Source organism: Streptococcus sanguinis SK355 (assembly GCF_000212855.1).
Lineage (GTDB): Bacteria > Bacillota > Bacilli > Lactobacillales > Streptococcaceae > Streptococcus > Streptococcus sanguinis_A.
Map to the genome: position 1 here is coordinate 1,716,805 of NZ_GL890993.1, position 92,092 is coordinate 1,808,896.

89 protein-coding genes and 2 pseudogenes are annotated in these 92,092 nt (G+C 42.0%); 49 read left to right on the forward strand and 42 right to left on the reverse strand.

Annotated elements, in window-relative coordinates; all coding sequences use genetic code 11:
- Positions 1-14: 14 nt before the first annotated feature.
- The 3 genes from HMPREF9389_RS03165 to HMPREF9389_RS03155 form a co-directional block, all read right to left on the reverse strand.
- The gene (locus HMPREF9389_RS03165; RefSeq protein ID WP_002930387.1) at positions 15-1,232 is read right to left on the reverse strand and encodes an NAD(P)H-dependent oxidoreductase; all 1,218 of its coding nucleotides are present in this window, start codon (positions 1,230-1,232) and stop codon (positions 15-17) included.
- Positions 1,233-1,249: 17 nt separating this feature from the next.
- Positions 1,250-1,855 (reverse strand): NADPH-dependent FMN reductase, encoded by a 606-nt coding sequence (locus tag HMPREF9389_RS03160; protein WP_002906610.1) that lies wholly within the window; start codon positions 1,853-1,855, stop codon positions 1,250-1,252.
- Positions 1,856-2,025: 170 nt separating this feature from the next.
- Complete coding sequence (locus tag HMPREF9389_RS03155) at positions 2,026-2,961, reverse strand: FAD:protein FMN transferase (protein WP_002930388.1); 936 nt, start codon at positions 2,959-2,961, stop codon at positions 2,026-2,028.
- A gap of 258 nt (positions 2,962-3,219) precedes the next feature.
- On the opposite strand from HMPREF9389_RS03155, the gene nox reads away from it, so the two are divergent.
- The 15 genes from nox to HMPREF9389_RS03080 all read left to right on the forward strand — a co-directional run bounded on the left by nox (position 3,220) and on the right by HMPREF9389_RS03080 (position 23,468).
- Positions 3,220-4,596, forward strand: a complete 1,377-nt coding sequence (nox, locus tag HMPREF9389_RS03150) for a H2O-forming NADH oxidase (protein WP_002909780.1) — start codon at positions 3,220-3,222, stop codon at positions 4,594-4,596.
- 153 nt (positions 4,597-4,749) lie between these two features.
- A complete protein-coding gene (locus HMPREF9389_RS03145; RefSeq protein ID WP_002930391.1) occupies positions 4,750-6,306 on the forward strand; it encodes a ClC family H(+)/Cl(-) exchange transporter in 1,557 nt (518 codons plus the stop codon).
- Between the two features lie 117 nt (positions 6,307-6,423).
- On the forward strand, positions 6,424-7,296 hold the full coding sequence (gene efeO / locus HMPREF9389_RS03140) for an iron uptake system protein EfeO (RefSeq protein WP_002930393.1): 873 nt from the start codon (positions 6,424-6,426) through the stop codon (positions 7,294-7,296).
- A 4-nt stretch (positions 7,297-7,300) separates the two neighbouring features.
- The gene (efeB, locus tag HMPREF9389_RS03135) at positions 7,301-8,509 is read left to right on the forward strand and encodes an iron uptake transporter deferrochelatase/peroxidase subunit (RefSeq protein ID WP_002930395.1); all 1,209 of its coding nucleotides are present in this window, start codon (positions 7,301-7,303) and stop codon (positions 8,507-8,509) included.
- Entirely contained in the window at positions 8,487-10,187 is a 1,701-nt protein-coding gene (locus tag HMPREF9389_RS03130; protein ID WP_002930397.1) for an FTR1 family protein, read from the forward strand. Before efeB ends, HMPREF9389_RS03130 begins: the two co-directional genes overlap by 23 nt.
- Positions 10,180-10,896: a twin-arginine translocase subunit TatC gene (gene tatC / locus HMPREF9389_RS03125; RefSeq protein ID WP_002930403.1), complete on the forward strand. Its 717-nt coding sequence runs from the start codon at positions 10,180-10,182 to the stop codon at positions 10,894-10,896. Before HMPREF9389_RS03130 ends, tatC begins: the two co-directional genes overlap by 8 nt.
- Positions 10,896-11,084: a twin-arginine translocase TatA/TatE family subunit gene (locus HMPREF9389_RS03120; protein WP_002897604.1), complete on the forward strand. Its 189-nt coding sequence runs from the start codon at positions 10,896-10,898 to the stop codon at positions 11,082-11,084. The genes tatC and HMPREF9389_RS03120 overlap by 1 nt, the downstream gene beginning before the upstream one ends.
- 64 nt (positions 11,085-11,148) lie before the next feature.
- Entirely contained in the window at positions 11,149-11,730 is a 582-nt protein-coding gene (locus tag HMPREF9389_RS03115) for a xanthine phosphoribosyltransferase (RefSeq protein WP_002930405.1), read from the forward strand.
- 115 nt (positions 11,731-11,845) lie between these two features.
- Positions 11,846-13,189, forward strand: a complete 1,344-nt coding sequence (locus tag HMPREF9389_RS03110) for an MATE family efflux transporter (protein WP_002930406.1) — start codon at positions 11,846-11,848, stop codon at positions 13,187-13,189.
- 225 nt (positions 13,190-13,414) lie between these two features.
- The gene (locus tag HMPREF9389_RS03105; protein WP_002930408.1) at positions 13,415-15,658 is read left to right on the forward strand and encodes an ATP-dependent Clp protease ATP-binding subunit; all 2,244 of its coding nucleotides are present in this window, start codon (positions 13,415-13,417) and stop codon (positions 15,656-15,658) included.
- 206 nt (positions 15,659-15,864) lie between these two features.
- The gene (lpdA, locus tag HMPREF9389_RS03100) at positions 15,865-17,205 is read left to right on the forward strand and encodes a dihydrolipoyl dehydrogenase (RefSeq protein ID WP_032906536.1); all 1,341 of its coding nucleotides are present in this window, start codon (positions 15,865-15,867) and stop codon (positions 17,203-17,205) included.
- 15 nt (positions 17,206-17,220) lie between these two features.
- Entirely contained in the window at positions 17,221-18,294 is a 1,074-nt protein-coding gene (locus HMPREF9389_RS03095; protein ID WP_002930419.1) for a thiamine pyrophosphate-dependent dehydrogenase E1 component subunit alpha, read from the forward strand.
- 18 nt (positions 18,295-18,312) lie between these two features.
- Positions 18,313-19,344 (forward strand): alpha-ketoacid dehydrogenase subunit beta, encoded by a 1,032-nt coding sequence (locus HMPREF9389_RS03090; RefSeq protein WP_002930420.1) that lies wholly within the window; start codon positions 18,313-18,315, stop codon positions 19,342-19,344.
- Positions 19,345-19,357: 13 nt separating this feature from the next.
- Complete coding sequence (locus HMPREF9389_RS03085; protein WP_002930421.1) at positions 19,358-20,617, forward strand: dihydrolipoamide acetyltransferase family protein; 1,260 nt, start codon at positions 19,358-19,360, stop codon at positions 20,615-20,617.
- A 250-nt stretch (positions 20,618-20,867) separates the two neighbouring features.
- Entirely contained in the window at positions 20,868-23,468 is a 2,601-nt protein-coding gene (locus HMPREF9389_RS03080) for a PRD domain-containing protein (RefSeq protein ID WP_002930422.1), read from the forward strand.
- A 111-nt stretch (positions 23,469-23,579) separates the two neighbouring features.
- On the opposite strand, the gene HMPREF9389_RS03075 is transcribed toward HMPREF9389_RS03080, so the two are convergent.
- The 3 genes from HMPREF9389_RS03075 to HMPREF9389_RS03065 form a co-directional block, all read right to left on the reverse strand.
- Positions 23,580-24,965, reverse strand: coding sequence for an MATE family efflux transporter (locus tag HMPREF9389_RS03075; RefSeq protein WP_002930423.1), 1,386 nt, complete (start codon positions 24,963-24,965; stop codon positions 23,580-23,582).
- A 115-nt stretch (positions 24,966-25,080) separates the two neighbouring features.
- Complete coding sequence (locus HMPREF9389_RS03070) at positions 25,081-27,042, reverse strand: family 20 glycosylhydrolase (RefSeq protein ID WP_002930424.1); 1,962 nt, start codon at positions 27,040-27,042, stop codon at positions 25,081-25,083.
- A gap of 83 nt (positions 27,043-27,125) precedes the next feature.
- Positions 27,126-27,566, reverse strand: coding sequence for a DUF3284 domain-containing protein (locus HMPREF9389_RS03065; protein WP_002930425.1), 441 nt, complete (start codon positions 27,564-27,566; stop codon positions 27,126-27,128).
- A 372-nt stretch (positions 27,567-27,938) separates the two neighbouring features.
- Here HMPREF9389_RS03065 and HMPREF9389_RS03060 point away from each other — a divergent pair, with 372 nt between their 5' ends.
- Genes HMPREF9389_RS03060 through HMPREF9389_RS03045 form a run of 4 tightly spaced genes read left to right on the forward strand, consistent with a single transcriptional unit; the run spans position 27,939 to position 31,282 of the window.
- Positions 27,939-28,271: a PTS lactose/cellobiose transporter subunit IIA gene (locus tag HMPREF9389_RS03060; RefSeq protein ID WP_002895529.1), complete on the forward strand. Its 333-nt coding sequence runs from the start codon at positions 27,939-27,941 to the stop codon at positions 28,269-28,271.
- Positions 28,268-28,558, forward strand: a complete 291-nt coding sequence (locus tag HMPREF9389_RS03055; RefSeq protein ID WP_002930426.1) for a PTS sugar transporter subunit IIB — start codon at positions 28,268-28,270, stop codon at positions 28,556-28,558. Before HMPREF9389_RS03060 ends, HMPREF9389_RS03055 begins: the two co-directional genes overlap by 4 nt.
- A gap of 13 nt (positions 28,559-28,571) precedes the next feature.
- The gene (locus HMPREF9389_RS03050; RefSeq protein ID WP_002930427.1) at positions 28,572-29,879 is read left to right on the forward strand and encodes a PTS sugar transporter subunit IIC; all 1,308 of its coding nucleotides are present in this window, start codon (positions 28,572-28,574) and stop codon (positions 29,877-29,879) included.
- Positions 29,876-31,282, forward strand: coding sequence for a glycoside hydrolase family 1 protein (locus HMPREF9389_RS03045; RefSeq protein ID WP_002930428.1), 1,407 nt, complete (start codon positions 29,876-29,878; stop codon positions 31,280-31,282). Before HMPREF9389_RS03050 ends, HMPREF9389_RS03045 begins: the two co-directional genes overlap by 4 nt.
- Positions 31,283-31,330: 48 nt before the next feature.
- On the opposite strand, the gene HMPREF9389_RS03040 is transcribed toward HMPREF9389_RS03045, so the two are convergent.
- Positions 31,331-31,531 carry a 4-oxalocrotonate tautomerase gene (locus HMPREF9389_RS03040; protein WP_223310287.1) on the reverse strand — a complete coding sequence of 67 codons (201 nt, stop codon included), beginning with the start codon at positions 31,529-31,531 and terminating at the stop codon, positions 31,331-31,333.
- A gap of 105 nt (positions 31,532-31,636) precedes the next feature.
- Between HMPREF9389_RS03040 and HMPREF9389_RS03035 the strand changes: the two genes are divergently transcribed.
- The 9 genes from HMPREF9389_RS03035 (at position 31,637) to HMPREF9389_RS02995 (ending at position 39,851) form a co-directional block, all read left to right on the forward strand.
- Positions 31,637-32,209, forward strand: coding sequence for a thymidine kinase (locus tag HMPREF9389_RS03035; RefSeq protein WP_002930429.1), 573 nt, complete (start codon positions 31,637-31,639; stop codon positions 32,207-32,209).
- 36 nt (positions 32,210-32,245) lie between these two features.
- A complete protein-coding gene (gene prfA, locus HMPREF9389_RS03030) occupies positions 32,246-33,325 on the forward strand; it encodes a peptide chain release factor 1 (RefSeq protein ID WP_002930430.1) in 1,080 nt (359 codons plus the stop codon).
- The gene (prmC, locus tag HMPREF9389_RS03025; protein WP_002930432.1) at positions 33,325-34,155 is read left to right on the forward strand and encodes a peptide chain release factor N(5)-glutamine methyltransferase; all 831 of its coding nucleotides are present in this window, start codon (positions 33,325-33,327) and stop codon (positions 34,153-34,155) included. The genes prfA and prmC overlap by 1 nt, the downstream gene beginning before the upstream one ends.
- Positions 34,148-34,738 carry an L-threonylcarbamoyladenylate synthase gene (locus HMPREF9389_RS03020; protein ID WP_002930433.1) on the forward strand — a complete coding sequence of 197 codons (591 nt, stop codon included), beginning with the start codon at positions 34,148-34,150 and terminating at the stop codon, positions 34,736-34,738. The genes prmC and HMPREF9389_RS03020 overlap by 8 nt, the downstream gene beginning before the upstream one ends.
- A 47-nt stretch (positions 34,739-34,785) precedes the next feature.
- Entirely contained in the window at positions 34,786-36,048 is a 1,263-nt protein-coding gene (gene glyA / locus HMPREF9389_RS03015; protein ID WP_002930434.1) for a serine hydroxymethyltransferase, read from the forward strand.
- 1 nt (position 36,049) lies between these two features.
- Positions 36,050-37,024: a nucleoid-associated protein gene (locus HMPREF9389_RS03010; protein ID WP_002915230.1), complete on the forward strand. Its 975-nt coding sequence runs from the start codon at positions 36,050-36,052 to the stop codon at positions 37,022-37,024.
- Entirely contained in the window at positions 37,024-37,626 is a 603-nt protein-coding gene (locus HMPREF9389_RS03005) for a lysozyme family protein (protein WP_002930435.1), read from the forward strand. The genes HMPREF9389_RS03010 and HMPREF9389_RS03005 overlap by 1 nt, the downstream gene beginning before the upstream one ends.
- A 114-nt stretch (positions 37,627-37,740) precedes the next feature.
- A complete protein-coding gene (locus tag HMPREF9389_RS03000; RefSeq protein ID WP_002930436.1) occupies positions 37,741-38,595 on the forward strand; it encodes an alpha/beta hydrolase in 855 nt (284 codons plus the stop codon).
- Between the two features lie 275 nt (positions 38,596-38,870).
- Positions 38,871-39,851, forward strand: a complete 981-nt coding sequence (locus HMPREF9389_RS02995) for a DUF1002 domain-containing protein (protein WP_002930437.1) — start codon at positions 38,871-38,873, stop codon at positions 39,849-39,851.
- A 75-nt stretch (positions 39,852-39,926) separates the two neighbouring features.
- Here HMPREF9389_RS02995 and HMPREF9389_RS02990 read toward each other — a convergent pair whose 3' ends face one another.
- From HMPREF9389_RS02990 to guaA, 3 genes and pseudogenes are all read right to left on the reverse strand, one after another.
- Positions 39,927-40,688 carry a TraX family protein gene (locus HMPREF9389_RS02990; protein WP_050540631.1) on the reverse strand — a complete coding sequence of 254 codons (762 nt, stop codon included), beginning with the start codon at positions 40,686-40,688 and terminating at the stop codon, positions 39,927-39,929.
- Positions 40,689-40,861: 173 nt separating this feature from the next.
- Positions 40,862-41,163 (reverse strand): annotated as a pseudogene (tnpA, locus tag HMPREF9389_RS0111355) (IS200/IS605 family transposase).
- Between the two features lie 202 nt (positions 41,164-41,365).
- On the reverse strand, positions 41,366-42,928 hold the full coding sequence (gene guaA / locus HMPREF9389_RS02985) for a glutamine-hydrolyzing GMP synthase (RefSeq protein ID WP_002930440.1): 1,563 nt from the start codon (positions 42,926-42,928) through the stop codon (positions 41,366-41,368).
- 324 nt (positions 42,929-43,252) lie between these two features.
- On the opposite strand from guaA, the gene HMPREF9389_RS02980 reads away from it, so the two are divergent.
- From HMPREF9389_RS02980 to xerS, 9 genes and pseudogenes are all read left to right on the forward strand, one after another.
- Positions 43,253-43,951, forward strand: coding sequence for a GntR family transcriptional regulator (locus HMPREF9389_RS02980; RefSeq protein ID WP_002909746.1), 699 nt, complete (start codon positions 43,253-43,255; stop codon positions 43,949-43,951).
- 152 nt (positions 43,952-44,103) lie between these two features.
- On the forward strand, positions 44,104-44,436 hold the full coding sequence (locus tag HMPREF9389_RS02975) for a putative DNA-binding protein (protein WP_032906723.1): 333 nt from the start codon (positions 44,104-44,106) through the stop codon (positions 44,434-44,436).
- Between the two features lie 2 nt (positions 44,437-44,438).
- On the forward strand, positions 44,439-44,654 hold the full coding sequence (locus HMPREF9389_RS02970) for a hypothetical protein (RefSeq protein ID WP_004191299.1): 216 nt from the start codon (positions 44,439-44,441) through the stop codon (positions 44,652-44,654).
- Positions 44,655-44,682: 28 nt separating this feature from the next.
- Entirely contained in the window at positions 44,683-46,257 is a 1,575-nt protein-coding gene (gene ffh, locus HMPREF9389_RS02965; RefSeq protein WP_002930442.1) for a signal recognition particle protein, read from the forward strand.
- 78 nt (positions 46,258-46,335) lie between these two features.
- Positions 46,336-47,136: an alpha/beta hydrolase gene (locus HMPREF9389_RS02960; protein ID WP_002930443.1), complete on the forward strand. Its 801-nt coding sequence runs from the start codon at positions 46,336-46,338 to the stop codon at positions 47,134-47,136.
- 53 nt (positions 47,137-47,189) lie between these two features.
- Positions 47,190-47,633: a MepB family protein gene (locus tag HMPREF9389_RS02955; protein ID WP_002930444.1), complete on the forward strand. Its 444-nt coding sequence runs from the start codon at positions 47,190-47,192 to the stop codon at positions 47,631-47,633.
- Positions 47,634-48,044: 411 nt separating this feature from the next.
- Complete coding sequence (locus HMPREF9389_RS02950; protein ID WP_002930449.1) at positions 48,045-48,698, forward strand: hypothetical protein; 654 nt, start codon at positions 48,045-48,047, stop codon at positions 48,696-48,698.
- Positions 48,699-49,832 carry a helix-turn-helix domain-containing protein gene (locus HMPREF9389_RS02945; protein ID WP_002930452.1) on the forward strand — a complete coding sequence of 378 codons (1,134 nt, stop codon included), beginning with the start codon at positions 48,699-48,701 and terminating at the stop codon, positions 49,830-49,832. It begins immediately after the preceding gene.
- A gap of 381 nt (positions 49,833-50,213) precedes the next feature.
- Positions 50,214-51,283 (forward strand): annotated as a pseudogene (gene xerS / locus HMPREF9389_RS02940) (tyrosine recombinase XerS).
- Between the two features lie 86 nt (positions 51,284-51,369).
- Here the strand turns inward: xerS and HMPREF9389_RS02935 are convergent.
- The 26 genes from HMPREF9389_RS02935 to HMPREF9389_RS02815 all read right to left on the reverse strand — a co-directional run bounded on the left by HMPREF9389_RS02935 (position 51,370) and on the right by HMPREF9389_RS02815 (position 77,169).
- Complete coding sequence (locus HMPREF9389_RS02935; RefSeq protein WP_002930456.1) at positions 51,370-52,008, reverse strand: hypothetical protein; 639 nt, start codon at positions 52,006-52,008, stop codon at positions 51,370-51,372.
- 165 nt (positions 52,009-52,173) lie between these two features.
- A complete protein-coding gene (locus tag HMPREF9389_RS02930) occupies positions 52,174-53,163 on the reverse strand; it encodes a lipoate--protein ligase (protein ID WP_002930458.1) in 990 nt (329 codons plus the stop codon).
- Positions 53,164-53,229: 66 nt separating this feature from the next.
- Positions 53,230-54,936: a dihydrolipoyl dehydrogenase gene (lpdA, locus tag HMPREF9389_RS02925; RefSeq protein WP_002930460.1), complete on the reverse strand. Its 1,707-nt coding sequence runs from the start codon at positions 54,934-54,936 to the stop codon at positions 53,230-53,232.
- A 72-nt stretch (positions 54,937-55,008) separates the two neighbouring features.
- Positions 55,009-56,052, reverse strand: coding sequence for a dihydrolipoamide acetyltransferase (locus HMPREF9389_RS02920; RefSeq protein ID WP_002930462.1), 1,044 nt, complete (start codon positions 56,050-56,052; stop codon positions 55,009-55,011).
- 697 nt (positions 56,053-56,749) lie between these two features.
- Positions 56,750-57,742 (reverse strand): alpha-ketoacid dehydrogenase subunit beta, encoded by a 993-nt coding sequence (locus tag HMPREF9389_RS02915; RefSeq protein WP_002900354.1) that lies wholly within the window; start codon positions 57,740-57,742, stop codon positions 56,750-56,752.
- Positions 57,743-57,760: 18 nt separating this feature from the next.
- Entirely contained in the window at positions 57,761-58,729 is a 969-nt protein-coding gene (locus HMPREF9389_RS02910; RefSeq protein WP_002906568.1) for a thiamine pyrophosphate-dependent dehydrogenase E1 component subunit alpha, read from the reverse strand.
- 222 nt (positions 58,730-58,951) lie between these two features.
- Positions 58,952-60,118, reverse strand: a complete 1,167-nt coding sequence (locus HMPREF9389_RS02905; RefSeq protein ID WP_002930463.1) for an ATP-grasp domain-containing protein — start codon at positions 60,116-60,118, stop codon at positions 58,952-58,954.
- A gap of 12 nt (positions 60,119-60,130) precedes the next feature.
- On the reverse strand, positions 60,131-60,871 hold the full coding sequence (locus tag HMPREF9389_RS02900) for an esterase family protein (RefSeq protein ID WP_002930469.1): 741 nt from the start codon (positions 60,869-60,871) through the stop codon (positions 60,131-60,133).
- A 32-nt stretch (positions 60,872-60,903) separates the two neighbouring features.
- Positions 60,904-61,728, reverse strand: a complete 825-nt coding sequence (locus HMPREF9389_RS02895) for an alpha/beta hydrolase (RefSeq protein WP_002930471.1) — start codon at positions 61,726-61,728, stop codon at positions 60,904-60,906.
- Between the two features lie 115 nt (positions 61,729-61,843).
- On the reverse strand, positions 61,844-63,178 hold the full coding sequence (trmFO, locus tag HMPREF9389_RS02890) for a methylenetetrahydrofolate--tRNA-(uracil(54)-C(5))-methyltransferase (FADH(2)-oxidizing) TrmFO (protein WP_002930472.1): 1,335 nt from the start codon (positions 63,176-63,178) through the stop codon (positions 61,844-61,846).
- Between the two features lie 93 nt (positions 63,179-63,271).
- The gene (locus tag HMPREF9389_RS02885) at positions 63,272-63,766 is read right to left on the reverse strand and encodes a hypothetical protein (RefSeq protein ID WP_002930473.1); all 495 of its coding nucleotides are present in this window, start codon (positions 63,764-63,766) and stop codon (positions 63,272-63,274) included.
- A gap of 56 nt (positions 63,767-63,822) precedes the next feature.
- Positions 63,823-65,916 (reverse strand): type I DNA topoisomerase, encoded by a 2,094-nt coding sequence (gene topA, locus HMPREF9389_RS02880; RefSeq protein WP_002930474.1) that lies wholly within the window; start codon positions 65,914-65,916, stop codon positions 63,823-63,825.
- A gap of 84 nt (positions 65,917-66,000) precedes the next feature.
- Entirely contained in the window at positions 66,001-66,843 is an 843-nt protein-coding gene (gene dprA, locus HMPREF9389_RS02875; protein WP_002930475.1) for a DNA-processing protein DprA, read from the reverse strand.
- A 129-nt stretch (positions 66,844-66,972) separates the two neighbouring features.
- Positions 66,973-67,536, reverse strand: a complete 564-nt coding sequence (locus HMPREF9389_RS02870; RefSeq protein ID WP_032906561.1) for a sugar O-acetyltransferase — start codon at positions 67,534-67,536, stop codon at positions 66,973-66,975.
- Positions 67,537-67,555: 19 nt separating this feature from the next.
- Positions 67,556-68,320: a ribonuclease HII gene (locus tag HMPREF9389_RS02865; RefSeq protein WP_002930479.1), complete on the reverse strand. Its 765-nt coding sequence runs from the start codon at positions 68,318-68,320 to the stop codon at positions 67,556-67,558.
- Complete coding sequence (ylqF, locus tag HMPREF9389_RS02860; protein WP_002930481.1) at positions 68,307-69,158, reverse strand: ribosome biogenesis GTPase YlqF; 852 nt, start codon at positions 69,156-69,158, stop codon at positions 68,307-68,309. Before ylqF ends, HMPREF9389_RS02865 begins: the two co-directional genes overlap by 14 nt.
- Before the next feature lie 144 nt (positions 69,159-69,302).
- Positions 69,303-69,641, reverse strand: coding sequence for an ATP cone domain-containing protein (locus tag HMPREF9389_RS02855; protein WP_002930483.1), 339 nt, complete (start codon positions 69,639-69,641; stop codon positions 69,303-69,305).
- Positions 69,642-69,920: 279 nt separating this feature from the next.
- Entirely contained in the window at positions 69,921-70,520 is a 600-nt protein-coding gene (locus tag HMPREF9389_RS02850) for a hypothetical protein (protein ID WP_002930489.1), read from the reverse strand.
- Between the two features lie 59 nt (positions 70,521-70,579).
- Positions 70,580-71,515, reverse strand: coding sequence for a 4-hydroxy-tetrahydrodipicolinate synthase (gene dapA / locus HMPREF9389_RS02845; protein WP_002930491.1), 936 nt, complete (start codon positions 71,513-71,515; stop codon positions 70,580-70,582).
- A gap of 79 nt (positions 71,516-71,594) precedes the next feature.
- Positions 71,595-72,671 carry an aspartate-semialdehyde dehydrogenase gene (locus HMPREF9389_RS02840; RefSeq protein WP_002930496.1) on the reverse strand — a complete coding sequence of 359 codons (1,077 nt, stop codon included), beginning with the start codon at positions 72,669-72,671 and terminating at the stop codon, positions 71,595-71,597.
- Positions 72,672-72,798: 127 nt separating this feature from the next.
- Positions 72,799-72,924, reverse strand: a complete 126-nt coding sequence (locus HMPREF9389_RS12315; protein WP_002930498.1) for a hypothetical protein — start codon at positions 72,922-72,924, stop codon at positions 72,799-72,801.
- A gap of 183 nt (positions 72,925-73,107) precedes the next feature.
- On the reverse strand, positions 73,108-73,632 hold the full coding sequence (locus HMPREF9389_RS02835; RefSeq protein ID WP_002930500.1) for a GNAT family N-acetyltransferase: 525 nt from the start codon (positions 73,630-73,632) through the stop codon (positions 73,108-73,110).
- Positions 73,629-74,282: a DNA alkylation repair protein gene (locus tag HMPREF9389_RS02830; protein ID WP_002930502.1), complete on the reverse strand. Its 654-nt coding sequence runs from the start codon at positions 74,280-74,282 to the stop codon at positions 73,629-73,631. Before HMPREF9389_RS02830 ends, HMPREF9389_RS02835 begins: the two co-directional genes overlap by 4 nt.
- A gap of 3 nt (positions 74,283-74,285) precedes the next feature.
- A complete protein-coding gene (locus HMPREF9389_RS02825) occupies positions 74,286-74,894 on the reverse strand; it encodes a DUF5052 family protein (RefSeq protein WP_002930503.1) in 609 nt (202 codons plus the stop codon).
- Between the two features lie 5 nt (positions 74,895-74,899).
- The gene (locus HMPREF9389_RS02820) at positions 74,900-75,427 is read right to left on the reverse strand and encodes a GNAT family N-acetyltransferase (protein ID WP_002930505.1); all 528 of its coding nucleotides are present in this window, start codon (positions 75,425-75,427) and stop codon (positions 74,900-74,902) included.
- 71 nt (positions 75,428-75,498) lie between these two features.
- Complete coding sequence (locus tag HMPREF9389_RS02815; protein WP_002930507.1) at positions 75,499-77,169, reverse strand: formate--tetrahydrofolate ligase; 1,671 nt, start codon at positions 77,167-77,169, stop codon at positions 75,499-75,501.
- Between the two features lie 213 nt (positions 77,170-77,382).
- Between HMPREF9389_RS02815 and HMPREF9389_RS02810 the strand changes: the two genes are divergently transcribed.
- The 5 genes from HMPREF9389_RS02810 (at position 77,383) to HMPREF9389_RS02790 (ending at position 81,603) form a co-directional block, all read left to right on the forward strand.
- Entirely contained in the window at positions 77,383-78,066 is a 684-nt protein-coding gene (locus HMPREF9389_RS02810) for a phosphopantothenate--cysteine ligase (RefSeq protein WP_002930510.1), read from the forward strand.
- Between the two features lie 11 nt (positions 78,067-78,077).
- Positions 78,078-78,629 (forward strand): phosphopantothenoylcysteine decarboxylase, encoded by a 552-nt coding sequence (coaC, locus tag HMPREF9389_RS02805; protein ID WP_032906563.1) that lies wholly within the window; start codon positions 78,078-78,080, stop codon positions 78,627-78,629.
- Positions 78,613-79,176 carry an ECF transporter S component gene (locus HMPREF9389_RS02800; RefSeq protein ID WP_002930513.1) on the forward strand — a complete coding sequence of 188 codons (564 nt, stop codon included), beginning with the start codon at positions 78,613-78,615 and terminating at the stop codon, positions 79,174-79,176. Before coaC ends, HMPREF9389_RS02800 begins: the two co-directional genes overlap by 17 nt.
- A 236-nt stretch (positions 79,177-79,412) precedes the next feature.
- Entirely contained in the window at positions 79,413-81,131 is a 1,719-nt protein-coding gene (locus HMPREF9389_RS02795; protein WP_002930515.1) for a phospho-sugar mutase, read from the forward strand.
- 124 nt (positions 81,132-81,255) lie between these two features.
- Positions 81,256-81,603: a thiol reductase thioredoxin gene (locus tag HMPREF9389_RS02790; RefSeq protein ID WP_002930517.1), complete on the forward strand. Its 348-nt coding sequence runs from the start codon at positions 81,256-81,258 to the stop codon at positions 81,601-81,603.
- 51 nt (positions 81,604-81,654) lie between these two features.
- Here the strand turns inward: HMPREF9389_RS02790 and mutY are convergent, their stop codons facing one another.
- The 5 genes from mutY to HMPREF9389_RS02765 all read right to left on the reverse strand — a co-directional run bounded on the left by mutY (position 81,655) and on the right by HMPREF9389_RS02765 (position 86,236).
- On the reverse strand, positions 81,655-82,812 hold the full coding sequence (mutY, locus tag HMPREF9389_RS02785; RefSeq protein WP_002930519.1) for an A/G-specific adenine glycosylase: 1,158 nt from the start codon (positions 82,810-82,812) through the stop codon (positions 81,655-81,657).
- A 65-nt stretch (positions 82,813-82,877) separates the two neighbouring features.
- Positions 82,878-83,855: a phosphate acetyltransferase gene (pta, locus tag HMPREF9389_RS02780; protein WP_002900314.1), complete on the reverse strand. Its 978-nt coding sequence runs from the start codon at positions 83,853-83,855 to the stop codon at positions 82,878-82,880.
- Between the two features lie 23 nt (positions 83,856-83,878).
- Positions 83,879-84,766, reverse strand: a complete 888-nt coding sequence (locus HMPREF9389_RS02775; RefSeq protein ID WP_002930521.1) for an RluA family pseudouridine synthase — start codon at positions 84,764-84,766, stop codon at positions 83,879-83,881.
- Positions 84,763-85,590, reverse strand: a complete 828-nt coding sequence (locus HMPREF9389_RS02770) for an NAD kinase (RefSeq protein WP_002930523.1) — start codon at positions 85,588-85,590, stop codon at positions 84,763-84,765. Before HMPREF9389_RS02770 ends, HMPREF9389_RS02775 begins: the two co-directional genes overlap by 4 nt.
- Positions 85,565-86,236 carry a GTP pyrophosphokinase gene (locus tag HMPREF9389_RS02765; RefSeq protein WP_002930530.1) on the reverse strand — a complete coding sequence of 224 codons (672 nt, stop codon included), beginning with the start codon at positions 86,234-86,236 and terminating at the stop codon, positions 85,565-85,567. Before HMPREF9389_RS02765 ends, HMPREF9389_RS02770 begins: the two co-directional genes overlap by 26 nt.
- A gap of 96 nt (positions 86,237-86,332) precedes the next feature.
- Between HMPREF9389_RS02765 and HMPREF9389_RS02760 the strand changes: the two genes are divergently transcribed.
- The 7 genes from HMPREF9389_RS02760 (at position 86,333) to HMPREF9389_RS02730 (ending at position 91,234) form a co-directional block, all read left to right on the forward strand.
- Entirely contained in the window at positions 86,333-86,896 is a 564-nt protein-coding gene (locus HMPREF9389_RS02760) for a CYTH domain-containing protein (protein WP_328261981.1), read from the forward strand.
- 134 nt (positions 86,897-87,030) lie between these two features.
- Positions 87,031-87,987 (forward strand): ribose-phosphate diphosphokinase, encoded by a 957-nt coding sequence (locus HMPREF9389_RS02755; RefSeq protein WP_032906565.1) that lies wholly within the window; start codon positions 87,031-87,033, stop codon positions 87,985-87,987.
- Positions 87,988-87,997: 10 nt separating this feature from the next.
- Positions 87,998-89,110, forward strand: coding sequence for a cysteine desulfurase family protein (locus HMPREF9389_RS02750; protein ID WP_032906568.1), 1,113 nt, complete (start codon positions 87,998-88,000; stop codon positions 89,108-89,110).
- A 1-nt stretch (position 89,111) separates the two neighbouring features.
- Positions 89,112-89,459 carry a DUF1831 domain-containing protein gene (locus HMPREF9389_RS02745; protein ID WP_002902952.1) on the forward strand — a complete coding sequence of 116 codons (348 nt, stop codon included), beginning with the start codon at positions 89,112-89,114 and terminating at the stop codon, positions 89,457-89,459.
- Positions 89,460-89,527: 68 nt separating this feature from the next.
- A complete protein-coding gene (locus tag HMPREF9389_RS02740) occupies positions 89,528-89,749 on the forward strand; it encodes a DUF4649 family protein (RefSeq protein ID WP_002930537.1) in 222 nt (73 codons plus the stop codon).
- 120 nt (positions 89,750-89,869) lie between these two features.
- Positions 89,870-90,517 carry a redox-sensing transcriptional repressor Rex gene (locus HMPREF9389_RS02735; RefSeq protein ID WP_002930539.1) on the forward strand — a complete coding sequence of 216 codons (648 nt, stop codon included), beginning with the start codon at positions 89,870-89,872 and terminating at the stop codon, positions 90,515-90,517.
- Between the two features lie 24 nt (positions 90,518-90,541).
- Positions 90,542-91,234 (forward strand): gamma-glutamyl-gamma-aminobutyrate hydrolase family protein, encoded by a 693-nt coding sequence (locus HMPREF9389_RS02730; protein WP_002930541.1) that lies wholly within the window; start codon positions 90,542-90,544, stop codon positions 91,232-91,234.
- A 68-nt stretch (positions 91,235-91,302) separates the two neighbouring features.
- Here the strand turns inward: HMPREF9389_RS02730 and radC are convergent, their stop codons facing one another.
- Positions 91,303-91,986: a RadC family protein gene (gene radC, locus HMPREF9389_RS02725; protein ID WP_002930545.1), complete on the reverse strand. Its 684-nt coding sequence runs from the start codon at positions 91,984-91,986 to the stop codon at positions 91,303-91,305.
- Positions 91,987-92,092 lie beyond the last annotated feature (106 nt).

The following is a 92,092-nucleotide window of genomic DNA, read 5'->3' on the forward strand; positions in this document are numbered from 1 at the left end:
AGTTTGTAATGTGATTAAACGCTAGCACCTGATGTCGCGTCAGCTCCTCCGCCTCCGTGACCGCCATCGCCTCCAGCATCAGAAGCACCAGAAGTAGCATCTGCGTCTCCATGGCCTCCAACCAAACGTTGACCAGTTTCTTTTAAGTACCAGTCGAGCCATGGTTGGAAATTAAAGACGATTTCATTGATACCTGCGTATGATCCGTCAGGATAGTACATAGCTTGGTAGTTGTGGGTATTGATAACGCCTGCAGGTGAACCTGGGACGATTGTACGTACGTATTCTTGGTTTCCGTTGCGAAGTGTTCCGATAACCCACTCTACATTTTTCATCCGAGCTGGTGGGAGAGAACCATGAACGGTTGACATGCGGCTACCTGATTGAGGTGGCACACGTTTGGCAAACATGGTGTCTGGGTCTTGGTGGGCGTTGTTGTAGTAGAGGAATTGGTTGTTATCGTCAGCGTATGTCAATTCAAATGGCATAGCTTTCAAGAACATATCAATTTGATTAACAGTCAAGATACCATGGTCAAGTTTGACATAAGTATCGCCTGAAACAGCGCCAGTGATTTCAGCGACTTTTTCCACCCATTCTGGATCATCTGGATCAACTTCTGTAATTGTCGTAGCGATTGGCTTTCCGCAGTCTAAGTCTTCAGGTTCAATTGGTTTTGGTTTTTTCAATTTTGAAACGACCTCTACATATTTGATAAAGTTATCTAAGCATGTTTCAAGGAAATTCACAGTTCCTTCGTTAGTGATATTGCCATCATTGTCAAAAGCTTCCTTGGCTTTGCCCAGCAAGAACTCATTGCCTGGAAGGGTGTAAGCATTGACGCCAGGAGCATCTAGGATTTTACGCAGGTGAACTTGAGCGCGAGATGTTCCTTGATCGTAGTAAGAAGCACCGACAATCATAACAGGCTTGCTTTCGAAAGGATGAACCTCGTAAGAGAGCCATTCTAAGACACTCTTTAAAGGAGCGCTGATAGTATGATTGTGCTCAGGGGTTGCGATGATGACACCATCTGCACGTGTGATTTTGTTATACAAATACCGCAATTGGAAGCTTTCATCCCATTTTTCATCCTGGTTAAACATTGGGACTTCATCAATTTCTAAGACTTCCAATTCAAATTTAATTTTGAACTGACGGCGGATGAATTCCAATAATTTTCGGTTATATGATTGTTCGTAGTTTGATCCTACAATTCCAACAAATTTCATTCTTTCAGTCTCCTATCTCACAATTTTTCCCAGTTAAATTCTTCAGCATCTTTGCGAAGCAATTCTTGTGCGTTGCGCAATTTTTCAGTGATTTTGACAAAGATACGGAAATCATCAAAGATAGCATCCAATTTTTTGACAACGTCAAGATCTACCAAGTCTCCGCTTTGATCAAAAGCTTGAAGAGAATGTGAAAGCAAGAACTCATCTGGAAGAACAGTTGCCTTGATTTCTGGAGCGTTCAAAATTTGACGGAGCTGCAATTGGGCACGAGAGGAGCCAAGTGTACCATAAGAAGCACCAGTAATCATGACCGGCTTGTTTAGCAGTGGATAAATACCATAAGAAAGCCAAGCCAGAGCATTCATGAGCACAGCTGGGATAGAATGGTCGTATTCAGGAGTGCCGATAAGTACGCCATCCGCTGCATCGATTTTTTCGGCAATTTCTGATACCAACTCAGGGACGTTTCTGTCAGCAGGTTTATTAAACATTGGGATATCTTTAATCTCAACCAGCTCGATTTCAGCCTTGTCAGCAAAGTGCTTAGACATATATTGAAGAAGTTGCCGGTTTGTAGAACGGTTAGAATTTGTTCCAACAATTGCAATAAGTTTTAACATAAAATTTCCTTTCTGAAATTAAGATACAGAACCCTCATGTGTGCATTTATTTTTCTTCAGGCAAGTAAAACCTAGAAGAAAGAGAGGGCGTTTTTTAATGAGCATGTTTATAAAAGATAGGGTGATAGAGGTGCCGCTTGGTGTGACAGCAAAGTTATCACTTTTGAGAATTAAGAAGCAGGAATTATCTGCTCTAAAAGGCCTGAGCTACAGAAGAGCTGACTGTCCTGGGTGATTATCAATGCTTCAATCCCTGGTTGCTGTTCAATCTGGGACAGAATTGATGTCGGACTTTCACCAAATAGACGAGTTGTCCAGATTTCGCCATCTACCGACTTGTCTGAAACAATGGTCAGACTAGCCAATTGATTCTCAATAGGATAGCCAGTTTTGCGATCCAGAATGTGATGGTAGTTTTGCCCATCCACTGTAAGGGTTCGCTCGTAGATTCCTGATGTGACCACTGACTGATTGGTGACCGCTAGTATAGCTGAGTGATTGCCACGAGGCTGCTTGGGATTTTGGATGCCAATTCGCCAGGCACGCTGGCTGACTGCATTTTGCCCAATCGTCAGGACATTGCCACCGAGATTGATAAGAGCAGAGGTCACTCCCTGACTCAGCAAATAGTCCTTAATCTTATCAGCGATATAGCCCTTAGCCAAGGCGCCTAGATCCAGCTTCATGCCTTTCTTAGCCAAAAAGACACTGCAGTCTTCTGGATTCAGTTCAAGAAAGTTTGGGTCAGTCAGGCTCAGAGCTTGCTGAATCTCCTCCCTACTTGGGAGATGGGCGTCTGAAAATCCTATCCGCCAGGTCTGGACTAGAGGGCCGATCGTGATATTTAAGTGGCTGCCTTCTGCTAGGCTGTGATATTTTCCCAGCTCAATCAGCTCAAAAAGCTCTGGATGAACTGAGACACTTTTAATTCCTGCTAGATGGTTGATAGTCATAAGTTCAGAATCTTCATCATTGGCACTGAAGCGATTTTTATAGACATGAAGCAGTTGGACCGCCTCATCTAAGAGTATTTCCGCCCGCTCATGACAGAGAGAGATACAAATCGTACTCCCCATCAAATGAAGCGAGCGAGAAGCAAAGTCCACATTATCACAACCTTTCTAAAATTAACCTCTCTAACCTTATTATAACAAAAAGATACCGGTTTCACAATCTTAAATTTGTTATATTTTCAGAAAATGAAACTTTGGGAAAAGTAGTTTTTCTGAGGTATTTAAACTGCAGTGGTACAGCTTTTTAGGTAGTCTAAGAATTTTTGAAAATTTCGAGCAAATTTCTTGTAAACGCTCACAGGAGATGATATACTTGTCTAGTAAATTATAAATTAAGGTAGGACTATTCTTATGAGTAAAATCGTTGTAGTTGGTGCAAACCACGCAGGTACAGCGTGTATTAATACAATGTTGGATAATTATGGTGCAGAAAATGAAGTAGTTATTTTTGACCAAAACTCAAACATTTCATTCTTGGCATGCGGAATGGCCCTTTGGATTGGACAGCAAATCAGCAAGCCAGATGGACTTTTTTATGCAGACAAAGAAACTTTTGAGGCAAAAGGCGCAAAAGTTTATATGAATTCACCAGTTGAGTCAATTGATTATGATGCAAAAAAAGTTACAGCTATTGTTGATGGCAAAGAGCATGTAGAGTCTTATGACAAATTGATTTTAGCTACAGGTTCTCAGCCAATTCTTCCGCCAATCAAAGGTGCTGAGCTGGATCCTAACAGCCGCGAATTTAAGTCAACCTTAGAAAATCTGCAGTTCGTAAAATTGTATCAAAATGCTGCAGATGTTATCGAAAAATTGCAAGACAAGAGCAAACATATCGAACGTGTGGCAGTGGTAGGTGCTGGTTACATTGGGGTTGAGTTGGCAGAAGCCTTCAAACGTCTTGGTAAAGAAGTGATTCTGATTGATGTTGTGGATACTTGCTTGGCAGGTTACTATGACCACGACTTGTCTGATATGATGCGCCAAAACCTTGAAGACAACGGTGTTCAATTAGCCTTCGGTCAAACTGTTCAGGCTATTGAGGGTGAAAGCAAGGTAGAACGCATTGTAACAGATAAGGCTAGCTATGATGTAGATATGGTTGTCTTAGCAGTTGGCTTCCGTCCAAACACTGGTCTTGGTGCTGGCAAATTGGAAACATTCCGAAATGGTGCTTTCTTGGTAGATAAGAAGCAAGAAACTAGCATCAAAGATGTTTATGCAATTGGTGACTGTGCGACTGTCTATGATAACTCTATCAACGATACAAACTACATCGCCTTGGCTTCTAACGCCCTGCGCTCTGGTATCGTAGCAGCTCATAATGCTTGTGGTCATGAATTGGAATCAAACGGTGTTCAAGGTTCTAACGGTATCGAAATCTTTGGTCTGAAGATGGTTTCAACTGGTCTGACAGAAGAAAAAGCTAAACGCTTTGGTTACAGCCCAGCAGTAGTTGAGTTTAAAGATACTCAAAAACCAACCTTCCTTGAAAAGGTTGAGCATCATGATGTTACAATTAAGATTGTTTATGATAAGGACACGCGTGTAGTTCTTGGAGCTCAGATGGTTTCTAGAGAAGATATGTCTATGGGTATTCACATGTTCTCATTGGCCATTCAGGAAAAGGTTACAATTGATAAATTGGCCTTGCTGGATCTCTTCTTCCTACCACACTTCAACAAACCATACAACTACATCACTCAAGCAGCTTTGCGCGCTAAATAAGAAAATAATTAAGTCTGGGACGATTCCCGGACTTTTTTTCTGTAGAGTCTTCTTTAAAAAGAAAACTGAAATAAGAAATTTATATTTCATCTGTTTATCAGGCCTGCTTTGTGCTAGAATATTGGTAAAGTAACTATTTAGAGGAGATTGGGAATGGCAAAAGAGGCTGCCTCACGTGAGGACGACATCAAGAGAGAATTTAATTTCGCAACTCATTCGATTATTTCCCAGGTTTTGCGAGGTGTTTTAGTTGGCATTTTTGCTGGACTGGTAGTGGGGATTTTTCGATTTCTGATTGAAAAAATCTTTCATTTAGTGCAGGATGTCTACCATAGGAGTCAGCAATCTTTGCTTTGGTTACTGTCCTTGGTATTGCTTTATTGTTTCATTGTCTTGCTCAATGCCCGCTTGGTAAAGTCGGAGAAAAATATCAAGGGGTCAGGGATTCCGCAGGTTGAAGCAGAGCTGAAAGGTCTGATGTCGCTTTCTTGGTGGAGTGTTCTCTGGAAGAAGTTTGTATTGGGAATTTTAGCCATTTCCACCGGTCTGATGCTGGGGCGAGAAGGACCAAGTATTCAGTTAGGCGCTATGAGCGGCAAAGGCGTTTCTAAATTTCTGAAACTAAGCGCTGCTGAGGAGAGGGCGCTTATTGCTAGCGGTGCAGCGGCAGGCTTAGCAGCAGCTTTTAATGCACCAATCGCTGGTCTGCTATTCGTAGTAGAAGAAGTTTACCGTCATTTTTCACGCTTTTTCTGGGTTTCTACGCTGGCGGCCAGTCTAGTTGCTAACTTTGTCTCGCTCTCAATGTTTGGTCTAACACCAGTACTGGACATGCCGGATAATATCCCGGTCATGAGACTGGAGCAGTATTGGATTTACTTAGTAATGGGCTTGCTGCTGGGCTTTTCAGGCTTTATTTATGAGAAAGTCATTTTGAATATTCAGCTGGTTTATCAGTTTTTGGGGCGCTTGTTTAGGATTTCAGAAGCCTATTATCCTATTCTGGCCTTTGTCTTGATTCTTCCGATTGGTTATTTCCTTCCTCACTTGCTGGGCGGGGGCAATCAATTGATTTTATCTTTGACTGCTGGTCATTACACTGTGGGAACCTTGCTCTTGTTTTTTGCTCTGCGTTTTGTCTGGAGTATGTTAAGTTACGGCAGCGGGCTGCCGGGCGGTATTTTCCTGCCCATTCTAGCTTTGGGTTCACTTCTTGGTGGAGCAATGGGTGCAGTCTGTCTGCAGCTGGGTTTGATTTCTCAGGAGCAATTTCCAATTTTCATTATCCTAGGCATGAGTGGTTATTTTGGCGCCATTTCCAAGGCTCCGCTAACAGCCATGATTCTGGTCACAGAGATGGTTGGGGACATTAGTAATCTCATGCCTCTGGGACTGGTCACTCTGACAGCTTACATTATCATGGATTTGCTAAAAGGAGCGCCCGTCTATGAAGCCATGCTGGAAAAAATGTTGCCAGACAGTATTGAGGACCAGGGAGATACGACTTTAATTGAAATCCCTGTTTCTGAAAAGATTGCTGGTCGTCAAGTGCATGAGCTAAACTTACCAGATGGAGTCTTGATTACCATGAATGTCCACAAGGGCAAGACTCAAACAGTCAATGGCAGCACGCGCCTCTATTTGGGGGATACGATTTACTTGGTGCTGAAAAAGACAGAGATTGGGAAAGTAAAAGAAGAGCTGCTTTAGCGGTCTTAATATAGAGTTTTTGATTAAATTGTCAGACAATTTCTTGAAATATGAGAAAAAAACTGGTATAATTTACAGGAAATAATCTCATATCAGAGAGAAAACAAAGGAGTCACCATGAAAAAACTTGGCATCGTCCTATTTTCAACGGCAATTTTACTGACTGGCTGTGCAGCCAACAATTCTACAAACAAGACCGGCTCAAGCAGTCAAGCATCCAGTAGCCAAACGGCTGTCAATCAGAAAGAATTGGACAAGGCGACAGCGGATTACAAAACCTTTGTCCAAGGACAAATCGATCAGCTCCTGACAGATACGGAGAAGTTTCGTGACACGCTTAAAGAAGGCAAGCTTGAAGAGGCTAAAAAGCAATATCCGCTTATCCGTATGGCCTACGAGCGCTCGGAGCCGATTGCTGAGAGCTTTGGTGAATCAGATGTTAAAATTGACTTCCGCCTGGTCGACTATGTAGACGAAAACAAGACCGAAGAAGGCTGGTCTGGTTTCCACCAGATTGAAAAAATCATGTGGGAGCAAAATACGACCAAGGGAACGGAAAGCTATGCTGATCAGCTGGTCAACGATATTAAGGAGCTAAAAGCTAAAATCGCAACGGTTGAAGTGACTCCGGATATGATGCTGACAGGTGCTGTTGACTTGCTCAATGAAGTAGCGACCAGCAAGATTACAGGTGAGGAAGAGGTTTTCTCTCATACAGATCTCTATGATTTTCGGGCCAATATTGAAGGGGCAGAAAAGATTTTTGAGCTCTTCAAGCCATTGATTCAAGACAAGGACGAGAAGCTTGTCAAGACCTTGGAACTTGAGTTTAAGAACGTCAATAGTCTCCTAGATAAGCACATGACCGACTCTGAAAACTACAAGCTCTATACAGAATTGACAAAAGAAGACACCAAGGAGCTGGCAGAAGCAGTTACCAAACTGGGTGAGCCTCTTTCACAAATGGGAGTCATTCTAAACGGGGAGTAATCATATGACGAACGACGAAAAATGGTTTAATAAAAAAATGGATCGTCGTGAATTTCTTAAAAAAGCAGGGATTGGAGGCGCTGGTCTTGCACTGGGTGTCTCTGGTGCATCTGCTTTTTTCGCTAATCAGGCGAAGGAAGATAAGAAATTCGCTGACGGTGAGGAAGAAATCAGCTTCTACGGGGAGCATCAGGCGGGTATCACAACTCCGATGCAGAAGAATATCTACTTTGTTGTGTTGGATTTGCATACGACAGATAGGGAGACCATTATCCAGCTCTTCAAGGACTGGACAGCCTATAGCGAGAAGCTAGTCGATGGAGAATTGGTTAAAAAAGATAATTCAAATGCTCTTTTGCCGCCAACGGACACTGGAGAAACTGTAGGTCTCAACCCTTATCGTCTGACCTTGACCTTTGGGGTCTCAGCCTCTTTTCTGAAAAAAATGGGTTTGTCAGACAAACGACCTAAGGCTTTTCGGGATTTGCCGCCTTTTCCAAAGGAGCAGCTCAAAGAAAAATATACAGGTGGCGATATTGTCATTCAGGCCTGCGCAGATGATGAGCAGGTAGCCTTTCATGCGGTCCGCAATCTGGTCCGCAAGGGCAGAAATGCCATCACCATGAAGTGGAGTCAGTCAGGCTTTGCAGCTATTGGAGATCGGATGTCAACGCCTCGTAATCTCTTTGGATTTAAGGACGGCACAGCCAATGTGACCAAGGAAAAAGACTTTGACAAGGTCATTTGGTGCGATAGCAAGGATTGGATGCAGGGTGGCTCTTACATGGCTGTCCGCCGAATTCAGATGTTCCTCGAGACCTGGGATCGAACTAATCTGCAGGAGCAGGAAAATACTTTTGGCCGCTATAAGGAAAGCGGAGCGCCTTTTGGCAAGAAAGACGAATTTGACGAGGTTGACTTAGACTTGCTGCCTGAGGATTCACATGTCCGTCTGGCCAAGGAGGTTGATAAGCCAATATACCGTCGGTCTTACTCGTACTCGGATGGGCTTGATGAGAGTACTGGTCAGTTCGACACAGGCTTACTCTTTCTTTCCTTCCAGAAAGATCCTGATAGCTTTGTCAAAGTCTTGACCAATCTGGGCGCTCAAGATAAGATGAATGAATACGTCACGCATGTCGGCAGTGGCTTGTTTGCTTGCTTTGGCGGAGTGAAAAAAGGAGAGTACCTTGGTCAAAAATTATTTGAATAAAAGTCTCTTGATATTGGGTCTCTTGCTAGTTGTTTTAGCTAAGCCAGTTTTAGCGGACGAGAGCTACAGCGGTTTATTCGTTAAAATCACTGATGCCAGCACTGCGGTCAAACAGAAGGATCAGGAAAAAGCCAAGCAGCTAGTCGGAGAGATCAAGACTGACTTTGAAAAGGTTGCTAATCATGACTCAGCAGCGGGACAAGAGGTTAGCAAGGCACTAGACTTGTCGGGCCAGGTGACTGAAGAGAAGCTGACACAGATCTCTTCTGCCCTCTTAAAGTTTGAAAAAGAGCAGAATCCAGTCGACTTAGAGGCCGAGAAAAAGAAGCTTCTCAGTAAGCTAGAGCCAAAATTTGAAAATCTACAAAAGGCTATTAGTGCTAAGGATTTAGAAGCAACGAGAGAAGCTTACAAGAAGATGAATAGCACCTGGACTACCAATGAAAGCGTGGTGCGAGACAACAGCACAGCCCATTACGGCAAGGTAGAAACAGCTATTTCATTCCTGCGCAGCGCCATTGAGACAGAGCCTACTGACTTTGACATGATTCAGTCTTCTTTTGATGATTTGAAAACCGCTATTGATAATTTTGTCAAAGGTGAGAAAGTCCAAGAAGCTGCTGGCAATCTGACGCTGAAAGATGGAATTAAGCTCCTAGAGGAAGCCTTGAGTCTCTTTCAAAGCGGAGATGATAAAAAGGCTGCTGCCAAGATGAAAGAGTTCATTACCATTTGGCCAACGATAGAAGGAGATGTCAGTGTCAATAACCTTTCGCTTTATACCAAGGTCGAGAGTCAGACGCCTATTATTATGGTCAAGGGGAGCGAAGAGAAGTATCAAAAGCAGCTAGAATCCTTGATTAGTGAGCTGTCACAGATTGACACAACAGCTTCTTATCATTTCTTTGATGCTATGCTGATTTTGCTACGTGAGGGTGTAGAAGCGCTCTTGATTGTCATGGCTTTGATAACGACTCTGAAAGCTTCAAAGATGAAAAAAGGACTCAAATGGGTTTATGCCGGCGCAGCAAGCGGAGTTCTAGCCAGTGCTGTGATTGCAGCTTTGCTGCAGTTTCTTTTCCCGGCAGTTGCTTCAGGATCCAATCGTGAAATTATCGAAGGTGCAGTGGGAATTTTCGCTGTCGCCATGATGATATTGGTTGGTATCTGGCTGCACAGCAAGGCATCTATCGAGAAATGGAATGACTTCATGGAAAGCCAAATGAAGGCTGTAACAGCCACAGGCAGTTTTCTTTCCATGTTTGCCCTCAGTTTTCTAGCTGTTTTCCGTGAAGGGGCTGAGACCATCCTCTTTTATGCAGGAATTCTGCCGCGCATCACTATGACTGATTTCCTTTTGGGAATCGGCTTGGCTCTTCTGGTCCTTGTCTTGCTGGCCTTTATCATGAGCAAGGCGTCTAGTCTTCTCAAGCCACACAGTATTTTTTTCTGGCTGACCTGGTTAATCTATGCCCTGGCCTTTAAAATGCTGGGTGTCAGCATCCATGCTCTTCAGCTGACCAATATCCTACCGACTCACCTAATCAATGGCTTTGTGACAGTAGAATGGATGGGGCTTTATCCAAGCCTGGAAGTGGTCGTCAGTCAGGTGCTCTTTATCTTGCTGGTGGTCTATGTAAGCTTTAAAAATCTGAAAAGCGAGCAGCAGCATGGATAAAAAAGAACAGACTATTATTGAGCATTTGACAGAGTTCAGACGGCGTTTTCTAGCGGTACTGGCTTGCTTCTTCGTGGTTTTTCTGGTTAGCTTGCTCTTTTCAGCCGATATTTACCGATGGCTGACCAGTAATTTTGAGCAGAAGCTGCTGGTGCTGGGGCCGGATGATATCCTTTGGATTTATATCAGTCTGGCTAGTCTGGTCGCTTTTTCCCTGACCTTGCCATTTTTGGTTTATCAGGTCTGGGAGTTTGTCCGACCAGCTCTGCGGGCCAATGAAGCTCGGGCTGTTTTCGCTTATATCCCGGCTACCTTTCTCTGTTTTGTTCTGGGGCTGGCTTTCGGCTTTTACTTTGTAACTCCGGCTATTTTGCAGGTTTTGCTGTCTCTGGGGGAGGGTCTCTTTGAGACTCGCCTGACAGCGCAGAATTATCTAAGTTTCGTCTTTCATACCACTATTCCGATTGCTTGCCTTTTTGAGCTGCCAGTTCTTGTGTCCTTTCTGACTTCTATCGGTTTGCTCAATCCGAAATTTTTGGTAAAATATAGACGATACGCTTACTTCATTTTGCTGGTTTTAGCAGTTGTCCTGACACCCGCCGACTTTTTCAGCGACTTGTCTATGACAGTGCCTCTGATTTTGCTCTATGAAGTCAGCATCTTGCTCAGTCGCATCATTTATCAAAGAAAATCAACAAGGAGAAATTAATGGGACTTTTAAAAGACATCGGAGTACCTGGGGTAATCATTATTGTTCTGGGAGCCCTGCTCATTTTCGGACCAAAACGCCTGCCCGAGCTGGGGCAATCTATCGGTAAAATGTTTTCAGAATTCAAAAAAGCAGTCAATCATGCTGGAGAGGAAGACAAGACTGAGAATAAAAATGAAAAAGAGTAAACGAAAAACACGGATATCCGTGTTTTTCTGCTAGACGCAAGATGGTTTTTGAAAAGGAGGGCAAATGAAAAAATTAGAAGAACGGATTCTCAGGGATGGGCAAGTGCTAGGTGAAAATATCCTGAAAGTTGACTCTTTTCTGACCCATCAGGTTGATTTTTCATTGATGAAAAAAATTGGCCAGGTCTTTGCGGAGGCGGTAAAGGATGCAGGAATTACCAAAGTAGTGACCATTGAGGCCTCTGGTATCGCTCCGGCTGTCTACGTAGCAGAGGCTCTGGAACTACCGATGATTTTCGCTAAGAAGGCCAAAAACATCACGATGACAGAAGGGATTTTGACGGCTGAAGTTTATTCTTTTACCAAGCAAGTGACTTCGACCGTTTCGATTGCTGGGAAATTTCTCAACTCTGACGATAAGGTGCTGATTATTGACGATTTTTTGGCTAATGGTCAGGCAGCCAAGGGCTTAATTACCATTATTGAGCAAGCAGGAGCGCAGGTTGAAGCGGTTGGCATTGTCATTGAAAAATCGTTTCAGAATGGCCGTCAACTTTTGGAAACAGCTGGTTATCGTGTTCTTTCTTTGGCGCGAATCGCAGGTTTTGAGAAAGGTCAGGTTGTCTTTACTGAGGCAGATATATGATTTCCTTTTCCTTTTGACTATCTGTCTGGCTTATAGTATAGTAAAGATAGTTGATATTTTAAAAATCTAAGCTCATTGATTTTACTTGGGTAGAAAAAGTTTTTGAGGGATTTCTATGCACCAAACTCATAATTTACAGCAGCGGATGCGGCTCTTTATTTCTATTTTTTTGCCAATTTTGATCTACCAACTGGCCAATTTTTCAGCCTCTTTTGTCGATACGACTATGACTGGTCAGTATAACACTTTGCATCTGGCTGGTGTTTCCATGGCAACTAGTCTTTGGATTCCATTTTTCGACCTGCTGATAGGGATTGTTTCGGCCTTGGTACCCATAATTGGGCATCATTTAGGGCAGGGAAAAAAAGGAAAGATTGCTTCTGATTTTTATCAGTTTATTTATCTTTCTTTGGGGTTATCGCTAATTTTATTTGCTTTGGTATTTGTGGGCGCTCCTCTGGTTTTGTCTCACCTTGGCCTAGAGCCTTTAGTAGAAGAAGTAGCCAAGAACTATCTTTGGTATCTGGCACTCGGCATTATTCCTCTTTTGCTCTTTAGCACCATCCGTTCTCTGTTTGATGCTCTAGGGTTGACCAAGCTTTCCATGTATCTCATGCTCTTACTCTTACCTTTGAATGGCTCTTTTAATTATGCTCTAATATACGGAGCATTTGGATTTCCAGAAATGGGCGGAGCTGGAGCTGGACTTGGGACTTCTTTGGCTTATTGGGTTTTGCTCCTCATATCCTTGTCAGTAGCAGTCAAACATCCAAAAGTCCGAGTCTATGAGCTATGGAAGATTCGACCGCTAGATAAAAAGGGCTTAATCGAAGGCATTCGACTTGGACTGCCTATCGGAGGAACGTTTTTTGCTGAAGTCGTGATTTTTTCGGTTGTTGGACTGATCATGGCTAAGTTTTCGTCACTAATCATTGCCAGCCATCAGGCGGCCATGAATTTTTCAAACTTAATGTATGCCTTTCCAATGAGTATTTCAACCTCTATGTCCATCATCGTTTCTTATGAAATTGGAGCCAACCGTCCTGATGATGTTAAGAAATTCTGTAAACTTGGGCGGCTGACGGCCTTGGGTATTGCTGGATTTACCTTTCTCTTTCTCTATATCTTACGCGACCGAGTAGCTGCTCTCTATGGTTCGGATACTGAGTTTATCCGTATGACATCTGTTTTTCTGACCTACAGCCTTTTTTTCCAGTTAGCAGATACTTTTGCGGCTCCTTTGCAGGGCATTCTTCGGGGCTATAAGGATACTCAGGTGCCATTTTACTTGGGTTTGATTGCTTATTGGGGAGTTTCGCTGCCCTTGGGACTCTTCTTAGATCACTATACTAGTTTAGGCCCTTATGGATATTGGATTGGTCTCATTGCTAGTTTGGTGACGAGCGGCATTCTCTTTCAGTGGCGGCTTAATCGTTTGGCTAAAAATATCATAACTTAAAGAGCGCTGGCTTGTCCTTTTAGGATAAGCTAGTGTTTTTTTTCACAAACTTTTATTAAAATTAGATTAAAACGGTAAAACGCTTACATATTTTCTAGTATATTGATTGTGAAAATGGTATAATAGACATAAGATTATCAAGTCAAGTTTTTGTTAAAATAGGTTAATTTTTAAAATATTGTTTACAGTTATCTTTGGTTTTCAGTAGAAAAGCGAGGGAACTATATGACTGAACACTATACCCATCTTTTGCAAGAAGTACTAAATGCTGCAAAGGAATTAGCTATTCAAAAACACAATTATCAAGTGGACATTCCGCATGTATGGACAGTGCTGACCCAGCCTCAGGCTTTTGCCTTGGAATTCTATACCAGTCTGGATCTTGATATTAATGAATTTATCAGTGTCATCAATCAGGAACTAGCCAAGATTCCTGTGTTTTCACATACGGACACGAGCCGCTACGGACGTCAGTATAGTCAACGTCTCAAGAATCTTTTGGATGATGCAGATGCTGAGAGGGCGGAACTGAGGGATGAGGTGGTAACAGTAGAGCACCTGATTCTTAGTCTATTTCAGCAGCAGCGAAATCCGATAATTGTCTTTTTGAAGCAGGCAGGGATTGATAAGGAGCTGGTTGCGAAAAAGTTGAATAAGGTTCGTCAAGGCAAACGAGCTGTCTCTTCCAGTCAGGAGAGTCGCTATCAAGCCCTGAGCAAATATGCAACTAACTTTAATCAATGGTTGGCAGACCAGACCGGTAGGAAGGTGATAGGCTGCCAAGAGGAAATCAATGATATTATCCGTGTCCTTTCCAGAAAAGACAAGAGCAATGCCATTCTCATAGGCTTTCCAGGTGTTGGGAAATCCAAAGTAATGGAGGGGTTTGTTGGCAGACTGCTTGATGATGATGTTCCAGAACATTTACTGGGCAAGGAAGTTTTTAAGTTAAATCTAGGCGGACTGATTGCCGGGACTAAATATAGAGGAGAGTTTGAAGAGCGCTTCAAGGCTGTTTTGGATGAAGTGCTGGCTGCTAAGGGGAAGATTATTCTTTATATTGAGGATATCCACCAAATCGTGACAGCAGGTCGGACAGAGGGCTCTCTTGATGCAGGCAATCTTTTAAAGCCGCTCTTGGCTCAGGGACAGATTAATATCATCGGAACCACAACTTTTGCTGCTTATCGGGAAAGCTTCGAGCTAGATCAAGCTTTGGAGGGGCGTTTCCAGCGGATTCGCATTGAGGAGCCTAGTCAAGATAAGGCATTGACAATTCTGCAAGGACTGCGGGAGAATTATCAGGACTTTCACGGAGTTAGGCTGACGGACGAAGCCTTGCAGGCAGCAATCAGTCTTTCAATTCGTTATCTGTCAGATCGTTATTTGCCCGATAAGGCACTGGACTTGATTGATGAGGCGTGTGCTGTTAAGAAAATCCAGCTGGCTCAAGCAGGAACTGAGCAGGTAGACGTCAGTCGTGAGGATATAGCCAGTATCGTAGAGCGTATAACAGGAATCAAAGTGCAGGGAATCATGGACAATGAGCGCGAACACCTGCTAAATCTAGACAAGCTCCTGCGCCAGAGAATTGTAGGACAAGACCAAGCTGTTCAAAAAGTTTCGGAGGCCATTTTACGCTCGAGAGCTGGAATTCAAAATCCAAAGCGTCCCATTGGTTCATTCCTCTTTCTGGGGCCGACTGGAGTCGGGAAGACTGCTCTGGCAAAAGCCCTTGCTGAGCGGCTGTTTGGCAATGAGCTGGAAATGGTCCGACTGGACATGTCTGAATACATGGAAAAACATGCCGTGGCTCGTTTAGTTGGTCCGCCACCAGGCTACGTAGGATTTGAAGAGGGAGGACAGCTGACAGAAGCTGTTCGTAGGAGGCTTTATTCGATTGTCTTGCTGGATGAAATTGAGAAAGCCCATCCGGATGTATTCAACACTCTGCTGCAAGTCTTGGACGAAGGACGGTTGACAGACTCTAAAGGGCGTACTATTGATTTTAAAAATACTATTTTGATTATGACAAGCAATATTGGCTCCCAGCAGATTTTGGAAATTCTCAAAAATGAACAGGGACTGACTGCTGAAACGCAGGAAGAAGTTCTGTCCCTTCTGCAACATAGCTTTAGACCAGAGTTTTTAAATCGGATTGACGAGACGGTTATTTTCAACCCTTTGAGGGCAGAAGATATGATTAATATCGTAAAAATTATGGTTCAGCAACTTCAGGAAAGGTTGAAACATCAGAAGATTCAGCTTCATCTGAGCGAAGAAGTTTATGCTTTTTTAGCCCAGAAAGGTTACCAACCAGAGTTTGGTGCTCGTCCTATTCAAAGAAGCATTATGCGCTATCTCGAAACGCCTTTGGCTCGTTATTTGGTAGAAAATAAGGAAACAACTGAAATGACAGTTCAAGTCAGTTTGAAGGATAGGCAACTGGATTTTAATTATTTGGTATAAGTATCTTCCAAAAAGGAAGCGCTTACTATTCGTAAGCAAAGAAAATACAGAAAGGAGGTTCATAGTTTCTGAGCAGACTGTATCCTGAGATTTTGAAATGAGTCTTAGGTATACGAAAAATAATGAGATACTTTTTGTATCTATAGCCGACAGCAATCATTTTGATTGTTGGAGCACCCTTTGCATTTTATGAAAGGAGGCCTGTTTTGTCTGTTTATGATGTTTTGATTATCGGTGCTGGACCGGGCGGTTATGTGGCTGCTGAAGAAGCAGCTCGTTTTGGAAAAAAGGTGGCCGTGGTAGAAAAGAAGTCTATCGGCGGAACCTGTCTGAATGTAGGATGTATACCGTCTAAGGCTTATCTCCAGCACGGTCATTGGTTGCTGACAATGGAGGAAGCTAGGCGTTATGGCATTGAGAGCAAGCTTGAAAGGATTGATTTTGAGAAATTGGTAGACCGAAAGAATCAGGTTGTTGCCAGTTTGCAATCTGGAATTCATGCTAGCTTTAAGTCTTTAGGTATTGAATATATCCAAGGGCAGGCCAAGTTTGTCAAAGACCGAACTTTTTCCGTCAATGGTAAAGAAATCAGTGGCAAAGATGTGATTTTGGCTACTGGCAGTTATCCTTTTGTGCCTCCTATCAAGGGATTGGAACAGGTTGACTATCTAACGACGGATACGTTTTTTGACTTGAGGGAGCTTCCTGAGAAGTTAGTCATTATCGGAGGTGGCGTTATCGCAATTGAGCTAGCTTTCGCTATGGCTCCTCTGGGTGTCGCTGTCACTGTTATTGAGGTTGCGCCGGAAATTCTTTTGACCGAAGAAGCTGAAGCGCGACATGTGATTCAAAAGAAACTAAAGAAAATGGGGGTGATGATTTATCAGGGAGCGCAGATAAAGGAAGTAACTGCTAATTCTGTCTTACTTGAGAACGAGCAGGTTGCTTTCGACCATCTTTTGGTCGCTACTGGCCGCAAACCAAACCTAGAGCTAGCCAAGGATATGGGATTAGCCTTGACAGATCGGAATTTTGTCAAGGTAGATCAATACTATGAGACATCAAAAGAGCATGTGTATGCTATCGGTGATCTTTTGGAATCTTATATGTTGGCTCACGTAGCTAGTGCAGAAGGAATAAAGGCTGTAAGAGCTATCTGCCGGAGAGCTGAAGAAGCAGTTGATCCGCTGGGTGTTCCCCGTTCACTCTACACCAATCCTGAAGTGGCTTCTTTTGGTCTCAGCAAGGAAGAGGCTGAGCAGGCCGGCTATGATGTTCTGGTCGATCAGCTGCCTTTCTCTTATAACGGGCGGGCTATCGCTATAGGTGAGACGGAGGGGTATGTCAAGCTAATTTCAGAAAAGCAATACCATCTTCTACTAGGTGCTGTCATCGTTGGTCCGCACGGTACGGATCTTCTACAGAATTTGATTTTGCTGAGGCAGGCTGAAGCAACGTTGGATCAAGTTCTTGAAACAGTTTTCGCTCATCCGACTACATCAGAACTTATACAAGAAGTCGCCAAAAGACTCGTTCAGGACGATTAATGAGGAGGTAAAAATATGTCACATTATAAAGATTTACCACAACGATTGACCAAAACAAGAAGCCAAGGGGCTGTATCGGAGCTAGTCGATTTAAAAGTCCATGATGCTACCGAAGTTGAGGTGGAGCAGATTTCCAAAGAAAAAGCCAAGACCATGTATAAAACCATGTGGGATATCCGTAATTTTGAGGAAAATACTCGGCGTTTCTTTGCAGCAGGACAGATTCCTGGCTTTGTTCACCTTTATGCCGGAGAGGAAGCGATTGCTACGGGTGTCTGTGCTAACCTGACAGACCAGGACTATATTACCAGTACCCACCGGGGACACGGTCACTGTGTTGCTAAGGGCGGTGATTTAAAGGGCATGATGGCAGAAATTTTTGGCAAGGAGACTGGACTTGGAAAAGGAAAAGGCGGATCTATGCACATTGCCGATTTGGACAAGGGAATCCTCGGCGCCAATGGTATGGTTGGTGGAGGCTTTGGTCTAGCTACCGGTGCAGCTATGCGCAACAAGTACTTGAAAACCGACAGTGTAGCTGTCTGCTTCTTCGGTGACGGTGCGGCCAATGAAGGAAATTTCCACGAATGTCTCAATATGGCATCAATTTGGAAACTGCCAGTTATCTTTGTCAATGAAAACAACCTCTTTGCAGAATCGACACCGCAATGGTATTCATCAGCGTCCGGCACAATCGCTGAAAGAGCTGCTGCTTATAATATGCCTGGCATTCGGGTTAATGGTAAGGATTTATTCGCCGTCTACCAAGTAGCCAAGGAAGCTGTAGAGCGGGCTCGCAGAGGGGAAGGTCCTACCTTGATTGAGGCTGTAACCTATCGCGACCATGGTCACTTTGAGGGTGATGAGCAGAGGTATAAAGCTCTGGAAGGTGAAGAAAAAGACTGGGCTGATGTGGATGCTCTGGACGTCTTCCGTGACTACGCTATCGAGCATGGCCTCTTGACTGAAGATGAACTTGATGCCATCTTAGAAGAGTCTCGAAAGGATGTGGAAGAAGCTATCAAATTTGCTCAAGACAGTCCTATTCCTCGTCCCGACTCTCTGCTGGAAGATGTATTTGCTGATTGATAGAAGGAGGTTGATCAAATGGCTAGACAACTGTTATTTATGAAAGCAATCAATGAAGCGCTGGATCAGGCAATGGCAAAAGATGACACCGTAATCCTTCTGGGAGAAGATATTGCTGGCGGTGCAACAATCAAGCACTTGGAAGAAGAAAACGAAGATGCTTGGGGTGGCGTAATGGGTGTAACCAAGGGGCTGATGCCAAAATACGGCCGAGAGCGGGTGATTGATACTCCGATTTCTGAGCACGGATATGTATCAGCTTCTGTTGGAATGGCTCTGACTGGCTTGCGCCCAGTACCGGAGCTGATGTTCAATGACTTTATCGGTTTCTGCTTTGACGCCATTCTGGGGCAAGGCTCAAAAATGCGCTATATGTTTGGTGGCAAGGCCAAGGTTCCGATGACAATGCGGACCATGCATGGGGCAGGAGCTTCGGCAGCAGCTCAGCACTCAGGTTCTTACTATGGACTCTTCGGATCCATTCCTGGTATCAAGGTAGTCGTTCCAGCAACTCCGTATGATGCTAAAGGGTTACTGCTGGCTTCCATTGAAGACGACAATATCGTGATTTATTCAGAAGATAAGACTCTCTATGGTATCAAGGGAGAGGTACCAGAAGAATATTATACAGTTCCAATTGGGAAGGCTGCTGTCCGCCGTGAGGGAACTGATCTTACTATCGTCACTATCGGTAAGATGCTCTATGTAGCTTATGAAGTAGCGGATCGCTTGGAAAAAGATGGTGTTTCAGTTGAAGTGATTGACTTGAGAACAGTAGCTCCTTGGGATGAGGAGACTGTCTTTGAATCAGTCAAGAAAACTGGACGGCTGATTATCGTTGATGAATCCAACCCTCACAATAACACAGCGACGGATATCGCAGCAGCAGTGACAGACAAATGCTTTGACTATCTGGACGGTCCAGTGAAATGCGTCTGTGCGCCAAATGTGCCGGTACCATTTGCGGTGAATTTGGAACAGCTCTATATCCCTAATGCTGATAAGGTTTTGACTGTTGCTGCAGAATTGATTGACGATCTGAAGAGATAGAAGGGAGGCAAGTATGGCTACAGAAATTGTAATGCCTAAGCTAGGCTTAACAATGACCGAAGGTCTGATAAATAACTGGCTGGTCAAGGAAGGCGACACCGTAGCTGCTGGTCAGCCTGTCTTGGAAATCAGTTCTGAAAAATTGACCAGCGATGTAGAGGCGCCAAGCGCAGGAGTGATTTTAAAAATTATCAGTCAGGCGGGCGATACTGTCCCGTGCAAGAAAGTAATTGCATGGATTGGTGAAGTGGGAGAATCTATTCCAGGTATGGAGACGGAAGAAGTCTCTGCGAATAAATCAGAAAGTGATAAGGGAGCAGTTGATTCAGAGCCAGAGCTAGCTGAAAAAACTGTGGCAGCAAGTTCCAACACTGTTGGAAAAAGTGAACAGGGACGTATCTTTATCACTCCGCTGGCCCGCAAGATTGCTAAGGAAAAAGGATATGATATTTCCATGATTTCAGGAACGGGAGGCAAGGGCCGCATTACCCGACGGGATGTGGAAAACTATAAACCAGAAGCGCTTCCAAACCAAACACCTGAAAATAGCTCTGCGATCCTTCAGCCGGCTAGTCAGGCTGACTATGGCGCAGGATTGACAGGCATGCGTAAGTCTATTGCGGAGCGGATGATGACCAGTCTCCAGACATCGGCTCAGGTGACCTTGCACCGTAAGGTGGATATCAGCAAGCTGATGGCCTTTAGACAGGATATGAAGGATAAGGTGGCTTCTCCACTAGAAAACGGAGAAATCAGCATCACGACTCTTTTAACAAAAGCTGTTGCCAAGGCATTGAAAGATCACCCTCAGCTCAACGCTTGGTATTTCAATGGTCAGTATCAGGAAGTAGAAGATATTCATATCGGTATTGCGACGGCGCTGAGTGATGGTCTGGTGGTGCCAGTCATTCGTCACGTGGATAAGCTAACGCTGGCTGACTTAGGCTTAGCTATCAAAACAGAGGCCAACCAAGCTCGTAAAGGCACTTTAGATCCAGCTCTTTACTCAGGTTCAACCTTCAGTATTACCAATCTCGGGGGGGCAGGGATTGAGTATTTCACTCCTATCCTAAATACCCCAGAAGTGGCGATTTTAGGAGTTGGTGCCCTGCAAACGGCGTTGGCTCTTGACAGCCAAGGACAGGTCTGTGAGCAGAAATTCCTACCGCTCAGCCTGACTTTTGACCATCAAGTCGTAGATGGTCAGCCTGCAGCGGAATTCTTAGCTAGTCTAGCGGACAAGTTGGAGTCTCCTTACGACTTGGTTTTCTGATAGAAGAATGAATGAATGAATGGTGAATTTCATTCCTAAATGATAAAGAAAAAAGCCAGCTGTTTATATCACTCATTAACAGTTGGCTTTTATGTATTCTATCATTCTCTTGCTTCAATTTATAATGTTTAGATAAGGAAATGACAGGATGATAGGGAGTAAGTTCTAAGGCTCTAAGTAGGTGAATCAAGCTGCAGTATAAGATAAATTGAATGACGATAATGGGAGAAAAATATCAGTGAGGTAGAATATGAAGGTTGCCAAAACACTAGTCTTAGAATATCTAGAGCAAGAATTACTAAAGAATAATAAGCAAGGCCTTGAAACGAAAGTAATTGCTGCTGCTTTAGGAATGCAACGCTCAAATGTGAGCACTATTTTGAATCAATTGGTAAAAGAAGGGATACTCGTTAAAGGAAATACACGGCCAGTTCAATACCAGTTAAAAGAGGTATTTGTAGAAAATCCTTTGGATTTTCCAAGCATTATAGGTGAAAATGGCAGTTTGCGAACAGCCATCCAGTTAGCGCAGGCAGCTATTTTATACCCAAATTATGCCCTTCCAGTACTCATTTTATCCGAGGTCGGTGCTGGTAGAACTCACTTCGTTAATAAAATGATGGAGTTTGCCATTCAAAATCAAGCGATTAGTAAACCTCAGTTGTTTGAAAAAATTAACTGCTTAGACTATATTGATGTTCTGGATGATTTGCTGAAGTTGTTATTTGGCTCAGAGGGGACGAAGTCTGTATTTGAGAAAGTGGCAGAAGGAATTTTATTTATAGATAACATACAGGTTCTATCTTCGGCGGATCAAAATAGATTGATTTCCTGGCTGAATCACAGAGAAGGAGAACAAAAGAGACGTCAGAAGAAAGGTTTGGTAATTATCGGAAGTAGCGCTAAGCTATCTGAACATTTATCCAATAAACTTCCTGTTGTAATCCAGCTGCCTTCTTATCCGAATCGACCGATTAGTGAAAAGCTAGAGTTACTAAATTACTTTTTAGCTATCGAATCAAAGAATTCTGCCCATGATATTCAAGTGCCGCGTGATGTCATTCATTCCTTCATCCTATCAGCGAATATTAGTAATATAAAAGAATTAGAATATGCAGTTCGAACTGCTTGTGCCAATGCTTTTGTAAGAAGTCTGAGGTCGGAGCTAAAAGATTTAACACTTAGTAATGACGATTTGCCCATTCCTTATCAAGGAATTCGGCATTTAGGTAGTCATAATGTAGTTAAAATCGATGAATTGATTGGCAAACGTAAGGTACTGATTTATGATAAGGAGTTGGGATTGCTGGATTTTCCAGAGCAAGAGTCTGATGATTTATATAACAAAATTAAATCAGAATATTCTCAGTTATCAGAAAGAGGCATTGAGCAGGATGATGTTTTTGAGGCAGTGAGAAACTATATTCAAAGCTATATTGAATACAAACCTTTTGTTAAGAAAGAAGATGAGTTGGAAAATCTTAATCAGCTTGAGACGATTGTTTCTGCTGAAGTAATCCAGTTGGTACAAGCCTTTGTTCTATCTGTTCAAAAAGAACTCAATATAGAGCTTAATTCGACGGCATATTACGGCATCAGCCTTCATGTCAATTCAATGATTAAGCAGAAAGGCTCGTTAAATCGGCAGTTGGATAATGATGCTATTGTGAAAGTGATTCGGGATTATCCAATAGAGTATGCACAATGTTCTAAATTTGCTAGGCAACTAGAAACAAGATTTCAACTAGCTGTTCCAATAGATGAAATCGTCATCCTAACCATGTTTATTATTGAATCCGAAAAGAAACAAGATAGTCTACGACCTATCTTGCTCTACGTTCTGCATGGTAAAGGGGTTGCCAAGTCCTTGGCTGAGTCAACCAAGATGCTGACTAAAAATAGCCAAGTGTATGGCTTTGATATTCTATTAGAAGAATCTCTAGAGGAAAGCTATCGTAAATTAAAAGAGCAAATTGAGGAACTAGACCAAGGTTTAGGGATCATAGTCCTCTATGATATGGGATCAATTAAGGAAATGCTGGATAAAATTCGAGAAGAAACTCTGATTAAAATCAGAGAATTTGAAATTCCCATTACTATGATTGGTATGGGGATTGCGCGGCGCTGTTTGATAGAAAATGATATTGACAGTGTCTTTCACGCTTTTCATATGGAAATGAATCAGCTTTATAAAAATCGGGACCAAGAAAAAATCATCATCACGCTCTGTTATACCAGCGAAGGTGGTTCTCTTCAGCTCAAGCATTATCTTGATCAGTATTCAAAGCTGGGTTACCGTGTCATTGCTTTGTCAGTTGCCAATAAGGAGGTGTTGGTTGAGGAAGTGATGGCCTTAAGAAAGACCTATCAAATTCATGCTTTTGTTGGAACTTTTGACCCCAAAATTATGGGTATCCCTTTCATTTCCATTAAAGATGTTTTTGAGCAGCCCAAGGAGCATTTAGATAAATTATTGATGTTTGTACCGACCTCTGTCAATAGCTACGATTATGAGAAAGTTTACCAATTTTTAGAAGAGCAATTTGTCTATACTTCCTTAGCTAAGATTAAAAAGATTCTTCCTGCTATTTTAGATGAATTTGATTTTTATTATCAGCTGACAGAGGAGCAAACAATAGGTTTGTTTGTTCATATTGCGTCTCTAGTGGAGCGAACCCTTTCAGGAGAATGCTTGAAGAAGAGCAGTAAAGAAATTGCTGGTGTTATCGAAAAATTCCCTGATGACTATAAGCACGTTAGGAAAATCATCCGAACGGTGGAGCGAAGCTTTAAGATTCTTGTAGATGACGCAGAGGTCAGTGTTTTAATTCAGATGCTGCGTAAATTATAAAATTGTAAGTTGGAGTCGCAAACCAATAAAAAAACACCTAACTTTCATTACCTTTTTAGTCGGGATTTACATTTCCGATTTCTGTGGTAATGTTGTGATTTAGATGCTTTTTTACATGTGCTCTTGCACAAGATTGTGCAGCCATTTCCCTGAGAAGACACGAGGGATGCCCCAGATTGGCTTGAGAATGTCTTCGCCATTTATCACAAGAAAGATTAGCCAAATGGGAGCCTGCAGACTAACCAGAGCATAGCCAAGTGGAATGCTGAAGAGCCAGACGGGTAAAATATCTAGCAGGCAGGCATAGTTGGTATCGCCTCCGCTACGTAAAATCCCGACGATTAAAACAACACTAAAAGCTTTTGGGATAAACAACAGGGCATTTAACTGAATCATCAAGATGGTTAGCTGCTCTGTCTGATTACTTAAGTTGTAGAGTTTCAGGGCTAAGGGCATGGCCCAGATGAGTAGGACGCTGACGATGAGTCCGATGAGAGGTAATAGAAGTAAGAAGCGCTTGGCATCCTGTAAGGCTTTTTCTGCTTGATTCTCTCCGATGGCATTGCCTAGCATAACAGCTACGGCATTTCCTGCGCCACGTACAAAGACAAAACCAATTTGGGCAATGGCGCTAGCAATCTGGGTGGAGGCCACCACTTCAGTACCTAATAATCCGATAATAGCCAAGCCAATTGATGTTCCAAGAGACCAGGCTCCTTCATTGAAGACGACTGGCAAGGTTTTTTTCAAAAATTGATAAATAAAGTCTTTGTGGAAAGCAAAGAGTTCAGCTATGCTAGCTGCTCCAGCCATCCTTGTTCGATAGACACCAAATACTAACCAGCAAAGCTCCAGCAATCGAGCAATAAAGGTAGCAATAGCAGCACCAACCAGTCCAAGTTTAGGAAATCCAATCAGTCCAAAAATAAGGACGGCATTGCCAATGATATTGGTCGCCATGGATAGGAGACTTGCAAGAGTTGGTAAGAAAACTTCGTTACTACAGCGACACATGGTGGCCAAGGAGGTTGTGATAGCTGTCATCAGGTAGGTCCAGGAGACGATAGATAGGTACTGGGCGCCCAACTGAATAGCTTCGTTATCATGGATATAAAAGCCAATCAGTTGCTTGGGAAAAAGTAAAGCGACTAAGGTAAAGGAAACGGAGATGAGTCCGCTCAGCATATAGACTAATCCCAAGGTTTTTCTCATATCCGCAATTCGCTGGGCTCCCCAGTATTGGGCCATGAAGACAGAAGCGCCGCTACCAATACCAAACTGTACAATAGTCAAGAGAAAGAAAATCTGATTGGCAGCGCCAGCCGCTGCGATTTGTTTTTCCCCTAGCTGGCCAATCATGACAACATCAGCTAGATTGACAGCGCTGGCCAGTAGAAATTGAAGAGAAAACGGTAGACTGAGACGTAAGAATTGTTTCAGAAATGTTTTCTTTTTACTCACTCTCCCACCTCCCTTCGTTTCAAATAGGATAAGCAATCAGTATGCCCAGTAACCTGATATCTAGAAATTTGTAGTTCCTTTTGAAGTGGATGATTCTGATCCCTCATAAACTTCGCTCTTTCTACCTGATAGCTTGAAATAAGCCTCAAGTTTAGTGATAATAGGCAATTTGATCAACAAAAATTTGACAATCTTTGTCAGCTTCTGTTTGAACTTCTACATTCTTCAATTCCTTTTCAGGATAAGGGTTTTGAATAGGAAATGCGAAGAAAGTTTGCTGCTCTTTTTGATAAGGCTTGGTGCTAAGAGAGACTTCAAATAATTGCTCGTCTACTTTATAGATAGGTTCACCAGGTAAAGGGTTGGTATTGGTAGACCGATCCCAGTCAACACTTGTTTTGCCAATGTTTTCTCCAAAGATAATGGGAACAGTGAACTCGGTTTGATCAGTATAGGTTAGTAGGATATTTCCGATTTGATAGGTTTCCATTTCAGGGAAGACACCGTCCACAAACCATTGGTATTCCACAAAATAGTCAGTAGCATAGCCGATTTCAATCCAACTGGGATGCGCCAGTGCTTCAAGGCTGCGCGTGTGGTTTTGCAGGTCGGGATAGTGGTAATGAAAGAGATAAGATAAGGTTTTATCACGGATAGTCGCATAGTCTTCATCACGATAGTCATGATTCCAAAACATCTCGTAAGCATAGGCCAAGCCGAAGAAAATGACATTTCTCTGCAGGATTACCTCATTTAAGGTGCTCCAGTTGGAGATGATAGCCCCCTTGCTCCCCTTCTTCAAATGTTCAGCCCAATGCGGAAAGAGATAGCCTTCAAAATTACCATAACGGATGCTAAAGCCTTCTTCTAAAACTTCATCTTCCAATTTTTCATCCAAACTCCAGAGCCAATGGAGAATTTCGACATCTTTGGGAATCTGGTGAATAGCCTGCCAGGTTGCCGGCATGATGCCAACTTTTTTGCCTGTATCTTTTTTGAACTGGGGAGTGTACATGACGATTTCTGCTCCACCAAAAGGCCCTGCATCAGGAACGATAGCGTTTTTAAGTAACTTGTCTCCCCAAATCATGGTTCGGACATTTTTCTGTTTGAGATAGTCATAAATTTTGATAACGTCCTCTGCAAAGATGTCTGATCCAGCCTTTCCTTTGCATCGCTCACACATAGCAATTGAATAGTATTCATCATGCCCGATATTGATGACTTCAGGTTCAAAGACCTCAATGATTTCATCCAGAACATCAAAGAGGAGTTCATAAGAGGCAGGATTTGATGGGCAGTAAGTATCCGGATAAGGATCTTCAGGGATTTCTGCGATTTCAGGGTGGCCAAGCATCAGGTAGTCACAGTGGCCAAGAGAGGGAACCTCAGGAATCACTTCAAAAAATCGTTCCTTACAGTAGAGGACCAGTTCTTTCACATCATTTTGACTTAGAAATTCCCCATCACCATTTTCCATGTGAATGGCATTCTTGTACCAAGGGAAGGTATAGTCTTGGATTTCTTTGGTCTTGCCAGAGTATTCAGCCATATCAGCACAATATTTAATCCACTCCTGATTAATTTCAGGGTGTTTTTTATATTCCATAGCACCGCCGATTTCAATCATGAGGGTATTGTACTTGAAGAAAGCAAGCATATCCACAAATTGCTTGAAGAAATCCATATTCTTACGAGACGGTAAAAAGACCTTGAGTCCACGCTCAGAACAGACGGGTTCGTCGTAGGCCAAGCCATAAGGTAAGTAGCCATCCTGCAACATTTGGATAATCGAAATTGCCCCATAAAATAAGCCACGTTGGGACAAAGCATAAACGAAAATACCATCTTCAGTAGCCTTTACGATGTGCGCTTCAGGATTGGATGGATAGGCAAGTGAAAAGGACTGCATGACCTCTTGACCAACTTCTCGGGAAATCCCTTCTACGAAATGAATGGCAGGGAAAGCCAGCTGTCCATCATTTCTTGCTATTGGATGAGCCCGTAAAGTGTCACTCAAAATAGGAATCGGGCTGAATATTTGAGTTTCTTTAGTGAAATGGCGACCGCTGTTTTCTTGTTTCCAATATTGAGGTGTGATGCCTTGTTTCATAATCTACTCCTTGAACTATCTGAATATCTGCGAGTCATAAAAAATCTGGATGCAAAAAAGAAGGTATGGATCAAATTTGCTTTTTACTGAGTTTTCTCTTTTCTAGCCTTCTCAATTTCCCCTTGAATCTTATAAAGATTTTCCGAAAGGCGACCAAAGTAGAGAAGCTCTCCCATCCACTTAATGAGCTTGCTTTTTGAATTTTTTGTCAATTTATTTTGTTCTTGCTCTAGCGTAACCTCAAGCCCTTTTGAGCAAGGCTTGGTCTTGTAGGAAGTAATCGTTTTTTCACTATGAGACGAGATTTGAATGATGTAGGTTTCATGGCGACGAAAGTCCAGAATCTCATAATCAGTCTTGGTATAGACATTGTCTGACAATTTTGAGTAACGAAGTCCTTTCTTTAACCTATCTATCTTTTTTGTTGTTTGATTGCCAGCTTGATTGATTTGATTCAGAAACTCGCTTTCCAAGAAGTCGTAAAATTCATCTGAAGTGACTTGGAGTTCTCTAATAATTTTCATAAATTAAGTATATAATAAGCCCTCGTGGAAAGTAACCCCCTGAGGAAAAAGAGACGGATTTTAATGAATTTTTATACTCTTTAGCTTTGTGTTATACATTATCATAAAAAACGATTAATTTTTATACACTAATTTTACGATAGGTTCTAAAATATATTAAAGGAACTATTTAAAAATAGCAGAGTGCCAGAGGTAAAGCACGCAAGAAACTGTTGCTTTAAATTTTTTATAACAAATTGAGTATGAATGGCATTTGAAAATGCATACACTAAGTTAGAAAACTGTATATTAAGAAAATATAAACGCTTTTGACAGTAGAATAGAGCTATAGTAAACTTTGGGTAAGAAGTCAAATTGAAAGGAGGAGTTTGTATGGAAGAATGGAATAGTTCAGCGGAGATTATTGCCATGTCCTTAATTGCCAATTCTGGTGCAGCCCGATCCTTAGCTTTTGAAGCACTAAAAAAAGCAAAACTAGCCGAATTTGATGCAGCTAAGGAATTAATGGATGAGGCAAATAGTGTAATTTTAAAGGCTCATCATTCCCAAACGGATTTATTGCAGGAAGAAGCACAAGGAAACGGTCATCAGTTGAGTATATTGCTTGTTCATGCACAAGATCATTTTATGACGAGTCTCTTGGCCATTGACCTTATCACTGAGATGATTGAGCTGTATTCCAATAGAGAAGGAGAAAGACAATGAAAATCTTATTAATATGTGCAGCGGGTATGTCCACGAGTATTCTGATGAAAAAAATGGAGCAATATGCAAGTGGCCAAGGTATTGACCTTGATATCAAAGCGGTCGGATTGATGGACTATCAAGATTATGCTCAGGATTATGACGTAATTTTATTAGGCCCTCAGGTTTCTTATAAACTTGATTCTGTCAAAGAGACAGTGTCAAAACCTGTTGCCACCATACCAGCTATGGATTATGCAATGGGAGATTGTAAGAATATCTTTCAATTAATTAAAGCAATATCTTAAGGAGGTTTTTCTGATGGAAAAATTCTTTAACAGTAAGTTCATGACCAAGCTCCAGGAAATTGGTTATAAACTGGCCAACAATGTGTTTATACAGTCTTTACAAGCTGGATTAGGATCTCTCTTGGGATTGATTACCGTGGGGTCCTTATTTCAAGTCTTAGCTGCAATTGGAAATGAAACTGCTCTAGGTTGGTTCAAAACAGGGGATGCAGTGTATAATACATTGACCTTGCCTTTCCGTTATTCGATGGATTTTATTTCTATCTGGGTTGCTATCTTCTTTGCTTATCATTATGCTAAGAATTTGAAATTGAAATCTCCTATTATGGCAGCTGTTGATACATCAGTTACTTTCATGCTTGTGGCAGGAGCTTTTGTTGATACTGAAGAATTCTCCGGTCTGCAATTAGACTATCTCGGCTCACAAGGTATGTTTATCAGCTTCTTTATTGTCTTTGTCGTCGTACAGATTGAAAAATTCTGTTATGAAAAAGATATCAAAATAAAGATGCCAGATGTTGTGCCGCAGTTCCTGCAAGATAGTTTCGGCTCTATTCTGCCAGTATTCTTCTCCATCACTCTCTTCCTCTTGCTGAATGTTGGAATTGGAGCCTTGACAGCAGGAGCTTATAATGTTCCGTCTGGTTTTATGGCTCTCTTGCGTGCACCGCTTGGCGCTGTATCATCTGTTCCAGGAATTGTGATGCTTTGTATGTTAGCGCTGATTCTTTGGTGCTTCGGTATTCATGGTACCCTCATCATTATTCCAATCATTTCTCCTCTTGGGATTCAAGCGGCAACAACCAATGCTGCTCTTCATGCGAACGGTCAGCCAATGCAATTCTTCCCAGTCTTACTCTACACTTCCATGGCTTTAGTTGGTGGTACAGGGAATACCTGGGCACTAGTCCTGATGGGCTTACGATCAAAATCTAAACAAATCAGTGCCGTATCTAAGATTTCCCTCATTCCTGGATGGTTTGGCATCAACGAGCCAGTAACATTTGGTATGCCAATTATGTTCAACCCAATTCTTTGTATCCCTTATGTACTCAATGTGCCTATTATGATGATTTTGACTTATTTTGCTTACAAAACAGGCTTTATCATTCCAGCTTGGATTGTTGTCAGCGCTCAGTTGCCAATGGGCTTTAGTAACTATCTGACCACCCTTCGTTGGCAAAACTTTGTTTGGGACTATATCTTGATTTTACCAGCTATGTTAATTTACTATCCATTCTTCAAAAAATACGAAGAGCAATTGGTTAAGCAAGAAGCTGAAATGGAAGCTCTAGAAGCCAAAGGAGGTGCAGCAGCTTGATTGATGTGACAAAATTTTCCAGAGACTTCCTCTGGGGATCGGCTTCAGCAGCTTATCAAGTTGAAGGTGCTTGGGATGAAGATGGTAAGAGTTTGTCTATCTGGGACATCTTTGTTCGCCAGCCTAATAGGACCTTTAAAAACACTACAGGCGACGTGGCAGTGGATCATTATCATCGCTATAAAGAAGATGTTAAACTGATGGCCGAAATGGGTCTGAAAGCTTATCGTTTTTCTATTGCTTGGACCCGTATTTTGCCCGAGGGCCGAGGAGAGGTTAACCAGAAAGGGATTGAATTTTATGCAAATCTGATTGATGAGCTTCTCAAATATAATATTGAACCCATTATCACGATCTATCACTGGGATCTGCCTCAGACGCTGCAAGATGAGTACGGCGGCTGGGAATCTAGAAAGCTTATCGACGATTTCCTGTATTATGCAGAGGTTCTCTTCAAAAACTTTGGAGATCGAGTGAAATATTGGATTGGACTCAATGAGCAAAATGTCTTTGTTGGACTCGGCTACAGAGATGGCTATTTCCCACCAGGAATTAAAGACATCAAGCGAATGCATCAAGTCAATCACATTGTCAACTTGGCTAATGCGACGATTATCAAACGATTCCATGATTTAAAAATAAAAGGTCAAATCGGTCCAAGCTTTGCTTTTCCAGTCCTCTATGCTCTGGATAATCGGCCAGAGAATGTTCTAGCTATGGAGAAATCTTTGGATGTTAATGTTTGGTATTGGATGGATGCTTATTTATTGGGACGTTATCCAAAGACAGCCTTAGCTTATCTGAAAAATCAATTCGGTATAGAATTAGATATTCAAAAAGGTGATTTAGAAATTTTAAAAGCTGGTCGTCCAGATTTCGTTGGCGTCAACTATTACCAATCTCATACTTTTGCTGCTAATGTACCGAATGCTGAAGCTGGTGAGCCAGATCAGTTTAAGCATGTGCCAAACGAACACTTAGAGCGTACTAGCTGGGATTGGGAAATAGATCCAATTGGTTTGCGAATTGCTTTGCGACGGATTACCAGTAGATATGACATTCCGATTATGATAACTGAAAATGGGCTAGGAGAGTATGACACCTTAACAGAAGATAGAAAGATCCACGACCCATATCGGATTGAATACCTAGATAATCATATTACAGCTGTACAAAATGCTATAGAAGATGGTTGCCAAGTCATCGGCTATTGTACGTGGTCTTTCACAGATCTACTTTCATGGCTAAATGGTTATGGCAAGCGCTATGGATTTGTTTATGTAGACCGTGATGAGGAAGAAGGGGGTAGTCTAGAGAGGATTCGAAAAGATAGTTTTTACTGGTATCAAAAATTAATTAAAGAATTTGAGAACAAAAGAGAAAACAGTAGAAGCCATTCATAGAAAAAAGCCAGCAGTTTATATCCCTATACACTGCCGGCCTTTCTTTTTTTATTTTTCTCGCATTTGACCTTGTGGGAAGTAGGTTCCTTCTGGCATGTCGTTAATAATGACATGGACAGCAGACTGAGGTGCGCCTGTATTTCTGACTACGGCTTCAGTTACTTCCTTGGCAAGAGCTTTTTTCTGCTCCAGAGTACGACCTTCAAATAAATCAATTCTAACAAATGGCATATTTTCTGCCTCCTTTATTTCTTTATCATTATTTTATCACAAATGAGGTTTTAAAGAGTAGTGAATTATGGTAAAATAATGTGAAGTAAAAATGGAGATAGTGAATTAGCAAAGATTTAAATTATGGCTCAGTTATACTACAAATATGGCACGATGAATTCGGGCAAGACCATTGAAATTTTGAAAGTGGCCCACAATTATGAAGAACAAGGCAAGAGTGTCGTTATCATGACCTCGGCTCTTGATACCCGCGACGGCTTTGGTGTCGTTTCTAGTCGTATCGGTATGAAGCGGAATGCTATGGCTATTGAAGATCAGACGGATATTTTTGGCTATATCCAGCAGTTGTCTGAAAAGCCTTATTGCGTTTTGATTGATGAGGCTCAGTTCTTGAAACGCCATCATGTCTATGATTTAGCCAGAGTGGTGGATGAGCTGGATGTTCCGGTGATGGCTTTTGGTCTGAAAAATGACTTTCGCAATGAACTTTTTGAAGGCTCCAAGCACCTCTTGCTCTTAGCTGACAAGATTGAGGAGATTAAAACCATTTGCCAATATTGCTCTCGTAAGGCAACCATGGTTTTACGGACTGATAACGGAAAGCCGGTTTATGACGGAGAGCAGATTAAAATTGGTGGCCATGAGACTTATATTTCAGTCTGCCGCAAGCATTATTTTAATCCAGACATTAAGTAATCCAACGATAGAAACAAAGGAGATGATGAAAAATATATGAACATCTATGAACAGTTACAAGCGGTTGAAGATCGCTACGAAGAACTTGGTGAACTCCTAAGCGACCCAGATGTAGTCAGCGATACCAAGCGCTTTATGGAGCTTTCTAAGGAAGAAGCCAGCACCCGCGATACAGTGGCGGCTTACCGCGAGTATAAAAAAGTTCTGCAAAACATCACAGACGCCGAAGAAATGATAAAAGACGCCTCTGGTGATGCGGACTTGGAGGAAATGGCCAAGCAAGAACTAAAAAATGCCAAGGCTGAAAAAGAAGAATACGAGGAAAAACTAAAAATCCTCCTTTTACCGAAAGATCCAAACGATGATAAGAATATCATTTTGGAAATCCGCGGTGCTGCAGGAGGAGATGAGGCTCAGTTGTTTGCAGGAGACCTCTTGCAGATGTATCAAAAATATGCTGAAAGCCAAGGCTGGCGCTTTGAAGTTATGGAAGCTTCTTACAATGGTGTAGGTGGGATCAAGGAAGTGGTCGCTATGGTCTCAGGTCAGTCGGTCTACTCAAAGCTTAAGTATGAATCTGGCGCTCACCGCGTACAGCGGGTTCCTGTAACCGAAAGCCAAGGCCGCGTTCACACCTCGACGGCAACTGTCTTGGTGATGCCAGAAATCGAAGAAGTCGAATACGACATTGATCCTAAAGATTTGCGTGTTGACATCTACCACGCTTCAGGTGCCGGCGGACAGAACGTCAACAAGGTTGCAACCGCGGTTCGTATTGTCCATCTGCCAACCAATATCAAGGTTGAAATGCAGGAAGAGCGTACTCAGCAGAAGAACCGAGATAAGGCTATGAAAATCATCCGAGCTCGTGTGGCAGACCACTTTGCTCAAATTGCTCAAGATGAGCAAGATGCAGAGCGCAAGTCCACAATTGGTACAGGCGATCGCTCAGAGCGGATTCGCACCTATAATTTCCCACAAAACCGGGTGACAGACCACCGTATTGGATTGACTCTGCAAAAGCTGGATACGATTTTAGCTGGCAAACTGGATGAAGTTGTTGATGCCTTGGTTCTCTATGACCAAACACAAAAACTAGAAGAGCTGAATAAATAATGACATTGACTCAATATTTGACTGAGTTAGAGCAGGAGCTAGTAGCAGCGGGAGAAGAAGCAGAAAGCCTGTCTTTTGTTTATCGGGCTCTCAATGAGCTCTCCTTTACCGACTTTGTTCTCAAGCTTCGGACAGAAGTCAGCCAGAAAGAACGTGACCAGCTAAAAGTAATTCAAGAGCAGCTTCTTGCTCACAAGCCGGCTCAGTATATCATTGGGAGTAGTGACTTTCACGGTTTGACTCTCAAGGTGGACGAGCGGGTTCTAATTCCTAGGCCTGAGACGGAGGAATTGGTGGAGCTGATTTTGTCAGAAAATCCCGAAAGTTCTCTTTCTGTCTTGGATATCGGCACCGGCAGCGGCGCCATTGCTCTTGCATTGGCAAATAGCCGTCCAGACTGGCAGATTACTGCTTCTGACCTTTCGGAAGACGCTCTTTCCTTGGCTGCTGAAAATGCTCAAAATTGCGGACTCAATCCAACTTTTGTTCAATCTGACTGCTTGGATACAATTCAAGGAAAATTTGACATCATCGTCTCTAACCCGCCCTATATTTCAGAAGCGGATAAGGACGAAGTTGGACTTAACGTTCTGACCTCAGAACCTAACATGGCCCTCTTTGCTGAGGAAGATGGCTATGCCGTCTATCGGAAAATAGCAGAGCAGGCTGGGGGCTATCTGACAGAAAAAGGAAAAATCTATCTGGAAATTGGATACAAGCAAGGAGAAGGTGTCGCGGAGTTGCTAAAAAAATTCTTCCCGCACAAACGAATCCGAGTTCTGAAAGATCAATTTGGCAAAGATAGAATGGTGGCGATGGACAATGGATAAGATAGAAAAGACTCTGGCAGCAGGTGGAGCAGTTGTCCTGCCGACAGAAACTGTTTATGGCCTCTTTGCCCAAGCTTTGAATCAAGAGGCGGTGGAACGAGTATACGAATTAAAACGAAGACCTCGTGACAAGGCTCTCAATCTCAATGTGGCTAGCTTGGAAGAGATTTATGCTTTTTCTAAGAATCAGCCCAGTTATCTGGAGCAACTCTATCAAGCCTTTCTGCCTGGGCCGCTGACTATTATCCTCCAAGCCAACGACCGAGTGCCTGCTTGGATAAACTCAGGTATGGAAACTGTGGGCTTTCGGATTCCTAAACATCCGGTCACCCTGGACTTGATTCGCAAGTACGGTCCCTTGATTGGTCCATCCGCCAATCTTTCTGGAAAAGCCAGTGGAACTTCTTTCCAGCGGATTATGATGGATTTTCAAGAGGAGGTCTCGGGAGTAGAAGATGATGCATCCTTGACAGGTCAGGATTCAACCATTTTGGACTTGTCTGGAGAAAAGGCACTTATTCTACGCCAGGGAGCGATTACTCGCGAGGATATTCTCGCCCAAGTAAATGATATAAAATTTTAACTTTTAGGACCTAAGGTCCTATTTTCGCAAAAGAAGGGAGACACCTTATGATTTTTGACCAAGAAGACTACAAAGCATTTGACCCAGAGATTTGGGAAGCAGTTGCTAAAGAAGAAGAACGTCAGCAGCATAATATTGAGCTGATTGCTTCAGAAAATGTCGTTTCGAAAGCTGTCATGGCTGCTCAAGGTTCTATATTGACCAATAAATATGCCGAAGGCTACCCAGGCCGCCGTTACTATGGTGGGACAGATGTAGTGGATGTGATTGAGAGTCTGGCAATTGAACGCGCCAAGGAAATTTTTGGTGCCAAGTTTGCTAATGTGCAACCCCACTCAGGCAGCCAGGCTAATTGTGCAGCTTATATGGCTTTGATTGAGCCAGGTGATACAGTTATGGGCATGGATCTGTCTGCTGGCGGTCACTTGACTCACGGAGCTTCAGTCAGCTTTTCTGGTCAAACCTATAATTTTGTATCCTATAGTGTTGATCCAGAAACAGAATTACTGGACTTTGATGCTATCCTCCAGCAAGCCAAGGACGTACAGCCTAAGCTGATTGTAGCTGGGGCTTCAGCCTACTCTCATATCATTGATTTTTCAAAATTCCGTGAAATCGCTGATGCAGTAGGTGCCAAGCTTATGGTAGATATGGCTCACATTGCTGGCTTGGTTGCTGCAGGTCTCCACCCAAGCCCTGTACCTTATGCAGACATCACAACGACAACGACCCACAAGACCTTGCGCGGACCTCGCGGTGGATTGATTTTGACAAACGATGAAGAATTGGCTAAGAAAATCAACTCAGCTATCTTCCCAGGCATTCAAGGTGGACCATTGGAGCATGTCATTGCAGCCAAGGCTGTGGCTTTTAAAGAAGTGCTTGATCCAGCTTTCAAGGTTTATGCTCAACAAATTTTGGATAATGCCCAAGCTATGGCCCAAGTCTTCCGTCAGCATGACAAGTTTCGTGTGATTTCTGACGGTACTGAAAATCACCTTTTCTTAGTTGATGTCACTAATGTTGTAGAAAATGGGAAAGTAGCTCAAAATCTCTTGGATGAGGTTAATATCACGCTTAATAAAAACTCCATCCCTTACGAAACTTTGTCACCATTTAAGACTAGCGGAATTCGTATCGGTACAGCAGCTATTGCAGCTCGAGGCTTTGGTGTAACAGAAAGTATCAAGGTAGCAGAGCTTATTATCAAGGCTCTGGAAAACGCTGAAAACGAAGCGGTGCTGAATCAAGTGCGAGCAGAAGTTCGCGAACTAACAGACGCTTTTCCACTCTATGAGGGCTTGAACTAAGATGGATATTTACGTAAAAAAAGCGATTATTCATCAATTCAGCCCAGCTGATACCGAACTACTGCTAGCGGATAAGTTTCTCAACATCACTCCTAAGATAGAAGAATATCTGCGCAAAAAAATCGAGCGGGTCTATTCTGACGATGCTAAAACAGGTGTTTTCGATCCCGAAAACGTCTTTTTAGCCCAGCTTTCAGACGACTTACTGGAAACATCAGTGACAGTGGCCAAGCTTTGGCAGGAGGAGTTTTCTGTAAGTGAAAACCAGAAAACCAACGATCTGATTTTTGTCCAGTTTGACAAAGAGGGCGTGGAGCACTTCGCTTTTCTGCGGATTGCTCTGCGGGAAACTCTGACCCACTTAGGTGGCGAGGTGGACAATCCTATCAAGCTGACGCAGAACAATCTACCTGGCTTTGGTACAGGTGCGGACGAGGCTTTGGTCATCAATCTCAAATCTCGCAAGTACCATCTGATTGAAAAGCGCATCAAGTATAACGGTGCCTTTCTCAATTATATGTCAGATAATCTCTTGCAGGTCAATCCGACAATCTCAGCCAAGAAATCAATCAAAGCGCTTGAGAAGACGGCTCAGAAGGTTGCTGAAAGCTTTAATAAAGACGATTTCCAGTTCCAGTCCAAGGTCAAATCCAGTATTTTCAAAAATCTGGAAGAAAATGACGAACTGTCGCCTGAAAAGTTGGCTGATGATCTTTTTGACAGCAATCTGACTGCCCGACTTACCTTTATTGACCAAGTCAAGGAAGCTATTCCTGAGCCAGTCAAGTTTGACGAGATTGACAGCAGCCGCCAGAAGAAAAAGTTCGAAAATCAGAAACTCTCCCTTTCAAATGGAATTGAGCTCATCGTTCCCAATAATATCTATCAGGATGCAGAGTCGGTAGAATTTATCCAGAACGACAACGGAACCTATTCTATTTTGATTAAGAACATCGAGGATATCCAAAATAAATAATGTTTAAATTTCTAAGAAGACTGATTTTAGTCCTTTTCGTACTCTTTGCTGGCTACAAGATTTATCAGGTTCATCATGATGTCAAGCAGGTCATGAAGTATCAGACTTTGGTCAGAGAAGTGCTGGACGAGCAGGACACAGCGGCCAATGAGGAATTGGTACTGGCCATGATTTATACAGAAACCAAGGGGAAAGATACTGATGTCATGCAGTCAAGTGAAAGCGCGACTGGTCAGACCAATGCTATTACGGACAACAAAGAAAGTATTCGCCAGGGAGTTCAGACCTTATCTGATAACCTAGAGTTAGCCAGCGAAAAAAAGGTAGATGTTTGGACAGCAGTACAAGCTTATAATTTCGGTCAGGCCTATATCGACTACGTCGCTAAAAACGGTGGTGAAAATACGCTAGAGCTGGCCAAGAAATATTCAAAAGATGTAGTAGCGCCAAGCTTAGGAAATGTAACTGGCAAGACCTACAGCTACTATAACCTGATTTCAATTTTCCACGGTCCAGAACTCTATATCAACGGCGGTAATTATTATTATTCTCGTCAGGTCAAGATGAACATGCACATCATGCGCCTCTTAAAATGGTTTTAGAAAGAAGTTTTCAAGCTTCTTTCTTTTTTGATGGTGAAGTAATAATCCGGATATTTGTAACCACGATGGATACATGATATAATTTTGTACATCTATCATAAAAAGGAATGAAAAATGAACAAGAAACTCGGTTTTAAACTCCTCGTTCTGATTTTAGTGACAATTGCCGGTCTAACAGCTTTTTATAACCATAAAGAAGCCACTGAGCTCAACACAAAACAATATGTGCAGTCAACAACGCCGACCTTGTTTTTCCATGGTTTTGGATCCAGCTCTAATGCTGAAAATCATATGACAGAAGCTGCCAAAAAGGCCGGAGTCACTCAGACAATTATCACAGCAAATGTCAGTAAAAATGGGCAAGTAAGCTTATTAGGAGAGATACCGAAAGGTGCTATCAATCCCATTATTAAGGTAAACTATGAAGATAACCGCAATGCAGACTATGCCCAAGATGGCAAATATGCAGCAGCTGTGATTCGTAAGTTACAAGAGACTTATGGCTTTGATAAGATGAATCTGGTAGGCCATTCGATGGGGAATATGTCCATCCTCTTTTATATGCTGGAGAACGGTCAGGATGAAAATCTTCCTCAGTTGCAAAAGCAGGTCAATATTGCCAACCATGTTAACGGTCTGGAAGGAAGGGACTTGCCTGAAGATTTGACAATTCTAGACGACCAAACTGGCCAGCCTAGTGCTATGAGCCAGACTTATCAAAATCTATTGGGATTACGAGAAGTTTACCCGCAAGAGCAGGTAGATGTTCTGAACATTTACGGTGATTTTAAAAATGAATCCGACGGTTCTGTCCTCAATATTTCTTCTCGCAGCCTCAAATATCTCCTAGTTGAGAATGCTAAATCTTACCAGGAAAAGAAAATCACAGGTCAGTTGGCTCAGCACAGCCAATTGCATGAGAATCCAGAAGTAGACGAGTTATTAATTGACTTCCTTTGGAAAAAGTAGAAAAGAGCAGTTACTGGCTAGTAAATTCAGTAACTGTTTTTTCTTTGAACTTCTTTGAGAAATGTTGTAAAATGTATCTATTATCTCAAGCCATTTATGGATGAGATAATAATAACTCCATCATTGCAGCAACTCAACTGAAGCACTCTGAATATCAAAAGGAGCGAAAATCACAAGCTCGAGAAACAGAAATTTGAGGCACTCAGCAAGAAAGTTTGTTGCGAAAAAAGCTATAGAATTTGGGAAACTATAGCGGGAGGAAAAGAGGAAAAAATATGAAATTCAAAAAAACTTTAATGACAGCAGGAGCCTTACTGGCTACTCTGTTTACTGTATCGACCGCAGCTGCCGATTCAAATGTTCAGAAAGTCATTGATGAGACATACGTGCAGCCAGAGTATGTGCTGGGTTACTCCTTAGATGAGAGCCAAAAACAGCAGACCTTGCAGATGTTGGGCTACAATTCATCCAGCGACAGCAAGCCACTTAAGACCATGACACCGGAAGTCTACTCTAAAATCATGGATGTTGCTAACGACCCTAGCCTGCAGCTTTATTCTTCTGTAAAAATCCAGAAATTAGGCAGCAACAAGCCATTAGAGGTCAAAATTGTCACTCCGCAAAACATCACCAAGGTTACGGAAGATATGTATCGCAATGCGGCTGTTACTCTAGGTGTTCAACACGCGCAGATTACCGTTGCAGCACCGATTCCGGTGACAGGTGAGAGCGCATTGGCAGGGATTTACTACTCTCTGGAAGATAATGGCGCGACCATTCCTCAGGAAAATAAAAACCTAGCGCAGGAAGAACTGGCTGCCCTTTCTGGTATCAATGCTGAAAATACAGGTAAGGAAGGCTATGACGCAGACAAGCTCAACGTGGCTCTGGCTGATATCAAAGCGGCTATCGCCAATGCTAAAAAGAACAACAGCAATCTGACAGCAGATGATGTCCGTAAGATTGTTGAAGAAACCTTGAAAAACTACGGTCTGACTCAGTCAGTGACCAGTGACCAAATTAACCTCATCGTGAATTTTGCTATCAATCTTTCAAACAGTGGAGTCATTACGGATTCTGACTTTACAAAGACACTTAGTGACTTGAAAGACAGCATTGTTTCAAAGGCAGGGGATACTTTTAACAATATTAACCTCAACTTTGATGCAAACGGCCTCCTTCAAGAAGGCGGTAATTTCTTTTCTAATATCTGGAATGCCATTGTCAACTTCTTTAAAGGATTGTTTGGCGGTTAATTCCAAGGCTATAACAAACAAGGCTGGGACTAAAATGTCCTGGCCTTGTTTTATGTCTAGAAATGAAATTTTAATTTAGCTTTTTAAAAAGAAAATACGGAAGAGCAGCAGTAGACAAAGATGAAACGGATAGAAAGCATAAAAGCCCCACTTTACCCAGGCAGGCGAATAGCCGCGCTGGCCGTTATAGGCTTTGAGAAGCGGTAGAGTCAGGAGTAGGCCCAACATAGCAGCCGCATCGCAGAGCAGGACAGGATTGGGAACTGTATAAAAGGCCCAAAGATTTATCAGAATAGACACTACCATAAGAGTGAGGATTGGTGTGACAAAGCCGTCTGATTCCTCCCGTTTTTCGTAGAAACCAACAATCGTCAAGATTCCCAAAAAGCCCCAGTCCGATTGCCAAGTCAGAAAAGAGAATGTTAAAATCAAGAGCAAGCGCAGAAAAGAATGTTGAACCTTTTCCAAAAATACTAGCAATAAAAGCCCTAAGAGTAAAGTATAAAGAATGTTATTGTCAACTGTCAACGGTTTGTGGCTTTCAAAAAGATAATAGAACGGCAGAATGGATAGCAACCAAAAAAGAGTTAGACGAAGTGCGTATTTCCCTCTGCTTCGTGTATACTGAAATCCCTCAACCAGTAAATAGGCCATGATTGGAAAAGTCAGTCGTCCAATTGTTTCAGTCAAGAAATATAAGTAAATATTCTGATTTTCCAACTCTAGCGTATGTCCCAAATGGTTGATAAGCATAGCAGCAATAGCAATCAATTTCAAATGAAAAGCATCCAGTGATTTTTTCATCTCTAACTCCTTCATCAATATTTTACTAGTCATTATATAAAAAATGATGTGCGAAGTCAATGCAATCATAACCACCCGTTAGACGGGTGGTTTGTCCCAGGGCTATAAGCCCACATCACCAGCTAGCGCCTAAAGGCGCTGGCTTTCACTTTGTTCAAGCCTCATTACTCTTGTCTCGTCCCAAACCTCTCAAAGAGGTGTTTGCATTACTTACCACTATCCCTAAAGGGGCCCCCATATTCTTTTACACTCAATTTATCCAACGCTATATCATGCTTTTCCTGTTCTTGGATATATTTCTTAATGGTGGCTTCATTTGTACATGATCTGGCATTAAGTGACCCTCGATAATTTCAACACCTTTATAACTACATAATCGGTGAAATATTTCACCCAAACTGTTTCGATATTGATTATAGATAACTTTTCGTCTATACTTAGGTGTAAACACAATGTGATATTTACACATCCACTTTGTGTGTGATAAATTATGTGCCTTTTGCGCCATATATTTCTCCTTTCGCTTCACAATTGGCTTGAACACCTTTATTGTATCGCGTTGGGAGTTCTTTTGGTATAACCTTCAATGCGCACCCGCATAGCGGGTGGTTTATTTGTCTCGCACCTTACGGAGCGAGACAGACTGAAAGTCGCAAAATTAAAAAGGGCTTTTTGCCCTTTTTAAAGTAAGAATAATGCTTTTTATATTTTTACTCCCACTCTACAGTTGCAGGTGGTTTGCTGGTGATATCGTAGACGATACGGTTGACATGGTCTACTTCATTAACGATACGAACAGAGATTTTTTGCAGAACATCCCAAGGAATCTTGGCAAAGTCAGCTGTCATGCCATCAATAGAAGTGATAGCGCGAATCGCAATTGTGTAGTCGTAAGTTCGGCCGTCACCCATGACACCAACAGATCGGACTCCAGTATTAACAGTAAAGTATTGCCAGATGTCGCGGTCAAGACCAGCTTTGGCAATTTCTTCGCGGAGAATAGCATCCGATTCACGGACAGTTTCCAATTTTTCCTCAGTAATTTCTCCCATAACGCGAATAGCAAGTCCTGGTCCTGGGAATGGTTGGCGCCAGACAATTTCATCAGGCATACCAAGCTCTGTACCCAAAGCACGAACTTCGTCCTTATAAAGTGTGTTCAACGGCTCAATCAGCTCAAACTGCATGTCTTCCGGCAGACCACCAACATTGTGGTGAGATTTAATAGTCTGAGCGGTGTCAGTTCCGGACTCGATAACGTCTGTATAGAGCGTTCCTTGAGCCAAGAATTTCACGTCTTTCAGTTTGCTGGCTTCGTCGTCAAAGACATAGACAAACTCGTTTCCGATGATTTTACGTTTTTGCTCTGGATCTGAAACACCGGCTAGTTTATCAAGGAAACGCTTAGCTGCGTCTGCCTTGACGATATTCAAACCAAATTTGCCGCCAAGCATATCCATGACTTGGTCAGCTTCGCCTTTACGCAAAAGACCATGATCCACAAAGATACAGATTAGTTGATCACCGATTGCTTTCTGCAAGAGAACACCGACGACAGAAGAGTCTACACCACCAGAAAGTCCCAACAGCACCTTCTTGTCACCAACGGTTTGGCGGATTTTTTGAATTTCCATGTCAATGAAGTTATCCATAGACCAGTCGCCTTTGGCTCCACAAATATTAAGAGCAAAGTTGCGCAGGATATCGTAGCCAAACTCCGAATGACGAACCTCAGGGTGGAACTGAATGCCGTAGATTTTCTTAGCTGGATTTTCAATAGCCGCAAAAGGACAGTCAGCAGAAGTACCAGTACGGACAAAGTCAGCAGGAATTTCTGTTACTGCATCTCCATGGCTCATAAGAACTAGCTGGCTTTCAGGTGTTCCGTTGAAAAGGCTGGAGTTGGCAGTATGTGACAGAGTTGACTGCCCATATTCACGATTTCCAGCATGACCAGCAGGTACAACCTTGCCGCCTAGCTTGTGAGTCAACAGCTGCATACCATAGCAGATCCCCAAAATCGGGATTCCCAACTCGAAAATTTCTGGGTCAATATCAAAAGAGCCGTCTTCATATACAGAATTTGGACCGCCGGAAAGGATAATTCCGACAGGCTGGATAGCACGGACTTCGTCAGCAGTAATCTTGTGACTCTTGAGCTCAGAAAAAACACCGATTTCACGAATGCGGCGTGAAATCAGCTGGTTGTACTGGCTTCCGTAATCAAGCACGATAATCTTTTCGACATCTTGCAATTCAGTTCTAGTTGTCATCTGTTCCCTTTCTTAAAAGAAGTAATCTTTTCCCCTCATTTTATCACAAAAAAGGAATTTTTCCAAGGTAATAAGGAGTGAGAGTGATGAAAAAACGAATATGAGACTTTAGTTTGCTATTTTCGTTTGTTTAGACCGACTTGCCATGGACGCCAGTGCTATCTCTGACTAAAATCAAATAAACAAACTCTTAAAATTTTGATCTTTTTTGAAAAAACAACTGAATTCGTGAGAAAAAGGAGCTATTCTTCAATATTTAGTTTGACATTTGAAGTATTTGGTACTAAAATAAAGGAAGGTACCAAATAAGAAAGAAGAGCCGACATGTTACCCGCATATATCAAAATTCATGATCAGATTAAGAAAGATATTGACGATGCTGTTTGGGAGATTGGGGAGCGCCTGCCCAGCGAGCGAGATCTAGCCGAAACTTTTAAAGTCAGCCGTATGACCCTGCGTCAGGCTATTACACTCTTGGTTGAGGAGGGAGTGCTGGAGCGTCGAGTCGGTAGTGGAACTTTCGTAGCCAGCACACGTGTTCAGGAGAAAATGCGCGGCACCACCAGCTTCACGGAAATCATGAAGGCACAAGGCAAAACACCATCCAGCCAGCTCATTTCTTATCGACGTACTCTGCCAAGTGAGCAGGAAGTGGAGAAGCTAGGCATCCATAAGACAGAAAATGTCATTCGGATGGAGCGGGTTCGCTACGCTGACGATTTGCCGGTGGTTTATGAGGTGGCTTCAATTCCAGAGAAGTTCATTAAGAATTTCAAAAAAGAAGAGGTGACCAGTCATTTCTTCCAGACCTTGCAGGAACATGGCTATAAGATCGGCAAGTCCCAGCAGACTATTTATGCTCGACTGGCTAAGGAAAAAATCGCCAATTACCTCGATATTCCTCGCGGCCATGCCATCTTGGGACTGACTCAGATTTCTTACTTTGATGACGGTACAGCTTTTGAATATGTAAAAAGCCAGTATGTCGGCGATCGTTTTGAATTTTATTTGGAAAACAATTAATTATTGCAAAACTCTTGGTTATCACTAAGAGTTTTTAACTTGTCTTTTACTCGGAAGAAAAAGCTGATTGAGCTTTTGCAAGCTCATATTTCGTGTGTTTATTTCCCTTGTCAGACTAGAGTTTATCATGCTTTTTTGGTATAATGTTTCTTATGGAAATTGAAAAAACAAACCGAATGAATGCTCTCTTTGAGTTTTATGCGGCGCTTTTGACTGACAAGCAGATGAACTACATCGAGCTCTACTATGCAGACGACTACAGTCTGGCTGAGATTGCTGAGGAGTTTGGTGTTAGCCGTCAGGCTGTTTATGATAATATTAAGCGGACGGAGAAGATTCTGGAAGACTATGAGAAAAAGCTGCACATGTACTCGGACTACATTGTTAGAAGTCAGATATTTGACCAGATTACGGAGAAATACCCTGGCGACAGCTATCTGCAAGAGCAGATTGGGATTCTGTCGGGTATTGACAATCGAGAATGACCATGGCTAAACAAGTTATCTACAAGGGAATGTCCTGCTGGTTGTTGGAGTTGGAAGAATCTTTTCCTGCCAGGGTACAAATCATCTCCCCTGACGATCTTTCTAAGGCAATGCAAGAAGGCTTCAGCTGCTGGGGCTACCCAAATGAGATTATGAAAGAAGTCTCTGCTGAAGAATACGCTTGTTTAACTCGTTTTGGAAAATTTCCACTGAATTGATTGAAATAGAAACTAGGAGAAATAAAAAATGGCATTTGAAAGTTTAACGGAACGTTTGCAGAACGTCTTTAAAAATCTGCGCAGAAAAGGAAAAATCTCAGAGAGCGATGTTCAGGAAGCAACCAAAGAGATTCGTCTGGCCCTTTTAGAAGCCGACGTTGCCCTGCCAGTTGTCAAAGACTTTATCAAGAAAGTCCGTGAGCGTGCTGTCGGCCATGAGGTTATCGATACCCTCAATCCAGCGCAACAGATTATCAAGATTGTTGACGAAGAGCTGACAACTATCCTGGGCTCTGATACTGCTGAGATTATCAAGTCGCCAAAAATTCCGACTATTATCATGATGGTGGGTCTGCAAGGGGCTGGTAAGACTACCTTTGCCGGTAAGCTTGCTAATAAGCTCAAGAAAGAAGAAAATGCTCGTCCGCTCATGATTGCGGCGGATATTTACCGTCCGGCGGCTATCGATCAGCTGAAAACACTTGGACAGCAAATTGATGTTCCTGTCTTTGCTTTAGGCACTGAAGTTCCAGCTGTTGAGATTGTCCGTCAAGGTTTGGATCAGGCAAAAGCCAACCACAATGACTATGTCCTGATTGATACGGCTGGGCGTCTCCAGATTGACGAAAAGCTCATGCAGGAGCTGTCTGATGTCAAAGCGCTAGCTAACCCGAATGAAATCCTCTTGGTTGTCGATGCCATGATTGGTCAGGAAGCAGCTAATGTCGCTCGTGAATTTAACAGCCAACTGGAAGTGACCGGGGTTATCCTGACTAAGATTGATGGTGATACCCGTGGCGGTGCAGCCCTGTCTGTCCGTCAGATTACTGGTAAGCCTATTAAATTTACTGGTACCGGTGAAAAAATCACTGACATCGAAACCTTCCACCCAGACCGCATGTCCAGCCGGATTTTGGGCATGGGGGACATGCTGACTCTGATTGAAAAGGCCTCTCAAGAATACGATGAGAAAAAATCGCTTGAAATGGCTGAAAAGATGCGGGAAAACACCTTTGATTTCAATGACTTCATTGATCAGCTGGATCAGGTACAAGGCATGGGACCTATGGAAGACTTGCTCAAGCTGATTCCAGGTATGGCCAATAATCCTGCTCTCAAGAATATCAAAGTAGATGAGAAAGAAATTGCTCGCAAGCGTGCCATCGTATCCTCTATGACACCAGCTGAGCGGGAAAATCCTGACTTGCTGAGTCCTAGCCGTCGCCGTCGGATTGCCAATGGTTCAGGTAACAGCTTCGTCGATGTCAATAAGTTTATCAAAGACTTCAATCAAGCTAAGCAGATGATGCAGGGCGTTCTGTCAGGTGACATGAGCAAGATGATGAAGCAAATGGGTCTTAATCCAAACAATATGCCTAAGAACATGTCAGGCGGCGGAGGAATGCCCGACATGTCAGCTCTAGAAGGCATGATGGGTCAAGGCGGTATGCCAGATATGTCAGGCTTAGGAGGGGCCGGCATGCCGGATATGAGCCAAATGTTTGGTGGCGGTCTCAAAGGCAAGGCTGGAGAATTTCTAATGCGTCGCAGCATGAACAAAATGGCCAAGCAAATGAAGAAAAACAAGAAGAAGCGGAAGTAATAACAAAAAAACAAGTCGCATAACTAAGTTTTATGTGGCTTGTTTTTGGAAACATCAGATTCAGATACGGAGACTAGAATGAATCCTTTTTTGACTCAATTAATTCATCGACTTGCTAAAACCTTTCAAAAATTATTGAATAAGCTGCCTTCCCACCCTATTTCTCATCTACCTGCCAGCAAGGTCAAAATACATCCTATTATCATGATTCCAGGTAGTTCGGCGACTGAGAATCGTTTTAATCGAATGGTTAAAAAGCTTAATCGAAATCAGCATCCGCATCATAGTCTAATCCGTATTAAAGTCTGGGATGACGGTCGTATAACTTACCGAGGGCATTTGAAGCGAAAGGATAGAAATCCCATTTTTGTAGTTGGCTTTCAAAATAATCGCGATGGTTATGAAAACATCAAGCAGCAGGCAGCCATGTTTGACGCTGCCTTGACCGTTTTGCGAGAGAAGTACTCTTTTAACAACTTTAAGGCTTTAGGACATTCTAACGGTGGTCTAATTTATACAGTATTTCTTCAGCAATACCTAGCAAACCATTCTGGGTTAGAAATGGAAAAGCTCCTGACTATTGGCAGTCCTTATAATCTGAACAAGAAAAATCTTAATTATCGAGTCCCAATGCTAGATGACTTTGTAGCCAACCAAGGAAAACTGCCTAAGAAGCTGCAGCATTTATCAATTTTAGGAATCTTTTTCCGAGATGGTGACGGAATTGTCCATAAAAGCAGTGTAGAGGCTGGGAGTTTGATTTACAAAGGAAAGATTGCTTCACACAGAGAGGTCGTTATAGTAGGCAAGGATGCCCATCATTCTTCCTTGCCGCAAAATGAGCAAGTAGTTGATTTGATTAGGGAATTTTTATTCTAGCAATTATTTTACATAATTTTATTTTGGTGAAAAATTAGAAAGGCAATAAAACAATGAAAATGACAGACATTCTTTATAGGTATTATGGTGACTTTGATCTGGTAAATGAAAAATGGAACGAAGACTATGAAAGCATTTTAATTAAGCCAAAGGATAATCAAGAATATAAAAGATGCCGTTTGGCAAAGAAAACACCCAAAAAAGAAGGATACTTTACAGTCTTTTGGAAAAAAGACCAAGACAACAAGAATATTCCTTATACTGATAGAGACTTGGGTGATGAACTGGTTATTGTCGTTATCGACGACTGTCATTGCGGTTTATTTATAATTCCCAAAGAGGTGGCTATCAGCAAAAAAATTCTTTCTACAAAGGATTGTAAAGGAAAGATGGCTATGCGGTTTTATCCTTCCTGGTGCACAAATTTAAATAAAACAGCTCAGGCAACACAAAAATGGCAACTGGATTATTTTCAAAAAATCGAATTAGAAGAATAAGTTTTAGGTAAAACAAGCCAGAGTTTAGCTCATCAATTCTGTCTTGTTTTTATTATCTGTTTTGAAAACTAAAAGTTTATGTACAATTGACTTAAGATGGTCTAAACCCTTGATAATATTGAGATAGAAGCATAAAATACGTAAATTGAAAAAAGTACTTTATTTTGTGTTTGTACATTATTTTAAGAAAGAATAATGTACAACGTTTGTATCGATGGGGATGCTAAATATTAAATAGTAAATGAATATTTTGGAAAAGCCTCTTGATTTAAAAAGACACCTCTACTTTGCCCCAAAAAAGCAGTGCGTAATTTCTCCCTACTATTCTTAGTATGTTTCAGTATTGACATTTTTTTTAAAAAAGGTAAACTATTAACATGGCATGTATAAAGTTAATAGTTAGGAGAAAAGATGGGAATTTTAAGAACTCATTTAGAAGCAGAGTGTGACCCACGATTAGCTGGTGAATTAGCATACAGTATTAAAGAGGCCTATCGTTTTTTGTGGGAACTCATTGATACCACTCCTGTATTGCGGCACCCAGAAATGCGAAAGACTTATGGGCATATCCGACAAGCATTAGTTGATGTAGCGTTGCGCTTAGTTTTAGAAGATTCATCAATGAAAACAGATGTGCAAATGTTATCGGCAGTGAATAATAAAATGAACGGCTATACTTATACAATGATTGAAACAAAAGGAGCCATTATTTCTCCAGTAAAAACCAGAAGTATAAAAACAATGCCGAAAAAAGCTCTTCACAGAAGTGTGGCTAGTGTGAAAAATAAACAATTTGATCTCTTTACGACCCAAGAGGATATCAATAAGCATTATGATACTGATAACCCACCGTTTCTCCTCTTAACATACGGTGGAAAGAATCATCACCTGCAATTTGTTCAGTTGGGTTTGCCAAATGTTGATACAGAGCAATGGATTGAGAAAGTAGATATTATGAATACCCAGCGGATTGTTGCCTCGAAAGAACAAGAGCAGACCACTCAAAAGAAACTAGATTTGACTTTAACGGAGCTGTCAGAAAAGCTTCTTAGGAGAGAGAAGTAAATGGAACAAGGAATATTTAGTCCCTCTAAACTAACAAAGGCTAGAATAGCCAGAGGATTAACTAAAAAAGAATTGGCTGAACGCACAGGAATATCTAGACAAATGATTTCTAATTATGAATTAGGGAAAACACATCCAGGAGCAAGTAAGTTAATGACAATTGTTGCTGAGCTAGATTTTCCATACACCTATTTTACTTCTGAACCTAAAAGGTTTTATGAAGGGGCCACTTTTTTTCGTAGTCAATCTGCGGCTACTAAAAGAGCAAGGGATATGCAGGCTGTCAGGTTAGAATTTCAAAAGGAAATTTATGATTTGCTGTCTCAGTATGTTAATTTTCCTGAATTAACTCTACCTGATATTTTAACGAAAACTATTTACGATATTACGGATAACGATATTGAGGAAAAAGCTAAAGAATTAAGAGAACTATGGGGATTAGGTAAAGATATACCAATTTCTAATCTCACTGAGATTGCAGAAGTTAATGGTATTATTGTTGTTGAGTCCAATATGTCTGATGACAAATTGGATGCAGTGTCAGAATGGATTGAAGATAGACCGTATATCATGCTGACAGATAATGGAGAATCTGCTGTACGTCGTCGTTTTAATATTGCACACGAATTAGGTCATATTTTACTCCATGGAGATATTGAAAGTATTCACGACTATACCTCTCAGGAATTAAAGAATATTATTGAGAGGCAGGCGAACTATTTTGCTTCTTGTTTATTGTTACCTGAGAATGGTTTTTTAAAATCTTTGTTATCTACTAATTTAGACTTTTATATTGAGTTAAAGAAATATTGGAAAGTTTCTATTCAATCAATGATTATGAGAACTTATCAGTTAGAGTTAATCAATGATGATCAAAAATTATATTTGTTTAAGAAAATTGGCTTTAATAAGTGGAAGAAGCGTGAGCCTTTGGACGATGAATTGACTCCTGAAAAACCTAGTCTTTACCGTAAAGTATTTGACTTAATTATCAGTAATGATATTTTACAAAAAAATGAACTGATTTCTAACTTATCTCTACCCAAAGATGAGTTAGAAAAATCATTAGATATTTCAATTAATGATAATTATCAATTGGCACAAAAAGGTCCTGTATTAAGAATAGTTAAATGAGAAGTCTCAATATTGAGACTTTTTTGTAGTTATAGAGTATAGATGCAATATTTACATTTTCAGTGTTAGTGGAACGGATTTTCATTTTCACATATCGAATCAGTTCTATCAAAAAGTACAAATGAAAAAATTTCAGTTTTCACTTTAATACTTTAATAATGTACATTTTTAGTGTAAGTTTTGGTTTTTAAAAAATTCAGTTTTCCGCGAAATAAAATACATTTTTTAATTTTTTAGTTAATTTATATTTTATATAATCTGTTTGAATAGTAAAGTCAGATTATATAGGCCCCTCTATCATCTTTCCGAAAAACTATAATTTTCTTGAAAAATATATCTAGATATGCTATACTACTGTTATGGAAAAAACGGAGAAGTATGATGAGACGTGAACTGTTATTAGAAAGAATTGATAAACTCAAAGCCACTATGCCCTGGTACATTTTGGAATATTACCAGTCTAAGCTGGCGGTGCCTTATAGTTTTACAACCTTATACGAATACCTCAAAGAATATGATCGCTTTTTTAACTGGGTGCTTGAATCTGGTATAACGGATGCTTCGCATATTGCTGAGATCCCTCTATCGGTCTTGGAAAATATGACCAAGAAAGACATGGAAGCCTTCATTCTTTATCTGCGTGAACGTCCGCTTCTCAATGCTAATACAACTCAAAACGGTGTTTCCCAGACAACCATCAACCGGACTCTTTCAGCTTTGTCCAGTCTCTACAAATATTTGACGGAGGAAGTGGAAAACGAGCAGGGTGAGCCCTACTTCTATCGAAATGTGATGAAAAAGGTTGCTACTAAGAAGAAAAAGGAAACTCTGGCTGCTCGTGCAGAGAATATTAAGCAAAAGCTCTTTTTAGGGGATGAGACGGAAGAATTTCTCCAGTATATTGATACGGAGTACCCTAAGAAGCTCTCTAACCGCGCTCTGTCCTCCTTCAACAAAAACAAAGAACGAGATTTAGCTATCATTGCCTTGCTGCTAGCCTCTGGTGTTCGTCTGTCTGAAGCTGTCAATCTAGACCTAAAAGACATCAATCTCAAAATGATGGTCATTGAAGTGACAAGAAAAGGAGGAAAAAGGGATTCTGTCAATGTTGCTGCATTTGCTAAGCCCTATTTAGAAGACTATCTGAGTATTCGAAGCAAACGATACAAGGCCGAAAAGACGGATACAGCCTTCTTTTTGACTGAATACCGTGGCACTCCTAATCGAATCGATGCTTCTAGTGTCGAAAAAATGGTAGCCAAGTATTCTGAGGACTTCAAGGTGCGAGTGACGCCTCACAAACTCCGCCACACGCTTGCTACACGCTTATACGATGCAACCAAATCTCAAGTTCTCGTCAGTCATCAGCTAGGGCATGCTAGTACTCAGGTAACTGACCTCTACACTCATATTGTCAACGACGAGCAAAAAATGCTTTGGATAAATTATAATGTTACATAATTTAAAATATGTAATTAACAGAATGACAATAATAACAAAAGAGCGAAAATCTAGTTTAGATGCTTCGCTCTTTCCTTTATAAAAACTCAATCCAATAGTTCCGATGCGGCTCAATAATCAGCGGTTTGCCCCAGAAGTGCTTGAGATGTTCAAGGTTTGCTGCTGTGACAGGTCGATTTTTAGAGTTGTACTTTTCAGCGCTTTCTCTAGTTAGGAAGCATTTGACCGCTTCGTAGGAGCCGTCTGCTGTTTCTCTATTCAGCCCTTCAAAGCTAACTTCATCACCTGGCTGAGGGTTGTCTGTGAAGAGTCTTCCGATAAAGTAAACTGTCTTACTCTTCATCAGGTCGTAAGCCTTGATATTCTCTATTCGATTATTAGCTGCTGCAAACATGATGCAAAAGCTATCAACAAGATCCTTTAAGGGCATCAGGTCTTCCTTGGGAACGAAGATATCTACCATATAGAGTCCGCCAATGACAAGATTTTGGAAAGAAAGTTGCTGAATAACATTATCTAGCGCCATGCCAAGTGGCAATTTGACGGCTTGATAGCCTGATTTTTCAAATTCTTCTTTCTTTTTCTCATAATCTTCTGCAGATATGCTAACATAAAAATTGTCTGGATTAGGAGATGGTTTTTTCTTCAGAAAAGCTACAACTGTGCGGTCCAACTGCTCAAACAGACCAAGGCTTTCTACTGGGACTTTCTGCATCAAGACACCTCTTTCTCTGATTCCCTATCATTTTATCATATCTGGCAGATAAAGCCTAGAGAAAACTAGCTGGTCAAGGAAACGTAAGAATGTTGTTGATTTGAAATATACTGTTTACATGAAAAACCAAACTCTTCGAGAGCTTGGTTTTCTTTATGTCATATTTTAACCGACGATAGCTTCAGCAATCTCTTCTCTGCTGATTCCGGCAAAGTAGCGGCTGATATCAATCGTTTCAAGGGCTTTGAGCACATCTTCGCGTTCGTATTTAACGCCGCGCAGCACATCTTCTACTGCTGCTACGTCCTCAATACCAAAAAAGTCTCCATAGATTTTAATATCCTGAATCTTTGATTCAACAACATTGGCAAAGATTTCTACCTTACCACTGGTAAACTTGGTGCCACGGCGCACATTGTATTCAGGCGATTTACCGTAGTTCCAGTCCCAAGTTCCAAACTTGCTATCTCTGATTTGCTTGATTTCTTCCAGTTCTTTCTCGGAGAAGACATATTCTGTCATTTCTGGATATTCTTTCTTCATATAGTCCAGAAGCAGGTCGCGGAATTCTTCAACAGTAATCTTTTCTGGCAATTCATTGACAATATTTGTCACGCGTGCACGGACGGATTTAACCCCTTTTGATTCGAACTTGTCTTTAGAAACCTTAAGCGCATTAGCCAAGACAGACAAATCAACATCAAAGAGCAGGCAACCGTGGTGCATGATACGGCCATTAATATAAGCCTGCGCATTGCCACAGAACTTCTTGCCATCAATCTCTAGGTCATTGCGGCCAGTGAATTCAGCCTTTACCCCAAGTTCTGCCAAGGTGTTGATAACCGGCGTGGAAAAACTCTTGAAGTCAAAGGCTCTATCTTCACTTTCCTTAGAGATAATGGTGTAGTTGAGGTTATTTAGATCATGATAAACAGCTCCACCGCCGCTGATACGACGTACGACCTCAATGCCATGCTCACGAACATAATCACGGTTGATCTCTTCAATAGTGTTTTGGTGGCGCCCCACGATGATAGAAGGTTTGTTGATCCAGAGCAGGAAAATTTCATCCTCATCTAAAAGGCGTTTGAAAGCATACTCCTCCAGAGCGATATTAAAAGCTGTATCATTTGAATAGTTAACAATGTATTTCATAAGCTACCTCTTTATACGATAGAGACTGGAACAATGATTTATGCCCAGTCTAATCTATCTTTTAAATTATTTTTTCTTAGGTGAGTGAACTGCCAATCCCAGTACGTCCGCAAATGCTTCGTACATGACTTCTGAGAAGGTTGGGTGACCGTGAATGGTCTTAAGCATTTCTTCTACGGTGATTTCCATTTCGATGATGGTTGATGCTTCATTGATTAATTCTGCGGCTGCAGGACCAATGATATGAACACCAAGCACTTCACCATATTTCTTGTCAGCAATGACTTTAACGAATCCTTGAGCTGCATCTGAAGCGATAGCACGACCATTAGCAGCGAAGTTGAACTTACCAATCGCTACATCGTATTTCTCACGAGCTTGCTCTTCTGTCAAACCAACTGCTGCTACTTCTGGCAGGGTGTAGATAGCTGCAGGTGTCAGATTGAGTTTAGCAATATGGTGGTTACCTTTCAGAGCATTTTCAGCAGCGACTTCACCCATACGGAAAGCTGCATGAGCCAGCATCTTAGTACCATTGATGTCACCTGGCGCGTAAATACCTGGAACAGAAGTTTCCATATACTCATTGACCTTGATACGACCGCGATCCAGTTCGAATTCAACCTCACCGATGCCTTCTAGGTCTGGCACGCGTCCGATAGAAAGCAGAGCCTTATCTGCGAGGATATCTTCTTTTCCTTCAACCTTGATACGGAGTTTGCCATTTTCTTCGATGATTTCTTCCAACTTGGTTTCAGTTAGAATCGTCATGCCCTTGCGCTCCAAGATGAGGCGAAGGTTTTTAGAAACTTCCGCATCCATAGCTGGTACGATACGGTCCATCATTTCAATGACAGTGACTTTTGAGCCAAATGTCATGAAGGCTTGGCCAAGCTCAATACCGACAACACCACCGCCGATAATAACTAGATTTTCTGGCACTTCGTTCATTTCCAGAATATCATCACTGGTCATCACAAGAGACGATTCCATACCAGGAACATTGATTTTGCTGACTTTTGAACCACCCGCCAAGATAATCTTCTTCGTTTCTAGCAGCTCGCTGCCGTTTACAAGAACATTCTTGTCTTTAGTAATGGTACCAATTCCCTTATGGACATCTACGCCATAGCTGTGGAGAAGACCGGCAACACCTCCAACAAGCGTATTAACAACCTTGTTTTTAGTTTCAAGGACCTTGTCCATGTCTACTGTGAAGCTTGGATTTTCAATGATGATACCGCGATTAGCAGCGTGACCAAGGTTTTCAATGATTTCAGCATTGTGCAAGTAAGTCTTGGTAGGAATACAGCCACGGTTCAAGCAAGTTCCGCCGAGTTCAGACTTCTCAACTAAGGCAATCTTGCCACCCAGTTGCGCTGCTTTGATAGCCGCTACATAACCAGCAGGACCACCACCGATAACAACGATATCGTAAGCATCATCACTCTTATCATCATCTGTGCTTGCTGCAGCTGGTGCAGGAGCTGGTGCTTCCGCAGGAGCAGAATCGCCAGCGGTTGGTATGTTTTCTCCTTCTTCACCCAAGTAACCGATGACTTCCGTTACAGGAACAGTTTCTCCGTCACCTTTGAGAATGGCAATCAGATAGCCATCTTCTTCAGCTTCCAATTCCATGCTGACCTTGTCAGTCATGATTTCCAGAAGGATTTCCCCTTCTTTGACAAATTCGCCGACTTTCTTATTCCATTGGACAATTTGCCCTTCAGTCATATCTACGCCGGCTTTTGGCATAATTACTTCTAAAGCCATTTTTCTTTCCTTTTCTAATTTAGTGATTCATTGCTGCGTGCTTCTTTGCTTTTTAGATTAGCAAAGAAAATCTTATACCAACATTGAAATTGGATCTTCAATCAGAGCCTTCAAGTCCTTCATAAACTTAGCTCCAGCCATTCCATCAACTACACGGTGGTCAATGGTCAAGCCCAGACTCATAATTGGACGGATAACAATTTCGCCATTAACAACGACAGGTTTCTCTACTGTTGAGCTCACACCCAAGATAGCAGAGTTTGGCTGATTGATGATAGGACCGAAGGACTGAACACCAAACATACCTAAGTTACTGATTGTGAAGGTTGAATTTTGCAGCTCGCTTGGAGCTAACTTGCCTTCCAAAGTACGTCCGATTACATCTTTAAAGGCAACCACAAGTTCTGATAGGCTCATTTTTTCTGCATTGTAGACAACTGGTGTCATCAGGCCATTATCCATACCGACTGCCATTGAAAGGTTGACATAGTTGTGTGTGATAATGGTCTTGCCATCCTCTGTCAAGGTCGAATTGAGGTATGGATGCTTCATCAGTGTCTTCACAACAGCTAGCGAAAGCAAGTCTGTGACAGTTACTTTCTTGCCAGTTGCTTCCATGATTGGATCAAGAACCTTCTTACGAAGAGCCAGCATCTCAGACATATCGACATCGTAGTTGAGCGTGAAGGTTGGCGCAGTTAGGTAGGATTCAACCATACGTTGGGCGATAACCTTACGCATTGGTGTCATTGGAATACGCTCAATTTCCCCGTAAGGAGTGACATTATCAGGCACTTCTTCTACTTTTTCAATTTGAGCAGGAGATTTTATTGTATCGCTCTCAACATTCTCAGGCAAGAAGGCAAGAACATCTTTCTTCATAATCTTGCCACGATGGCCAGTTCCTTGAATCTCTTGCCAAGCAATATTGTGTTCTTGGGCAATTCGTTTTGCCAGTGGTGAAATGCGCACCACATTTGTATCTTTATAAGTTTCCACGTCTTCTTTGTGGACACGACCGTTTGCACCTGAACCAGAAACATCATAGAGGTTGATTCCCAAATCATCCGCTAACTTTCTAGCTGCAGGAGTCGCTCTTAGCTTATCATCAGCCATGACCTCTCCAATTCTAATTATGATACTAAGGGCGTTAAAAAGCGACTGAAAAATAGGAAATCTTCGCAGGCTTCGATGAAGTCAAGAAGATTTATCTTTTTTCCGAGCTTTTAGCCCGTGTTCAAATATAAGATATTAAGGACGCAGAGGGCAATGAAAAAATAGGAGATTGACGCTGTGTTCGATGAACACAAGGTAATCTATCTTTTTTTTCACAGACCTCCGTCCGAATTCAGTTCCAATCATACTAAGGGCGTAAAAAGAAATTGAAAAATAGGAAATCTACGCAGGCTTCGATGAAGGCGAGAAGATTTATCTTTTTTCCAAGCTTTTAGCCCGAGTTCAACTCTACAAGTAACTTGGATACGAAACGTATCTCAAGTTACTACGGTTGCCGCTATCTACGACCAACCTAGTAGACTTACTAAGTCGTTCGTCGAATATCATCGATTCGACTCTCTCCTGTTGCAACTTTACAAGTAACTTGAATACAAACATATCTCAAGTTGCTACGGTTGCCACTATCGGCGATCAACCTTGTAGATTTACTAATTTGCTCATCGGATATAATCAATCCGAATAACGATTTTCTGCAATTAGTAAAATTCTAAGTCTCTTTAACCCTCTACACAAGATTAGATCACATAAAATAATTTATGTAATCTAATTCGTGAGAAAGCCTTTTCTTTATTATACCTTATTCTTTATGATATGTCTTCCGAATAGCGTCTTTGATGCTTTCAACGGTCGGAATCATCGCGTTTTCCAAGTTTTGTGCATAAGGCATTGGCACATCTTCACCTGCACAACGGCGGATTGGAGCATCTAGATAGTCAAATGCTTCAGACTCAGAAATAATCGCTGAAATTTCACCAATGAAACCGCTAGTTTTGTGGGCATCATTAACCAGAACAACCTTTCCAGTCTTCTTAACAGAATTGATGATAATATCCTTATCAAGCGGCACCAATGTACGAGGGTCAACCACTTCTACAGAGATACCTTCTTCTGCTAATTCTTCAGCCGCCTGCATGACACGGCGAAGCATTTTTCCGTAGGTAACAACTGTTACATCGGTACCTTCTTTTTTGATTTCACCCACTCCAAGTGGGATTACATACTCAGGATCCAGTGGCACTTCGCCTTTTTGGTTAAATTCAGACTTGTATTCCAGAATAATGACTGGGTTGTTGTCTCGGATAGAAGCTTTGAGAAGGCCTTTCATATCAGCCGGAGTTCCTGGAGCGACTACCTTAAGACCTGGTATGTGGGTAAACCAAGATTCCAAAGACTGCGAGTGCTGAGCGGCAGAACCAACTCCATTACCTGCTGCACAGCGGACAGTCATTGGCACCTGACCTTTTCCACCAAACATATAGCGCGTTTTAGCGGCTTGGTTAACAATAGCATCCATGGCGATTACAGAGAAGTCCATAAAGGTCATGTCTACGATTGGACGCAGCCCTGTCATAGCTGCTCCAGCTGCTGCTCCAGAAATAGCTGCTTCCGAAATCGGACAGTCGCGTACACGCTCTGGTCCAAACTCTTCCAGCATACCAACAGATGTTCCGAAATCTCCACCAAAGACTCCGACATCCTCTCCCATCAAGAGTACATTTTCATCGCGACGCATTTCCTCAGACATAGCGAGGATAATGGTGTCACGAAAAGACATAGTTTTAGTTTCCATTTTCTTTTTCTCCTCTATTTAGTCCGCGTAAATATCTTCAAAGGCAGATTCAAGCGGCGGGAACGGGCTTTCTTCTGCAAACTTCACAGACGCTTCTACTGCTTCTTTTACTCCAGCTTGGATAGCTTCTAGCTCTTCCTCGCTTGCAATCTTGTTTTCCAGCAGGTATTTACGAAGATTTTCGATTGGATCCTTCTTCTTCCATTCTTCTACTTCTTCACGAGTACGGTATTTACCTGGATCAGAGGAAGAGTGTCCCAACCAACGATAGGTTACACTCTCAATCAAGACAGGTCCTTTACCACTGCGAACATGCTCCACAGCCTTTTGGAAGCCTTCATAGACATCCAGAACATTATTGCCATCTTCAATGAACATACCCGGAATACCATAAGCTGCACTGCGCTCGTGAATGTGCTCTACATTGGTCATTTTCTTGATGTCAGCAGAAATGCCATAGCCGTTATTGATACAATAGAAAATTACTGGTAGATTCCAGATAGAAGCCATGTTGACTGCTTCGTGGAAGACACCTTCGTTGGTAGCACCGTCACCAAAGAAGCAGACAACAATCTTGCCTGTCTTCTGCATTTGCTGGGTCAGAGCTGCTCCGACAGCGATTCCCATGCCACCACCTACGATACCATTAGCACCAAGATTTCCAGCATCTAGATCAGCAATGTGCATAGAGCCGCCTTTTCCTTTACAGGTTCCGGTGTATTTCCCTAGGATTTCCGCCATCATTTCGTTGAGGTTGATTCCTTTGGCGATAGCTTGACCGTGCCCCCGGTGGTTAGAAGTCAACAAATCATCCTCATTTAAGGCCAGCATAGCACCGACATTGGCTGCTTCCTCACCCACTGAGAAGTGAGTCATTCCAGGAACCTTTCCTTTTTTTACAAGTTGAGCAATTTTCAAGTCCATACGACGGATTTCTTCCATCTTACGGAACATCTCTAACAAAAGATCTTTATCTAAAGTTGCCATTTTTTTGCCTTTCTAAGCATAATTCTTCTATTTAATTCTATCTAAAGCTGTAAGCACTGTCAAAACTTTTGCTCACTTATATTTCACAAAGAAAAACCAGTCAATCCATTGGATAAACTGGTTTCCGACACCAAAATAGAAATTTCACAAACTTTTTGTGCTAGAGTAGTTTTTACTATTTTGAAACTGTTATAGGAAAATAATAGCAGAGCATGCCTCTGATTAGTCAGCCTGTTTAGCAAAGTCTGCAATCATCTGCTCCATCTGCTCGCGGCTTGGTGTTGTCAGCATATAGAGGTAGTCACCTTGCAGCTCCGCAAATGCGGCTGGCATGTCTTTCTTAACCTTGAAATTATCTCTGTATTTCTCCAGCAAGTCAGCCTCAGGGTAAGCATAGTTCGTTGATGCACGGCGCGAGGTTGCCAAACAATACAGTGGCTCCATGTGGGCAGCCGGGAAAGGCTCTCCTGCTACAATCGCTGCATAGCCTCTGTAAAGATCGATTGAGTGAGCGAAATTATAGACATCAATGGTAAAGCCACCGGCTGGACGGTTATTGTACTCAATAGCTACATAATCATCGCCTTCGCGGAAGAACTCAATATGGAAAAACCGCTCTTTCATGCCAAAGATTTTGACAATCGCTTCTCCATAAGTACGGAGTTTTGGATCCATATCCTTGAGAACGTAGTAGGAATTATCCATCTTATACATCATCAAATCCAGCGGTGTATGCGCATAGTCAAAGGTTGTTGCAAAGACAATCTGACCGTCCTTATCTACCAAACCATCAAAAGTACAGATTTCGCCAGACTGGACAAACTTTTCAAAGAAATAAGCGGTCTGATGATCCCATTCTTGCTTGAATCGTTCGACATCATCTGCTGTTTCCAATTTAAAGGTCGCAGCTGCTCCCACTCCATTATCAGGCTTGGCAATCAAAGGCAGGCCAAGTTTCTTGACAGCCAAATCAGCTCCAGCTTCTGTATTGACAATCTGACCGGGTACGACTGGAACACCTGCTTTTTTAAAGAGTTTCTTCATCTCAGATTTGAACTTGGTTTTTTTCAAGTCTTTTGGTTTTGCTCCAAAGACATTGAATTGCTCACGCAACTCAGCGTCCAGTTCCAGCCAGTATTCATTATGAGACTCAATCCGATCGATAGGCCCATGCTTGTAGAAAAGAAAGGCCACAGCTCTTTTTACTTCGTCAAGATTTTCAAGATTTTCTACTCTGAAATATTCAGTCAATGAATCCTTCAAAGGTTGGTCTAGCTGGTCATAAGGCTCCTGACCAATTCCCAGAACAGTGATTCCTTTGTTAGCCAGCTCCACTGTAAACTGCTGAAAATTTTGCGGATAATAGGGAGAAATAACGATATAATTCATAGGAAACCTCCTTTAAAGATTGAGTTCATTAAGGAAATACGGCATTTGCTTACGCCACCAAATCCAGTCGTGGGAAACATCATGGCCCCATTCAGCAAACCAAGCTGGAATATTCTTATGCTCAAAAGCCTCTTTCAGCGTGTAGAAGGAAGGCAGGCCATCCTGCTCCCAGTCGCCCAAGCCAGTACAAACGATAATATCCGCCTGTCGATAGCGGTCAATAAACCAGCCATCATTTTGGTTCCAGATATAGTCAGCTGGCGAGTTTTGATAAATGACTTCGTCGCTCAAATTATCACCGACAAAGAAACGTGCATCATAGACACCACTGAGGGCAATCACTTTATTGAAAACATCTGGATGCTGCAGGAAGAAATTAACAGCATGATAAGCTCCCATGGAGCAGCCTGTCGTCATCATAGGGTCAAACCAGCCTGTCTTATGCTTAACGAAAGGAATAGCTTCCTCGATGACATAACGCTCATATGCACGATGCATTTCTGCTCGATCGTGAGGATGCTTCCAGTCCGCCAACCAGCTCTCACTATCAACACTGCTAAGAGTGAAAAACTGGACCTTACCGGCCTCAATAAAACCTGCGCAGGCTTCAATCATGCCAAAGTCAGCATACTCGTTATGGCTGCCGCCTGATGATGCAAAGACTATAATCGGGAGCCCAGAGTGGCCATAGCGATTGACATACATTTCACGACCTAGATTGCCACTCCAATGACTTAAAAATTCTACATGCATAGTTTCTACCTCTTTCTTAGTGTTTGACTAGATTACCATTTTTCGCCGATAAAACGGAAACAGTCCGGCAAGTGCTCCGCCCAAGCGACCTCGTTGTGAATAGCTCCAGACTGGATCTTAATCTGAATATTGGACAAATCTACCCCAGATACAAGTAACTGCCGGAAATAGCTGAGCGATGAATCAATATAGGCCTGCTTGATATTGCCCGCCATCAATGTCTTATCTGTATCATCAGCCTCTTCCGTCCCAACATAAATGAAAACTCGCTGGTCTACCTGAAGTTTTTTTCTCTCAATATAACGGTCAAAAGCTTCCTGATGCAGCCAATTAGCTGATGAAAAGATGCCCAGACAGCCAATCTGATCTTGGTATTCAACACCGATAAACTGGCTGATATTGCCTCCAAGAGAAGAGCCAATCATAGCCGTATGCAACCGATCAGACTTGGTCCGATAATGCTGGTCAATAAAAGGCTTGACAACTTCCATGACAAACTCCGCATACTCCGTTCCCTTGCCGCCAAACTGAATGCCGGGAATATTGGACTCTTGGAACTTCCAAGCTGCGTATTCATTCATGCGCCGTTGGCCATCGTTGTCAATAGCCACGACAATCATTTTTTCAATATCTGGATTACGCTTAATTGTCGGAATCACCTTCCAAGAATGGCCGCTGAAAGACTCTTTGCTATAGAGAACATTTTGTCCGTCATGAAAATAAACAACGGGATACGTCTTATTTGTATCCTGGCTATAGTTCTTTGGAAGCAATACGCGGACACGGCGTTTTTGCTTAGTATAAGGAACGACTAATTCATGTGTTTTCATTTCAAGATAAAAATAGGATTTATTCATTTTCAGAAAACTTTCTATTTTCAAAATTTTTATTTATTATATCACAAATTAAGCAAAAAAGTTAGGAATTTCCTAACTTTTTAATGATTTTTATTAGATAATGATAGAAAATAGATTATTTATCCAAATAAGGGTGTAAATCCTGCAAGGCTCGCTCAGCAATTTTCTCATAGCGCTCTTTCTTGTCACGAATTCGAGGGCCGTCCAGCTCTTTGATAATGCCAAAATTGACATTCATAGGTTGGAAATGCTTGCTGTCAGCATGAGTAACATAATGAGGCAGACTTCCAATAGCTGTTGTTTCTGGAAAAACAAGTGCTTCTTCTCCTTTGAAGAGTCGAGCAGCATTGATACTAGCAACTAGACCTGAAGCTGCTGACTCTACGTACCCTTCAACTCCAGTCATTTGACCTGCAAAGAAAAGATTTGGCTGTTTCTTAGAGCGGAAAGTCTGTTCAAGCAGATTTGGAGAGTCCATATAGGAGTTTCGATGCATAACACCATAGCGGACAAATTCTGCATTCTCAAGGCCAGGAATCATTTGAAAGACCCGCTTTTGTTCGCCCCATTTGAGATGGGTCTGGAAGCCAACGATATTGTAGAGACTGCCCGCTGCATTGTCCTGACGAAGCTGCACCACAGCGTATGGCGTCTTAAATTCACCGTCACGAGGTCCTTGGTAGTCATCTGGATATTCCAAACCAACCGGCTTCATGGGTCCATAAAGCATGGTTTTAATCCCTCGCTTAGCCATGACTTCAATAGGCATGCAGCCTTCAAAGTATTTTTCCTTCTCAAAAGAATTGAGCGGTGCTTCCTCAGCATTGACCAAAGCATCATGGAAATCCATAAATTCTTGCTTGGTCATTGGCGCATTGAGATAGGCTGCTTCGCCCTTATCATAGCGGGATTTGAGATAGACTTTGGTCATATCAATGGTATTGACATCGATGATTGGCGCTGCTGCGTCGTAGAAATAAAAACCGTTGCCTCCATTGAGCGCGTGGATTTTTTCGGCCAAAGCATCACTGGTTAACGGCCCTGTCGCAATGACTGTGATGGCATCCTCCGGAATTTCGGTGATTTCTTCACGAATGACCTCAATCAATGGATGATTGGTCACTAGTTCCGTCACCATCTGCGAAAAGCCTTCTCTATCAACCGCTAGAGCACCTCCTGCTGGCACCCGAGTCGCTTCTGCAGCTTTTAAAATGACCGAGTCCAACCGCCGCATTTCTTCCTTGAGCAGACCGACTGCATTGGTCAGCGCATCTCCTCGCAGAGAGTTAGAGCAGACCAGTTCTGCAAAGTCTGCAGTTTTGTGTTGAGGAGTTGACTTAACACCCCGCATTTCATAGAGTTTGACGGGGATTCCACGCTTGGCAATCTGGTAAGCTGCTTCACTGCCAGCCAGACCAGCACCGATAACATTGATATAGGATGATGACATGATACTCTCCCTTGGATATTTCTAGATTTTCACTCAGACCATTATAACAAAAAGATAGTAAAAAAGACAGACAGGAGAATTCCTGAATGTCCATCATTTTGTCATTTTTTCCAAGTAAGCAATCTTAGCAAAATCTTTATGATTGTTATTTTCATTTCGGTAAGAATCTTGGGAAGAAGCACGGTAGATAGCTAAGAATTGCTCTGCATTCGGCAGTAGAAACTCAACATCTTCAACTTCTTTTCGAGTTAACTCCTCTAGCGGCACACCAGCGAATGCCTCCAAGGTTTCCATGGCTCCAAATTCAATAGATAAGCCTTCTTTTTGAAATTCATGCTCGTGCAGATCGACTAAGCGATAGCCCAAGCGCTCCATCATAGGCTCAATCTTGTCCATATCGTAAATACGTTCTTCATCTGGTGCTTCCCAGCCACGCTCATCACCATGAACATGAATATCAATATCACGCGCCTGCCAGTCTTGTCCAGTAACTTGCTCCAGACCTAGAGACCCCATCAGAAGTGGAACAATTCCCATCTTATTCAGTTGGGACGCGATTTTTAGAAATTCTCCAAATTTATCTGTCATAAAACTGCACCTCTTCTTCAGAAAATATTTTTCGTAATATAAATTATGTAAAATTGCTATTTCACTTTTTCTTCTTCGTAATCGCCATTGCTGCAGACCACTTGCTTGCCGCCACCACGAACTTTCTTTTCGATCAGATAATGGTCACATTTTGGACAGTTCCGACCGACTGGCTTGTCCCAAGATGTGAAATCACAGTCTGGATAACGATCACATCCATAAAAAATGCGATTTCGCTTAGTCTTACGCTCGATAACTTGACCTTTTTGGCACTGTGGGCAGGTCACGCCGATTTCCTTGACGATAGCCTGAGTGTGGCGACAGTCTGGGAAATTGCTGCAGGCGTAGAACTTGCCAAATCGACCTAACTTAATGACCATTGGACTGCCGCAGACCTCACAGTCAAAACCAGCTGGCTCATCCTTGATTTGGATTTTCTCCATTTCAGTCTCGGCTTTAGCAACTTCCTTTTCAAAAGGCTGGTAAAACTCGTCAATAACTTTCTGCCACTGCTCTTTTCCAACTTCTACATCATCCAGTTTTGCTTCCATTTCGGCTGTAAATTTCACATTTACGATGCCTGGGAAGAATTCGACAATCAGAGAATTGACAATCTCCCCTAGTTCCGTCGGCTCAAAGCGCTTGGAAACCAACTTAACGTAATAGCGTTTCTGAATAGTTTCAATGGTCGGTGCATAGGTAGACGGACGACCAACACCATTTTCTTCCAAAGTTTTGATGAGAGTCGCTTCAGAATAACGAGCAGGTGGCTGCGTAAAGTGCTGTTCTGGATTGGTATTGACACGTTTGACTGTATCACCCTTTTCCATGTCCGGCAGCATTTTATTTTTGTCAGAGTCGTTATAAATAGCCAGATAGCCATCAAACTTGACCTGACTGCCGTTGGCAGCAAATTGGACACCATTTTGCCCCAGCTTGACATTCATAGTATCAAAGACTGCTGCAGTCATTTGGCTGGCAACAAAGCGATTCCAAATTAGCGTATAGAGTTTAAGTTGATCCTTATCCAGATACTTTGCGATACTTTCCGGTGTATTGAAAACGCTGGAAGGACGAATGGCTTCGTGGGCATCTTGAGCGCCAGAAGCGTTCTTGGCCTTGCTGCCATGTTTGGAATATTTGGCGCCAAATTTATCCGTGATAAAGCTTGCTGCTTCATTTTGCGCTACTGGACTGATACGAGTCGAGTCGGTACGCATATACGTAATAAGACCTTGTACGCCAGAACCGATATTAATCCCCTCATAGAGCTGCTGAGCCACCATCATGGTCTTACGAGTCCGGAAATTAATCTTATTAGCGGCATCCTGCTGCATAGAGGAAGTCGTGTAGGGCAGCGGAGCATTGCGTCGACGCTCTTTCTTTTCGACACTGTCGACTGTAAAGTCATCACCTTTGAGGTGAGACAGAACTTCTTTGACCTCATCGTTGTTGGTCAGCTTCATCTTTTTACCATTCATACCATAGAAGCTGGCCTGAAATTGACGAGTTCCCTTCTTGAAGGTTCCGTCAATTGTCCAGTATTCTTCTGGTTTGAAGGCATTGATTTCATTTTCCCGGTCAATAATCAGCTTGAGCGCGACAGACTGCACCCGGCCAGCTGATAAGCCTTTTTTGACTTTCTTCCAGAGAATAGGAGAAATGGAATAACCCACCAAGCGGTCCAAAACTCGACGAGCCTGCTGGGCATCGACCAAATCCATATCAATCTGGCGAGGCTCTTTAAAAGCATTCTTGACCGCATCTTTGGTGATTTCATTGAAGACGACACGGTTTTTCTCTTTCTCATCCAGATTCAGAATGTGAGCCAGATGCCAAGAAATAGCTTCTCCTTCGCGGTCCGGGTCACTTGCCAGAAAGACTTGTTTAGCTTTCTTCGCTTCTTTTTTCAAGTCATTAATCAAGGGACCTTTACCACGAATATTGATGTACTGCGGCTCATAGTTGTTCTCAAAATCAATGGACATAGTAGACTTTTTCAGGTCACGAATATGCCCGACACTGGCCAGAACCTTGTAGTTTCGTCCCAGATATTTTTCTATTGTTTTTGCCTTAGCAGGCGACTCTACGATGACAAGATTTTTCTTGGTCGTAGACTTTTTCTTTGTTTTTGTTACCAATTTAGACACCTTCTATAAGAAATAAATCTCATAGAGTTTAAACTATTTTTTGATAGATGTCAACTGCTAACTTTTCTTATAGGAAAACTTGTTTTAAAAATCAAACTCAGAAAGGACGTCAGAGCCTGATGTGATGCACTTTGCGCCCTCTTGGATCAAATGATGGCAACCGTCAGATTTTCCATCTAAAATAGACCCCGGAATAGCAAAGACATCCCGCCCTTCTTCCATGGCTCGCTCACAGGTAATCAGACTGCCTGAGCGCATCTTAGCTTCTGCCACGATGACGCCTCGACAGAGACCAGCTATGATCCGATTTCGCTCTGGAAAATGAAATTTCAAAGGCTGTTCACCTGGACCATACTCTGTCAGCAATAAATGATTTTTTCCAATGTAAGCTTGTAATTTTTTGTTGGCCTTGGGATAAAAGACGTCTAATCCAGTACCAATGACAGCAATCGTCTGACCTCCGTTTTGCAGGGCAGCCATATGAGCCGCTGTATCAATCCCTCGAGCTAGGCCACTAACGATAACCAATTCATTATTTAGCTCCTTGACAATCTTTTGTACGGAGGCATTTCCTTGCTTGCTGCTGTCTCGACTGCCAACGACTGCAGCCTTGGGCAATTCTAGTAGATTTAGATTTCCCTGATAAAATAACAAAGTCGGGGCATCATAAATCTCGCATAAATCCCAAGGGTAAATATCATCCAAGATAGAAAAGGACGGGAAAAGTTCAAATTCTTCCTTCAAAGCTGGTAGATCAAGACGTTTATACTTCTCTATAAAGAGAGCGGGATTACGGCACTCAGATACGACAGCCTTATCTCGGAGAGAAAGCTTGCTATCTCTACTCTCGGCGTATCTCAAAACATTTAAAACCTGATGATTAGTCAAACCAGCTTTTTTCATTTTATAAATCTCAAAATTATTCATTTTTTCACCTCACTTTCTTATTCGTAAAAAATTCAAAAAAGAACTGCAATACAGTTCCTTCTTTACGATTTTATTGAATTTGATATTGTCAATAGCTGGTTTTCTTGGCTATTGCCTTTAGCCCATCTTTTATTCTTTATGAACAGGGATTTTCTTAATAATTCGTGCTGGATTACCAGCCAAGACTACATTGTCACCAAAAGACTTGGTCACAATCGCTCCGGCACCAACCACGACATTATCCCCTAGTGTCACGCCTGGCAGAATCGTCACACCTCCGCCAGCCCAGAAATTATCGCCAATAGTGATTGGTGCTCCGTACTCAATACCGGAATTTCTTTCCACTGGATCAAGCGGATGAAGAGGTGTCAGAAACTGGCAATTTGGACCAAGCAAAGCATTATCTCCGATGTGAATGGGGCAAACGTCCAACATAGTCAGATTCCAGTTAGAATAAAAATTCTCCCCTAGATGAATATTGATTCCATAATCACAGACCAAATCAGGCTTCATAGCAAGATTCTCCCCTGTGCTGCCAAACCATTCTTTGATAATAGCACTGCGCCGGTCGCTGTCTCGCTCTTGGTTAAAACGATATTGAAATTCTTTGGAGCAGGCTCTAATTTTTCTTAAATCTTCATCTTGTGGTCGGTAAATCTCCCCAGCAATCATCTTTTCGTATTCGCTTCGCATAGCATCCTCCTTTTTATGTTTATTCACACATTGATTTTACAGGTTCAAATGTCTTGCGATGAATAGGAGTTACGCCGTTTCTTTCCAATCCTTGCAAATGACTTTTGGTCCCATAACCAGCATTTTTCGCAAAATCATAGCCAGGATATTCCTTGTCGTAGTCTGCCATCAGCTTATCCCGAGTGACCTTAGCAACAACACTGGCCGCTGCGATAGACAGAGAGTTAGCATCGCCCTTGATGATGGACTCTTGTGGAATCTCAACATCCAGTTTCATGGCATCAATCAGAAGATAATCTGGCTTGAGACTCAATTTAGACAAAGCCTCTTTCATAGCAAGCTTGGTCGCTTCGTAGATATTAACTTGATCAATAATCTCGCTGTCCATCAGGCCAATACCTACTGCCAAAGCTTTATCCATAACTTCTTTATAAATTTCTTGATGTTTTTTCTTGGGAATTTTTTTACTGTCGTTGAGCCCCTTAATCTTACATCCTGGAGGTAAGATAACTGCTGCAGCGACAACTGGTCCAGCTAGAGGACCACGACCGACCTCATCAATCCCAGCAATTGCCAGGTAGCCTGCTTGATAAAGCTCTTTTTCATACCGTAACATCTGCTCCAGACGACAATCTTCGTCTAACTCTGCTTGAATGACTCTTTTGCGCTTTTCAATCGCTTTTTGAACTCCACTGCGCAAATCATTAGCTGCTTCTGCCAGAAAAGGATCAGTCAAATCAGTCACTAACTCTAAACGTTGCTGGATTTCTTTAATCGTTGCCATCTAGTTCTCCAACAGTGTCCAAGCAATAACGGCCTAGCTTGCCATCGCGGACATCTTTGACAAAAAGACTGTAAAAACGGTCATAGTCATCGCGGAAGCCGAGTTTTTTGGTCATATCCATAATCATATCAGGCGCTTCCTGACTTAGATCCAGCTGCTTGAAGCGTGCTATCAGCTCCTCAGGATAATGCTCCTTAAAATAATTAAGGCCAAAAATCGTTACCTCATCCATAGGCAGTAGATTATCCTTAATAGCTCCAGTCAGAGCAAGCTTGAGAGCAACCGTCTCATCTTCAAACTTAGGCCAGAGAATCCCAGGTGTATCTAAGATTTCCAAGTCTTTATTTGACTTGAGCCATTGCTGACCCTTGGTCACACCTGGCTTATTCCCTACAACAGCGATTTTCTTACCAGCCAAGCGATTCATTAGGGTTGATTTGCCAGCATTTGGAATACCGATTATCATGGTACGCAGGGTTTCGATGCGAATTCCTCTTTCTTTCTGTCGCGCCAATTTATCAGCCATAAGTTTCTTAGCTGCATCTGTCACTTTTTTTACAGCAGATTGCTCTTTGGAATTAATAGATAAAGTCGGAATTTCCTGACTTTCAAAATAGCTCTGCCATTCCTTAATCCGAACAGGGTCTGCCAAATCAGCCTTGTTTAAAATCAAAAGCTTAGGTTTATCGCCCACAATCTTAGTCAGCATAGGATTTTGACTGGATAAAGGAAGCCTCGCATCAACCAGTATCGTCACAAAATCAACAAACTTAATATTTTCCTGTACCTGTCTCCGCGCCTTGGACATATGCCCCGGAAACCATTGAATCGTTGCCATAATTTATCCTTTCAATGAGTTTCATTGATAAAATTTTATATCTTTACCTATTTTAACATATTTCTAGAATTTAAGCGGGTGAATTCTAAAGTGATACTCTCTACCTCAAGAGCAAAAAAAAGACCCTATTGGGCCTTTCTGATTTTATCTCACTTGCTCAAAATGTAGATGCACAGCGATATGGTCTCCATAGCCATTGCGCTCTAAATCGCGTTGCAGGCGATAGGAAATATAATGCTCTGCAATGGTAATATAACCTGCACCCAAGAGGCGGCTTTCAACCATGGACTGAATCATGCTGATCGTCGCACGTTCAACCTTCGCTTCTTCCAAATCCATAACGACTTTCTTAGTAACCTGCGCTAAATTCTGACGCAAATCATCTGTCAACACATAGACAGTCTGCGCCGCCTTTAAAACCGCTTGATAAATTTTATCTGGGTCAAAATCTACGACTTCACCACTCCGTTTAATAACTTGCATAAAAAACTCCTTTTATATTATATATTTCTAATCTAATGTATGTCTATAACATGACTGCTGCCAGTCCAGTTATCTATAGTCTGCTCAAAAATAGACCATACTTTTACATTATATAATTTTTTCCAATATTTTTCAAAAGAAGCCCTCTTTTTCCTTTAGTCTTAAAAGACTATATAAAAGGACTGCTCTGGGCAATCCATTTTATGGTTTTCATAAACTATCAGATACTGAATTCACTTTTAAGTTTAAGTCAAGACGACTAACTTAGCAATCAAAACATTATGTATCGGATTTCTCTAATGTTATGTCTTGTCTTTTGTAACGATAATACATTTTCCAGTGAGTTTCAGACACTTCTTCTAATCTCAATGTTTTGTTAATAGGCTTAAATGACAATTTCTCTTCTTCAACTCTCTTTAAGAGCTCAACTAATAACTCTCCTCCAGCGTTCAGAGAAATTAAACTATCATCCTCACTATCATATTGAAGTAGAATTTTCTTTGTTGGTTTGTGAATGATGTTATAAAGATTGAAAGCTTTATCGATTTCAAAATTTTTCTCTTTATCAGCTACCATTGACAAACTGTGCAACTCCAACTGACCAATTTTAAAAGCTCCAAAAAGACTGAAAACAATCCCTAACGCAACAAGTGTTTCCCAGATGAAAGAGAGAAGCTTCAGATCCCAATCTGTTATAAGTATAAGAAGTAAATAAATAACTCCTAAAACAAATCCAAGCAAAATAAATGCTGAACCATAGCATCCTGCCTTATCACCGGTCCGAATAACCGGCTTATCATAAACTTTTTTACCTTCAAGTTTTTCCAGTCTATGCTTAGTTTTATACTCCTCAATTCGTTCACTATGTTTTTCTGTCACAATATTCAATTCTTTCTTAATTATTTTTATCTATGGCATTCCTAAGACTGCTGCATCAATCAATAATCCGGTCTTAGAACGCCTTTAACCGTCTCTTTAGTTGCTTGGTAGTCGCCATCAACCACGACCTTGATAATGCGTTTGGCATCTTCTTCAGGCGCAGGTACAAGTGGTAAGCGGGTTGGGCCGGCTGCAAAGCCCAAATAATTGAGGACTGCCTTGACTGGAGCTGGACTTGGGTAAGAGAAAAGCGCATTGACTTTAGGGATGAATTTCCGTTGGATAGCTGCTGCTTTTTTGATGTCATTGTGTTCAATGGCATCCAGCATTTCAAACATTTCATCACCGTTTGTGTGAGAAGCAACTGAAATAACTCCATCAGCCCCCAGATTCATAGCATGAAAGGCATCGCCGTCCTCACCGGTATAAATCAGAAACTCCTCTGGACGATGCTCAATCAGATAGGCCATATTCGCTAGACTGGTACATTCTTTAACCCCGATAATATTTGGATGCTCTGCCAGTCTCAGCATGGTCTCAGGCGTCATCTCAACCACTACCCGGCCAGGTATATTGTAGATAATGATGGGCAGGTTTGAAGCATCCGCAATGGCTTTAAAGTGCTGATACATCCCTTCCTGAGAAGGTTTGTTGTAATAAGGTACAATGGCCAAACCAGCTGCAAAACCACCAAATTCATCTACTTCTTTGACGAATTCGATAGAATCGCGCGTTTCGTTGGTACCGACACCGGCTATCAAAGGAACACGCCCCTTGACAACCTTTTGAACTGCCGCAAAAAGCTCCAACTCTTCATCGTGAGTCAGGGTTGGACTTTCAGCAGTCGTTCCAGCAAGTAAAATCCCATCCGTATGGTGAGCCAAAAGGTGCTCAATCAAGTCTGGAATAGCTTCAAAATTGATGGAACCATCTTCATGAAAAGGTGTGATAAAAGCTGTGATGATTTTACAGTTTTTCAGATCCGAATACGCCATAAACTTACCTCTCTTTATACGAAAAGAGGGTTGAAAGAACGATTATTCAACCCTGTGCTGTCAAGTTTCCTTGGTCACTTTATTTTAATTCAAAAACAACTTCTGCTGTCGGACGAACTAAACCACGATCATGCAGTGTCTCTGCGATTTGAACAGAGTTCCAAGCTGCTCCTTTAAGAAGGTTGTCTGAAACCACCCACATATGGATTCCTTTTTCTGCATCTAGATCTTTACGAATCCGGCCGACAAAGGTTTCTTTCTTACCAACCGCATTGATTGCTTGCGGATAAACCTGATGCGCTACATCATCCTCCAGAACAGCACCAGGAAAGGCTGAAATTGCTGCTTTTACCTGATCAATAGGTGCAACTTCCTTAGTCTCGATGTAGACAGACTCTGAGTGAGCAGACAAGATTGGAAGACGGACACATGTCGCAGAAACAGCAATTGAATCATCTTCCATGATTTTCTTAGTTTCCTTAGTCATCTTCATCTCTTCATAAGTGTAGTCGTTATCTGTAAAGACATCAATCTGAGGTAAGGCATTAAAAGCAATAGGATAATGTTTTTTATCACCGCCACATGGCAGGATATTGGCTTCCGTGTCCTTAGGATTTACACCATCATTGAGAACAGAACGCAATTGAGCTTGGGTTTCAAGAATGGCTCCCATACCTGCACCAGAAACTGCTTGATAGGTAGACACAATGATGCGCTCCAGCCCCCATTGCTGACGAACAGGCTCTAAAGCCACCATCATCTGAATTGTCGAGCAGTTAGGGCAAGCGATAATTCCCTTGTGCTGATCTAAGGCATGGGCGTTGACTTCTGGAACAACCAGAGGAACATCAGGATTTTGACGGAAATAAGAGGTGTTATCGACCACTACCGCTCCAGCTTTGACTGCGTAAGGAGCGAATTTTGCTGAGGTAGAACCACCAGCTGAAAAGAGAGCGATATCTACACCTTCAAAAGCTGTCTCTGTCGTCTCTTCAATAGTAATATCTTGTCCCTTGAACTGGAGAACTTTACCAGCTGAACGAGCAGACGCCAGATAGCGTATTTTATCAATTGGAAGGCTAGATTCTTCCAGCATTTTAATCATTTGAGATCCAACGGCGCCAGTGGCACCTACTACAGCAACTGTATATCCCATGCGATAACCTCTCTGAATTTTCAAAAAATTTTGTATTGTTAGTATTATACTATTTTTAGGGAAAAATGCAAATGGTTCTAAAGAATAAATGTTCTATATTTTAGATAAACTGCATTTACACACCGCTCTACGACTCAACCGCCTTCTGCGAAGTTGTTTCATCAAGAGCAATAGCACTCACGACGCCAACCATCTCAGCATCAATGTCTCTAAGCTCGGCTTCAACTAACGCTCCTACCTCTCTAAGAGACATAGAAAAATCCCCAATCCGTAGATTGGGGATAAGGGCACTTTCGTGTGATCAGCAGGTTCACACAACCGATCAAGGTCCGCTCCTGCGTTATGACCTCCCATGCTTCAATTTGCAGAAAATCTGCATATCGACTCATCGCACGAAATATAGTTTACCTTATCTTTTTCCGTTTTGTCAAGGTATTTAATCTAAAATATAAACAAAAACTTGTCTATCTTTCCATTCCTGATCTTCTTTTTGGAATTGTTTCCGTACTCCTTCAAGATAGAAATCAGCTTGCTCCAGCAAATTCTGTGAAGGGATATTTTGTAGATCAACATGTGCTTCTAAACGATGAAATCCTAGTTCACGACTGACTTTCTTAAGTTCACCTAGCATAGCTCTGACGTAGCCCTGACGCCAAAATTGATTATGTATCGTATAACCTATTTCCGCCCATTGAAAATCGTCTCTAGCCAGCACAAATAAATTAACCATTCCTACATGTTTTCCGTTTTTTGCATCATAAATTCCCCAAATATACTGTTGGTCTTTCTCTCGGAAATCTCGGTGCTTAGCCACCAAATCCGCAAAACAACTTTCTGTACAAATCGTCATATCTAAAAGCCCATCATCAAATGGGGATTGGGAAGGCAGTCTATCGGAAAATCCTTCCAGCCAAGCCGAATAATCTTTCTCTTCCAGATATTTTAAATAAATATGTTTCATAAATACTTACTTCCCTCTCGGATACTAAGCGCAGCCATTTCTGCCTGATGTCGCTCGATAAAATCTCTGACCCATTCTAGATTGGTTTTAGAATAATCTCTCAGCGCCCAACCGATGGCCTTGTTAATAAAGAATTCTGTTTGACCAAGATTATTCACTAAAATCTGTTCTAAAAGTTCAGTATCAGTTTCCTCTTTTCGCAGTAGTTGATGGTCAATAGCCAAGCGCCGCAGCCAGATATCCTCATTACAACTCCAGGATAAAATAATCTCTTTGGTTTCTGGGAATTGATAAATGATTAATCCGACTAAGCGATCCAAAAAGTCAATAGTATCCCACCAAGATTTTGTTTGGGCCAGCTTTTTCAAACGTGGCAAGTCAGATGGAGTCAATAGCTTCTTGCGAATCTCCAGATAATCTAGCGCGGCATACTGCAATTCTCGATAAGGATTATTCCAAGCATCATTTATAAAATTCCAGTCAATTACGGAGTCAGTCTGTTGTTTGAAAAAAGCTTTTGCGAGTTTCCGTCTGGCTGGAGTCTTGACTCCTAGAAACTCAAATTTATTTTTCATATAGGATTTCATAGCCACTGCATCATCAGGGTTAGCTACAGCTTTTAACTCTTTTACCAATTCCTCTACATTCATAGCTTACTCCAGCAATTCACGGTCATAAATAGTGTAGTCACAGCGGTAAATAACGAGACGCTTGCCGTCAATCAGCAACTCAGAAGTTTTAGGAGCATCTGACTTATCAAGAGAGACACGGTCGCCAGCATAAGCTGCTAGAGGAGTCCCGTTTTGAGAGCGAATCAGAATGACCTTCTTCTTGCCAGTAAAGTCGTTTTTAAAAGCTGAAATCATGCGATTTAAAACGGGAACTGAATGGCTATTCTCCTCAACATCTGCCGTCTTTTGATACTGGGCAAACACATCTTTCAAGCCTTTTTCTTCTGCTATTAAGGAAGATCCCACATGGTCAATCTCATACTTACCCAAGGTGATTTTGAGCACAGATGAGTCTTCCTTGGAATTTCCTTCCGCATCAACTGAGTCAAATTCCTCGTTGCGCGAAATGGATAGGGACTTGCCTGACATCTGGTCAATGAGCTGAGAATTTTCATCATAGGTGCGAACCGTCATCTCTAAACCAATCCATTCCTCCTTGGCATTTTTAAACCAATTTTCAACGGCCTGACAGCCGGTCAAGGTCAAAAGGCCAATACTTAGAAGAGTTATTAATAAATGTTTCTTTTTCATACTTCCTACTCCTTTTCTTTTAAAAGCTTGATTGGTTTAGCTTGCTTGTCTAAGGACTTTTGCAGCCAAACAATGTCATGCCAACGTTCGAATTTATAGCCAATTTTAGGGAAATGTGCTACCTGCTCATAACCTCGCTTAGTATGAAAAGCAATGCTAGCTTCGTTTGGCAGAGAAATACAGGCTAGAAAATGCATATATCCCATCTGATCTAACAGGTCTTCGAGCTTATCATAAAGCTTGCTGCCGACTCCTTTTCCTCGAGCATCTTGACTGACATAGACTGATAATTCTACTGCCCAATCATAAGCTGCACGCGCATAATAAGTCGAAGCGTAAGCATAACCTAAGACTACACCATCTTCTTCCGCTACCAGATAAGGATATTTTTCCAATGTTTTCCCAATCCTAGTTCCAAAATCCTCAATGGTCGGTACTTCATATTCAAAAGTGATGGCTGTATTTTCTACATAAGGCGCGTAAATATCTAACAAGGCTCTGGCATCTGATGGCTTAGCAAATCTGATATCCATAATGACTCCACATTCTCCGTATTTTCATTATTATACCAAAAAAGACTCGTAAAGAGCCTTTTAAACCAAGATTAAAATAGACCAATCACTGTGCCGTCTGCTGCAACGTCCATATTGAGTGCCGCAGGACGTTTTGGCAATCCTGGCATGGTCATGACATCTCCTGTCAAAGCCACGATAAAGCCTGCCCCAAGTTTTGGTACCAATTCACGAATGGTAATTTCGAAATTTTCTGGCGCGCCCAGAGCAGCAGGATTGTCTGAAAAGCTATACTGTGTTTTAGCCATGCAGATTGGTAGTTTGTCCCAGCCGTTTTTGACAATTTCTCGAATTTGAGTCTGCGCTTTTTTCTCAAAGTTCACTTTTGAACCACGATAGATTTCTCTGACAATTTTCTCGATTTTTTCTTCAATAGATAAATCATTGTCATAGAGGCGAGTGTAATGAGCAGGTTCTTCATTAATGGTTTTGACTACAGTCTCAGCCAGAGACACACCACCTTCGGCACCATCAGCCCAGACACTGGCTAACTCAACTGGTACATTGATTTCTGCACAGAGTTCCTTAAGAGTAGCAATTTCAGCTTCCGTATCTGAAACAAATTCATTGATGGCTACTACCACTGGAATACCGAACTTACGGATATTTTCAACATGCCGCTTGAGATTAGCAAAACCAGCTCGGATCGCCTCAACATTCTCTTCTGTAAGTGCATCCTTAGCTACTCCACCATTCATCTTGAGGGCGCGCAAGGTCGCAACAATCACTACTGCATCTGGAGAAGTTGGTAAGTTTGGTGTTTTAATATCTAAGAATTTTTCAGCACCAAGGTCCGCACCAAATCCTGCTTCTGTCACTGTATAATCGGCCAAGCGCAGCGCTGTGCTAGTCGCTAAAACAGAACTACAGCCATGGGCGATATTGGCAAAAGGTCCGCCATGAACAAAGGCTGGTGTCCCGTAAATAGTCTGAACTAGATTTGGCTTAATCGCATCTTTCAAGACCAAAGCCAAGGCTCCTTCTACCTCAAGGTCACGAACATAGACTGGTGTACGGTCATAGCGATAACCGATGACAATGTTAGCCAAGTGCTTCTTCAAATCTTCAATATCCGTAGCTAGGCAAAGAATCGCCATAATTTCAGAGGCAACCGTGATATCAAAACCATCTTCCCGCGGAATACCGTTGAGCGGACTGCCTAAGCCGACAGTCACATGGCGCAGTGCTCGGTCATTTAGGTCAACTACCCGCTTCCAGATAATACGACGCTGATCGATACCCAAAGCATTTCCCTGATGAAGATGATTATCGATAAGAGCTGATAGGGCATTATTGGCAGTCGTGATGGCATGCATATCACCAGTAAAATGCAAGTTGATATCTTCCATCGGTAAAACTTGCGCGTGACCGCCGCCGGCTGCTCCCCCTTTGATGCCCATAACCGGCCCCAAAGATGGTTCGCGGATGGCAATCATAGTTTTCTTGCCAATCTTGTTAAGCGCGTCAGCCAGTCCAATGGTAATGGTAGATTTGCCTTCTCCAGCTGGAGTTGGATTGATCGCTGTTACCAAAATCAGTTTCCCAACAGGATTTTTTTCAACCTCACGAATTTTATCAAAGCTGAGCTTAGCCTTATGCTTACCATATAATTCCAAGTCGTCATAGTTGATGCCAACTTTTTTCACTACATCAACAATAGGCTGCAATTCAACACTTTGAGCAATTTCAATATCTGTTTTCATCAAGAACTCCTCTGTCAATTAATATAAAGATTATAACAAAAAAGAGCAAAATCTACATGATTCAGCTCTAAAAAGATTTTAATGTTCGGAAAAAAGGAAAGTTAAGAAAATTATATTCTCTAAAATATAAGATTTCAGAGAGTTATTTTCCGCTGTGACACTCTGCAATTAGAATTATTTTACTAAATTTCTTTTTTCTTGTAAAATAGTTCTATGAACATATTGATTACTTCTGGCGGGACCAGCGAGAAAATCGACCGTGTCCGCTCTATTACCAATCATTCGACAGGCCGGCTTGGCAAAATCATAACTGAAACTTTCCTAGACAAGGGCGATCAGGTGACTCTGGTGACGACTCCCATGGCTGTCCGCCCTGCAGCTCATCCCAATCTTACCATTGTCCAGATTGAAAATGTTGCAGAACTGCTTGAAAGCTTGGAGCCACTCGTTCACACACATGATGTACTGATTCATGCAATGGCAGTCTCTGACTATACTCCCGTCTACATGACTGGTTTGGAAGCTGTAGCAGCTAGCTCTGATATGACTGAATTTCTGGATAAGACTAACTCAGAAAGCAAGATTTCTTCTCAGGATGATGTTCAAGTTCTTTTTCTCAAAAAGACACCGAAAATCATCAGTCTGATAAAAAAATGGAATCCGCACATTCGCTTGATTGGCTTTAAACTCTTGGTCGATGTTTCTAAGGAAGAGCTACTCAAGACCGCACGAGCCAGTCTCATAAAAAATCAGGCTGAAATCATTGTTGCCAACGATTTGACAGAGATTTCTAATCAGGAGCACAAAGCCTATCTTGTCGGAAATGATACTGTAACCCGATCTCAATCCAAAGAAGAAATTGCTCAGCTCCTCTACCTGCATATCCATAGTCCATAAGGAGGTAAATGATGACACAGATTACCTTAGCCGTCAGTGGCAGCATATCAGCTTACAAGGCTGCTGACATCACCAGTCGTCTAAAGAAAGAGAACTTTGAAGTTGCTGTCCTCATGACAGAGGCAGCGACAGAATTTATCACACCGCTGACTCTACAAGTCTTGTCACAAAGGTCAGTTGCAATTGATATTATGCAAGAACCTGACCCTAGCAAGGTCAATCACATTGACATCGCTAAAGAGTCTGACCTCTTTCTGCTTGCGCCTGCAACAGCCAATACCATCGCTAAATTAGCTAACGGCTTAGCTGATAATATGGTGACAGCTACTGCCCTGGCTCTGCCACCTCATACGAAGAAAGTTTTAGCTCCAGCTATGAACACTAAGATGTTTGAAAATCCACTAACCCAGCACAATTTGGAGCGTCTGCAGCGTTTTGGATGGAAGATTATCCAACCACGCGAAGCTGTTCTAGCCTGTGGCGATCAGGGGACAGGTGCTCTAGCTGAGATTGATACAATTATTGATACAGTAAAGGAACTTATTTATGAAAAAACAGTCTAAAATTGCTCAAATTGCTATTTTCTTTGCCATTATGTTGGTACTGCACCTACTCAGCTCAGTCATTTTCAACTTACTTCCAGTACCGATTAAACCTACGATTATTCACATTCCAGTGATTATCGCCAGTATCCTCTATGGCCCTAAAGTCGGAGCTGTTTTAGGTGGCCTTATGGGATGTATCAGCGTTGTTACCAATACCTTGGTGCTGCTGCCCACCAGCTATCTCTTTAGCCCTTTTGTGCCAAATGGAAGCCTTTCTTCGCTTCTTGTTGCCATGGTGCCTCGGATTCTCATCGGTATCACTCCTTATTTCGTATATAAAGCTATGAAAAATAAGGCTGGCTTGATTGTGGCAGGTTCCGTTGGTTCTGCCACTAATACCATCTTCGTCTTGGGCGGTATCTTCTTTCTCTTTGCAAATGTTTATCAAGGAGATATCAAAGCACTTCTGGCTGTGATTCTATCAGCAAATTCCATTGCCGAGTTAATCATTTCTGCAATTTTGACAGCAACTATCATCCCTGCACTTGAAAAAGCTAAAAAATGATGATGATTTAGCTTTCCAGACCAAGCCTTGCTTTGGTCTTTTTTATACTGCAATTCAGCTCTAATATTCTGAAACCCTTGAAACGATAGCTTGAAAAGTATTTCATCGTTTTCTGGGTAACCTCTTTCAAAATTAATCAAAATATGCTACAATGAAAGCGATTAAGAAAATTTAAGAGCAGGATTTTTTACTAAAATTTCCATCTCTTCATTTCAAAAATAAAGGAGACTCAACCTATGACTTATCAAGATAACTTCAAAAAATGGCTTGATTATGCTGAACTTCCTGACTATCTTCGCGAAGACTTGAATAGTATGGACGAAAAAACTAAGGAAGATGCCTTTTACACCAATCTTGAGTTTGGTACTGCTGGTATGCGTGGTTTAATTGGCGCTGGTACCAACCGTATTAATATTTATGTTGTCCGTCAGGCAACCGAAGGTTTGGCTCGCTTGATTGAAGAAAAAGGTGATGAGTTCAAAAAACGCGGTGTTGCGATTGCTTACGACTCCCGTCATTTCTCACCAGAATTTGCCTTTGAATCTGCTGCTGTTTTAGCTAAGCACGGCATCAAGTCCTATGTCTTTGAAAGTCTGCGCCCAACTCCGGAACTTTCATTTGCGGTACGTCATTTAGGAACTTTTGCTGGTATCATGATTACGGCCAGCCACAACCCTGCTCCATTTAACGGCTACAAGGTATATGGTGAAGACGGCGGACAAATGCCTCCGCATGATGCAGATGCATTGACTGACTACATCCGTGCTATTGAAAATCCTTTTGCTATTGAGGTCGCTGACGTTGAAGCTGAAAAAGCTTCTGGTTTGATTGAAGTGATTGGCGATGCTATTGATGCTGAATACCTCAAGGAAGTTAAAGATGTCAATATCAACCAAAAACTGATTAATGAATACGGTAAGGACATGAAAATTGTCTACACTCCTCTGCACGGTACTGGTGAAATGTTGGCTCGTCGCGCTTTGGCTCAAGCAGGATTTGATTCTGTAGAAGTTGTTGAAGCTCAAGCTGTAGCTGATCCAGACTTCTCTACTGTTAAGTCTCCAAACCCTGAAAGCCAAGCAGCCTTTGCCTTGGCTGAGGAATTAGGTCGTAAGGTTGGTGCAGATGTCTTGGTTGCAACTGACCCAGATGCTGACCGTGTCGGTGTAGAAGTTCTGCAAAAAGACGGCAGCTATCTCAACCTTTCAGGTAACCAAATCGGAGCCATTATGGCTAAGTACATCTTGGAAGCTCATAAGAGTGCTGGAACTCTGCCAGCTAACGCAGCTCTCTGCAAGTCTATCGTTTCTACTGACTTGGTGACTAAGATTGCTGAAAGCTACGGCGCAACCATGTTCAATGTCTTGACTGGTTTCAAATTCATCGCTGAAAAGATTCAAGAATTCGAAGAAAAGCACAACCACACCTACATGATGGGATTTGAAGAAAGCTTCGGCTATCTGATCAAGCCATTTGTACGTGATAAAGACGCTATCCAAGCTGTTTTGGTCGTGGCTGAGCTTGCTGCCTACTACCGCTCACGTGGCTTGACTCTGGCTGACGGTATTGAAGAAATCTACAAAGAGTACGGTTACTTTGCTGAAAAGACTATCTCTGTAACCCTGTCCGGTGTTGATGGAGCTGAGCAAATCAAGTCTATCATGGCTAAGTTCCGTGACAATGGTCCAAAAGATTTCAACGCTACTGCTATTTCTGTTACTGAAGACTTTAAGGCTCAGACTTCTACCGCCGCAGACGGTACTGTTACAGCTCTGACAACTCCTCCAAGCGATGTGCTGAAATACACTTTGGATGATGGTTCATGGATTGCTGTTCGCCCATCTGGAACAGAACCAAAAATCAAGTTCTACATTGCCGTTGTCGGTGATAGCAATGAAGACGCTCAAGCAAAAATTGCTGCTATTGAAGCAGAGATTAATGCCTTTATCAAGTAAAATAACACTATCAACCAATCAACCAGAGAATGAACTTCACATTCTCTGGCTTTTCGTTTCCAAATCAAGCATTTTTCTGCTTTTTATGGCATACTAGTTTTATCAAAAGAAATGAGGATTATTTATGGAACAATTTGCTCAAAATATTAAAGACTTAGAAGTCACAACTGTTGACCGTGCTCGTCAAGCTATTGCCGACAAAGAGACTGCAAATTTCTTCGTAGGTCGTAAAACTTGCCCTTACTGCCGTAAGTTCGCTGCTACTCTTGCTGGCGTTGTCACTGATACTAAGGCGCATATTTTCTTTATCAATAGCGAAGAAGCCAGCGAATTAGAGAAACTGCAAGCCTTCCGCTCTGAATACAGCATTCCGACGGTTCCTGGTTTTGTTCATGTTCAAGACGGCCAAGTATCTGTTCGTTGTGATTCTTCTATGACTGCAGATGAGATTAAAGCTTTTGCAAACTTATAAAATTGATTCAATTCAAAAATCTGAGACAAAAAGAGTCTCAGATTTTTTTTACTAATTTTTAACTTCCTGAAAAGCTTCCCACATCTTCTGCTGGGGTTTGGCAAAGGGGTAATTGGCAAAGTCTTCTGGATGAAGCCACAAGACTTCTCCATCAGCTGCGTGCTGGCTATCTTTAACTCGGCCATAAGCCAGCTGGATATGCCACTTACGATGGCTGAAGATATGTTGCACTTTTGAAAAGGACTGCTGCTGCCAATCAACAATCAAATCATAATCCTGCTCAAAGCTTTCTTGAGGAGACAGATCCAGACTGGGCTGATTTTCTGCCACCTCAAAGAGTGACATCTGATTTTCAGTTTGAAATTCCTCGATTTCAATCAAGGGAAAATGCCAAAAACCTGATAACAAGCCAGCAGCCTCATTCTTTTCAAGTAAGAACTGTCCCTGTTCGTTTTCGATAATCAAGCCCTGAAGATAGACCGGAACTGGCTTCTTTTTAGGTGCTTTGATTGGATATTTATCCATAGTTCCGTGTAAATAGGCTGCGCTGAACTCTTTTACAGGACTGTCTTCTGGACGAGGATTAACAGGAGCTTCGATATCTGACCCCAGATCCATCAGCGCTTGATTAAAATCTCCGGGTCTGTCTGGATCAATCAGAATCTCCATCATGGCTTGAAAGACCTTACGATTGCTGGGTTGGCCAATATCTAAATCAACTTCAAACAAGCGACTAAGCACCCGCATGACATTGCCATCTACTGCCGGCTCAGCTAAGCCAAAGGCAATACTAGCAATGGCACCAGCCGTATAAGGTCCAATCCCTTTGAGACTAACAATTCTTTCATAGCTATCAGGAAATTTTCCAGCGAAATCCGTCATTATCTGCTGGGCTGCTTTTTGCATATTTCTCACACGCGAATAATATCCCAACCCTTCCCAAGCCTTGAGCAGTCTATCCTCTGGCGCCTGCGCTAAATCAGCTACAGTCGGGAACCAGTTAAGAAAACGCTCGTAGTAAGGAATCACAGTGTCCACCCGAGTCTGCTGCAGCATAATCTCAGAAACCCAGATATGATAAGGATTATTTGTTCTGCGCCAAGGTAGATCACGTTTATTTTCATCATACCAAGTCAATAATTTCTCTCTAAAAGAGGCGATTTTATCTGCCTCCCACATCTCAATTCCGTATTTTTTCAAATCTAACATAAATCTAGTATAGCATAAGGCAAGAAAAATAGGAGAGCTTACGCCCTCCAATCACTTCCTATCGTTTAATAATGGCCGACAGCCTGACTGGCTGTAATCAAAGTCAGCTTATAAACATCATCCGCATTACATCCTCGGGAAAGGTCATTAACTGGATGGTTAAGCCCCTGCAGGATAGGTCCTACTGCTGAAAATCCGCCCAAACGCTCTGCCATTTTGTAGCTGATATTTCCAGCTTCGATACTTGGGAAGACAAAGACAGTCGCTTGACCAGCCACAGGGCTGCCAGGTGCTTTCAGCTCCGCTGTTGCAGGGACAAAAGCTGCATCAAACTGTAATTCACCATCGATAGCCAAGTCCGGACGCATTTCCTGAGCCAGTTTAGTCGCCTCCACTACCTTATCAACCTTTTCACCGAAACCAGAGCCTTTGGTTGAATAGCTGAGCATGGCAACTTTAGGATCAATACCAAAAATCTGCGCTGTTAGGGCTGAGTTAACAGCAATCTCCGCCAAAACATTGGCATCTGGATCAATATTGATGGCACAGTCACTGAAAATGTAGCGTTCGTCATCACGCACCATGAGGAAAGCTCCTGAAGTACGAGAGACCCAAGGCAGGGTCTTGATGATTTGAAGAGCCGGCCGGACAGTCGCTGCCGTAGAGTGGATTGCTCCTGAAACCATCCCTTGAACCTTACCAAGGTAAACCAACATAACCCCAAAGTAGTTGACATCTTCTTTGAGCAACTGACGTGCTTCATCTGCAGTGATTTTTCCTTTACGGCGCTCAACGAATGCTTCTACCAATTCCTCAAAGCAGGAACAGTTTGAAGGATCAATAACCTGATATCCTTCTTTTACTCCCTCAATTTCTAGATAAATACGGATTTTATCAGGATTTCCCAAAAGAACTGGTGTAATATCGGTTTCTTTCACCAAACGTTTAGTTGCTTGCAAAATCCGTGGCTCTTCACCCTCCGGCAAGACAATCTTTACTTCCTTATCCTTCAAGGCTTCACGAATTGAATCAAAAATTTTCATGTTTCTTAAAACTCCTTTATCTCTTATTCTTTTAATTTCTCAATAACTTGTTTAAAATCTTCTGGCAAAGGACTGGCACGCTCAACTTCCTGTCCGCTAAAAGGGTTATAAAATTTCAAAGAATGACAATGTAAAGCCTGACGCTCTATTCCGTGTTCCAAACTCCCACCATAAAGGTCGTCACCCAAAAGCGGAAAGCCAATATGTGAAAAGTGAACGCGGATTTGATGAGTCCGCCCAGTATGCAGATGAATATCCACTAGATAGACATCTCCAAATCGCTCTATGACCTTGTAACTGGTATGAGCGTACTTGCCATCCTCTGTCACGCGCCTCGTAATGATACTCTCAGGATTGCGTCCAATCGGAGCAATAATCTCACCTTGCTCTTCTAAGTCACCAGTCCCCCGAACTAGAGCGTAATAGCGCTTTTCTATCAGCTTCTTCTGCAACTGTTTGTCCAATCTGGCATGAGCATAGCCATGCTTGGCAAAGAGCATGAGCCCACTTGTATCCTTATCCAGACGCGTCACGATATGCACCTGCTGGTTTTCATAGGCATGACGAATATAGTAAGCCTTAACAAAGTTTGCCATAGTATTGGAATGATTAACACTGGGAATACTAGCTACCCCTGCCGGCTTATCCAAAACCAAGAAATGCTCATCTTCATAGATGACAGACAAATCCTTATCAACAGCCATCAGACTCTCAAATCCCTTTTCAGACGGGATGTCAATCGTCACCTTATCGCCAATATCCAAGAGATAAATAGCGTTCTGAGGCTGATGGTTGACAAGAATGTTTCCGCCGGAAAATTTTATCTTAGCCAAGAGGCCTTTGGAAATTTCATGCCGCTTCAAAAAGGTCTTCACCTTGACATGTTCGTCGGCAATAAACTCAAACCTCATTCCTTGCACTCTCCAATAAAGGAGTCTCTGACACGATTCCAAAAGCTGGTATGACTCGGCGAAGCCACAAAATGTATCTTATGATTGTCAATCTGATACTCAATACGGACAATGTTTTTGAAAGAGAAAGTCTGATTATCAACCGCGATAGTGTGATAGTCACTGCGGGTCGGCACCAGCTCAATCTTATCCTTTTTGGGAACAATGACCGATGATCCTAAAGTTCGATAAACCCGATTGTTGAGGCTGGCAATTTCTGTCACTTGCAAGGCTTCAATCGTCGGATGCAATACCGCTCCGCCCAGAGATTTATTATAGGCTGTACTGCCCGTAGGAGTAGAAACGGAAATCCCATCTCCACGGAAACGCTCGAAATGAACCCGATTGATAATGACATCGGCTACCATAGTTCGATCCGAGCGCTTGATTGTTGCTTCGTTCAAAGCGCGAATAATGCGTGTATCACCATTTTCAAAAGTGATTTTGACATTTAAAATTGGATAAGAAACCTGAGCACCAGAGTCTAATTTGAGATTTTCTACCAACTTATCTAGTTCAAAATCACGGTAGTCCGTATAGAAGCCGAGATGGCCTGTATGCACACCAACAAAGCGAACCCGATCCAGCTGTTCTTCGTACATATGAAAAGCCGATAGCAACATGCCGTCACCACCCACCGAAATCACGATGTCGGGATTCTTAGGAGTTAAAATAAAGCCGTTCTGTTTCAGCTTCTGCTTCAAATCCTGATAAACTTGTTCGCTCTGTCTTTTCCGATTGCGGATAATCGCTATTTTTTTATCTGTATTCTTCATCTGTATCATCACTATTTCCCACACCGTCATTTAACTTGCGGTGAAGAGGGTCAAAGAGGGCCTGCGCCTCCTGGATAGCGTCACGGATAGCACCCATCTCCTCATCCAGCTGATAAGCAAGATTAGCTGTGGTTTCCAAGCGACATTTGATTTCCTCGGGAAATTCTCCTTTATACTTGTAATTCAAAGAATGCTCAATCGTAGCCCAAAAATTCATCGAAAGGGTGCGAATCTGAATTTCAGCCAGAATAAGCCTATGACCATTAATCGTATCAACTGGATACTCTATAATCACATGGTAGCTCCGATAGCCACTGGCTTTTTTGTTTTTGATGTAATCTCGCTCCTGGACGATACGCATATCGGTCCGGTTTCGCAGGACTTCTAAAACCTCATCCACATCATCGACAAACTGGACCATGACCCGTAAGCCAGCGATATCCTGCATCTCCTGCTCGATATTTTCCTCGCGAATGCCTCGCAGAATCATCTTTTCTTTAATGCTCTCAATCGGCTTGACACGCCCGGTCACAAACTCAATCGGGGAATGACGCTGCTGCTTGCGGTATTGCTTTCGCACCCCACGCAGCTTAATTTTCAGCTCTCCAACCGCTTGAATATAGGGGTCTAGAAACTCTTCCCATTCTATTGTCATACACTTACCTTGTCATATCATTTATTTTTTGTATAAAATAAACACAACTGTTATTATAACATAAATCGCTTTCAAAAAAAAGAAAAGGATATGAAAATGACTCACTTAGAAATTGAATTCAAAACTATGCTGACCAAAGAAGAGCACGACCGTTTGCTCCAGTTGTTTGCTGACATCACTCCCGTTAGCCAGACCAACTACTACATCGAATCAGACCAGCAAAGTATTCGTCACGCTCACATGGCTTTTCGAGTACGAACTTTTAAGCATCGCGAAGCTGAGCTGACGCTCAAGATTCCTCAAGAAGTCGGAGCCTTGGAACTCAATCAGAACCTGACACCAGAAGAAACTGAAAATATTTTACAGAACAATATCTTTCCTGCTGGTGAGATTTTAGAGACGCTGCTTCAGAAAGAAATACCCATCCAAGACTTGAAGATTCTTGGCTCTCTAGAGACTATCCGCTATGAAAAAGAAGACGAAATTGGCCTCCTTGCTCTGGATGAGAGTCACTACTTGGGCAAAACAGACTTCGAACTCGAAGTCGAAGTTGAAGATTTCGAAAAAGGAAAGGAAAATTTCCTTGACTTCCTAAAGCAGCACAAAATCGACTACAAACCTGGCAAGAGCAAAATAGCAAGATTTTCTGAAAACTTGTAAATCCAAGACCACAAAATAGCTGAAATAATCTATTTTTTTTGGTAAAATAAAAGGTAGCAATTTAAAGCCTATTGAAAAATAAAATTCATAGAGCATTAAATATAAAAAGAGACAAAAAGAGGACGGTCCAACTCATGTCAGATAAAAAAAATATGAAGCTCTTTTCCCTCAACTCCAATCATTCCATAGCTGAAAAAATCGCTGAGGCTGCTGGGGTTCCTTTGGGAAAACTTTCCTCCCGTCAATTCTCGGACGGCGAGATTCAGATTAATATCGAAGAAAGTGTCCGCGGCTATGATATTTACATCATTCAGTCCACTAGCTTCCCTGTCAATAATCACTTGATGGAGCTCTTGATTATGGTGGATGCCTGCAAGCGTGCCAGTGCTAATACTATTAATGTTGTGATGCCTTATTTTGGTTATGCCCGTCAGGATCGGACTGCTGCTCCTCGCGAGCCAATCACAGCTAAATTGGTTGCCAACATGCTCGTCGGAGCTGGAGTAGATCGTGTGATTTCTCTGGATCTTCATGCCGTGCAGGTCCAAGGTTTCTTTGATATCCCAGTTGATAACCTCTTCACTATCCCACTCTTTGCCAAACACTACTGCAATAAGGGACTAACTGGCGAAGATGTCGTTGTCGTCAGTCCTAAAAACTCTGGTGTAAAACGCGCCCGCAATTTGGCTGAATATCTGGATGCCCCTATCGCTATCATTGATTATGGCGAAGATGAGGCGGGGCGCTCTGAGGGATATATTATCGGAGATGTCGAGGGCAAGAAAGCTATTCTGATTGACGATATTTTAAATACTGGTAGGACGTTCTCTGAAGCAGCTAAAATTGTCTGTCGCGAAGGTGCAGTCGAAATCTATGCTGTATCCAGTCATGGTCTCTTTGCGGATAAAGCTGCGGAATTGCTGGATGATTCTCCTATCAGGGAAATTCTTGTGACAGACTCTGTTGATACCAAAGAAAAAAAACCTAAGAATCTCCACTACATTACAGCTAGTGAACTGATTGGTGATGCTATTGTCCGCATCCAAGAAAGAAGACCAGTCAGCCCGCTCTTTGCCTATCAAAAGAAATAAGGTAACCAGAGTGATTTATTTAGATAATGCTGCTACAACTGCTTTGTCCCCCGCTGCAATCCAAGCAATGACCAAGACTATGACTGTCTTTGGAAATCCTTCCAGTACGCACAGCCATGGTCGAGAAACTAGTAAACTGCTCAGACAGGCGCGTGAAGATATTGCTCAAGCCCTGCATACTCAAAGCAATAAGATTCTTTTTACTTCAGGCGGCACTGAAAGCAATAATACTGCTATCAAAGGCTATGCCCTTCGTCACCAGAACAGAGGGAAACATATTGTCACCACTGCTATTGAACACCATGCTGTCTTAGAAGTAGTGGAATACCTAGTAGACAAATTCGGCTTCGAAGCTACTTTTGTTCAGCCGGTGGATGGTCAGATTCGAGCGGAGGAAATTAAAAAGGAACTTAGACCTGACACTATTCTTGTATCTGTCATGGCAGTTAATAACGAAACTGGTGCTATCCTTCCCATTAAGGAAATTGGTGAATTACTGCAAGAACATTCTGCTGCTTTTCACGTTGATGCTGTCCAAGCAATTGGTAAACTTCCCATCTACCCTGACGAGCTTGGAATTGACTTTCTATCTGCTTCAGCTCATAAGTTTCATGGTCCCAAAGGCGTTGGCTTCCTTTATGCCGAGAAGATGGATTTTGACAATTTCATGCACGGTGGTGACCAGGAAGAAAAACACCGGGCCGGAACTGAAAATCTAATCTCTATCACAGCCATGGCGGCGGCTCTGTCAGAGAGCATGGAACATCTAGAGGAAAATCTAGAGCATGCGCAATACTTAAAAAACAGCTTACTTGCTGACTTATCGGACATTGACTATTACTTAAATGAAAGTCAGCCAAGCTTGCCCTACGTCATCAATTTGGGATTTCCCAATCAAAAAAATGACCTGCTTCTGCTTCAAATGGATTTAAATGGATTTTCCATTTCAACAGGATCAGCTTGCACAGCAGGAGCTATACAACCCAGTCATGTCTTGCAGGCTATGTATGGCAGGGATTCCAATCGCTTGTATGAGTCCGTTCGGATCAGTACTTCGGACCAAACGACTTTGCAAGAGATTCAATCATTTACAAAGAAATTAAAAGAAATTTTAGGAGGATAAGATGGCCTTTCAAACATCTGTTAGCTTAGCAAACTGTGAATATACCTATTCACTTCACCCAAATGTCAAGAAATTTACCTTGCGCGACAATACTTTCGCTGAAAGCAAGGTTGGCAACTATGAACTTTCTCGTCTGCTGGAATCTGTACCCAACAGCGGAAATGGTTTTCTGCTGAAAATCATCGTCAATAAAGATTTGAATGGTTTCAAAATCAATATCACTGATAAATCAGGCCTGCGCTTGGTCAATATTTTCAAATCAGAAGACCATCACATTATCCAGCAAAAATTCTATTTCTTGATGGATAGCCTGGTTGAAAGAAATATTTTTGAAAAGACACCACAATAAGCAAGATTCTCGCAATTTTGCTTTTTTGGTTTTGACTCTTCAAATCGAACCCAAAGAAAGGATTAACAATGGTTGAACTGACCTATTTGGACTCATATAAGGTGAAACGAATACTTACCTATGAAGACTTCGACGAATTTCTTCTCGCCTTCTCTGGCTGCGTCACGGTTCCTGACTCGCTCAAGGTGCTTTCTGTTACTTATAAGGGACACCAGCTGCCTTTTACAGGGCTAATTGGGGACTTGTACCGCCAGATGTACCAGTTAGACCTAAGTCCCTATCAGGACTAAGTTTTTCAACGCTACTATTCCCAGCGATTACTGATTTTCTTTTTTATAAATCAAACATCCTTAATTAGTTGATTTTTTCACAAACTTCCTATAAAATAGAATTAGAAAGGTTGTGATTTTGTGAAAACTGAAAAAAATACTACAATTCCTCGAGCAACTGCTAAGAGACTATCGCTCTACTATCGTATTTTTAAACGGTTTAATGCTGAGAAGATTGAGAAGGCCAACTCCAAGCAAATTGCTGAAGCTATTGGCATTGATTCTGCTACCGTCAGACGAGATTTTTCTTATTTCGGTGAACTTGGCCGCAGAGGATTTGGCTATGATGTCAAGAAATTGATGAACTTTTTTGCTGACCTCTTGAATGACAATGCTATCACCAATGTCATGATTGTTGGTGTCGGTAACATGGGGCGGGCTCTGCTGCACTATCGTTTTCATGAGCGCAATAAAATGAAGGTTGTAATGGCTTTCGACACAGATGACCATCCAGAAGTTGGCAGCACAACCAGCGATGGGATTCCTATCTATGGAATTTCCCAAATCAAAGAAAAAATACAGTCAGGAAATGTGCGTACTGCCATCCTAACTGTACCTAGCGTAAAAGCTCAAGAAGTTGCATCTATCTTAGTTCAAGCAGGTGTTAAAGGTATTCTCTGCTTCTCGCCAGTAAATCTATCCCTACCTAAGGACGTGGTCGTTCAGTATGTTGACCTGACTAGCGAACTGCAGACTCTGCTCTACTTCATGAGAAAAAATGAACATTAATTTGAAAGAGGTATTGAACACTCAATGAGTAAACCAATTATTGGAATAACCGGAAATGAAAGAGAAATCCCAGACGATCACTTCATCCATATGAGCTATACGGCGACTGGATTCATTGAGGGAGTCAAAGAAGTTGGCGGAATTCCAATGATTTTGCCAATTGGTGATGAAGAAATGGCAAAACAGTATGTTTCCATTATTGACAAATTAATCATCACTGGCGGTCAGAATGTATGCCCTCAGTTCTATGGAGAAGAAAAAGTCATTGACAGCGATGATTATCTACTCAAACGGGATATTTTTGAACTTGCTTTAATCAAGGAAGCTCGCCGTCAAAATAAACCAATCTTCACCGTCTGCCGCGGAACCCAACTTTATAATGTCGCCCTAGGCGGTACTCTTCATCAAGACATTGAAGATCATTGGCAAGATAGCTCTGCTGAGTATACAACTCAAAGCATGGTGACCAAAAATGGTTCTATTCTGCACGAAATTTACGGATCTTCTTCAGAAATCAACTCCTTCCACCACCAGAGTATCAAGGATTTAGCGGCTGGCCTAGAAGTCATCGCCTATGATCCTCGCGATAAGATTATTGAAGCAATCACTTCTACTGACGGTAACCCTTTCCTTGGCGTCCAATGGCACCCTGAGTTCTTGTTTGGCTCCAGAGAAGGAGACTTAGCCCTGTTTGATTATGTTGTCAATATTCTTTAAAAGCCTCTATTCCTAGATAAACTTCTGTTCTACAAGAATAGAAGTTTTTTATATTTAAGTAAATCAAATTATATCATATCTGTCTCTTCTCGGTAGCTATAGTAGTTAGACCTAGACACAATCAGATGATCCAAAAGAACTAAACCCATCATCTCACACGCTTCTTTCATATGCTGAGTCACTTCATCATCGTTTCTGCTAGGAACGACTGAGCCTGATGGATGATTGTGTACCAGTATAATAGATGTCGCCAGGTGCTTGAGAGCGTAGTGGAGAATTTCTCTCGGCTCAGCAATGCTTCTGCTGACCGTCCCCATGAAAATAGTCTGCTGGTGCAGAATTTGATTTTGACTATTAAGATAAATAGCAACCAAGCACTCCTGCCTCATATCTCCTAACTCTTGCTGCATCTTCTGGGCTAATTTTTGACTGCCCATAATCTGCTCTTTCTGCAGAACTTCTGCTCGGTTGATCCGACGCCCTAATTCGATAATAGCCTGCAGCTCCACAGCCTTAATCGGACCAATTCCAGAAATAGTCTGCAATTCCTGCAAAGTTAAATACTTGAGATCGTTCAGACTAGAAATAGATGATAAAATTCTTTGTGAAACTTGAAAAACAGTTTCTTTTTTGTTACCTGTTCTGAGAAAGATTGATAGGAGCTCCTGGTTACTGAGTTTTTCAGCTCCTTCTCTCATTAAACGCTCCCGTGGCATTATGCTAATATCATCTTGAAATGAAATGCTATACATAGAAACCTCCTTACCTTATAATTCGGAAAAAGAGTTGAAATCAGCAAGAATAGATACAAAAAATCTTTCATTCAGAACAAATTTTAGATAAAAAAACACTCCAAAA

Excerpts from the sequence above, each read along its gene's own strand:
- HMPREF9389_RS03165 (WP_002930387.1), bottom strand. The coding sequence starts at position 1,232 with ATGAAATTTGTTGGAATTGTAGGATCAAACTACGAACAATCATATAAC.
- HMPREF9389_RS03160 (WP_002906610.1), bottom strand. The coding sequence starts at position 1,855 with ATGTTAAAACTTATTGCAATTGTTGGAACAAATTCTAACCGTTCTACA.
- nox (WP_002909780.1), top strand. The coding sequence starts at position 3,220 with ATGAGTAAAATCGTTGTAGTTGGTGCAAACCACGCAGGTACAGCGTGT.
- HMPREF9389_RS03145 (WP_002930391.1), top strand. The coding sequence starts at position 4,750 with ATGGCAAAAGAGGCTGCCTCACGTGAGGACGACATCAAGAGAGAATTT.
- efeO (WP_002930393.1), top strand. The coding sequence starts at position 6,424 with ATGAAAAAACTTGGCATCGTCCTATTTTCAACGGCAATTTTACTGACT.
- efeB (WP_002930395.1), top strand. The coding sequence starts at position 7,301 with ATGACGAACGACGAAAAATGGTTTAATAAAAAAATGGATCGTCGTGAA.
- tatC (WP_002930403.1), top strand. The coding sequence starts at position 10,180 with ATGGATAAAAAAGAACAGACTATTATTGAGCATTTGACAGAGTTCAGA.
- HMPREF9389_RS03120 (WP_002897604.1), top strand. The coding sequence starts at position 10,896 with ATGGGACTTTTAAAAGACATCGGAGTACCTGGGGTAATCATTATTGTT.
- HMPREF9389_RS03115 (WP_002930405.1), top strand. The coding sequence starts at position 11,149 with ATGAAAAAATTAGAAGAACGGATTCTCAGGGATGGGCAAGTGCTAGGT.
- HMPREF9389_RS03110 (WP_002930406.1), top strand. The coding sequence starts at position 11,846 with ATGCACCAAACTCATAATTTACAGCAGCGGATGCGGCTCTTTATTTCT.
- HMPREF9389_RS03105 (WP_002930408.1), top strand. The coding sequence starts at position 13,415 with ATGACTGAACACTATACCCATCTTTTGCAAGAAGTACTAAATGCTGCA.
- HMPREF9389_RS03095 (WP_002930419.1), top strand. The coding sequence starts at position 17,221 with ATGTCACATTATAAAGATTTACCACAACGATTGACCAAAACAAGAAGC.
- HMPREF9389_RS03090 (WP_002930420.1), top strand. The coding sequence starts at position 18,313 with ATGGCTAGACAACTGTTATTTATGAAAGCAATCAATGAAGCGCTGGAT.
- HMPREF9389_RS03085 (WP_002930421.1), top strand. The coding sequence starts at position 19,358 with ATGGCTACAGAAATTGTAATGCCTAAGCTAGGCTTAACAATGACCGAA.
- HMPREF9389_RS03080 (WP_002930422.1), top strand. The coding sequence starts at position 20,868 with ATGAAGGTTGCCAAAACACTAGTCTTAGAATATCTAGAGCAAGAATTA.
- HMPREF9389_RS03070 (WP_002930424.1), bottom strand. The coding sequence starts at position 27,042 with ATGAAACAAGGCATCACACCTCAATATTGGAAACAAGAAAACAGCGGT.
- HMPREF9389_RS03065 (WP_002930425.1), bottom strand. The coding sequence starts at position 27,566 with ATGAAAATTATTAGAGAACTCCAAGTCACTTCAGATGAATTTTACGAC.
- HMPREF9389_RS03060 (WP_002895529.1), top strand. The coding sequence starts at position 27,939 with ATGGAAGAATGGAATAGTTCAGCGGAGATTATTGCCATGTCCTTAATT.
- HMPREF9389_RS03055 (WP_002930426.1), top strand. The coding sequence starts at position 28,268 with ATGAAAATCTTATTAATATGTGCAGCGGGTATGTCCACGAGTATTCTG.
- HMPREF9389_RS03050 (WP_002930427.1), top strand. The coding sequence starts at position 28,572 with ATGGAAAAATTCTTTAACAGTAAGTTCATGACCAAGCTCCAGGAAATT.
- HMPREF9389_RS03035 (WP_002930429.1), top strand. The coding sequence starts at position 31,637 with ATGGCTCAGTTATACTACAAATATGGCACGATGAATTCGGGCAAGACC.
- prfA (WP_002930430.1), top strand. The coding sequence starts at position 32,246 with ATGAACATCTATGAACAGTTACAAGCGGTTGAAGATCGCTACGAAGAA.
- prmC (WP_002930432.1), top strand. The coding sequence starts at position 33,325 with ATGACATTGACTCAATATTTGACTGAGTTAGAGCAGGAGCTAGTAGCA.
- HMPREF9389_RS03020 (WP_002930433.1), top strand. The coding sequence starts at position 34,148 with ATGGATAAGATAGAAAAGACTCTGGCAGCAGGTGGAGCAGTTGTCCTG.
- glyA (WP_002930434.1), top strand. The coding sequence starts at position 34,786 with ATGATTTTTGACCAAGAAGACTACAAAGCATTTGACCCAGAGATTTGG.
- HMPREF9389_RS03010 (WP_002915230.1), top strand. The coding sequence starts at position 36,050 with ATGGATATTTACGTAAAAAAAGCGATTATTCATCAATTCAGCCCAGCT.
- HMPREF9389_RS03005 (WP_002930435.1), top strand. The coding sequence starts at position 37,024 with ATGTTTAAATTTCTAAGAAGACTGATTTTAGTCCTTTTCGTACTCTTT.
- HMPREF9389_RS03000 (WP_002930436.1), top strand. The coding sequence starts at position 37,741 with ATGAACAAGAAACTCGGTTTTAAACTCCTCGTTCTGATTTTAGTGACA.
- HMPREF9389_RS02995 (WP_002930437.1), top strand. The coding sequence starts at position 38,871 with ATGAAATTCAAAAAAACTTTAATGACAGCAGGAGCCTTACTGGCTACT.
- HMPREF9389_RS02990 (WP_050540631.1), bottom strand. The coding sequence starts at position 40,688 with ATGACTAGTAAAATATTGATGAAGGAGTTAGAGATGAAAAAATCACTG.
- guaA (WP_002930440.1), bottom strand. The coding sequence starts at position 42,928 with ATGACAACTAGAACTGAATTGCAAGATGTCGAAAAGATTATCGTGCTT.
- HMPREF9389_RS02980 (WP_002909746.1), top strand. The coding sequence starts at position 43,253 with ATGTTACCCGCATATATCAAAATTCATGATCAGATTAAGAAAGATATT.
- HMPREF9389_RS02975 (WP_032906723.1), top strand. The coding sequence starts at position 44,104 with ATGGAAATTGAAAAAACAAACCGAATGAATGCTCTCTTTGAGTTTTAT.
- HMPREF9389_RS02970 (WP_004191299.1), top strand. The coding sequence starts at position 44,439 with ATGGCTAAACAAGTTATCTACAAGGGAATGTCCTGCTGGTTGTTGGAG.
- ffh (WP_002930442.1), top strand. The coding sequence starts at position 44,683 with ATGGCATTTGAAAGTTTAACGGAACGTTTGCAGAACGTCTTTAAAAAT.
- HMPREF9389_RS02960 (WP_002930443.1), top strand. The coding sequence starts at position 46,336 with ATGAATCCTTTTTTGACTCAATTAATTCATCGACTTGCTAAAACCTTT.
- HMPREF9389_RS02955 (WP_002930444.1), top strand. The coding sequence starts at position 47,190 with ATGAAAATGACAGACATTCTTTATAGGTATTATGGTGACTTTGATCTG.
- HMPREF9389_RS02950 (WP_002930449.1), top strand. The coding sequence starts at position 48,045 with ATGGGAATTTTAAGAACTCATTTAGAAGCAGAGTGTGACCCACGATTA.
- HMPREF9389_RS02945 (WP_002930452.1), top strand. The coding sequence starts at position 48,699 with ATGGAACAAGGAATATTTAGTCCCTCTAAACTAACAAAGGCTAGAATA.
- HMPREF9389_RS02935 (WP_002930456.1), bottom strand. The coding sequence starts at position 52,008 with ATGCAGAAAGTCCCAGTAGAAAGCCTTGGTCTGTTTGAGCAGTTGGAC.
- HMPREF9389_RS02930 (WP_002930458.1), bottom strand. The coding sequence starts at position 53,163 with ATGAAATACATTGTTAACTATTCAAATGATACAGCTTTTAATATCGCT.
- lpdA (WP_002930460.1), bottom strand. The coding sequence starts at position 54,936 with ATGGCTTTAGAAGTAATTATGCCAAAAGCCGGCGTAGATATGACTGAA.
- HMPREF9389_RS02920 (WP_002930462.1), bottom strand. The coding sequence starts at position 56,052 with ATGGCTGATGATAAGCTAAGAGCGACTCCTGCAGCTAGAAAGTTAGCG.
- HMPREF9389_RS02915 (WP_002900354.1), bottom strand. The coding sequence starts at position 57,742 with ATGGAAACTAAAACTATGTCTTTTCGTGACACCATTATCCTCGCTATG.
- HMPREF9389_RS02910 (WP_002906568.1), bottom strand. The coding sequence starts at position 58,729 with ATGGCAACTTTAGATAAAGATCTTTTGTTAGAGATGTTCCGTAAGATG.
- HMPREF9389_RS02905 (WP_002930463.1), bottom strand. The coding sequence starts at position 60,118 with ATGAATTATATCGTTATTTCTCCCTATTATCCGCAAAATTTTCAGCAG.
- HMPREF9389_RS02900 (WP_002930469.1), bottom strand. The coding sequence starts at position 60,871 with ATGCATGTAGAATTTTTAAGTCATTGGAGTGGCAATCTAGGTCGTGAA.
- HMPREF9389_RS02895 (WP_002930471.1), bottom strand. The coding sequence starts at position 61,728 with ATGAATAAATCCTATTTTTATCTTGAAATGAAAACACATGAATTAGTC.
- trmFO (WP_002930472.1), bottom strand. The coding sequence starts at position 63,178 with ATGTCATCATCCTATATCAATGTTATCGGTGCTGGTCTGGCTGGCAGT.
- HMPREF9389_RS02885 (WP_002930473.1), bottom strand. The coding sequence starts at position 63,766 with ATGACAGATAAATTTGGAGAATTTCTAAAAATCGCGTCCCAACTGAAT.
- dprA (WP_002930475.1), bottom strand. The coding sequence starts at position 66,843 with ATGAATAATTTTGAGATTTATAAAATGAAAAAAGCTGGTTTGACTAAT.
- HMPREF9389_RS02870 (WP_032906561.1), bottom strand. The coding sequence starts at position 67,536 with ATGCGAAGCGAATACGAAAAGATGATTGCTGGGGAGATTTACCGACCA.
- HMPREF9389_RS02865 (WP_002930479.1), bottom strand. The coding sequence starts at position 68,320 with ATGGCAACGATTAAAGAAATCCAGCAACGTTTAGAGTTAGTGACTGAT.
- ylqF (WP_002930481.1), bottom strand. The coding sequence starts at position 69,158 with ATGGCAACGATTCAATGGTTTCCGGGGCATATGTCCAAGGCGCGGAGA.
- HMPREF9389_RS02855 (WP_002930483.1), bottom strand. The coding sequence starts at position 69,641 with ATGCAAGTTATTAAACGGAGTGGTGAAGTCGTAGATTTTGACCCAGAT.
- dapA (WP_002930491.1), bottom strand. The coding sequence starts at position 71,515 with ATGGCGTATTCGGATCTGAAAAACTGTAAAATCATCACAGCTTTTATC.
- HMPREF9389_RS02840 (WP_002930496.1), bottom strand. The coding sequence starts at position 72,671 with ATGGGATATACAGTTGCTGTAGTAGGTGCCACTGGCGCCGTTGGATCT.
- HMPREF9389_RS12315 (WP_002930498.1), bottom strand. The coding sequence starts at position 72,924 with ATGTCTCTTAGAGAGGTAGGAGCGTTAGTTGAAGCCGAGCTTAGAGAC.
- HMPREF9389_RS02835 (WP_002930500.1), bottom strand. The coding sequence starts at position 73,632 with ATGAAACATATTTATTTAAAATATCTGGAAGAGAAAGATTATTCGGCT.
- HMPREF9389_RS02830 (WP_002930502.1), bottom strand. The coding sequence starts at position 74,282 with ATGAATGTAGAGGAATTGGTAAAAGAGTTAAAAGCTGTAGCTAACCCT.
- HMPREF9389_RS02825 (WP_002930503.1), bottom strand. The coding sequence starts at position 74,894 with ATGAAAAAGAAACATTTATTAATAACTCTTCTAAGTATTGGCCTTTTG.
- HMPREF9389_RS02820 (WP_002930505.1), bottom strand. The coding sequence starts at position 75,427 with ATGGATATCAGATTTGCTAAGCCATCAGATGCCAGAGCCTTGTTAGAT.
- HMPREF9389_RS02815 (WP_002930507.1), bottom strand. The coding sequence starts at position 77,169 with ATGAAAACAGATATTGAAATTGCTCAAAGTGTTGAATTGCAGCCTATT.
- HMPREF9389_RS02810 (WP_002930510.1), top strand. The coding sequence starts at position 77,383 with ATGAACATATTGATTACTTCTGGCGGGACCAGCGAGAAAATCGACCGT.
- coaC (WP_032906563.1), top strand. The coding sequence starts at position 78,078 with ATGACACAGATTACCTTAGCCGTCAGTGGCAGCATATCAGCTTACAAG.
- HMPREF9389_RS02800 (WP_002930513.1), top strand. The coding sequence starts at position 78,613 with ATGAAAAAACAGTCTAAAATTGCTCAAATTGCTATTTTCTTTGCCATT.
- HMPREF9389_RS02795 (WP_002930515.1), top strand. The coding sequence starts at position 79,413 with ATGACTTATCAAGATAACTTCAAAAAATGGCTTGATTATGCTGAACTT.
- HMPREF9389_RS02790 (WP_002930517.1), top strand. The coding sequence starts at position 81,256 with ATGGAACAATTTGCTCAAAATATTAAAGACTTAGAAGTCACAACTGTT.
- mutY (WP_002930519.1), bottom strand. The coding sequence starts at position 82,812 with ATGTTAGATTTGAAAAAATACGGAATTGAGATGTGGGAGGCAGATAAA.
- pta (WP_002900314.1), bottom strand. The coding sequence starts at position 83,855 with ATGAAAATTTTTGATTCAATTCGTGAAGCCTTGAAGGATAAGGAAGTA.
- HMPREF9389_RS02775 (WP_002930521.1), bottom strand. The coding sequence starts at position 84,766 with ATGAGGTTTGAGTTTATTGCCGACGAACATGTCAAGGTGAAGACCTTT.
- HMPREF9389_RS02770 (WP_002930523.1), bottom strand. The coding sequence starts at position 85,590 with ATGATACAGATGAAGAATACAGATAAAAAAATAGCGATTATCCGCAAT.
- HMPREF9389_RS02765 (WP_002930530.1), bottom strand. The coding sequence starts at position 86,236 with ATGACAATAGAATGGGAAGAGTTTCTAGACCCCTATATTCAAGCGGTT.
- HMPREF9389_RS02760 (WP_328261981.1), top strand. The coding sequence starts at position 86,333 with ATGACTCACTTAGAAATTGAATTCAAAACTATGCTGACCAAAGAAGAG.
- HMPREF9389_RS02755 (WP_032906565.1), top strand. The coding sequence starts at position 87,031 with ATGTCAGATAAAAAAAATATGAAGCTCTTTTCCCTCAACTCCAATCAT.
- HMPREF9389_RS02745 (WP_002902952.1), top strand. The coding sequence starts at position 89,112 with ATGGCCTTTCAAACATCTGTTAGCTTAGCAAACTGTGAATATACCTAT.
- HMPREF9389_RS02740 (WP_002930537.1), top strand. The coding sequence starts at position 89,528 with ATGGTTGAACTGACCTATTTGGACTCATATAAGGTGAAACGAATACTT.
- HMPREF9389_RS02730 (WP_002930541.1), top strand. The coding sequence starts at position 90,542 with ATGAGTAAACCAATTATTGGAATAACCGGAAATGAAAGAGAAATCCCA.
- radC (WP_002930545.1), bottom strand. The coding sequence starts at position 91,986 with ATGTATAGCATTTCATTTCAAGATGATATTAGCATAATGCCACGGGAG.